The sequence below is a fragment of the Pseudomonas sp. HP_08 genome, assembly GCF_055284095.1.
On sequence record NZ_JBTOQC010000008.1, the window covers coordinates 1 to 115343 of the forward strand.

The following is a 115343-nucleotide window of genomic DNA, read 5'->3' on the forward strand; positions in this document are numbered from 1 at the left end:
TTTCAGTGCACCCACTTGTGCGGTGGTCAGCGCGACCACTTGAGCGGTGGTCAGTGCAGCGACGTCAGCCGTTTCCAGCGCAGCGATTTGCGTCGGCTTGAGAGCAGCGACCTGAGCGGTGGTCAGGTTGGCCACTTGAGCGGTGGTCAGCGCGACGATGCCGGCGGTGGTCAGTGCACCGATATCGGCGGTTTCAAGGGCAGCGGTCTGCGCCGTGGTCAGGTTGGCCACTTGAGCGGTGGTCAACGCTGCTGCCTGGGCAGTGGTCAGCGCAACGATCTGAGCGGTGGTCAGGGCCGCGGCATCCACGGTTTGCAGAGCGGCGATTTGAGCAGGCTTGAGTGCCGCGATTTGAGCGGTAGTCAGCGCAGCCACTTGGGCGGTGGTCAGGGCGACGATGCCGGCAGTGGTCAGCGAAGCGATATCGGCCGTTTGCAGCGCAGCGACCTGCCCAGTGGTCAGGTTGGCCACTTGAGCGGTGGTCAGGCCAGCCACTTGTGCAGTAGTCAGGGCGACGATCTGGTCGGTGGTCAGTGCAGCCGCTTGCGCAGTGGTCAGCGCAGCAACGCTGGAAACTGGAAGGGCGGCAATATCGGCGGTCTCAAGCGCTACCAGTTGAGCGGTGGTCAGCGCTGCGACTTGTGCAGTGGTGAGTGCGGCGACTTGGCTGGTGGTCAGGGCGACGATCTGCGCGGTGGTCAGCGCAGCAAGGTCCACGGTCTGCAAGGCCGCGATCTGGGCCGGCTTGAGTGCAGCGACTTGTGTGGTGGTCAGAGCAGCGACCTGGCCGGTGGTCAGTGCGACGATGCCGGCGGTGGTCAGGGCACCGACGTCAGCGGTTTCCAGCGCAGCGACTTGGCCAGTGGTCAGGTTGGCCACTTGTGCAGTGGTCAGGCCTGCAACCTGGGCGGTGGTCAGCGCGACCACTTGACCGGTGGTCAATGCAGCGACATCGGCAGTCGGCAGTGCCGCAATCTGGGCAACGGTCAGTGCCGCAACTTGTGCGGTGGTCAGCGCTGCCACTTGTGCGGTGGTCAACGCGGCAACTGCAGCGGTAGTGAGCGCTGCCAGGTCAACGGTTTGCAACGCAGCCACCTGAGCGGTGGTCAGCGCAGCCACTTGGGTGGCTTTCAAGGCAGCGGCCTGAGCGGTGGTCAGCGCGACAACCTGGGCGGTGGTCAACGCAGCGGCTTGGGCGGTGGTCAGTGCAGCAATGCTGGCAGCCGGCAAGGCGGCAATATCAACGGTTTCCAGAGCCGCAACCTGAGCGGTAGTCAGGGCCGCGATCTGGTTGGTTTTCAATGCACCTACTTGTGCGGTGGTCAGGGCGACCACTTGAGCGGTGGTCAGTGCAGCGACGTCAGCGGTTTCCAGTGCAGCAACTTGCGTTGGCTTGAGGGCCGCGACCTGAGTGGTGGTCAAGGCGGCGACCTGGCCGGTGGTCAGCGCGACGATGCCGGCGGTGGTCAGGGCACCGACGTCAGCGGTTTCCAGCGCAGCGACCTGGCCGGTGGTCAGGTTGGCTACTTGTGCAGTGGTCAAACCTGCGACCTGAGCAGTGGTCAGGGCGACGACCTGTGCGGTGGTCAATGCAGCGACATCGGCAGTCGGCAGTGCAGCGACTTGGGCGACGGTCAGGGCCGCGACCTGAGCGGTGGTCAATGCAGCGGTCTGAGCGGTCGTCAATGCAGCGACGGCCGTGGTGGTCAGGGCTGCCAGATCAGCCGTTTGCAATGCAGCGACCTGAGCGGTGGTCAGTGCAGCGACCTGTGTTGCTTTCAAGGCGGCGGCCTGAGCAGTGGTCAGTGCCACGACTTGGGCGGTGGTCAACGCAGCGGCTTGGGCGGTGGTCAGCGCAGCAATGCTGGCAGCCGGCAAGGCGGCGATATCGACTGTTTCCAGAGCGGCGACCTGAGCGGTAGTCAAGGCGGCGATCTGGTTGGTTTTCAGCGCCGCGACTTGTGCGGTGGTCAGAGCGACCACTTGAGCGGTGGTCAGCGCCGCGACGTCAGCGGTTTCCAGTGCAGCGATCTGCACCGGTTTAAGTGCCGCGACCTGTGTGGTGGTCAGTGCCGCGACCTGGCCGGTGGTCAGCGCGACGATGCCGGCGGTGGTCAGGGCACCGACGTCAGCGGTTTCCAGCGCAGCGACCTGGCCAGTGGTCAGGTTGGCTACTTGTGCAGTGGTCAAACCTGCAACCTGGGCGGTGGTCAGCGCGACCACTTGACCGGTGGTCAATGCAGCGACATCGGCAGTCGGCAGTGCAGCAATCTGGGCAACGGTCAGGGCCGCAACTTGTGCGGTAGTCAGGTTGGCCACTTGAGCGGTGGTCAACGCAGCAATTGCCGCGGTGGTCAGTGCTGCCAAGTCAACGGTCTGCAAAGCCGCGACCTGAGCGGTGGTCAGTGCAGCCACTTGAGTGGCTTTCAGCGCGGCGGCCTGAGCGGTGGTCAGCGCCACGACTTGGGCGGTGGTCAATGCAGCGGCCTGGGCGGTGGTCAGCGCGGCAATGCTGGTGACGGGCAATGCTGCGATATCGACTGTTTCCAGAGCCGCAACCTGAGCGGTGGTCAGGGCAGCGATCTGGTTGGTTTTCAGTGCAGCGACTTGAGCGGTGGTCAGTGCCACAACTTGAGCGGTGGTCAGCGCTGCAACATCAGCGGTTTCCAGGGCTGCGACTTGCAGCGGCTTGAGGGCGGCGATCTGAGTCGTGGTCAGGTTAGCCACTTGTGCGGTCGTCAGCGCAGCGATGCCGGCGGTGGTCAGTGCACCGATATCGGCGGTTTCAAGGGCAGCGGTCTGCGCCGTGGTCAGGTTGGCCACTTGTGCGGTGGTCAGGGCAGCCACCTGAGCCGTGGTCAGCGCGACGATCTGAGCGGTGGTCAGAGCCGCGGCATCCACGGTTTGCAGTGCGGCGATCTGAGCAGGCTTGAGTGCCGCGACCTGAGCGGTAGTCAGCGCAGCGACCTGGGCGGTGGTCAGCGCGACAATGCCAGCGGTGGTCAACGCACCGATATCAGCGGTTTCCAGCGCAGCGACCTGCCCGGTGGTCAGATTGGCCACTTGAGCAGTGGTCAGGCCTGCGACCTGAGCGCTGGTCAATGCGACGATTTGAGCCGTGGTCAGTGCAGCGGTCTGTGCGGTGGTCAGTGCCGCGACGCTGGCAACAGGCAGGGCGGCGATATCAGCAGTTTCAATGGCCGCCAACTGAGCAGTGGTCAGCGCACTGATCTGGTTGGTTTTCAGCGCAGCGACCTGGCCTGTGGTCAAAGCAACGATCTGCGCGGTAGTCAGGGCTGCCAGGTCTACGGTCTGCAGGGCGGCGATCTGAGCTGGCTTGAGGGCGGCGACCTGGGCGGTGGTCAGCGCAGCCACCTGGGCGGTGGTCAGTGCAACGATGCTGCCGGTAGTCAGAGCGGCCACATCCACAGTTTGCAGCGCAGCAACCTGAGCGGTGGTCAGGTTGGCCACTTGTGCAGTGGTCAGGCCAGCCACTTGAGCGGTGGTCAGGGCCACCACCTGTGCGGTGGTCAGCGCGGCGGCCTGTGCGGTGGTCAGCGCAGCGACGCTGGCAACTGTCAGCGCGGCGACATCGGCGGTTTCAAAGGCTGCAACCTGAGCAGTACTCAGCGCCGCAACCTGTGAAGTTTTCAGTGCACCGACCTGAGCGGTGGTCAGTGCTACGACTTGTGCGGTGGTCAGGCCAGGCAGTTGCGCGGTGGTGAATACCCCCACGTTAGCGGTGGTAATGACCGCCACCTGAGCGGTGGTCAGGGCTGCAATTTGCGCTGTGCTGAAGGCGGCAATGTCGGCAGTAGCCAAACCCGCAATGGTTGTGGTGCTCAAGGCAGCAACTTGCGCGGTCGTCAACGAAGAAATAAAGCTCATATACGCGTCCTGTTTAAGGTCATAACCGCGCTGTCAGCGTTGCCGCCTTAGCTTGATGGAGAGAATGGGTTGCCCATGTGTCACCGTTAGCGACCGAGGCTTGAGAAACATTAAGAACTTTTTATATGGCTTTTTGCCTTTTTTTATTTTTTGGTTATTAAAAACTATAGCCTTAGAGGCTAAGGCCAGAATACAGCTAATATCACATGGCTATTACTGTTTTTTGAATGCCGTTTCCAGTGTCAGACGATCAGCGGTGCAGAGCAGCGCAAGTCTTGTCACTACCTTGACCCTCTGTGGCTCTTCCCCTAGTGTGCGCTGGAACCTCCGTCTGTCGGCGCACGGCGCGCAGTACGTCATCCCCAGCCTCGCGCTATCCAGCAAGGGTCTTGATCGGATTCGGGTCAAACAGCATTTTTCCGGCTGGCAGGCACATGCTGCCAATCGAGGCGCCCTGCGATGTGGGCAATAAACCTGAGGTAACAGCAATGATCGTGAACGGCGACAACTTCAACATCACCAACCTGCCACTGTTCAAGCACAGCCTCGAAGGCCTGCGCCAAAGCGTCGCCACTCCGGACAGTTTTTACAGCTCCGACAACGTCATCTGCTGGAACCGCAACTTCAGTTTCATGACCGATGAAGGCTTCATGGAGATCATGCGTCGCAACGCCACCTCCAACATCGAAATGACGATCATCTGGCGCACCTACATCCTCTGCCACTTCGCCACGCTGGCCCGCAGCCTGCCGGGCGATTTTGTCGAGGTGGGCGCCTACAAGGGCAATACTGCCAATGTCATTGCCGATCGCATCGACATGGCCTCCAGTGGCAAGCAGTACTATTTGTACGATGCGTTCGAGCATCAAGAGACTGACGAACACCACGCCATGCCCGAACACGGCCCGCAGCTGTACAACCAGGTCAAGGAGCGCTTTGCGAACTATCCGTTCGTGCAGGTGATTCAGGGCTATGTGCCGGAATCATTCGAAAAGGGCTTTCCCGAGAAAATCGCCTTTGCCCATGTCGACCTCAACCAGGCCCCGGCTGAAGTCGAGGCGCTCAAGCGCATCGTCCCGAACATGGTGCCGGGTGCCGTGCTGGTGCTCGACGATTACGGCTGGTGGAGTTATGGCTCGCAGAAAGCCGCCGAAGACCCGTTGCTGGCCTCGTTTGGCCTGACCGTTCTGGAATTGCCAACTGGTCAGGGCCTGGTGATCAAGCCCTACGCTTAAACCTCGGCCTGCCGGTTACACAACCGGCAGGCCGCCAGTTTTAGACCAGCTGTCTATAAACCTCGACCGTGCGCTCGCACATCCGCTGCGCCGTGAACATCGCCTCAAAGCGCGCCCGGGCCCGGGCGCCGAAGCGGGTGGCTTCTTCGGGGTTGTCCCACAGGCGGCGCAAGGCCTCGCGCAGTGCCTGCGGGTTCTCCGGTGGCACGGCCAGCCCGGTTTCGCCGTCGATATTGACGAACGTCGTGCCGGTGCCGATCTCGCACGAGATCATCGGCTTGCTGTACATCGACGCTTCCAGCAGCGAAATCCCGAACGCCTCGGAGCGCAAGTGCGAGGGGAACACCAGCGCATGGCTCAGTTGCAGCAGGCAGGCTTTGTCTTCGTCGTCCAGGCGGCCGAGAAAACGCACATTGCGCAGTTGCAGGCGTTCGGCCTGGGCCTTGAGCTCTTGCTCCTGCGGCCCACCGCCCAGAATCAACACCGGGTAATCCACGCCTTCCAGGGCATCGAGCAGGGTGCTCAGGCCCTTGTAATAGCGCAGCACGCCGACGAACAGAAAGAACTTGCCCGGCACCTGAGCCTGCCAGTGCGCCTGGCGCTCGGCGGATACTTGCGGATAGGCCGTTTCGTCCAGCCCGTACGGCACCACCACGGTCTTGTCGGCGAAGGGCTTGAGGGTTTCGCTGGTGCGCTGATAGTTGGGCGAGGCGACCAGGATGCGGTCCATGCTGCCCAGCATGCGGTTCATCAGCGGCGCATACAGCTTGAGCAGGGTGCGCTGCTTGATGATGTCGGAGTGATAACTCAACACCGTTGGACGACCATGACGGGTAGCAAAATGCACCAGGTCCATCATCGGCCACGGAAAATGAAAGTGCACCAGGTCCGCTTCGGCGGCCATGGCTTTGAAGGTAGAGAACGCCGACAACGAAAAGCCTGTAGAGGCCAGGTTGAAGTTCTCTTTGACCCGCACGACCTGATGGTCGGCGACCTGAATACGCTCAGGAACCGGATTGGGGCTCAAGGTCAACACCTGACCCTCTACGCCAAACTCGCGGCTGCCCTGGCAAAGCTGGAACATGACCTGTTCGATACCGCCGGTGGTGTCGGGGTAATAGGTCTTGAAGAAGTGCAATACCTTCATGGGGGAACTCGAATGGGGACCGATCTCTCAAGACCGGCACAAGACCCGTAGGCGCGAGCGTAGCGCTCGCGAAAAGGCCTGCGCATCAGCATTCGCGAGCTTTCGCTCGCGCCTACAGAATCGGTGTTGTGCCACTCAACGGGCGGACAACATCCAGCTCAGGGTTTCCCGAAGTGGCGGGGTCTGCCAGTCGGCAACCAGTGTGCGCAGACGGGTATTGTCGCCGCACAGGGTCTTGACCTCGTTGGCCCGTACAAACGCCGGATTGACCTGCACATCGATGGCCTGGCCGGTGATGTCCCGGCACATGTCCAGCACTTCACGCAGCGAGTGGGTCACGCCCGAGCAGACGTTGATGGTCTGCCCGATCGGCTGGCTTTCCAGCAAGCCGCGATAAGCGCTGACCACCGCACGTACATCGCTGAAATCGCGCCAGACGTCCAGGTTGCCCAGTTCGATGGTCTCGGCCTTGCGGACAAAGTGCGAAACGATCTTGGGCAACAGGAAGTTATCGGCCTGGCCGACGCCGGTGTAGTTGAACGGGCGGGCAATGACCAGCGGCAGGCGGGCGTGCCAGAGGCTCGCCATGTACTCCATCGCCAGTTTGCTCACCGCGTAATCGTTGGCCGGCGCCGGCAGGGTCGACTCGTCGAGCATGCCGCTGGACGCATTGCCATACACGTTGGCACTGCTGGCCAGCAGCACGCACTCCGGCGTCTTGCCGCAGGCCGCGATGGCCTCCAGCAAGTTACGGGTACCAATCAGGTTGACCTGATAAAACGCATCCGCCGCGCCATGCCCGACAAAGGCCAGCGCCGCCAGATGCACAACGATGTCCGGCTGAATATCGGCCAGCAGCGTGCGCAAGCCCACGGCGTCCGTGAGGTCCGCCTGATAGTAACCGGCGCTGTTCGAAGGCTGGCTTCCGGTACCGATCACTTCACAGCCGCGAGCGGCAAGCTCGGCGGCCATGAACTGTCCGGTGAAGCCATTGATACCTGTAATCAGGGCACGCTTACCGGCGATATTCATCAGAAGGAGAAGCCTTTTTCGTTACGACGCAGGTCCGCCTCGACCATCATGCGGCACAGTTCTTCAAGGTTGGTCTTGGGCTCCCAGCCCAAAACTTCCTTGGCCTTGGCCGGGTTGCCGATCAACAGCTCGACTTCGGCAGGGCGGTAGAACTTCGGATTGACGGCGACCAGCACTTTACCGGTCGCGGTGTCGATGCCTTGCTCGGCTTCGTCCTTGCCTTCCCACTTCAGGGTAATGCCGACCGCCTTGAACGCCATGCTGACGAAGTCACGCACGGTTTCGGTACGGTTGGTGGCCAGCACGAAGGTGTCCGGCTCATCGGCTTGCAGCATGCGCCACATGCCTTCGACGTATTCCTTGGCAAAACCCCAGTCGCGCTTGGCGTCCATGTTGCCCAGTTCGAGCTTGTCGAGCAGGCCCAGTTTGATCTTTGCTACCGAGTCGGTGATCTTGCGGGTCACGAACTCACGGCCGCGCAGTGGCGACTCGTGGTTGAACAGGATGCCGCTGGTGGCGAAGATGCCGTACGACTCGCGGTAGTTGATGGTCATCCAGTGCGCGTACAGCTTGGCAACACCATACGGGCTACGTGGGTAGAACGGCGTGCTCTCGATCTGCGGGATGGCCTGGACCTTGCCGAACATCTCGGACGTCGACGCCTGGTAGAAGCGGATCTTCGGATTGACGATACGGATCGCTTCGAGCAGGTTCACAGCGCCCAGGCCGGTGATTTCGGCGGTGGTGACCGGCTGGTCGAACGACACACCCACGAAGCTTTGTGCAGCGAGGTTATAAACCTCGGTGGCTTCAGTGGTTTGCAGCAAACGAATACTGGCAGAGAGGTCGGTCAGGTCGTATTCGACCAGGTGCAGATTAGGGTTGTTCTGGATGCCCAGCTCTTCGATACGCCAGAAGTTGACAGAGCTGGTACGGCGATAGGTGCCGTAGACGGTATAGCCCTTCTCGAGGAGCAGTTCGGCCAGGTAGGCGCCGTCTTGACCTGTGATGCCGGTAACGATTGCTTTCATGCTGGGGGTTTTACTCCATTAAAAAGAATGGGTAGCCAAAGACGACTGGCACAAGCAGCGGCCAGTAAACGAAAGGACGCGATGATACAGGTTAGGCCGCTTATATACGACCCGCCAAGCCGTGTGTCTGCGGCGGTGGGGGCTGTATCTAAACAGTACAAACGCTGTAATCGAACAATGCCCCGAGTGCGTTAGTGGCTAACTGACACTCAATCGGATAGTTAATTCCCGACGCCTGTTGGTTTAATTCCACACTCGGAGCTGGGTGAACCAATGCCCTGGCCAATCATCCAACGCCGCTCTTCAGGCGTTCGCTTGAAAGACTAAACGATGACTATTGCAGTGAAGGCGATATAGTGCGCCTCCAGAAATTCCTTTTTGGCTTTTCTGCGTTTCGCGGCCTGCAGCTCAAAGGACTTTGCCATCGGCGGGCAGGCCCCCGACAGGGATCTTCCGAAACACAATTTCAAGCGTGAGGCCGTCTGGCCTTACCCTTATCAGGAGTCATGAATGTTGGAGTTGTTTAGAAGCCTCTGGGCCTACCGGGGCTTCGTGTTTTCGTCTATACGCAATGAGTTTTCCGCCCGCTTTTCCCGTAGTCGCCTGGGCGGTCTATGGATGATCATCAACCCGTTGGCGCAAGTTGCGATTTATGCACTGGTGCTCTCCAACGTACTGGCCGCCAAGCTGCCCGGCATTGAAAACAAATATGCCTACGCCCTGTACCTGATGGCCGGGATACTTGCCTGGAGCCTGTTCTCCGAGATCATCGGTCGCTGCCTGACCCTGTTCATCGACCAGGGCAACCTGATGAAGAAGATGCGCTTTCCGCGCATTACCCTGCCGGTGATCGTCGTCGGTTCGTGCCTGCTCAACTACCTGCTGCTGTTCGTCGCACTGCTGGTGGTGTTCGCCTTGTTGGGGCAGTGGCCACAATGGCAAATGCTCTGGCTTATTCCGCTGACCGTGGTGGTAACCGCACTGGCTGTGGGCCTGGGCCTGATCATCGGCGTGCTCAACGTCTTCGTGCGTGATGTGGGCCAGGTGATTCCGATTTTGCTGCAGATCTGGTTCTGGTTCACCCCGGTGGTCTATCCGCTCAACATCATTCCTGACGAATACAAAGGCTATATGGCCATGAACCCCATGTTCCCGATCGTCAGCGCCTACCACGACGTGTTGGTCTACGCACGCGCCCCGGACATGCAAAGCATTGCACTGACCGCCGCCATTGCCGTCGTGCTGCTGGGGTTGGGCCTGTTCATGTTCCGCCGCGCCGCCCCTGAAATGGTGGACGTCCTATGAGCCTGCTAACCGTCAATAACCTGGGCAAGGCCTACCGCACCTACGCCAGCGAACTGCAGCGCATCGCCAGTTGGTTCGGCGTGCCGGTCAAGGCCCGCGAAGAGCACTGGGTGCTCAAGCACATCAGCTTCAACATCGAGCCTGGCGAAGCCATCGGCATCGTCGGCCAGAATGGCGCCGGCAAATCGACCCTGCTGAAAATGATCACCGGCACCTTGCAGCCCACGGAGGGCAACGTGCAGGTCAACGGCCGTATTGCGGCGATTCTCGAACTGGGCATGGGCTTTTCGGCCGACCAGACCGGGCGCCAGAACGTCTACCATGCCGCCGGCCTGATGGGCTTCAATGCCGAGCAGATCGACACCGTTATCGATGATATCGCCGCATTTGCTGAAATTGGCACCTACTTCGATGACGCCGTGCGCACCTACTCCAGCGGCATGCAGATGCGCGTGGCGTTCGCTGTGGCCACAGCCTTTCGCCCTGACATCCTGATCGTCGACGAAGCACTGTCGGTCGGCGACAGCTATTTCCAGCATAAAAGCTTCGAACGCATTCGTGAATTCCAGCGCCAGGGCACCACGCTGCTGATCGTTTCCCACGACCGTGGCTCGATCCAGGCCCTGTGCGACCGGGCGATCCTGTTGGAAAAAGGCACCGTCATCAAAGACGGCAACCCCGAAGAAGTCATGGACTTCTACAACGCCCTGATCGCCGAAAAAGAAAACTCCAAGGTCGAGGTGCGTGAGCTTGAAGATGGCTCTGTACAAACCCGCTCCGGCAGCGGTGAGGCCAGCATCGGCGCGGTGACCCTGCATAACGCTGCCGGTGAACGCATCGAATATGTCAGCGTCGGCGAAACGGTGTCGCTGCGCGTCCAGACCAAAATCAACAGCGCCATTCCTGAGCTGGTGGTGGGCTACCTGATCAAGGATCGCCTGGGCCAGCCGGTATTCGGCACCAATACCCATCATTTGGCCTGCTCGCTGCACGATCTGCAGGCCGGCGAAACACCGGGGTATTCGTTCAACTTTATCGCCAACCTTGGCGTCGGGTCGTATTCGGTAGCCGTCGCGCTGCACACCACCGACAGCCACCTGGCCCGCAATTACGAATGGGTGGATATGAGCCTGGTGTTCAACGTAGTCAATATTTCGCAAAGCGAGTTTGTCGGCCTGGCCTGGATTCCGCCGAGCGTGGAGTGCCAACGATGAGCGCACCTTTCTCTTTTTATCGTGCGTTCGAAGACCGCCATCGCGGCTCGCGGGAACTGATCCACGAGCGTCAGCAAGTCTATGTGCCGTTTCTCGAACCGCTCAAACAGCTGTACCCCGAGCGCAAGGCGCTGGACGTCGGTTGTGGCCGTGGCGAGTGGCTGGAAATCCTGCAACGCAACGGTTTTGACCCGTTGGGCGTCGACCTTGATGCCGGCATGCTCGAGGCCTGCCATGAGCTGGGCTTGCCGGTCGAGCAGGGCGATGCGCTGGAAATGCTCAAGCGCATGCCCGACGAGAGCCTGACCGTCGTTTCGGGTTTTCATGTCGCGGAGCACATCCCGTTTGAAGTCCTCAAAGACCTCATCAGCGAAACCATGCGGGTGCTCAAGCCCGGCGGGCTGCTGATTCTGGAAACGCCCAACGCGGAAAACCTGGTGGTCGGTGCCCAGTACTTCTACCTCGACCCCAGCCACGAGCGGCCGATTCCGCACCTGCTATTGAGCTTTTTGACCGAATATTGCGGTTTTGAGCGCTCCAAAGTGCTGCGCTTGCAAGAGCCGGCACCGTTGGCCGAAGGCGAGCATGTCAACCTGGTCAGCGTTCTGTTTGGCGTCAGCCCCGACTACGCGGTCGTTGCCCAGAAGCAGGCGCCTGCCGAGCAGATGCAGGCCTTCGACGCCGCCTTTGAGCGCGATTACGGGCTGTCGCTGGACCTGTTGGCGACACGTTATGACCATCAAGTCACGCATGGTATCGCCCGGTTCGATCACCTTGAAGGCACCGTGCGCGAGCTTGCTGAACGTAGCGACGCTAATCATGCCCAGACCCAGACCCGGCTATACGAACTGAACCTGCGTGCCGAACAGGCTCACCTGCGCTGCCAGCAGATCGAAGAGTTCGCCGTCGGGCAAGTCGAGCAACGCCATCAGGAGTCCTTGCGCGTCAACGCCGAGTTCGAGCGCATTTATTCTGAAATCGGCGACCTGCGGGCGCAGAACGTGGCTTACCAGGGGCAGATCAGCGGGTTGCTGAACAGCGGCTCGTGGCGCATCACCAAGCCATTTCGTTTCGCTATGCGCGTAGCGCGCTGGTCACTGCGGCTGCCCAAACGTGGCGCCCGCTCGATCATGTACCGCTCGATGCGCTTTGTGCTCGACCGTCCCGCGCTGAGCTTGCGTGTCAACACCTTCATCAAGGCCCATCCAGGCCTGTTTCAGCGCATCAGGCAGTTCGCCTTGAGTCACGGCATCATCGAGCCGGCCTTGAGCGACCTGAACCCCATCATCGCGGCAACGCAAGCGTCTGACGGCGACTTCGCGCACCCGAGCCCACGCGTGGCTCACGTTTATGCCGAACTCAAGCAAGCCTTCGAGCGCAAGGAAAACCGTTGATGCGTATTGTCATCGATCTGCAAGGCGCCCAGTCCGACAGCCGCTTTCGTGGCATCGGCCGTTATTCGCTGTCCCTGGCGCAAGCCATGGCCCGCAACGCAGGCGAACATGAAATATGGCTGGTGCTCAACGGCCAGTTGGCCGACAGCCTCAGTGATATCCGCGCAGCCTTTGCCGGCCTGATCGCGCCGCAGCGTATCCGTGTGTTCGCGGCGCCCGAGGTGGCCAGTGCCAGTCCTTGGAGCGTGCGTGCTGCCGAAGTGCTGCGCGAAAGCTTTCTCGCCACCTTGAACCCCGACGTGGTGCTGGTCAGCAGCCTGTTCGAAGGCTACCTGTCCAACGCCGTCACCTCGATTGGCGCGGTCCCGGCTCCTTATCAGACCGCCACCGTTCTGTACGATCTGATTCCGCTGCTCAACCAGGATGTGTACCTCGGCACGCCCGATTTGCAGGCGTACTACCAGCGCAAAATCGGCTGGTTGAAGAACGCCAACACATTGCTGGCCATCTCCGACTCGTCGCGCCAGGAGGCCATCGACAACCTGAGCATCGACCCGCAGCGCATTGCCAATATCTCGGCAGCCATTGGCGAGCAGTTCAAGCCCGATGACGATCCGGCCCGTGCTGCCGAGCGCCTGGAGCGCCTGGGCATCCAGGCACCGTTCATTCTCTATGCGCCGGGGGGGTTCGATCCGCGCAAGAACTTTGCGCGCCTGCTTGAAGCCTACAGCCGCCTGAGCGATGAGCTGAAAAGCCGTTACCCGCTGGTCATCGCCAGCAAACTGCACGCGCCGCAGCGAGCCGAGTTGCAGGCGCTGGCAGAAAAGTTTGCCATCCGACCCAGCGAACTGGTGCTGACCGGTTACGTCAACGACCAGGACCTGATCGGCCTGTACTCGCAGGCCACCTTGTTCGTTTTCCCGTCCGTGCACGAAGGCTTTGGCCTGCCGGTGCTCGAAGCCATGGCCTGCGGTGCGGCAGTGATCGGCTCCAACAGCAGCAGCGTGCCGGAAGTCATCGGCTGCGCCGAGGCACTGTTTGATCCCCTGTCGGTCGAGTCCATTGCCGCCAAGCTGACCCAGGGCCTTGAAGATGAAGCCTTCCGTCTGCGCCTGATCGACAGCGCTCGCCAGCAATGCACGAAGTTTTCCTGGGATGCGTCCGCCAGAAAAGCCATCGCCGCCCTGGAGCAGCGTCATCAGTTGCACCCGGCCGAGGCACAGGACACGCCGCAGGACGAACTTCTGCAACGCCTGGTAGCCCTGACAGACACCACGCCCAGCGATGCCGAACTGTTTCATGTTGCGAAAAGCATCGCGTTCAACTTTGCCGGCAAAGGGCAGCGGCAACTGTTGCTCGACGTCTCCAGCATCGTTCAAAGCGACGCCAAATCCGGTATTCAGCGCGTGGTGCGCAGCCTGCTGCACGAGTTTCTAAGTGCCCCGCCTGATGGGCTGAACGTTCGCCCGGTGTATTACGCCGAAGGCCGTTATTACTACGCCAATGCCTACACGGCGCGGATACACCCGCCGTTCCCCGAGACCGAGGATTCGCTGGTCGACTTCGCCCAGGACGATATCTACCTGTCCCTGGACTTGAACATGCACCTGGCCAATCAGCTTTACCCGCTGCATCACCAGATGCGCCTGATGGGGGTGCAGATCAGCTACATCGTCTACGACCTGCTGCTTCATCATCGCCCGGACTGGTGGCCACACCCGACCGGCGACATGTTCAACGACTGGCTGCACAAGATCGCCCTGGCCGGCAGCAACCTGATCTGCATTTCGGCCGCGGTGGCCAACGAACTGCAGACCTGGTTGGACCAGCACCCTGAACTGTATGTCGGCAACCAGCCACAGGTGAGCAGCTTCCACCTGGGCGCCGACATCGACAACAGCCTGCCATCCACCGGCATGCCGGACGATGCGCCGCAACTGCTCGACCTGTTGCGTCACCAGCCCAGCTTCCTGATGGTCAGCACCATCGAGCCGCGCAAGGGCCATGCCCAGGCGTTGTCGGCCTTCGAAACCCTGTGGGCGCAGGGCCACGAAATTACCCTGGTCATCATCGGCAAGCGTGGCTGGCTGGTCGATACGCTGGTGGCACGCCTGGAATCACACCCGGAAAGTGGCAAACGGCTGTTCTGGCTCGAAGGCATCAGCGACCAGTACCTGGAAAAGGTCTATTCGGCTGCCACCTGCCTGATCGCCGCCTCCGAAGGCGAAGGCTTCGGCCTGCCGCTGATCGAGGCTGCCCAGCACCACATGCCGATGATCATCCGCGACCTGCCGGTGTTCCGTGAAATCGCCGCCGAGCATGCGTTCTACTTCAGCGGCCTGAACCCCGCTGACCTGAGCACGGCGGTCGTCGCCTGGCTGGCCCTTTACCAGGCAGGCGAACACCCGGCATCGTCAGCCATGCCCTGGCTGACCTGGGAGCAGAGTGCCGAACAGCTCAAGGCTGTGCTGACAGCAAGCCAATGACTCACCCTTTAAAGATTGAGAGCAACAGATGAATGCAAGTATGCCCGCCATTACGGACGATACAGAAGAGCGAAGCACCATTGCGGTCCTGATTCCCTCTTACAAGGTCATTGCCCACATCCTGGGTGTGATTGCCGATATAGGTCCTGAAGTCGACCGGATTTACGTCGTCGATGACTGCTGCCCGGAAAACTCCGGCGCCTATGTCGAACAGCATTGCACCGACCCGCGCGTGGTCGTCCTGCGTAACCCGGAAAACCAGGGTGTAGGCGGCGCAGTCATGACCGGCTACAAGGCCGCCATTGCCGACAACATGGACGTCATCGTCAAGATCGACGGCGACGGCCAGATGGATCCCGGCCTGATCATGAACTTTGTCAGCCCGATCCTTGCCGGCGAAGCCGACTACACCAAGGGCAACCGCTTCTACGACTTGGAAGAAATCGGCGCAATGCCCAAGGTTCGCCTGTTCGGCAACGCCGCGCTGTCTTTCATGACCAAGTTCTCCTCCGGCTACTGGGACCTGTTCGACCCCACCAACGGCTATACCGCCATTCATCGTGATGTGGCCAAGCACTTGCCGTTGAACAAGATCAGCCGTCGCTACTTCTTCGAAACCGACATGCTGTTCCGCCTGAACACCCTGCGGGCGGTGGCGGTGGATGTACCGATGGACGCCAAATATGGCGATGAAGTCAGCAACCTGAAAATCTCGCAGGTCGTGGGCGAGTTCTTCGTCAAGCACGTGCGCAATTTCGGTAAGCGGATCTTCTACAACTACTACCTGCGCGACATGTCGCTGGCGTCCATCGAGCTGCCGGTCGGTCTGATCCTGCTGCTGTCGGGTCTGCTCTTCGGTGCCTCGCACTGGATCGGTTCGCTGGGCTCGGATGTGCCGACGCCGGCCGGTACCGTGATGCTTTCAGCACTGCCGATCATCCTGGGTATCCAGTTCATTCTGGCCTTTCTGGGGCAGGATATTGCGTCGGTGCCCAGAAGACCCTTCCACCTGAACAAAACCAAGACCAAGCGCAAGGCGGGTGCCCGGTAATGGTCTATCTCATTGCAGTGCTGTGTGTGGTGGGCATTGCCGCCGGGCAGATCATGTTCAAGCTCAGTGCCGGTGCCTTGCAGCGCGCCGGCACCTTTTTCGAGATCAAGACCCTGATCATGCTGGGCTCGGCATTTGCCCTGTATGGCCTGACCACGATTGCCTGGGTCTGGGTCTTGCAGAAAATCGATCTGGGCAAGGCCTACCCACTGATGGCCATGGCCTTCGTGCTGGTACCGATCGGCAGCCATTTCATTCTGGGTGAACGCTTCCAGACGCAGTACTTTGTCGGCGTGCTGTTCATCATGTTTGGCATCGTTCTGGCCGTTAAGTCCTAATACATTTCACGGCATGCCCTGACCGGGCATGCCGTTATCCAACAGGAAGCAGTCATGCAATTCTCGAATGGGGCCCGACTCAGTGCACCTGTCGTGCTCATGGGCATCATGGTGCTCGCCCTGGTTTTATTGATGGTGCGCTCCGCAGGCCTGTACCCTGCGGTCATGGGCGATGAATACACCTACAACGTGATGTCGCGGTTGATGACGTTCCCGGAAGCGCCTATTCCGGGCTATCTGTACATCGCCATCTATAAGGCGACCAGCGTGTGTGGCAACGCCACCCTGATCTGCTCGCAGTTCTTCAACGTCCTGTTTTTTGTCGCAGCGGCGCCGTTCATCCACGCCACGGCGCGGCGCTTCTGCAGCCCTGCCGTTGCTCTGCTGATCGTGGCCATCAGCTTGCTGGGGCCGGTCAACAGCTACACCGCGTACTACATGCCCGAGCCGCTGTTCTTTCTGACGTTCTGGGTCAGCGTCTGGTATTTCCTGCGCCTCAAAGCCAACGCACCGGCCAGCCAGTGGCTGATATTTGGCGCACTGATGGGCTGCTCGGCGCTGGTCAAGCCGCACGCGCTGCTGGTGATTCCGGGTTTCTGCCTGTGCATCCTGTTCTTCTCGTACAAGGACACCCAGCAGTGGCTGGTCAACGGCCTGAAAAATGCCGCCCTGTTCGTCGTCTCGATGCTGGCGACCAAATTCATCGTCAGCGTCCTGCTCGCGGGCAAGGCCGGCCTGACCTTCTTCGGCAGCTTCTACAGCTCGACCCTGCAATCGAGCACCGGCACGCTGCAACGACTGATTGAAATCTTCAAGGTCTTGCCGGTCATCATCGAAGGCCATGTACTGGCCAATACCCTGATGTTCGGCGCGGCACTGGCCATTATCGTGTTCGGCTCGCTCAAGGCCATCGCCGGCAGGTCCTGGCAAGGCGATGAGCGCATCGCATTCTTTACCTTGGTGGTGCTGCTGAACCTGCTGGCGGCCGTTGCCTTGTTCTCTGCCTCGGTCAGCGGCGCCAACGCCGTCGAAAGCGCCCTGCGCATCCACATGCGCTACTACGACTTCATGCTGCCGCTGCTGTTCATCGCCGCCGGTGCGCAACTCAATCGCGAGCACGGCGCGCACCTCAAATACTGGCGCCTGGCAGTCGCGGCACTGGTACTGGGCATTCTGGGCTACGCGGCGCTTACCCATATGCAGCCGTTCATCACCAGCCCGGTCGACAACCCTGAACTGCGCGGTTACACGTTGAACCCGCGCGCATTCATGGTATTGGCCAGCCTCTCGGCATTGGCGGTCCTGCTCTGGTACAAGTCGGCGCGCCTGGGCGGCCTGTTTTTTGTCTGTGTGTACCTGCCGCTGTCCGTGGGCATCAGTACGGTCTACAGCAACGCCGAAGTGCGCCAGCGCCTCGTGGCAGACGGGTATGACAAAGCCGGTCTGTTCGCCAGAAGTTACCTGCCCTACGACGAACTGTCGAAGCTGGCCGTGATCGGTGGCGGCGAAGCGCTGACCTTGCGCACGCTGGTCTACCTGGATAACCGCCAGGCGACCCGCGACCTGTCCTATGTGCCAGGCCAGCGCTACCGTGCCTCGCAGACGCCTGAGAGCATCACGTGGATTCTGGGCGTCGGCGATATCGACTTTGCCGAAAATGAGTTCGATGTGATGTATTTCAATGGCTATTCGCTCGCGCGGAAGATTTCCGGCCTGTACCCGTTGCGGGTGGATTTCACCAAAGACTTGAGGCCCGAACCGATTGCGCGGATCAATGGCCTGTCGCATGCCGAAGAGTGGGGCACCTGGTCGCTGGGGGATCACGTGAACATCCGGCTTTCCGCACCTCTGCCAGTCACCTTCCAGTTGAGCCTGGCGGCCACAGGCTTTGGCCCCAACAGCAACCAGACCTTCAATCTTGAAGTCGAGGGCAAGCGTTACCCGCTGATTGCCAACGGCACGGTGCAGACGGTGCGCATCACCTCCTCAGGCAATGCGCGTAACCTGTCGATCCAGGTTCCGGCGCCAACCTCACCCAAGTCGCTCGGCCTGAGTGAGGACAATAGAGCGCTGGGCATCGGCCTCAAACAACTGGAAATCACCCCGGTCAACTAAAGCCCTGTTACGTCTGGCACCAAACCCTGCGCGGGCGGTGCCAGACGCCCTCATTTAGCGAACGCCCAGGCCTTGAGCACGAAGAAGTTGAGCACCGGCACGATGAAGATCGCGGCCAGCAGGCTGAACAGATAGTGCACCTGCAACAACGTGCCGATGTAGGCAATGAGCAGGGTCAGCCCCAACGACAGCAACGAGGCCACAAAGAACCGGTAATACTTGTACAGGCTTACCGGGGTCTTGAAGGTAAAGGCGCTATTGAGGAAATAGGACACCAGGTTGGCGATCATAAAGGCGACGCCGTTGGCCAGTGTTGGGCTGAAATGCAGGTATTCAACCCCGACGATAACGGCGCCTGCATGGATCAGGGTGTTGCACACCCCGATCACCGCAAAAGTCATGAACTGCAGGTTCATGAGTGACTTGATAGCGTTCACTTAACTGATGATCTCGCGAATTATGTACACGGGCCGCCGTTTGCTTTCGGTAAAAATACGGCCCATGTATTCCCCCAATACCCCGATGCCGATCAGTTGCACACCGCTGGTAAACAGAATCGCGATCATGATCGACGCATAGCCAGGTGTATCGATACCAAAAATCAGGGTTTTGAAGATCAGGTAAATACCGTACAGAAACGCCAGCGAAGAAATGGCAAAACCCAGATACGTCCAGACCCGCAACGGCACGGAACTGAAACTGGTAATGCCCTCAATGGCGAAGTTCCACAGCTTCCAGGTGTTGAAACTGGTGTGGCCGTGCTCCCGAGCGGCGACCTTGTACTCGACGGTCGTGGTCTTGAAACCGACCCAGGCAAACAACCCTTTCATGAAGCGACGGCTCTCGGGCAACGCCCTGATCGCCTCCACCACCTTGACATCCATCAACCGGAAATCGCCCACGTCGGCGGGAATATCGATGTCCGAAATACTGTTGTGCAACCGGTAGAAATAGTTGGCCGTGACCCGTTGCACCGCGCGATCCGTGTCGCGGTCCTTGCGCTTGGCCAGTACCACCTCAAAGCCTTCTTCCCACTTTTCGACCATCTCGATGATCAACTCGGGCGGGTGCTGCAAGTCCGAGTCGATCGGCACAATGGCATCGCCGCTGGCATGATCCAGGCCTGCAGAAATCGCCGCCTCCTTGCCGAAGTTGCGCGAAAAATCGATCACCTTGATAAACGGCCAAATGGCTTTGGCCTGGACCAGTCTGGCCAGGGTGTTGTCGCGGCTGCCGTCATTGATGGCAATCACTTCAAGGTCATAGCGGTCCTGAAAGTGCAGCCTGAGCGCCTCGATCCTTTCAAAGAACGCAAACACCCCTTTTTCTTCGTTATAGAACGGAGCGACCAGCGATATTTTCTTGCGAGCGGCAGAGTTCATTACGGCTTACTCCTTGGACGCCTGGGCTTTACAGACATAAGCGAAGTCAACGCGATTGCAGTGCAACGTCACGTTCGCCGGGAACAACGGCTGTATCGACTCCACCGCTTCATACACCGCCTGGTTGAAGATAAAGGCTGAACGCGACAAGTCCGCCTTACCTATCTCAGCCTGCAGGCTGCCCATGTCGCAGGCCGGTTGGTGCCGGGCGATGTAACCGGTATTGAGCGTCAGATTGCGTTCTGCGGAATAACGCATGAGCGGCATCAGGGTTTGCAGCACACCCGGATTAGGGCAGCGGAATTTCGGGTAGAAATACAGATGGCCGATGTCTTTGCCGATTTCGGCGTCCCACAGACTCTGGGTCAGGATCCGGCTTTCCGGCCGCGTGGTCATTTCAACAAAGTTATGCCGTATCTTGCGCAAGTCCTGGATTTGCACAAACAGCAACGCCAGCATTAACGCCGCAAACGTCAGCCGACGTGTATTGCGGTAAATAACAACCACCGTGAATACGATGACGCAGTAGCCAACCGGCCAGAAAAACCGTCCCGAAGCCCGGAATTGCGACGTCAGCACATCCATGAAGTCCGGGTAGTCCAGGGTCAACACCTCGACGGTGCCGAAATAGACATGGTCCGACAGGGCGTACAGGGTGAAGAGCAGCATCAGGACAAACAGCGCCCGATGCCGGCTGAACACAAAGGCCTGGTGCGTCTGGTTCAAGCGCAGCGCCACGAGGAACGCCAGGATGACGCCCAGCCCCAAATAGTTATAACCCTCGCCCTGGCCGGGCATGGAGGGGTTCGGGATCTTGAACAGACTGGCACCGGAAATGGGTGACAACAGGTTCATCGAGTAAACCCCGAAGCCGCCCTCTGGCGCGATGGCCTCCCTCGGCAGCGGCAATAGGGTAATAAACAGGCTGACACCGATCACCACCACAGGCAGCGCCGCCCAGGCCAGCTGACGCAGGTGCTGGTAACCGCGCACCGTGAAAAAAGTCGCGATGTAGATCGCCGTCGCCATCGTGAACAGATAGATATTCAAGTAGAACGACATGGCCAGCCACAGCGTCCACACCACCGGGCGCAGCTGCGAGAGGCGCACAGAACGGATATAAAGCGCCAGCGCACCGAGCACGATCCATTGCGAGAACAGCGAGGTATGCGGTACCCGGGCCAGAAACGCCGGCGACAATACGAACAACACCACCAGTGTGATCAGGGCCATCCATGAAGCAAGGCGCAGCTCTTTGAGGATCCACCAGGCACACACCGCCTGCAGGACAATCGCCAGGGCGATCCATACACCAAAAGGATTGAACGGCGCGAAATGCGCCGGCACGAACACTTTCAACAGCAGGGCATACAGCGGCAGCGCATCAAGAAACGTGACTCGCGTGCCCACCGGGTAATTAAAACTGTCGAACGCCAGCAATGGCCAGCTGAACGGTGCCTGGAAGTAAGCATTGAACCCGGAAATGTACTGCGTGACATCTTCGGTTTCGGTATTCCAGTACGACGAGGTGCCGAGCAGAAAACCATCCGGGAAATAGCGGAGTATGAAAAACACCGCAATGCCTACCGCGATAAACAGCCCGGCCAGCCCGGTCGACTTCAATTGGTTGTCACGCATTGCAAATCCTGTGAGGCAATGGAGGCGACAGCCAGACCGGTGCGTTAGGCAATAATTGCCTAACGGTCTTCGCCATCGCGCGTACAAGCACAGCCATAAGTGCGCTGGCGATAGAGTCGAATATGTAACTTGAGAGGCGCCGGAGAATACCAGAGAACGGTAAGTGTCGACACACGGGCAGGGCAGTGCGCGGGTTCATCAAACACAACACAGAACGCTTTGATTCATAGAGAGCTGTGGAAAGCAGCTCTGCTGGCGAAAGGGTCATTTACTGCACTTTTACCCCGTCATCGCCAGCAGAGGCGGATCGCCGCCCGCAGCCCACCCGTTATTCAGGGCCTAAACAACCCCGGCAGCATCAGCTGTTTTCAGCATCCACTACCTCAGGATCCACCACATACAGCCCCGCAAACCCTCCACCCGGCAATCGGTACTTCTTGGTATACCGCTTGCGGTCGTTGTCGCGCCGGGCAAGGCCGCCAACCCCGTCCAGCGCTTTGACGATCCGCGCCAGACCGTACCCGTTGGCCGCCTCGATCAGCGCCGGTTTGTTGAACAGATACAGCCGCCTGTCGCCCACCAGCTCCCAATACCCGGCGCGGTTATTCACCCTGGCATCGATCATCGCTTCGTTGATGTCGGAAAATCGGCTGCTGCCGTGCTTGTCGATAAAGTCTGAAATGCCCGCCAGAATCTGCCGGTCTTCGGCATTACCGCTGCCCACCCGCGCCAGCCATTCCCCATAGAGCAACAGGCAGTCCGCCAGGGCGCTGCCCGGTGACCAGGGCAATAGCTGGTAGGTGATGGCCATTTCCCCGGCCAGCGCGATCACCGCGAAGCGATCCGCCACCCGACCCGCCTGCGCGTTGTCTTCAACGAACTGCGCCCGCACGTCGGCGAACGCCTGCAGCAAACCGGGCCGGTCATCACTGGCCAGCAAACACTCCACGAAGGCCGGCCCGAGATGGCCGTGGTGATTGCCGACCGCCACCGTCAGCGCCCGATGAAAGTCTGCGCCGGCCAGCCCATGCAGCTCATCAAACGCGCGATGCGTGCGCGTGCCGGCATTCACGTCGACCATCCGCAACTCAGCGCCCGCATGAGCGCTGTTGCCGCTGATGGCCGCATGCACAGACAACGAGCGCTCGCCGCTGGACAGCGCCAACAGCCGCCAGCTCAGTTTGCCGCGCGCCTCGCGGTCGCGGGTCATCGTGCCTTTGCCTTGCCCGTTGGCCAGCGAGTAGGCCATTTCCTGCACCGACTTGGGATTGGCGCGCTTGATCTCGTCCAGCGGCAACATGGTGTCGTTGCGACTCGACGCTTCAATTTCCAGGCCGCCCTTGGTCATGTCCCAACTGGCGGCGAACACACCCGGATCGCCCCACACCGACGAGCCGACCAGCTGCGCCAGCGATTTACCGCTGGAACTGTCGCCGACCAGATGCACGCCACCGCCCAATACGCCCACCAGACTCAGCAGCGGGCCGGCGAGTGCGCAACCGATGGCCAGGGTCAGCACCGGGTTGCCTGCGCATCTGGCCGCTACCTCGGCTTGCCAGCCGTCCATAGTGCTTCGACGGCTGAACAGTAACTGAGTCTTGCCGCTGCTCTGATAGCGCACTTTGTCGCTACCGATGGTACGGCCGGGCAACACAAACGCGCCCGACTCATGCCAGCCCGGCCGGCTGGTGGTGATAAGGACTTGGGCAGGTTTCTGGTCCAGCAGGTACTCCATAAAGGAGCCGCGCTTTTTGAGACCAATGATCGCGCCCATGCCGAACAACTGGCGGCGAGCGTCTTCGCCACTGCCGCCGAATACCTCCATCGCGATAATCCATTCCTTGTGCCCATTGTCGGTTAGCAAACGCAGCAGACGGCCTTCGCTGCCGTCGTCCGTGTTGGTAGTGCGCGCGATGACGGTAACAGGAGTAGAAATCCATTCATCGGTGGCGGTGCGGTTCTGTTCTTCGTCAGATTCATCGTCGCCGATCAACCGTTTGTAGCCATGCCAGTAAACACCGGGTTTGAGGCGACGGCCTTTCTCGTTGCTGACCCAATGCTCGTACACCGCCCAGCAAGGGCGATCGGGCACTATTTGGGGGGCATTGGGGCTCAGGTTTACTGAGAACTCAGACGAGGCCATGGGCATGCCTCCAGACAACAAGGTCGTTGTAGTCGGTGAGATCCAGCGGCGCCTCGGCAGGCCAGCCAGGAAAGGTCACCAGCGCGCCCGCTGCAACGGCGGCGGCATTGGCGAAGGTGCGGCCAGGGTTGCCTTTGGTTTGTCGATCATCGTCGCCGGCAATGATGAGCGGCAGGTCGGGATATCGGGCGCGCAGTGCCAGTGCGACAGGCTTGAGATTGCCGGCATTCATCGCGGCAGCAACGCTGTAGCCGCTCTGGTGCAACGTGGCAGCGGTGGCCCAGCCTTCACAGATGCATAACGCTTGATCCGGCATGACGGTGCCCAGTGATGAATAGCTACCCTGCACCTTGGCGCCACTTAAAAAGCGTTTGGAACCGTCCGGTCCAATACGTTGCAGGTTGACCAGTTGGCCATTGGCATACAGCGGAACCAGCAGCTCGTCACCGCGCTGACGAAGGTTGTATGGATCGGTCTGCTTGGCCACCAGATAAGCATGCGCGGGATCGGCGCCGGGTGCCTTGCGCCACCAGCACAGCGCCAGATCAGCGGCCTGAAGCTGACAGCGTAAGCGCTCGGCCTCTCGTCGACGGCGTGCCTGTTCGGTGTGCTCACGCACCTGTTCAGCTTCTTGGTGGTTCTGTGGCTGCCGGCTGCACCAGGTGTGCGAACTTCCTGATTTCCAACTGCCAAATGCACCGGCGGCAATCGCATCAATGAACAACACATACCAGCCATTAAGCCGGCCTCGTTTATCGCCTGGCACATGAAAGCGATGAATCTCGCCGTCGCCCAGTGGAAGCCAATCGAGCGGCCCATGGACCGATTGCATTACCTCACGAAATAACACCGTGGCGATTTTCATGGCCGTTCCTTGGCGAGCTGCTCGCGGATTTCAGCGGCCGTCTTGCCTCGGGTTTCTACCGCTTTGCCTGAGGCGGTTATCTGGGTTATTTCGTCCTGCGTCAGGCCAAGGCTGCGCAATCCGTCCGTCCACTGCCGGAGTCGGGCTTGAGCGGTGACTTTGGAATTTGGCCCCTTGGCACGCAGGCATGTGTCGCACATGTCGTCCGGATGCGGTCGGCTTTGCCAATTGCCTGGCCGCCGATACTCGAACAGTCCGCACTCGCAGCGGCACAACCACAGTGCGCCTTTGCCCATATTGCTTGAGCGATACCAGGCAATGGCGGTCATTTTCCCGCGCCGCTTGCCGGTGTGGTCGATGGCGTAATCAGGACGTGGAGAGAGCTCTTGCAAGGAGTCGATGGCTTTTTTCAGGCAAGCCGAACCCGTTGGCGCCGGTGCGCCGTTTTGATTTTTCATTACTTTTCCGCCGGCCCTATGGCCCTGGAATACAGATCACCCTCGCGGCCACCATCGCAGTGGCCGCGACCCCGTTTTGGCATGGATTACGTCGAGGCGTTGGCAGCCCCTGCCTGTTCAAAGGCACGAGCGCGATCCATGTGGTGGTTGTAGCGGGCAAGACGACTAGCGAGTGATGAGTCAGCGTGCAGGGCACTAAGGGCCATACGGCGATGAGCAAGAGCGCGACTTTGGGACGTGTTGACGGTATGCATGAGTGACTCCAAGTTCGATATGGAGCTGTCACGATCCTTTCCACGGGATTGGGTGACAGCTGTGTGCAGGGTGGAAATACCGGGAAACTTGGAACCCGGCCAGGCCGAAGCCTGCCCACACACAGCCGCCATAACACAGAAAAGCGGGCACAAAAAAAGCGCCTGCAATCGTGATGGGGCGCTACGTGCGCCAAGTTTTTCAACGGGTTTCCACGCCCGACCATGGGATTGACCACGGATCGGCGAACCATACCGGGCATCGTCATTGCGTGCAACCGTGTGTGCGTAACCTGCCGGCCAGGCGCTATGAATCTGTTCCCACCAAAACCGAGGTGGGAACAGAGTGGGAACGCTAAACCCCCCGTAAATACTGGCTGTTCCCATCGTTCCCACTGTTCCCACCGTTTTTGAATTCACAGGAACATGTGTATGGAAGGGGGTCATAAGCTCAAAAAGCGAAGCACGATTGCACAGGAACCTGAAATCGGTGGGAACAGTGGGAACGGTGGGAACACCCAGCAACCACGCGGCTTGCAGCGTTCCCACCTGATAAAAAGAAGTGGGAACAGGTGGGAACACACACTCGTTTTTGAAGATAAGCACGCTTACGTCTATAAGCCCTGGTCAATAGGACATAACCTGTGGCTATGGGCGGCACTACGACCACTACTTTCCAAACGCTGAAAATGTGCCGGATTTGCCGTAATTCACACACGACACTCCGTAATTAGCGCACTCACCCACAACCTTATGCACAGGCTGCATGCCGTAGGACATATGTGGTGGTCCGCTTGGCCCGGCGTCCGTCCTGTTGGCTGATGGTGGAGGATCTGACGCGGCGAGTGAGCCCGGTATGCTCTTCGACGGTCAGTTCAATAGCCGGAGTGTTCATGGTACTGGCCTCCAACGTTATGCAGACCGGGTAAGCAAAGACGAAGAGAGAAGGTTGTTTCTAAGACGCCACACTAAGTGATCCCAATGGGCGTCCTTGGGCTGTAGGTATACAGGGTGGCCTGGCATCACAACTCCTTGAGTGATGGCAGCGGCTCCCTGCGGTTACCCGGGGTATTCCTTACGGATGATGAGCTGGGTCGCTGACGACTTTGACCAAGGGAACACTCGTTCCTGAGATGATCTCCTGCTCGATAAGCGTGGAAATTCTAATCTGTTTCTTGGAAATGCGCCCGTTGTCGTAAATAACGAATATTTCGCCGTTATCTCCAAAAGTAACAACAGGGTACGAAGCCTGATCCGAAGAATCCGGCTCAATAACGCGTTTGTACTGGAATGTAGCTCCGTCATCATCGGAAATCCCAACTGTCAGCGTCCGCCGCACAAGATCATTGTTCCAGCACAGTAGCAGGCGCCCCGAAGGCGTCCGGCCCAGCCATGCGCGAGACGACGAGATCGGTGCAACAACCGTGTAATCCTGCCATGGAGTCCACGTCCGCATTAGATCGCTACTGACCGAATACTGCATCTGTGACGAATTATCCTTCGACCTGAGCAGGGCCAGGACGCTCCCATCTGATTTTTGTACGAACTCCGTTTCGAAAAATCCGGTGTACTGGCCTTTATTGTTCGGTGGAAGTCGGGAGACATACTTGATCTTCTGATCGTGCCAATCCAACTCGTACATGTGCGGCCCTACATGATTCATGTAGAGAGGAGGATATTCAGCAGAGAACCGCCAGATATCCACCGCTATATACCACTTGTCATTAACTTTGACGGGGTGACGTGGAACCCCGTGGTAGGACAAGCGAAATGGCTCACCCCATACAGGAGACTTTGCATTCGGATTGTCGGAGATCACCGCCCATGAGCCGCCCACACCATCGTAACGTTTGTTGTTTCCTACGACGCCATAGAAGAGCCAAAGGCGTCCATCCGGATCGGTCCAGAGCATCGGATCGATGACTTGGTTACCTGGATAGCTGGGTGAATACGTCAAGTAGCCGTACTCTTTGACGCCCTCGCCACCGTTCTTTGAATAGGCCAGGACAACGAAGTTTCCAGGCCCCTCGTCGGCAGTGGCATTGTCTGCCCGCCATGCGGTCCAGTATCGGTCAGGCCCCGTCCTGGCAATGGTTGGCGTGGCTTGGTATTTGCGATTGGCCAAGAGGTAAGCAGGATCATCTGTGTTTCGCTCGATACGCGCTGGAGCGTCCACAAAGACCACTGGCGGCCGCTGTTCAGCGATGGAGGCGGTAGCAGAGTTTTGGCGTTTTGCCGTATCGCCCTCCGAGGCAAGCGAGTCATCTTTAGCTAAATACATCAAGGCGCTTTCGGAGGCCGGCAAGGAGCGGATCTCGGGGGATCCCTGACGATCTGTATGACCTGTGACGCCTTGGAGCACATTCGCGGTTTTGCGAGGCTCCGCATTCAGAACCCAGTGGTTGAGCTTCGTATCGAAGCGCGCATGCTCTTTGCCATCCATGATAATAGCTGAAGCATCCGATACCCCACTTGGCAAGGGGGCGATAAGCGGGGCATCCATCAATGCTTTTCCTTTTCTGTGATCAGATTGGCTTTTCGATACAACTTACCATCAACCGTCGACTTGATCCGTACGCGCAACAGGCGCTACGTGACGCAGAACACGTAGCGATATGGCTATGGCATCAATGCGTCGGACTGGTTCCGCAACTGACTACTGGGTAGGCAGCGTTGGAGGGGCGGAATGAAGGTGTTAGTCCGTGGTTGCCTTCATCTACGCCTTGTAGATCCGCCGCAGGCGGTCGACCTCCCCACCGCTGCGCCGCGCTCCTTCGCCGCCAGATACTTGTAGATAGCACCGAAGCCCCTGGAATCATGTCTATCACCAGAAACAGCATCAAGGCATACGCAAGCGTAGGCTGATTCAGTTGACGTGCTAAATGCTAAAGAGCACAGCGGCGGTCACAATGGGCAATGCCCTGCCATATCGACAGCCGAGCGCTTCGAAACAGCCTCGAAAAACAGGGCGCAGGGAATCCACAGAAATATACCCTACGGCCAAAGACGTGAGATAGCCAAGCACCCCGAACTGGCCTTGCAGGCAGGTTTGGCCCATGGATCAGGTATTGTACGAACCACCATCCTGCCGCAGAATGCGGGATTGCTTTTTAAGCTCCATCTACATGAGCCCCCTGTTTTCATCACTTATTCCGGCTGCTGATTTCGGATCTTCACAAGAGCGCTATACATGACCGCCACGCAAACATCACCCAGTCTATCGACGCAGTTAGAACCCACGTATCAGGCATCTAGTACAGCCTCTGTCACTCCGAAAAAAACCAGCTCTGAAGTTGAGTTGGACTTGGCCTACTATCGAGAAAGCTATCCTGATCTGGCGCACCTGGATGACGAAGCGCTGGAATATCACTGGCATCAGTTTGGCTCCCAGGAGCAGCGTTATGCATCCGCTGCCCATGCACAGAGAGAAACTGAACTGACGAATGCGTTGCTGGATACTCATGAGAGTACAGCCTCTTTGACGCCGAAAAAAACCATCGCTCAGGAAATTGAATTAGATCTGGCCTACTACCGGGCAAGCTATCATGATTTGGCGCATCTGGATGACGATGCGCTGGAGCATCATTGGCATCATTTCGGCTTCCACGAAAAACGTTATGCATCCGCCGCCCATGCAGAGAGAGAGGCGGAACTGGCGAATGCGTTGCTTGACAGTCATGACACAACATCAGTGGCTTCCAAATTTTCAAAATCGAACAGCGTCGAGCTGAAATTTTACCTGACGCTTTATCCTGACCTCGTACTTGCCAATATCACAACGCAAGCAATGGCGGATGCTCACTTCAAAAATTATGGTGAGGAGGAAGGCAGAGTTCCTTCGCTCTCAGAATGGGCGAAAAAACATAATCTTCCATCGAACCTAATTCCTGCTGGATTCTCACTCTCCGAGGTTATAACGCGTAATGCCGAGCGCGGGATGGAGGTGGAACCACAGGGCATTCTGGAGACCTTTCTCGGCTGGAATGTGGCGCCTATTGCTTTGGCAGAGACACCCGAAAAGACTCAAGCGGCCTTCTTTAAATTGGGCAAGTACTACCTTGCCCACGGGCAGCGAGTGCAAGGGCGTCATTTACTGGAGGCCGCCTTGAGCTTCGGGCCGCTGGCACAGGCTTTGGAACTACTGGGCAATACCTACCTGGACGAAGGGCACGTCAGCATTGCCTTGCATTATTACAATGCGACAGCCGCATTATCCAATGCGCTGAAGTGGACGGCCATCAACCGAGCCCGCTGCCTGACCAAACTCTACCGTCTTGATGAAGCCTTTGACGTTTTGGTCAGCGGTATTGCCAGTAACCCGAACTTCCGCCAGCAATACGATGAGCTGGAGCGGCTAGCTGAGCAGATGTGGAGCAGCCTTCATGCAGAACTGCTGGCGTGGGTAGATACTGGAAGTCGTGAGCACATGATCGAAAAGGCTCGTCTTTTCGCAACGCGACTTCACCAAGCGTACTTGCCCATGTTCGGTAGGGTCGCGCCAGAAGGAACGCGTCCGTCAAGCCCGAACGACGAGGTACTGCAGACTTTAACACTGCCTCCATTGGGCCATATCAATACCGATCGCATCTTGATTGTGGGTGACTTTCATATTCCTCAGTGTGAACGCTACCGCATCAACCAAAAGATTGAGCAACTGGAAGCTTTTGACAAAGAAGTCACCGCCATCAACTGGACGGAGCTTGAAAAGCACCAGAATGATTTGGCCGTTCACGACGTTGTGATCTTCTATCGCGTGCCGGCGGTGCCCAAGGTCATCAAGGCGATTGCCCAAGTCAATGCCACTGGCAAACTGAGCCTGTATGAAATCGACGATCTGTTGTTCGTTCCCGAATACCCACCGGCCATTGAGACCTATGGTGGCTATGTTTCTCTGGACACTTACCGAAACCTGACTCGCGGCATGGCGCTGTTCAATGCCGCTGCCCAGCTTTGCCGCCAAGGTATTGCCTCCACCGAGCCGTTGCGCGAGCAGTTGGCCGTGCTGGTGCAAGAGCAGCGCTGCTGGTTACACCGGAACGGTCTGGACCATCTCAATCAATTCCGTGTACAGAACAAATCTCAAAAACAGACCATCGATATTTTCTATGGCAGTGGGACCCAGGCCCATAACAGCGACTTTATCGAGCAGGCCCTGCCGGCCATCGAAAGAGTACTTGAGGAGGTCCCGCGGGCTCGCCTGGTGGTGGTGGGCTACTTGCGTCTGCCTCAAGCGTTCCTCACCCGATTTGCCAAACAGTACAGCCAGTTGCCTGCAGTAAAAAGCGTGCAAGGCTACTGGTCGTTGCTGGAGCAGGCGGACATCAATATTGCCGTTTTGCACGACGACCTGATCAATGCCTGTAAAAGTGAACTCAAGTGGTTCGAGGCTGCCTGCTTCGGTATCCCTTCGGTGCTTAGCAGTACTGCCAACTACCGTGATGTGGTGCGCGACGGCGAAGATGCATTCCTGGCAACCACTTCAGAGGAGTGGTACTCGTCTCTCAGACAGCTCGCGGGCAGCCAGGAACTTCGTCAGCGCATGGGCCAGGCGGCAATGCAGCGTGCCAAAGATGATTACAGTCTGCAGACGCTTGGCGGCAAGCTGATTGAGCAGCTTGAAAGTGCTACTGCCAGCGCGCAGCCACGCAAGCCAAAGCTGGCATTGGTCAACGTATTCTTCCCGCCGCAATCGATTGGTGGGGCGACGCGTGTCATCGCGGATAACTTTGCGGCGCTGCGTAAACACCACGCTGAAGAGCTTGATGTGTGTGTCTTCACGGCCGATGCCGAGCACCGCGCAGCCCACCAGATGACCGTCTATAACCATCAGGATTGCCGTGTTTATCAAGTGACAACCCTGTGGCGCGAGCACATGGACTGGCATCCAAGGGATCCGGAAATGTATCGCCTGTTCACAGAGTTTCTGGAGGTGGAACGGCCCGATGTTATCCACTTCCACTGTATCCAGCGCTTGACTGCCTCGATCGTGGAGGCAGCTAAAGATTTTGGCATTCCCTATATTGTCACCGCTCACGATGCCTGGTGGATCTCCGACTTCCAGTTCCTCGTTGACCATAACGATAAAGTCTACTCTCAAGGTCACCCGGACCCTTATCAGCTCATCGAACTGGCACCCAACATGACACTGGCGGACTCGATTGAGCGCCGTCGGGATTTGAAAGAGCTTTTGAACAGTGCTGAAAAACGTTTAACCGTATCCAATGCATTTGCTGATATCTACCGCGCCAACGGCATCAGTGATATTGACGTCACCCCCAATGGTATCTCTGAATACTTACCGTGGAGCCCCAAAGATACCAGCCATACCGAGAACGTCGTGTGTGGCCATATTGGCAGCATGTCTGAACACAAAGGGTATTATCTGCTTAAGGAAGCCGTGCTGGAGTCTCAACCGAAAAACCTGGAATTCCTCATCGTGGACCACTCCAAGGATGAAGGGTACGAGCATCGCTCATTCTGGGGCAAAGTGCCGGTCAAGTTTATCGGGCGCGTCGATCAGGACAAAATTGTGGACTTGTACCGTCAAATTGATGTGCTGTTTGCACCTTCTATCTGGCCCGAAAGCTTCGGTCTCGTTACGAGAGAGGCTGTCGCGTGTGGCTGCTGGGTAGTGGCCAGCAATCTGGGGGGCATAGGCGAGGATATCGTCAACCATGAAAATGGGTATGTGATCGAGCCGACTGAAGACATGCTGATAAAAGCATTGAACTTCATCAATCTGTCACCCGAAAAGCACAAGGGCTCTTCCACCACCGCCGTTAAAAGAACAGCCACAGAGCAGACTGAAACGCTGAAAGGCTTATACCTGGAAATGACAGACAAGATTCTTGAACCAAGAACCTAAATATGACCCTATTAAATCAGTCATCCATGACTATTCAACGGTAACCCTGCCAGCAACGCTCCATATACAGCCTTGAGCTGATCCCTGAGGCTGGCGCCTGAAATTTTCAGGCGCCAGCCTCTCATGATACGTCCTGACGTTAACGTCGAAATTTTCTATCTCTCCCTCAACCCCGTCGACTTCCGTAAATCTATTAGTGGCCTTGCCGCTCTGGCTGAATTGTACTGCTTGGTTAAAACCGTCAAGACCGATGGCCGGGACCCTTATGTCTGACTTTGCCATGTTCGGGAGCGCTTGCCTCAAGCTAAATCCGTGGAAGGTTTGAAGCCTTGCTGCCCAGGAATTGCTTGCCGCAGATGCCACGGTGACGATATGCCCATCTTGTGAAGAGTCGGGTTTATATCGCCGTCCCCCTTACCTATGGGAAAGGTGTTTCACTCAGTTTTCGCCGCCGCACGCAAAAAACTGCCAAACCTGCTTGATAATTAGATGATTGGTGGTATTTTTGTAGCGATCTAACAGGATTTTATCAGTTCAGGCGACTAAGTGAATTCATGTCAATACAACCACCGGCCATGTCCGCTTAGTTTTTACATCGGGCCACCGTGTAAAGTAAGGGATTACCGAAGGACTTTAGATGATTTAATTCAGAAGCGATGCCGACCGATTTCTACAGTTTTTTCATCGCTGAAAAACTCGACGTATTTACACTGCTTGCTTACAATAATTCGTTATAGAATCATCTACAAGACCTTTAAACTCAAGCATAAATAGGTGAATTAGTTGCCATCCACAACGTTTGAATATTCTGCTTTCGATGTAAAATTTCATGTCATGGCTGAGAACTCCCCTACCGTAAGTTTCGATGGAGGAGCGACTTGGCTGGAACCGATCACAGTCACTTCCGAGAGCCATATTTTCTCTGTTCCTGAGACGTACTCTCTCGTGGCGGACAGCATACTGGTTACTGAAACTAACGGGCAGACGACGTGTATTGATCCGCCGATGGATTTTGACATCGACCGTTCGCATAACATCCACTACCTTAACGAAAAAGTCTTCAATTTCCGTACTCGGGTTTCTGACAAGACGGTGTTCTACCATTATCTACGTTCCCTCTTGCTCTCGATGGATAGAAGTAGCAAGTTTTTTTGTGGCGTTATTTCCGTGCTCGCTTTTCGTGTGGGTGAACACCCGGAAGGCCGGGCTGAAGTAGGGCGTGAACTCATTCGCATTCGGAGCGAATTAATTGCCTCCAAACCCGCAGCCCCCTTGGACCCCGTTACGCTGCGTTGGTGGGTGTCTTCGGGTACAAATATAATCCCGTTGGCAGAATTCTACGGGCTTCGCGACAGTGCGTTCGATATTGCGAAGGATCTTTATGACATGCGCGACGAAAGTGCCAAAGCTCATATTGTCTATTGGAATATAGCTTCGGCCATGCTGCTTTATGCCTTTTATCTCTATGGAAAAGGCTGCAATGGAGAAGCTTCTGATGCTTTCCTGAATACGTTCATACTCTGCCGTCGCGGTCTTTCTGATATTTTCAGCTTTCAAAACAAAAGCATTTTAAGCCAATACCCGGACTGCACTGCATTGGTAGAAATCGGGCGCAATGCCTTCGCCGCTCATGCTGCTCTGAACGAACGAAAATTTTCACCTGGCACGACGGCGGAGTACCCGGTCGATCTAGCAGGGTATTACATCGATTTCATCGGTGCTGTACGTCGGCATGACAAGGGCCTTCCTCCTAGACTGGGGTATTTCATTCAGCTTAAGGATCGCTTAAACAAAACGAAGAATGATTATTTTCAATAATTGATTCTGACGCTACGTTCTGTGCCTACTCTCCGAACTGAATTGACGTCCTGTCCATCACCGCACCAGGGTTTTGTTGCGGTGGCAGGACGTCATGCATAAGCCTTATGTCCATTCGTTTAGCTGTTTCAACCAGGCTATATAAGCGAGCGCTGGCCCCTTGGACGTGAAGAAAAATACCCGGTTGTTTTTACTCATAACAAACGGCCTTATCGCATTTTCGGCGGTATTGATGAGGCCGGGGATGGCAAAGGTCAAAACCATCAAGCAGACGGTTCAGTTCCTGCACGGCCACCTTTGTCTTCAGCTCGATCAGGGGACAAGCCATTGATGGGTTTTCGGAAGTCCACCGGTTGGGGGGCAGATAGACTTTTTCGACTTTGGCGTCGGAATGCATCATGGGCTGCTGGCTCCTGAAAGGTGTCGGGAGTTCAGCCTTGGGGATCAGGTCCGGACTTGGAGTGTGGGTTCGTGAGGCGATTACGATCAAGAGCAGGAAACCGCAAACGGATACTCCAACAAGCCGAAACGCTTTGTAAGGCGTTGGGAGCTGTGTACTCAGAACAGGCTCTGTTATCTGGTAATTAAATAGGGCATTGAGTACAATTCCCCACTATGAAAATTGATGCCCGAAACCACAGTCCTTTAGAGCAGCACGAAAAATGTGCTACGGTCCTGTGCATACTTGAGGCGGATAAATACATTATAAAATACCACCTTTTAAAAGATGAAACAGGCGTACGGGTTGTTAAAGCGTTAGTTACTTAAAATTATTCAGGTCCCTATATATGATTATTGGTCCATCTCATGTAGTTCGCTGGCAAAGGCTCAAGTCATTTTTCAATATAAATGATCAATTATATGGGCATGGCACCTTGCCGATCTGGCATGAGAAAGTTGAGCAACTGTCACAGGCGGCACACCCGTTCATTATGGTGGGTGACTTCAGGTTTGGAAATGCTTATCACGTCACAAATAACGTTAAAGATATTTTTTCGATAAAAAAAGAATTTTTTAATCTGGAAATAGACAAGGTCTCATTTGAAAAGTCAATCCAAGGCTTGGAAAAGCTTAATCGGCATGACATAAGGTTGGTTTTTTGGTGTTTGTTTATAAGGGAATATAAAAATATAAATAATAATAAGTACATGGTTGATGGCTCTTATAAACACCCTGTCTGGAACCTTCGCTATCTCGAAGATAGATTCAAAAACGCTATAAAGCTGTCTGTTTTGCTTGATCAAGATTTAGATTTTCTATTTATGGATGCAAGCAATCACCCCTCTACTTTCGGATTTTTTTTCTTGAAGAAGCTATACCAGGGAAAATCTCCGGTGGAAGCTTTTCATGATACATTAACTTTAAAAAAATCATTCTTTAAAATATTCAAATATTTTAGAGGTGAAAAGCTTGTAGTTTCCGGGACGAATAATTCATTTAAGCTTATAAATAAATATGTCAGCTTGGGGATTTTTGAACCGCGCGTGATTGAGGGGGTTGAATTACGCCACGCTGAGGAGGCTATATTTGCATCACACAGATATTGCGATAATCTACTGTACTTTGCAGGTGAAGAGAACGCAAAGATTAACAGTGATCAATTATCTCATTTTGATAATTCTCCATACAAAAGAAAGGTTCTTGTAGTAAAAAAATCAGATAAGACATATTTTTATGAGTCTTTTTCTAAGGAAAAGCCAATATTAAAGTTTGTAATGACGCATGATGTTGAAGATGAAGAAGTGGCTGGCGATATTTATAATTTGATTGGGTTGTCTCAAGTTATGTATGTGGCACTTTCTATCATGTTCAAGGATGGTAATATGATGGATAATCCATATTGTGTATTAAAAAATCTTGTTTCAAAAATTTGATAAAAATATTTTTGTGGGGACAAGCTGACACACGTTTCTTTTGATTTTTTGCACAATCCTCTGCTGGCTGGGTAAGCTTACGGAAGAGAGAAAGCAAGCGCCCTCAGGACACGTACAAGACGGACTGGATGGGGTACACCATCAGGGTTCAAGGGTAAGCGCGCGATAACCCCCATCTTTGCAGGGAGGGATTTATCGCGCGCTTACGGTCAAACAGGCCACCTTAATATCCAGCTCGACCAAGGCAGTCAGACCAACGATGGATTTTCAGACGTTCACCGGTTTGGGGAAGAGATAGCCTTTTTCGGCTTTGGCCTCGAAACGCACCATGAGCGGCTGACTACAGATGTCGGCCTCGCGCTGGCGTTTGCAATGCGTGGGCTTTTCGCTCACCTTGCCCGTGCTGGCAGCGCCGGCGATACATTAAATCGAGAGCGCAGCCTTTCGATGGCGGATCACGTCATCCGCTTTTGCTCCATGAATCCTCTGGAGCTCGGCTGCTGCCAGTTTTGCGCTGCTGAAGTTGGACTCATGGATCAGGATGTCCAGGTATTCCCTCATCAGCCCGAAATCGTTTGGAAACTTTTGAAGTGCCGAAAGACAGGTGATCCGCGCCAAGTCGGTATCCCCGCCCAGCCGGGAATACTTAACTGCACGCACATAGGCAAGCGATGGCAGTTTCTCGCCGAAGATTGACATGGCAAAAAACCACCGAGCCGCGGCCTGCTGTGGCGTACCTAGCTTTTCGGCGATCTCGCAAAAATTTTGCAGCGATGAGAAACGCTTGTTCGATTCGTAGACTTTGAAGGCTTGAGAGCTGGCCTTATCGATGCTCTTGTTTTTGATCTGCCACGTGCCCAAGGCCAGCTTAAGTGCGTCCCAGTAGGCAAAGATTTTATGCCGATGACGCCGGAATTCTTGCCGTGTCGCATTGACCTCATCCTTGCCCCCAATAATCAATCGAATAAGGTAGCTCGGGATCATTTCGGCTTTTCTTAGCGCTTCGCTCACATTATGCCCACAGAACGGCATGCGCAATCTGTACACCTTCTTCAGATACCGCTCATACTCGAGGTAGTGGTTGTAGTCGTTTGGAAAAAACGGGTCATACGCGATAACGAACTCAGTATCCTGACTTGCATTCTTTTCGATGTCGTCGCGGATAAACGTGATGTCGTCTGCAAAGATCTTATAGCCGGAATCGAAGCTTATTCTCGCAGGATCGATTGAAGATTGTGGACAGATTGCCAAGACCTTCGAAGGGCGAAGCAGCGCCGATGTGTGAATCGCACCATATGCCCCCATGGACTGGCCGTAGGCTACGACCTCCGAATATTGATCCGCGATCAGGCGTACCTCAGCCATCATTACCTCGATGTCGTCATACTGGTACCAATGGTTCCCCTGAGGAACCACATGGATGGCATCCAGTCCAGCCGCCCGGAGCGTTTCACGGCTCTGCCCCTTGCGCGGCACGTCCATAGCATTCGTAAGTTGCAAAGGGTAAAACGCAACAACCAACTGTTCTGACCGAGCATCCGACGCGCAGCAGTAGAGCGCGACGAGATTGTCCGACTCATAAATGATCTCGTCAGACTCGGGGAAATCTAGGGGTATCGAGGTGCTTCGCACGTTAGTTTTTCTCCTTTGGTATCCGGCAGTATATAAGCGCCCAAGGCCGGCTCCCGAACGCGTTCGAGAGCTCAGCATCGTCGATCAGCTCAGGGGGAATGTGTAGTGACTGCGGAGTTTGCGAAGCAAAGACATCAATAAAGTTGACAGCCGATTCGATGTGATCTTGATCGGCTGTCGGTTTTGCAAGAGGTAGGCAGTTCGAATATCAGGCTATTTCAGCCTATCCCCTAACGACGAAACGTTTGATGAAAATTCAATTTCATTCTGTTGGCACCAGTGTTCCCATTCTTTTACTTCTGACCAGTCACTCAGAAACACAAAGTCCAGACCTGCAGCGGTCGAGGCCTGATGATCGTATTTGCTGTCGCCAATAAACAGAGCAGGCGATACGATGTTTCCATTGCTCTTCTCGCGAGCCAGTATCTCGTCCTTGGTGTCCGGGCTGCCAAAAATACCACCGTCGAACAGCGATGCCAGTTGACGTTCTGCAAACAGGCTACGCAGCTCGGCCTGGTCGCCGCCGGAAATGATCAGCCAGCGAACACCCGGTGTTTTTTCACGCAGCTGCTGTAAACCCGAGGCCACTTCACAATTGAGCAGCCCCTCCTGCACACAGGCTGCGTAGCGGCTGAGCAGATGATCAAGTGTCACATCCTCCAAGGGCGCCGGTACCATGTGCTCAAGGAAGTAACTGAATTTCTTGTACCGGGACACCCCGCCATTGGCGACGTGATAGTCGGCCAAGGCCTGGGCCGCCTGCTCACCATAAGGCAGTGCCGCCTGAAAGAAAGCCTGGGTTTTGACCTCGTTGGAGTTCAACAACACACCATCACAATCGAAGACCATCGTTGAATAATGATCAATGCTTAACAAGGGTTGAGTCATAGTTTAACCAACCCTTTTTCCAGCAGGCACTCAGCGATAACAAAGTCATCAGGCCAGTCAACATCATGGCTTATCAAATTATCCAGAGAAAAAAGATAAGGCTGATTACCGATTCGATCATCAAGCTCTTTATAGACCGTCGAAGGGGCGATAAACACACCACTGTTCACTTCGTGCACAGGCTTCAATGTCTGCGTGCGCGGCCATTTTTCCACATTTCGGTCATAATTCATCGCCTTTCCGTCCTGCCAAAGAAAACTATGAATTATGGTGGTGGTCATCAGGGAATCATGGCCCTCTTCAAGCTTTTCCTTGTAGGCTTTTACGATATCGTTGTAGTGCGTTGCCGTGATAAATGGCGAGGTGACGTGTGTCCAGAGAATATGCCCCTCCGGGATCAGGTCAAACGCGTGCGCGACCAGTTTATCCGTACTGGTTTCACTACTGGACAACTCGGCACTTCGCTTATGCAGCTGAATTTTTTCACTGCCAAGAGAATGAGCGTATTCCAGAATCACATCATCGTCGGTACTTAATACAATCTTGTCAATTTGCTCAGCATCAAGCAACTGCTTCAGCTTTATCTCAACCAGCCCGAATTCAATACCTGCAAAGGGCTTGATATTCTTGTTGGGAATGCGCTGACTGCCTTTTCGGCAAGGCAGAAAGCAGGTGATTTTATCTATACTCATTCTAAAGGCCCATAAACACTTTGGGAGTTGATGTCGTACCGGGTAGAGGTGATGCAAAGCAGCGGCGTCGCATTCGGCGTCTCTTGATAAAGCTTGAGAAGCTTATTGGTTTCGTAGTTTCGTGGGTCCTCCCCTGGGTACCCATCAAAACCCGCCATCAATATGCGTTTTGCCTTGCCGCTGGTGGCCACCGCCAGCGCATACGCGACAACCAGGGATGTCGGGATCGTGCAATGTGTGCGCTCGAATGCGAACTCATCGAGCTGAACGTTCAGGCCAAAATCCAGCACTGATTTGTTGGCCAGCGCATTTTGTACATCCAGAGGCAGCATGGAATAGGGCGTGATCAATGGCTGAGGCAAGTTGATGTGCGCCTCACAGTCAGCCAGCAGGCGCACGGGGTGACATGCCACACGCACATCAATCATTTCAGCAGCAATTGCGCTTTGAGTATTCAACGCCATCACCAAGGGTTTGTGTTGGCGAATATATTCTTCAAGCGCTTCCCGGTGTTTGGCAACGCCAGGGCCTGTGCCCAGCAGCAGTACATCACGCTCGGCAAACAGAGTGTCGGGCGCCCACAACCCATTAGGGTTGCCACTGAAAAAGAGGCGTGCGGCTTCCAGGGTATTGGGGCTGTAGCTTTTTCCGCCTTCATTGCGAAGATATTCGATTACCGCGAATATATCTTCCTCTCCATAACGGGAGTCACTGAGCATTTCCTGAATATAGGTGGGGTGGATGCCATATTTACCCGCTTGGTAGTAGTATGGGTTAGTGCCCCAGCCATACTTGGTTTGCATGGGCTTGAAATGCTCACGCAGCAAGGTCATCAGAGGAATCAGGTTGTTGGGCTTGCCACGACGCGAGGCTATTTCTATTGCCAGCTCTTCGGTGCGGGCGTTACCAGGGCCTCGTCCCATGCCCGTGACAGTGGAGTCGACCCAGGTCACGCCTTCATCCAATGCACGTAATGTATTGGATAGCGCCAGGCCGAGGTTATCGTGGGTGTGAATGCCCAGTGCGCCTTTCCATTCGCTGCGTAACCATCCAATGATCTGCGCCGCCTGGGCCGGCGGCATGCTGCCCAGGCTATCGGCAAAGTACAGCGCATCCAGTGGGTACTCGGTCGCGATTTTAGCCAGGGCCTTGATTTCATCTTCCGTGCGGTTCGCTACTTGCATCAGGTTGAAACCGACCTGATAGCCACGCTTTTTCAACCAGGTGGCTGCTGGCAATGCTTTGGCAAACTCATGAACATGGCAGGCGACTCGCACCAGATCAACCGGTGATTCACTTGCTGGGGCCGGGAACAAACGCTCCAGCGCTTGTTCACACGGAATGCTCCCTACCAATTCACTGCCATTGACCATGACCGCGATGGTCAACGATGACGGCAATTCCAATGTCCTGAGAAACGCATCGGTGGTGTAGGCGCAGGCCCCATTGAAGGTACTGTTTTTCAGCGAGCGAAGCCCTAACTCTACAATATCAATGCCGGCAGCCTGCATCGCCACCAAGTATTGTTTTATTAGAGATTCAGAGAAATCCCATGCATTGTAGTAGCCGCCATCTCTGAGAGTGCAGTCAAGATGCTTCATATCGACCTATCTTTTGGGGGGGAGGGGAAGCGAGGTTTCGCTTCATCAAGGCGCAAATAGTTGAGGGGTGTGATACGGCAGGATTCACCAGTCATATGCGGCGATCCGACAAGAAAATGCACATAAGGTGGTCGTAGATAGAGCGTACCAGGCCCTGTTCTACATTCACTGGCTGCACGGTGACTTAACCAGCCCATGACCAGTTCGCGAGTACTTTCCACGGTTGAGAATATAGACCCGCGTAGGGTGAGGCCGAATACCGTGCTTCATGTGAAGACAAGGTGATCGATGCCGAAGCGAGATACGCAATTTCACTGCGGTTTCGGCAGATGTTGGTGGCGGCGCGACGTTGAATTGCCAGTGACTGCCAACAGACACGGGCTTGTCTTGGTGCAGACAGAAAGGACGGAATGTCAGTGCGTATCGAATGAACATTCGGCCTCGTGGACACCTCGGTTCCAAATGCCCGATTGAAGTCATCACAGAGGTGATGGGCATGCATCATGCTGCTCCTACTTCAATTCAGTAACACGTTGCATTCAGCCCTTGCAACCGCCACCAGTAATCTTCTTGATCTCACAGGAATATAGCCCTTGATCTGCACTCGCGTCTAGGAAAAATCCTGACATGGGCAGACATGGAACGATTCGGCACAACTATCGGGATAAAGCTAAATCCTGCTATTTCAAGGCGGTGGGTAGGGTGGTTAATGTCTAACTAAGCTGAGGCGCTGATCGAGTTAAAACGGAGCGCCGCCTTAAACAGCACGCTCCGCTTTTCCAGACCGATCAGTCAAAAAGATCGGCATCCTTCAATGCCACGCCCAACTGGTCCTTGCCGGACAACTGCGGCGTGCAATCGAGCGGCCATTCGATCCCGATGTCGGGATCATTCCAGGCAATGCAGCGCTCGCTTTGTGTCGAATAGAAATCGGTGGTCTTGTACAGGAACTCAGCCGTGTCGCTCAGGGTAATGAACCCATGCGCAAAGCCTGGCGGAATCCACAACTGATTGTTGTTCTGCGCCGACAACACGGCACCGACCCATTGGCCAAAGGTCGGCGAAGAACGGCGGATATCCACGGCCACATCGAACACTTCACCCTGCACCACACGCACCAGCTTGCCTTGCGCGTTTGGGTCCAGTTGATAGTGCAGACCACGCAGCACGCCCTTCACCGAACGCGAGTGATTATCCTGGACAAACTCAGGCTCAAGGCCGGTGGCCTCTTTAAAAGCACGTGCATTGAAGCTTTCGTAGAAAAAGCCACGCTCGTCACCGAATACCTTGGGGGTAAACAGCACGACTTCAGGTATGGCTAATGGAGTTGCTTGCATCAAAACACCTTTTCTTTGAGCAGGTTCTTCAGGTACTGGCCATAGCCGTTCTTGAGCAGCGGCTGAGCAAGGCGCTCCACTTGCTCGGCATCGATCCAGCCGGCACGGAAGCAGATCTCTTCAGGGCAGGCGATCTTCAGGCCCTGACGGCGCTCCATCGTGGCGATGTACTGACCGGCATCGAGCAGGCTGTCGTGGGTGCCGGTGTCGAGCCAGGCATAACCGCGGCCCATGATCTCGACGTTCAGCTGTTTTTGCTCGAGGTACAGGATATTCAGGTCGGTAATTTCCAGCTCGCCGCGTGGCGATGGCTTCAAATCACGGGCCAGATCAACCACCTGATTGTCATAGAAATACAGGCCGGTCACGGCATAACTGGATTTCGGGACCTTGGGTTTCTCTTCCAGCGACAGTACGCGGCCGCTGTCATCGAACTCGGCGACGCCATAACGCTCAGGGTCATTGACGTGGTAAGCAAATACCGAGGCACCAGACTCACGCTTGTCGGCATTGAGCAGCAGCGACTGGAAGTCATGGCCGTAAAAAATGTTGTCGCCCAGTACCAGTGCCGACGGATCGTTGCCGATGAAGTCGGCACCGATGGTGAAAGCCTGTGCCAGACCATCCGGAGTCGGTTGCACGGCGTAGGACAGATTCAGGCCCCACTGGTTGCCATCGCCCAGCAGTTGCTCGAAGCGCGGCGTGTCTTGCGGCGTAGAGATGATCAGGATGTCGCGAATACCGGCCAGCAGCAGGGTGCTGAGCGGGTAGTAGATCATCGGCTTGTCGTACACCGGCAGCAGTTGCTTGGAGACGGCCAGGGTGGCTGGGTGCAGGCGAGTACCGGAGCCGCCAGCCAGAATGATTCCTTTACGAGCCATTGAGAGAGTCCTTATTGCTGGGTTTCGTCCAGCATGCGTTGCACGCCCTGTTGCCAGAGCGGCATCTTCAGTTGAAAAGCGGTTTCGAGTTTACCTAATGCCAGGCGCGAATTGCGCGGGCGCGGGGCTGGCACCGGGTATTGTTCCGTTGTAATTGCACCGACTTGATCGGGAGCCACTTTCAACACCACACCATTGCGCTCGGCGTGCTCCAGCACAAAACGGGCAAAGCCGTGCCAGGACGTCTCGCCAGCCGCAGCGAGATGATAGACACCGGCCAGTGCTTGCGCGTTCTGGGTTGCGAAAATCTGCCGCAGGATGTGGGTTGTTACATCGGCAATCAACTCGGCGCCGGTCGGCGCGCCGAACTGGTCGGCGACCACATTGAGCGTGTCGCGCTCCTTGGCCAGACGCAGCATGGTCTTGGCAAAGTTATGACCGCGTGCGGCATAGACCCAGCTTGTACGCAGCACGACAGCTTTAGCACCGCTTGCTTCGATCGCCTGCTCGCCGGCCAGTTTGCTGCGGCCATAAGAGGACAAAGGACCCGTCGGCGCATCGGCTTCCCAACGCTGTTCGCCACTGCCATCAAATACGTAATCGGTGGAGTAATGCACCAGCCAGGCGCCCAAGGCGGCAGCTTCGCGGGCCAGCACACCGGGTGCCTGGCCATTGATCAAGTCTGCGAGGTCAGTTTCGGTCTCGGCCTTGTCGACAGCAGTGTAGGCCGCCGCGTTGATGATTACGTCTGGAACCACTTGGCGAACGGTCGCCGCCAGGCCTTCCAGGTCGGCCAGATCGCCACACAGGCCATCGGCACCCTGACGGTCCAGAGCAATCACTTCGCCCAGCGGGGCGAGGGCGCGCTGCAGTTCCCAGCCCACCTGGCCGTTTTTGCCGAGCAAGAGGATTTTCACGCCGGCGTTACCTCGTATTGCTTCTGAACCCAGTCGCGGTAGCTGCCGTCCATGACGCCAGTGACCCATTCCTGGTTAGCCAGATACCACTCGACTGTCTTGCGAATACCGGTGTCGAAGGTTTCAGCCGGCTTCCAGCCCAGCTCGCGCTCGATCTTGCGTGCATCGATGGCATAGCGACGGTCGTGTCCCGGGCGATCGGTAACGTAAGTGATCAACTCTGCATAACCTTGCACCGGCTCGCCGGTCTTCTGGTTGATCACCTTACGGTCGGCGGCCGGGGCCAGCTCATCGAGCAGGGCGCACAGCGTCTGCACAATCTCGATATTGGCCTTCTCGTTCCAGCCACCGATGTTGTAGGTCTCGCCCAACGTGCCAGCTTCCAGCACGCGACGGATACCCGAGCAGTGGTCTTCAACATACAGCCAGTCGCGGATCTGCTGGCCATCGCCATACACCGGCAGTGCTTTACCGGCCAGTGCGTTGACGATCATCAGCGGGATCAACTTCTCCGGGAAGTGGAACGGACCGTAGTTGTTCGAGCAGTTGGTTGTCAGTACCGGCATGCCGTAGGTGTGGTGGTAAGAACGCACCAAGTGATCGCTGGCCGCCTTGCTTGCCGAGTAAGGGCTGTTTGGCGCGTACGGCGTGGTTTCGGTGAACGCCGGATCGGTCGCGCTGAGCGTGCCGTAAACCTCGTCAGTGGACACGTGCAGGAAGCGAAATGCCGCTTTATCTTCGCCTTGCAGACCATTCCAGTGCGCACGAGCGGCTTCCAGCAAGCGGAAGGTGCCCATCACGTTGGTTTCAACGAACGCTTCTGGACCTGTAATGGAGCGGTCGACGTGCGATTCGGCAGCGAAATGCACGACAGCACGTGGCTTGTGCTCGGCGAACAGCTTGGTCAACAGCTCGGCATCGCCAATATTGCCTTGCACGAAGTGGTGCTGCGCGTTGCCTTCCAGCGATTGCAGGTTGGCCAGGTTGCCTGCGTAGGTCAGGGCATCGAGGTTGATGACCGGCTCACCGTTGCGAGCGCACCACTGGAGAACGAAGTTTGAGCCGATGAAGCCGGCTCCGCCTGTGACTAGGATCATTGGAGGTCTCTGGATTGCGATACAGGAAGTTTTTTCATACGGCGCTTCAAGGCGCATAGGCGGTGGGTAGTGTTCACTGTCATAAAAACGGTACCCTTCCGATACAGCTAATAAGCTTGCCCCATTTCTTGATTGTGTACTCGTCCAGAGACGATCCCGTTTCTTTGACGGCGGGAAACCCTAATGCCTTCCATTTATCGGCAGGGTGCAAGATATGCAAGGTGGTCAGACCTAAATCGCCGGGGAGTTGACAGTCAGCGACAACGTTATCGCCAACATGAATATAGCGGGTGACTTGATCGCGCTGAAGCTCGGACTTTATCATGTGCCACATTGTGCCGTTGTCTTTGCGCTTCTGCTCCTCGCTGGAAACGAGCAGACGATAAGGCGCTGAAACACCCGCTTTTTTCAAGATAAGGCCAATCTGGTCTCGTGTGTAATACGTGTCGGAAATCACCAAAAGGGTATGCTCCAGGCTACCCAGGTTGTTGAACATATCGACCATTTCATCTTTGGCGCACAACCCGTCAAGGTCCAGCTCAAACTCACGCTGCATCAAGCGTTGAGCGTCATCTTCCGGGAGCTTTAACTGCACGCCAATCTCGGTATAGATAGCACGGATGCCGACATCACCTTGAAAGCCTGAGCGCTTACGGAGTTGAAACTCGACATCGTTACGAAGCGCCACAAAATCGTGAGGCGACTCGAACAGCTTTCGTTCTACAAGCTCTTTGCCAAGAAGAAGCTTGGCATAGTCCGCAAAGGTGTGTTCCCGGCGTACCAAGGTATCGAACACATCGAAACTGATGGTTTCAAAGTTTCTGAGTTGCGTTTGTATGTTCTCCATGCTGTTGACATAGCTGGAAACGGTGTAGCTTTGGTCTGTGGTGAATTGTCCAGACGGCGGATAGTAAAAAAACTGTTTGTAGCCATTATGCTCGGCCAGTAACCCGATCATTCTCTCCAGGGCATGCAGCATGGACCCGTCATTCGGAAGGGGCTCTGCAGGAAAGAAATCATAGTCGTACTGACGGTCGATAATACCTTTCAGGGCTTCAGGTCTGGCCCAAAACATGCCACCGGCAGGGTAGCTTAAAAAGCCATCGTGTTCGTCCATGCCAAGATCCTGTTGCCAGGTCTTCATGAACCCTTTGTTCATGGTGATGTGGTTAACCCATGAAGGCATCATCCAGAACGTGGTCGGGTAATACACACCCAGGTCGGGGTTCTTCTGAAAAGCGTTTACGACCCGGGTCACGACGGATTCATCGCGTATCAGGTATTCCGTCAGGTAGTCCGACCATTGCGTTTGTTCTCGGCCAGAATACAGGGACTTTTTAGAATGCAGGTGGCAAAACAGATCGTAGCGTTGTAACTGCTCTGCGAACTCAACCAGCAAAGGTCCAAAATTTCTTCCGCGGTTAGGGACACAGCGGATTTCAACACGCTTCACACGCGGGTGCTTACTGAATACCTCATTGGCGCGTGTTTCATGCTCCGTATTGGCCAGCGTGATGAACACATCGATGTCAACAGGAAAGGTGCTCAATGCCTGTGAAAAGCGATCAATGTAGTCTTCATAGAAAATATGCAGGCAAACAGCAATGTTCAGGTTGTTCGCATCTGGCAACAGTTCGTCAGTGATCGTGAGCGTTGTCTTGGGATGCCATCGTCTGATAGCAGGTGGGCATGGCCGGCCTTCCTCCTTGCCTGTCATGAGGTAGTGATAAAGCGGACTCATCTGCAAGTGGTAAACGTCAAAGTTCAGACGGTGATAGGTTTCACTGTCAAATAACAATGAGGGGTTAACAGGCGAAAATCTTGATTTGAAAAGATAGTCGCTGAACGCAGGCTTGGCGTCCACGAACGACTTTCCATACGTCTCGTTGTACCAGTCCTTGTCAAATAACCCGAGGTCCAGCGCTGTAGACAGAACTTCATTGATATTTGCAGGGTCTTTGGGTGCTGAATAAAGCCCCGACGTGCCAGGAAGCTGTTTTGACTGACCGTATGTTTGAGTGTAGTGCTTAAATGGATTAAGGCCTTGCACGTCAATGTCAGGATGACGCCTGCGATAATCAGAAAGCGAAAAATCTTTCCGTGTGTAGCGGTCCTCACGATGCCCGTGCATGACGAAATGGATGAACGGGTGCATTTTTGTTTCGCGAACATCGGCATGGTGTTGCCAGTAAAACACGGTATGGAAGCATGGGTGCGGTTCAAAACCGGTTTTCCATCCTTCCATCAGATAGTGTTCGATCAGGTTCTTAAATTTTATCGACTTGCCACTGAGCTGGGCACGATAAAATTTTTTGTCAAATACCCCTATTTTTTCGATATAGGTAATTATTTCTTGCAGGTCTTTATTTATAATAGGTTCTTTGACTTTCATATAAGGTGCCGACCAGGTTAATAAGTGAGGACGAGGCGTTATAGGCCAAATAATGTGGTCGGGTTAAGTACGCCGTTTCCTGAAAAGTCATCGTCAATGTCAAATATATGAAAAACCTCTCGTGGGATCGCGCTAGGGATCAGCGCAAAACCCGCATAAAGCGCTTCAATATCCTCGACACTGTACTCAATGTTCAAGCGAAACCCCTCTTCAACACCATCGATAGCCCCTTGCATGATGGCATCCAGATCTTGACGGTAACGCTGAGGAGCCGCCATACGACCATAAAAGAAATCAAGCACACCGCTTGTTGTGAGCCGGATATCAATCACTTGTCCGTGAGGGGCGGTCATCAACGTTTCTAACAACAAAGAGCGCTCAAGCATCAAGTAGCCTTCAGACCACTTTATATTTTCCTTGAACACACCGCGCAGGTGGGCGACCTGATTTCCCACCTGAGCATCGCCGGCTTCGTTGGCAATAAAGTAAAGGCCGGATGTATCCCTCTCGATCATGCGTGTAATCAGTTTTTGTATGGTGCCAGCATACCCAAGGTCCAGCATCAGTGGATGAGGTCCTTGCAGCAGCCCCTCACGTTCAAAGTAAGTGGAAACCGCCGTACGTGTGGGGGTTACGTAGGTTTTAAGGCGCTCATTATGTGGCGACATCCACTGAATAAATGTGTCTTTGTCATCCGGGAGAGACACGTCAAGGTTCAGCAGTTCTGCAGGCAACCACTCGAAGGCTTCGTGCTGCTGAATGCCAAAGCGCTTCATCAGAAGGTTTAAAATCGAACCCTCAAAAATGCTGTTCAGCGCTGCGTCCCAGACGTAGGGGTTCCCTAACTGGCTTCTGAACAATAAGGTTCTCGAAACCTTCAAGTACAGAGGCGCGTGCTGCAACTGGATAAGATGGCGATCCTGCAGGTGGGTTAATAGTTTAAAGAAAACCCAGCCTTCACGGGCAAGACAGACCGTACGGTATTCATTGGGGGACTCGATGATTCGGCGTACGTAATGGTTGAAGATGGGCGAAAAGAAGCTATATCCAAATTCGTATAGCGCCCTATGAGAGTTCTTCATGCCACATTTCGCCCGTGATAAAAGGTTGATTGCTGGGGTGTCCGCAGGGGGACGTGCTTTTTAAAGCCCACTCAAAAGAACTGCAAGACACAGGTTTCAAATCCAGTCTCCTCCAGACCCGTCGCGTGGGTAAATGTACCCACGGCATCGGCGAGGTTTCTGGTCATGGCGCTGTATCCTTATGGGCCGGTCGGCCTTGGAGGGTCGATGCCTTGCTTCTGGCCGCCGTACTTCTGACCGGAATGGCCAGCCCCCCATAGGGCCCGCTCACATAATCCAGATTCAAGGCCGGGTGATAATAAGGGTCGTTCACCAAGTGCGAAGACCAGCGCGCCAGAAAGCCCTGCTGTTCACGTGAGGCGCGTGCACGTTTCTCTCGTGTTTCATCCTTGCCTCGACTGGAGGACTCGGCATGAATCAACTGTGCAAACGGTGTCCAGATAAGGTGCAGGCCTGCTTGCTGGAGGCGCAGGCATAGATCGACATCGTTAAAGGTGACCGGGAAAGCCTGTTCATCGAACCCACCCACCGCTTTAAACACGGATTTACGTAACAACAGACACGCGGCCGTCACGGCGCTCTGTCGGCGAGAAATTTGATTCAGGCCCAAATAGCCTGGGTCACGTTGCTCTACCCCATGCCCGGTGTGTGCCGCCAGACCACTCATGCCCAGGACCACACCCCCGTGCTGAACCATCCGGTTGGGCCACAGCAGTTTGGCGCCGACCGCTCCTACATGGGGGCGTAGCAATTGGCTGACCATCTCTTTGAGCCAGCCCGCCTCGATGATTTCGATGTCGTTATTGATCAGTCCGATCAACTCACCGGTGGCATGAGCCACAGCACGGTTGTTGATAGCTGAGTAATTGAATGGCTGTGGGTAGGGCAGTACTTTTACCCCCTGGGCCGGCAGTTCTTCAAAGTAGGCCAGTGTGGCCGGGTCGCTGGACTGGTTGTCGACAACGATGATTTCCAGGTCTGGATAATCGGTATTGTTCAGCAGCCCTTCGATGCAGGTGCGTAACAGGCCGACCTGGTCACGAGTGGGAACGATCAAGCTGACGCGTGGCAACTCTGCCGGCAATGGCCATTGAGCGCGCAGTAACGCTGGGTAGGCAGGCAAGGCCCTGACCAGCGCGCCCGGTGTCAGGCATTGGCACAGCCAGGCGATAGCCTGATGGCGGTCCATCGATGCAGCGGCCTGTTCGGGACTGGCCGGCGCCAGATGATGACGGTGGTAAAGCACCTGCGGTAGATGCGTGACACTGGCGTGGCTCATTTCGGTTGCCAGAGCAATCCCGGCAAGCAGGAACTGCCAGTTCAGCGACTTCAATCCATCGAACGGTGTCAGCAAGGCCAGTGCCTGGTTCAGAACGGTAGAGCTGAAAATCGCGCCGTGCGTGAAAATATCGGCACCGATGAACAAGTCGATATCCCAGACCGGTTTTAACCACGGCAGGCTGCGCTCACCGTGTGGACCGTCACGGTCGCAGTCGGCAAACCCCCAGGCGCTGCCATCGTTGAGCAGGCCGCTCAGATGCTCAAGCGCATGGGCCCCCAGCCGGTCGCCATCAAACAAGGGCACGATGCGGTCGCACCCGTCTTTAAGCAGATGGGCCAGCGCCGGTAGCACGTCATGTACCGAGCCTTTGGCTATCTGGTACTGGATGACTCGTTGACTGCGCAGGCTGCCCAGGCTGATGCTTTCCAGAGCCGCATCACCTTCGCTGAGCAACAGCACACCCAGCTTGCCTTGAGGTGGCCGACTTTTCGCCGGCACATTGTGCTGGAACAATTCAAACCAGTGAGGGTAGTGCTGAAAGCCTGCGCTTTTCGGTGCATGCAACGTGAGTTCTTTTATACCTTGGCTCAACAGCGCGAAGGTTTCTTCGTCTGGCGAATTGTCATAGCGTTGCAGCAAGCCTTCTAGCCCTTCAGGCCAGCAGCACACGTTGATCGGACTACCTGTCAGCGGCTGTCCCTGGTCATTTTCCAGATGCAAGATGTGTAGCTTGCCATCGGCCAGCTCCCACGGCAGGTCAAAGTCAAAACCATGATCGCTGCCCGCCTTGCTGACAATGCCCTGACGATACTTGTCAGAGATGACACGGCCTAATACATGGCTGCCTTCGCGAATGGTGACTTGTACATGCCGATGGGGGGCTTGCGGATCCCAGGCCCATCCACTGAGTTTGAGGCCTTCGTCGCTGTACCAGACTTGCGAAGCTGCGGGTGCAGGCTCTTTATTGATGGGCGCGGGTAGTTTGAGAGTGTCTTCAAGCCAGAAATCCTGGTTGGCAATCCGGGCACTGATATAGCGCGCATCCGATAACCAGGCTGGCCACAACTGCACGGCAAACCCATGAAATTGATCGCCTACCGTTGCATCCGGGTGGAAATGATCGGCGCGCACCAGTGCAACACTGGCGCCGTTGACGAAAATCTCAATGACCAAACGTTGATTGAGTTGCTCGGTATCCAGTGCCCAGCCCTGCAACACGTCGCCATAAAGACCGCTGATCGCGCCGCTGAAGCGGCTGTTGAGCGTGCGCTGTTCGTGATTCAAGACTTCTAGTGACATCAGACCCGATCCGCTAAAAAAGATAACTGGTTGATGGGACGTGCTCCGGCTTCACTCGCAGCAGAACCGGGGGGGGCATACAGCGGCAGGTCCAGCTCATACGCCAGGCTCGGCGCAGTCCAGCCGGCCCCGGGGTTATGATCCAGGCTCAAGGCGACTTTACAGCCTGCGAGCAACGCGCATTCGGCCAGATTCAAGCCGTCTAATTCGAGTAACGGCTGAACGGCACCGGTCGCCAGCAGGGTTTTAAACCATGGTCCATCGGTGTGCGTCAGCAACAGGACAGGGCGTTTTTCGCGGGTGATCCGTCTGGCCAGTGCAATCCACTGTTCGGCCAGAGGCTGGTTGCGCAGCGTGTCGGCAATCAGAATCACGCGCAATATGTTCTTGGTGGCGGCAACCGGTTTGCGGACTTTACCGATAACAAAGCGACTGTCAGGCAGTGCTGCGCTGTAGCGCTTTTGCAGGGCTTTAAAAGGGAGTTGCACACTGGCGGCCAAGCGTGCAAAGGCAGGCCAGTCCTGCAAGCCGTCTTGCTCCAGTAAGCGGTTGTCATGGCAAACAATGCGGTAAGGCTTGTCCAGTTGGCTTGGCAAGTCGAACAGCGCAGCCGGGCAGTCATCCAGTTGCTGATAGATCAACTCATCCAGCGGCAGGTCCTGTAGATCCTTCAGCAAACGCTGCTGATCAGCAGGCCAGGCGTAGTCGAGGTTCAAAGTCAGCGGTTGCAGGTCGGCCTGCAGCGTGATCCAGGTCTGTTGATTCGTATGACGCCAAGTCAGGCTCAGGGGCAAGTCGGGCAGGCTACCGTTGTGCAGGTGCAACTGTTTCAGACCGGTTTTTGGCCACTGGCTTTTAGAGGCATTTGCGATCTGTTCGCTCAGTTCTGCAAGGCGAGCCCGTTGCAAAGCTTGCCGCGCCGGCTTGATCGGGTCCCGCAGGCAAAACGCTGAATAACGAGCGGAGGCATCCGGATAACGGCGCATGAGAATGGCGTTGTTGTACGCCACGCGTATAACCTTTTCGTCACCGAACGATGCACCGCCCTGGTGCGCAACAAACACATTAGGCGCACCCATATGCCGCCAGCCGTGCGATCGGGCCCGCAGGCACCAGTCGGTTTCTTCACCATAGCCGCGCATCAGGTGTACCTCATCGAGGTAACCAACCTCGACAATGGCGCGGCGCTTGATGTACAGGCAAAAACCACAGCCGGTTTCAATTTCCATGGCCGGGCTGTCGGTCTGGCGGGCCAGATCATCCAGGTGTGCTTGTTCCTGCGCGCTGGGCATGCTGTGGCTGATGCGGCTTTCCGGAAAACTCATCAACTCGCCGTTATTGGTAAACGGCGTAACCGAGGCAATGCTTTTATCGCTGTAGGCGACAGCACGCAGTCGGTCCAGCCAGTCGCCATGCACGCGGGTATCGGCATTGAGCCACACCACGTCGCGCTCCGGGCTGTAGGCCATGCCGCGGTTGACGTTGCGAATAAAACCCAGGTTAACCGGGTTGATCACATGCTCGATATCGCCGGCGGCGGCCATGGCCAGCAGTGCTTCGCGTAAAGGCGCATTGGGCGTAGCGTCATCGAGCACCACCAGGCGGTGCGCAGTACGGTTCAGGCTGCGGCTGCGGATGGCGCTGTTCAGGCACTCGAGGGTTTCTTCATAGCCGTCGTAAACCGGAATCAGGACATCGACCGGTTCCTGGCGGCTGCGGGTTTTGCCGACTTGTACCGGCGGCATAAAGGGTGGCTGGTTCAGCAACGGGCTGCCCAGCAAGGACGTGCCGTCATCAAACCTCACGCTCAGGGTCAGCGCCGGATCGGTGATGTGCTCATGAATACCACCGTGGGTGGCAGGAAAACCCGCCTGGGTCAAAAGCGGATGAGGCTTGTCGGCCGCACATGATGTGCTTTGCCCGGCATTGAGGATGCTCAGGCCAACGACCGATTGCGGGTTTCTGAGGCTTACCGCCCAACCCTGAATTTCACTCGTTTCCGCTTGGTAACTGACCACGCCGACATAGGCTGGCGGGTTCGGCTGGGTAGCCAGCAGGCTCAACACCAGGTGCAGTTCTTTGGGATCGGTGATTTCAGGCAGGCGGGCCAGAATCTGCTTGCGCAGTTTTTCGGGTTTTTCAGTCTTGCTACGGACTTGCCAGAGCATGATGCGCAGCGCCGGGTCGGCGGGCATCTGTTGCCAGGCAGCGGTCAGTTGCCGTGCAGCGAGCTCAGGCTGCTGCTGGGCGAGAATGCTACGACCTACAAGTGCACGAATGTCGGCCCGGTCGGGCAGGGCATTGGCGGCACTGGTCAGGTAGATGAATGCGTGGGTGGGGCGTTGTTCCTGCAGCGCTTGTATGCCTTTCCAGATCAAGGCTTCAGGACGGTATTCGGGGGTTTGCAGCGCACGTTCCAGACAAACCGCGGCATCGCCATGCTGGCCGCTTTGGCGCTGGCGATGGAAATGATCCATGAGCGTACCTCGCTCATGCAGGGCGTCTTTGGACATGGGCATGGGTATTTCGCTGATAAATGAAAGAGGGGCGCCCGAAGGTGCCCCTTTTTTGAAAACCCCCAGCCTTGCGGCTGGAGGTGTTCAGCTTTGTTGCAGCGGAGCGGGGGATTAGACCGCGCCTGGTACCACGATCACGTTGGTGACGTTGTCCAGAGCATCGTCTTGACCGATGAGCGAAACAACAACCTCGTTGTGAGTTGCACCGCTGTCCAGCGCCAGCAGGTAGCCTGCTTTAGCCGAATCGTTGGTGTTACCCAGGTTGTCGAACAGCGAATCGACGAACTCGGAGTTGGCGTTGTGGTTGGACTCGGCCGAGGCAAAGATGCTGTCAGCAACTTCAGTACGCGAAGTACCCGATTCCAGCAGCGACAGCCAGCCATCAGCTTCGGTACCAGCCGATGCACGACCCAGAGCAGCTTCGTACAGAGCGGAGACGAACGCGTCGTCGGACAGAGCCGAAGCTTCAGCCGAACCAGCGATACCGGCGATCACGTCGCTACGGCTTGCACCTTGCTCGAACACCGACAGCCAGCCTTGCAGGCCAGTGTCATCAGTTGCACGACCGAACAGACCTTGGTACAGGTCAGCCAGGAAGTCAGTGCGCTCGGCAGTCAGGTACTCGTTGGAGTTCAGGAACTGATCAACAACGTTAGTCAGCGAAGTACCGCTGTTGACTGCGCCCAGGAAGTTCTCAGCACCACCTGCGTCTGCATCACGACCCAGCAGGGCGGAGTACAGGCTCAGAGCTTGAGCTTCAGCTTGAGTCTCGACGATTGCTACGGACTGGCCGTCAGCGAAGGTCAGGAACTCGGCACCGGTAACAGTCGAAACTGCACCAACAGAAGCGCCAGAGCCAGTCAGAACCAGAGAACCGTTCGCTACGGTAGCAGCGAAGTCTGCACGGTTGCCAACCACGTCGATGGTGTCGAAACCAGCACCAGCGTCGATGGTGTCAACGCCCAGACCGGTAACGATGGTGTCGTTGCCAGCGCCTGCGTCGATGGTGTTGGTGCCGGTGCCAGCGATGATCACGTCATTGCCGGAGCCAGTGGTCAGGGTGTCGTCGCCAGCGCCGCCGTCCAGCAGCACGTTGGTGCTACCGTTGACAGTGATGGTTTCGTTGCCGTCGCCGCCAACTACAACGCGAGCGATGCCTTCAACAACAGCGTCAGTGGCCAGCAGGCGAGCGGCAGCGGCTTCTGCACCAATGGTCAGAGTGACGTCGTCGCCAGCTTGAGTGTCGAGGATAACGACTTTGGTGTCTTCAGTGCCGAAAGGCAGAGACAGTGCGGCTTCATCAGCAGCGCTGATAGCCAGAACGTCAGGAATCTGACCGACTGGAGCGATAACTGGACCAGTGCCGTTCCAGCTGGCAACAGCCAGGGAATCTACGGAATCCAGGCCCAATACCGAGCTGATGGCAGCAGTAGTGGTGCTCGAGATGTTGGTGTTGGCTGCCAGAGCTGCTGCGAAGTCGGTGCTGGTTACTGGTTTGTCGTATTGCAATGCCATGAGTCAATTCCTGCCATATCAGGCCAGTTGGCCTATGTTGCTATCCGTCTGCGTAATCGCAGGTTGTTCCCTTTGACTTTGAGATGTATGGCGGAGGGCGTTGATCTCGTTCCTGGGAGTAATCGTTAAACTCATTGCAACCAGCGGTTCGTTACCGCTGGGTCCAAAAATCATTTGATCGGTGACAATCGCTTGCCGGTCACCACCGGCAAATACCACATGGCCTGCCAGTTCATAATCGGCACGTTCAGGGCCTGTGAGGCTGAAGCCTACTGCGATGATTGCTGCAGCTTTATTACGAGCACCGGTAAAACTGCCGGTCATGACTTTCTGGCCGGGGCCTGCACCTGCAAGCGTTGTGGTGTAGGCCAGATCGACGCCTTGAGGCTTGTTGGCCCAATTGACGGCGAAACCTTCAAGGCGGCTTTGTCCGGCTTCATCGCCCAGGCACTGGTTAATGACACTGACGTCGCCAATTTGTTCGATATGGCCAGTCAATGTCAGTACGGCAGCGCCAGGTGTCATATTTGACAGGGCTGCAGTATCCGGGGTGGAAATAGTAGGCTTGAGGTTGCGCATGATGGCGGCAGAGGTGTCGATGCGGTCGATACGCAGGTCCACCGGCTCAACTTCATGGTTGGCCAGGTAGTACTCAGTGATCAGAACCGTTGTAACGCCACCTTTGACGCGGCCGATGATGCAGTCGCCGAGTTTGGTGAGAATGTTCTTGCTCACGCCTTCAGCGGGGAAAAAGTCGATTGCACCTTTGCCCAGCGGCGCTTGCTGCAAGGCGATGCAGACGCTTTTTTCAGCGGTTGGCTGGGAGGCGTAGCGGAAAATGTACATCCCGGGTTCCAGCAGGGTGATCCGGGAATTGATTTTCAGGCCATCGTGTTTTTGCGACTGCACTCAATAAGCTTCCTTCTCATCTTGAGCGGCTACATCTATTAGCAACCCGTTGGTCGTTAACCAACTTCTCTAGATGTAATTGTTCATGCGACCCACTTTGAGCCACGATTCGAGAGGGTAATCCATTTGTGGGAAAAGTCAATTGAGTAAATAGGAAAATTCCATAATCTGTGTGGGAAATTTTCCCTGCGATGACATGCATCAGCAAACGATTGCTGACCTGTCATAGTGCGATGAGTCTCTCTTCTGACCCGAAACAGGGCTACCGTTTTCAGAGACTCTGATGAGCGCTCAAGATCGACGTAACATCCTGTTACTCGGCTCGGAGGTCAAGGATTCCGGCCTTCTTCTCTTCTTTAGCCGTTCTTGTAGAGGGCAGGCCTTTTGATATTATTTGCTGTAGAGGGAACAAATGGGCAGCGGTGCTGTCATCAGCAGCGCACGAGTCGATTGCTGTTGCAAAGAGCAGTTGGTTATTGCTGTAGTGCGGTTTTGCAAGTTATGCCTTCTTGTTATGTGTTTATGCAAACCGGCTATTCAACTCGTAGAAAGGGCGTGGCAGAGCGTCAATGCCGCACCGGCAGCAGATGCTTTTCGCTCGTCAGGGAGAAAAAAATAAAAAAATGGAACTTTTTCCGGGATTGAAAATTGACCCTGGAGTTTTTGCAGGTGCTCACAAGTACCGCTGGAAAAATCTTCACTTGTGTTTAACCGCGCTTTGGTTAACTTGATGGCCCTCTAATGCTGCATCGGCATCACCGCCGGTGCTACACTGCCGCGCCTTCGCCGCCCCTCATCAGTACGGATTCTATGAGTCGTCCACACGAAAACAATTTGCAGGCTGCTCTCAAGGTCTGTAAAGGCAGCTTCCTCTCACTGGGATTTTTCAGCTTCTTCATCAATGCTTTGATGCTGGTCCCCACCTTCTACATGATCCAGGTTTCCAGCCGGGTTATTTCCACTGGAAGCAGCTCGACGCTGATCATGCTGACGCTGATCATGACCGTCCTGATGATAACCATGGGCTCCCTGGAGTGGGTACGCTCCAGGATCATGGTGCGCATAAGCAACCGCCTGGATATGCTGCTTAGCCGTGATGTTTATCGTGCCAGCTTCAAGAAGGCGCTTAACAGCGGTGGTATGGACCCTACGGCTCAATCGCTGAATGACCTGACGGCTCTCCGGCAATTTTTGACTGGAAGGGGCTTGTTTGCCTTTTTCGACGCGCCTTGGCTACCGATCTACACGGCGGTGATGTTCCTGTTCCATCCATGGTTTGGCTGGATGACTATTGGCTCGGCCGTCGTTCTGGTGTTTTTGGCGTACTTGAATCATCGCTATACCGGCAAGACCCTTACCGATGCCAACAAAGAAAGCGTCGCAGCTAACTTGCTGACCACCAAGACCTTGCGTAATGCCGAGGTCATCGAGTCCATGGGGATGCTCGATACGCTAATGGCGCGTTGGGCAAGACGGCAGCGTCGGGTGCTTGTATTGCAGTCTGATGCCAGTGACAAGGGCGGTGTTGTCAGCAATATTTCCCGTACTTTTCGAGTGTGGTCACAATCCATCATGCTGGCAATCGGGGCGTATCTGGTCATTACTCACGAGATCAATCCCGGCCTGATGATGGCTGGCTCGCTATTGCTTGGGCGCGCACTGTCGCCAATTGACCAGATGATCGGTAGCTGGAAAGGTTTCATTGCTGCACGCGTGCAGTACACGCGATTGAATGAAACCATGGAACAACTCAACAGCGAGCCAGAACGCATGGTGTTGCCCGATCCTGAAGGTCACATTCAGGTCGAAAATCTGGTGGTTTCTCCGCCTGGAGCCAAATCCGCTGTCATTCGTAATATCAGCTTTGTAACTCCAACAGGCAGCATTGTTGGCATTGTTGGCCCAAGCGGTGCCGGCAAGTCAACCCTGGCTCGGGCGTTGCTAGGTATCTGGGCGCCTAAAAACGGTACGGTACGCCTGGACGGCGCCGATATCAGCAGTTGGGACAAAGAGCGTCTGGGCCCGCACCTAGGTTATCTGCCACAGGATATCGAATTGTTCGAAGGCACTATCAGCGACAATATTGCCCGCTTTGGCAAGGTCGACCCCGAGAAGGTCGTGCATGCCGCGCGTATGGCTGGCGTGCATGAGCTGATCCTGCAACAACCCGATGGTTACGACACGCTGATTGGCAGTGAAGGAATCAACCTGTCGGGCGGCCAGCGTCAGCGTATTGGCTTGGCTCGTGCGCTGTACGGTAGCCCGCGGCTGATCGTGCTTGATGAGCCCAACTCCAACCTTGACGATGTCGGTGAGCGCGCGTTGAGCGTGGCCTTGCAGAAGGTCAAGGAAACAGGTGCCACAGTGTTCATCATTTCGCACCGACCGAGTATTTTGTCTCGCCTTGACCGTGTCATGGTGCTGAGCAACGGCACCATCAGCATGTACGGCGCGCGTGAGCAAGTTATTGCCGAACTGGCCCAGCAGCAGGCCAAAGCGGCGCAGCTTCAAGCCCAACAGAAAGCAGCTTCAACCAGTACTGACGTTGCTCCTGCGCAACCTGGCGCGTGAAAGGAATTCGTAGATGAGCAGTAAAGCAGTGAATGTGCTCGATGAGCAGTCCGACGAGCACTCTAATGACTTGCCGACCTCCGATCGCGGTATTCGTCGAATCGGGATGACTATCGTACTGGTAACCTTTGGCATTTTCGGTACTTGGGCGGCCGTAGCGCCGCTGAATAACGCTGTCTATGGTAGTGGCGTGGTGATGGTGCAGAGCTACCGCAAGACGGTTCAGCACCTGGAAGGGGGCATCGTCAAAGAGCTGCTGGCCCGTGATGGCGACACTGTACATAAAGGTGATCCGCTGATAGTGCTGGATGAGTCGCAATTGAGTGCCGAATATGAGTCGACGCGTAACCAGCTTGTGTCAGCCAAGGCCAAAGAAGCCCGTTTGCGTGCCGAGCGCGACGATCTGGACGAAATTCCGGCGCTGGTGATCAAGGATACTGACAGTCAGCGTGCTCAAGAAGCTATCGCGGGTGAGCAGCAGGTGTTCAAAGCCCGCAAGCTTTCAATGATGGGTGAGATTTCCGTACAGCGTGAGCGTATCGGTCAGTTGAAGCAGCAGATCATCGGCCTTAAGGACATGATCCGTACCAAGGGCAGTCTGCAGCGCTCTTACAGCAGCGAAATCGCTGAGCTCAAGCCATTGCTGGCTCAGGGCTTCGTCGAGAAACAGCGCTTGCTTGAGCAGGAGCGCCGCCTGGACATGCTTAAGTCCGAAGTGGCCGATCATGAGTCCACGATCACCAAGACCCAGTTGCAGATCAGCGAAACCGAACTGCAGATCGTCCAGCTGAACAAGAAATTCAACTCGGATGTGGTCAATGAGCTTAGTGAAGTGCAGGCCACGGTGTTTGACCTGCAAGAGAAAGCCGCAGCCTTGGAAGATCGTCTTTCACGGATCGTGATTCGTGCGCCTGAAGACGGCATGGTGCTGGACATGAAAATCCACACTGTCGGCGGTGTGGTCAGCGCAGCAACCCCGCTACTGGACATCGTACCGGAGTCTTCTGAACTTATCATCGAGGCGCATATTGCGCCCAATGACATTGACCGTGTCGAGATGGGCAAGCTGACGGATATCCGTTTCACCGCCTTTAACAGCTATACCACGCCAATTATTGAAGGCACGGTGGTAGGTATTTCTGCTGACCGCCTGGAAGATCCGAAAGACGGTAACCCTTATTATCTGGTGCGAGTCCAGCTCACCGAGGACGGCATCAAGAAACTCGCTGATCGCCGCCTGCAACCCGGCATGCCCGCTGAAGTGCTGATCAACGCTGGTAGCCGCACCATGCTTGAATACCTGCTCAAGCCTGCGCGTAACATGTTCGCCAAGTCGATGATCGAGGAGTGACCGTGCTGCGTTTATTACCTCTCGTTCTGGCGTTGGGCCTGGTCTCGTACCAGGCTCAGGCCGCACAACCCGATGCCCCGCAGGTCACCCGCGAATCGTTGCAGACCATCGACCTGATGGAGCTGTTTCGCCAGTCTCGTCTTGAGGATCCACGCATCCTGGCCGCCTACCTGCGTGCCCGGTCGGCGGAGGAGAAAGAGCGTGAGGCGTTCGGTACGTTGCTGCCGCAGGTGTCGGCCAACGGCAGTTTCAACCGGGTATTGCGCAAGAATGACGCCGAGCGCGACATCTATAACAACTCCAGCTACGGCTTGAGTCTGACCCAGCACTTGTACAACAAGGCGGTCTGGGAAGGCTATCAAAAGTCCAAGAGCGTCACCTTGCAGAAGGGCCAACAGGCCGATGATGCGCAGGCTGAAGCGACGGTCGATCTGGCGCAGCGCTATTTTGTGGCCTTGTCAGCGGACGACGAGCTTGAGCTGTTGATGGCCGAGCGGCGTGCCACGCAGAAGAACCTTGATCTGGTCTCGGCACTGTACGAGCGTCAGTTTGCCAAGAAGACCGATGTGCTGGATCTCAAGGCGCGGGTCGACTTGTTGGCTGCGCAGGAGATCGAGGCGCGTAATCAGGTTCGTGTTAGCCGAGCCGCGTTGTCGGAGCTTGTGGGGCGACCGATCGTGGAGCCACTGAGCCGCATTCGTAACGACATTGCCTTTGAGGTGCCGGGTAATTCACTGGAAAGCTGGGTGACCCAGGCGATGGACAGCAACCCGATGCTCAAGTCGCGTGAAAGTAACGTCGAGGTGGCCAATGCGGCGGTGCGTGAAGGCAAGGGCGGGCATTATCCGACTCTGGGTTTCAGCATCAGCGGCCAGCAGAGTGACGTGGGCTATGACAACACACTGACCAGTCGCAGCGACAGTTATGTGGCGAGCATCAATCTGAAAGTACCGCTCTACAGCGGTGGCTCGACGTCGGCGCGGGTGCGCGGGCTGTACGACGAACAACTGGCCGTCGAGCAGGAACTTGAAGCGGCGCGCCGGCAGGTGGTCAAGGAGACCACCAACTCGTACCTGACCGCGTTTTCCAGTGTCGAGAAGGTGCGTGCCAGCAAGAACGCCCTGGACTCGGCCAAAGAGTCGAGCAATGCGGCAGAGCAGGCGTTCAAGTATGGGGTCGTAAATGCGGTGGACGTGCTCAACAGCGTGCAGACCGAGTTCAAGGCCCGTCGTGATTTGCTCAAGGCGCAATACGATTTCATCACCAACCTGTTCATCCTGAACCGCTGGGCCGGACGCCCGCCGCAAGACAGCATCGACAGCGTCAACGTCTGGCTGGGCGGCACTGCCGTGGCACAAGAACCCGCCAAACCGGCCCCGACCGGGATTCGCTAGCCCGCTGCCGTACCTCAATCTATGGGAGGCAGCTTGAACTGGTCAGCTCTGCTGGCGAAGTCTTGTGGCTGACACTGATCCTGTGGGAGGCAGCTCTGCTGGCGAAGAGGCCGGTGCATCCGTATACATATCCAGCGTATATGGCACAGCTATTCGCGAGCAGAAACGGATCGCCGCCCGCTCCCTCCCACAGTATGTCCGGCACTGAATTTGTGGCTGACTCTGATGCTGTAAAAGCAAAGAGCTAGATCCAGACGGCATCCCAAAGCGGATAATCTCGCACGCTTTTTACCAGGCCTGCCCGGACAGGATTGGCGACGATGTAGCGCGCAACGTGCACAAGATCTTGTTCCTGGCGCACAGCCTTGTCGTGATAGCTATCCTGCCAGACCTTGCCTTGTCGATGACTGGCCTTGTTCACGGCTTTCGCTGTTTTCGATTTCACCCTTTGCATGACACTGGCCAGTGAGCCGGTACGCAATTCAAATAGCCAGTGCAGGTGATCGGGCATAACGACCCAGGCCAGCGAGCAGACCAGCCCCGATTCATGCGCCTGTTTCAGCTCTCTGACCAGCAAGCGACCTGTTGGCCACTGACCAAATACAGGTTCTCTGGCGATTGTCGTAGCGGTCACCAGATAGATTCGGCCTGGTTGCGAAAAGCGACCGGCGCGCAGGCCGGATGAATGTGGTTTTTTGAGCATTCCTTTGCCCTTTGGCGCATTAATGTGATGCGGCCGAATATAAGGCCCTGCCACAGCTTCCGGGCGATCAGGTTTGCACAGGGTGTTTCATCGATTAACCACGTGAAGCCATCGCGAGCAGAACTCCCTCCCACAGGTATTCGACCCTTCATCAGTCGCTTTGAACGAACCCTTCTGACCGTTACTCACCTTTAATAGCAGGCGCTATTAACTTGAGGAGATAGCGGTTTATGGACGGCCCCGATAGATGCAGCGGTAATGCTCCGATTCCTGTTCTGGAGGAGGTGGCAACGCTGTCAAAACGGACGGTCGTCACCGGCGTGGCCACGGTTGAAAAGCAGATTGAGTCTCGACATCACGTGATATCCGAAGTGCTGCAAACAGGCGGTGCTTCGGTGGACAGAGTGCCTGTCGGCACCGTCGTGGATGCTGCCAATCCCCCGCAGGTCAGGACCGAAAACGGTGTGACCATCATTCCGGTACTTGAAGAAGTGCTGGTCGTTGAAAAGCGCCTGATGCTCAAGGAGGAGCTGCACATTCGACAGTATGTCGACGAAACACTTTCTAGCCAGGAAGTGACTTTGCAGATCGAACGTGTGGTGCTCAAGCACCGCGAAGCCACTCCGGCTGACCAGGATCAAACGGTCAAGCCTTTGCTCCATGGCCCAATTCCTCCTATCAGTAGAGAGAATCAAATCATGACGCATACTCTAGTAGCAGCCTTCGATACGCTGGCAGAAGCTAATGCCGCCAAGGCTCAGTTGCTGAGCCATAACATTCTGGAGAGCAATATCAAGCTGTCCTCGTCCGAGCTCACAGGGTCTGAACACGGTGCCGGCGACAATGACGATCACGAGCCATTCGGGCAAAAGGTCGGCAATTTCTTCGGCTCGCTGTTCAGCGGTGACGATGGCGATAAACCCCACCGTTACGCGACGGCATACCCGGAAGCCTACCGCCGTGGTGCCACGCTGCTGACGGCCACGCTCGACACTGATGAGCAGTTAGAACAGGCCGAAGATATTCTGGAGCACAACGGCGCGTTCGATATCGATGAGCGCTCGTCCACCTGGAATGCCGATACCGTCGATGTCTCCGGTGCGGCCGCCCCTCTGATGGACACCCGTCTGAGTGAAGACCTGTCGATTCCGGTTATTGAAGAAAGCCTGCGGGTCGGTAAACGGGTGATCAATACCGGGCGCGTCCGGGTTGTTTCACGCGTGACCGAGCGGCCGATCGAGGAGACCGTGAGCCTGCACGAGGAACACGCTTACATCGAGCGTCACGCGGTTGATCGTGCTGCCACGGCCGATGAGCTGGACAGCTTCAAGGAGGGCTCTATAGAAATTCAGGAGACCGCCGAGGAGCTTGTGGTGGAAAAAACCGCCCGTGTGGTCGAGGAGGTAAGCTTTGGCAAACGTTCATCTGACCATATGGAGACCGTGCGTGACACGGTGCGCCGTACCGATGTCGATGTGCAGACCGAGCCTGGCTCGACCGTGCATCGTGACAGCCTGATCAACCCGGACGGCCTCCTGAAAGCCCGTCCGTAACAACCTCGCCTCAGCGCTTGTTCGCCAACACCTTCTGGTAAACCTCCAGTGTCTGTTGCGCGCAAGCGCTCCAGGTGAACTGGCGGGCACGTTCCAGGCCCAGGCGGACCTTGCGTTCGCGTTCTTCGGGTTGCTGCAGCACCGCTTGCATGGCCGCAGCGATGCTCTGGACATCGTGCGGGTCGACCGGCCAGGCGGCGTCACCAGTGACTTCCGGCAGCGAGGTGCTGTTGGAGGCAATCAGCGGGCACTGCGCGGCAAAGGCTTCAATTGCCGGCAGGCCAAATCCTTCATACAACGAAGCAAACACCAGGGCTCCGGCGCTTTGCAGCAGGGCCATGACTTCGTTTTGCGGCAAATAACTCAGCCAGCGACCTTCGCCACGTTGTTGCAACGCCTCAAGGCGCGGCAGCAGGGTTTCGTTGTGCCAGCCATTGCGGCCCACCACGACCAGCGGGTGTGCCTTGCGCACTTCGGCTGGCAGTTGCTCGAAGGCGTCGAGCACCCGCAGCAGGTTCTTGCGCGGTTGCAGGGTGCCTACCGACAGGAAGAAGCCCGGTTGCAGGCCGTGCCTGGTCAGCACCGCTTCACGCTCTACTGTTTCGACACGCTGGAAATACACCGGGTCCACGCCCAGCGGGGTAACGCTGATGCGCGCAGGCTCTATGCCCAGGTGCGTGACCATGTCCTGCTTGCTGTATTCGGAGATGGTGATGATGTGGTCGGCGCGGTGGATGCTGTTGATGAACAGCCAGCTTTTCAGGCGCTTGAGGTCTTGCTTGATCCACTCCGGGTGCAGCAGCGGGATCACGTCCATGATCGTGGCGATGGTCGGCACACCGCGGATCAGCGGAATGTGGTGATCGGTGGCATGGAACAGCTGCACGTCGCGGGCGATGTCCGTCGAATTGCTCAAGGGCAGCTTGAGCACGCCGCCGAGGATGGCATGAATCCGAAAATCCCTGGCCAGCACCTGCGGGGTACCAAACGGCATGGCCGGCAGGTTTTTACCAAAGGCATAGGGCTTGATGCGCAGGTCGTTGTCCTGGCTCAGGGCACTCAAGCCCTGCCAGAGCGCGCGGGAGTAAATACCGATACCGTCCAGATGTCCGGTCCGTGCCCCGCCAGCCCAGACGGTACAGCTCAAGCCTATGTCCATGTCTTGTTTTTCTCGAATTCGATCAGTTGCATCAGGTTTTTTCGGGTGAATATCGGCGGCAGAGGGCGCAAATCCGGACGGATCGCCGCATCTGCCGCCTAACAGGGCGCGCAGACTACCATGCGCTGGCCATATGGATATGTTCTGACATCAACACAGCAGGGAAATATCCGCCACTTTACGGGTCGTATCCGCTCAATGGCTTGTATTGCATCCCTATTACAGCCCCCGGATAATGCTGCCCTCATGACGCCCTTGTGGCTAAGGAATGGAGTTTCTATGTTCACCCCCGTAATTCTGGCTGGCGGTAATGGTTCTCGTCTGTGGCCGTTGTCGCGGCAGAGTTTCCCCAAACAGTTTCTGGCTTTGGATGGCCAGGATCAGGGGACGATGTTTCAGCGCACGCTGGCGCGTCTGCAAGGTCTGGAGCATTCGCCGGCGCTGGTGGTGAGCAATGAGAACCATCGCTTTATCGTTGCCGAGCAGTTGCGGGTGGCGAAGGTGGGTAGCCGCCGCATCATTCTTGAGCCGCTGGCGCGCAACACCGCCCCGGCCATTGCCCTGGCCGCGCTGGAAGCGACCGCCGATGGCACCGATCCTGTGTTGCTGGTTCTGGCCGCCGATCACCATATCCCCAATGAAGACGCTTTCCGCGAGGCCGTAAAGGTCGCACAGGCGCACGCCGAGGCGGGCCGTCTGGTGACTTTCGGTATTACGCCGACGCATCCTGAGACCGGTTTTGGCTACATTCAGTGCGGCCAGGCGGTTGATCAGGGCGGTTTTGCTATCGCTGCGTTCAAGGAAAAGCCGTCGCCTGAACTGGCCGCCGAGTACCTGTCCAGTGGCGCGTACCTGTGGAACAGCGGCATGTTCATGTTCCGCGCCTCGGTGTTTCTGGCAGAGCTTGAGCGTCACCGCCCGGACATTCTCAGTGCCTGCCGTGTGGCGCTGCAACACGCGCAGATCGACAGCTACTTCTCGCATATCCCGGCCGAGCAGTTCGCGCTGTGCGCCGACGAGTCGGTGGACTATGCGGTCATGGAGCACACCGAAGCCGGTCTGGTCGTACCGCTGAATGCCGGCTGGAACGATCTGGGCAGCTGGTCGGCGATCTGGGACGTGGGCCCGCACGATGCCAATGCCAACCGTCTGGAAGGCGATGTGCTGGCGATCGACACCAACAATTGCCTGGTGCAGTCGCATCACCGTCTGGTGGCCACCGTTGGCGTCGAGGACCTGATCGTCATCGAGACCAAGGATGCCGTGCTGGTCGCCAACAAGCATGACAGCCAGCAGGTCAAGGACGTGGTCAAGCGCTTGCAGGCCGAAGAGCGTCCGGAGTTCGTTACCCATCCGCTGGTCAACCGTCCATGGGGTCACTACGACACCATCGACATGGGCGACCGCTATCAGGTCAAGCGCATCAGCGTCCTGCCGGGCGAGTGCTTGTCGTTGCAGATGCACTACCACCGCGCCGAGCACTGGATCGTGGTGTCCGGTACCGCCAAGGTCATCTGTGGCGAGCAGGAGCTGATTCTGTCCGAGAACCAGTCGACCTATATTCCGCTGGGCGTCAAACACTCGCTGGCCAACCCCGGCAAAGTGCCGCTGGAACTGATCGAAGTGCAGTCCGGTGCTTATCTGGGTGAAGACGACATCGTGCGCTTTGAAGATCGCTACGGGCGTTTGCCGAAGTAACGAGAGTACGGGCCGGATGATTTTTTTCATTCGGCCTTTAACACGTCAATATTCCGCTATCATTGTGGCGATTCAATATCATCCCACTCGATATCGAGAAAGCCATGAAGAAAGCCCTTGTTGCTGTTGGCGTGTCGTTTCTGTTGATGCAAGCCGTGCCTGCTGTCGCTGCAACGATCAAGATCGAGAACAAGTCGTCCTGGGAAATCCACGAAATCTATTTCGCACCGACGAGCCAGGAAGACTGGGGCGATGACCACTTGGGCAAGCAAGTGCTCAAGCCGGGCATGACCCTGAGCCTGACCGGTGTGAACCCGGGCAAGTGGGATGTGCGTCTGGTGGATGAAGATGCCGACGAGTGCATTGTCGAAGGCCAGAAGATCAGCGCGTCGGAAAAGTTTGTGATTGAAGACGAAGACCTGCTCAGTTGCCAGGCCGATACCGATCAGTAAGTCTCAAGACTGCCCAAAAGCCTCGACTCGTCGAGGCTTTTTTCATTGCGTTACGTGAACATTTAAAACCCCGTCTACGCTTTCCGATAGCAGGGAGCCCTCTCATTACTATCGGTGTCGCTATGTTCAACACTCGCTTGAAAACGGAGTTACAGGCGCTGCAGTCCGAGCTGTCCATGTACCGACAGATGCAAAAAGGCATTGATGCCTGTCTGGTCACGATTACCCTGGATGCCCAGTACCGGATCATTGAGGTCAACGAACGGTTTTTACGCATGCTCGGCTATCGCGCCGATGAGGTGCTGGGCAAGCCCATGGACCAATTGGTCCCCACGTACGTCAAGCAGCTGGAGTGCTATCGCAATTTGCGCGCGGGTGTGCAAAAGGGCGAAGCGGTCAATGACACGTATCGCTTCCTGCGTGCCGATGGCAGCCTGGCGTGGATCAGCGCGCTGTGGCAACCGATCATCAATGAGCGCGGTGAATTGCAGAGTATTCACTGCCATGGCTCGGACATTACCCGCACCATCGACACGGCGGCTGAAAACGCCGCCTTCATTCAGGCGCTGCTGCGCTCCACAGCGGTGATCGAGTTTGATTTGAACGGGCATGTGCTGACCGCCAATGACCAGTTTCTGCGTGGCATGGGTTACACGCTGGCGCAGATCAAGGGCAAGCACCACAGCCTGTTCTGTGAGCCCGGCGAGGTGTCGTCTACGGGCTACAAGGATTTCTGGGCGACCCTCAACCGTGGCGAGTTCGTCGCCAATCGCTTCAAACGGGTCGACAGCCATGGCCGGCCGGTCTGGCTGGAGGCCACTTACAACCCGGTGCACGACGCCCAGGGCAAGCTCTACAAGGTGGTCAAGTTCGCCACGGTGATCACCGATCAGGTAGCCCGCGAAGAAGACGTCAGCCAGGCGGCGAGCATCGCGTTCGAGATTTCCCAGCAGACCGACGTCAGCGCCCGGCGTGGCGCGGAGGTGGTGCAGAACACCGTGCAGACCATGCGGCGGATCTCCGAAGAAATGCAGTCAGCGTCCACCGGCATCGAAGCGCTGGGCAAGCAGTCTTTGTTGATCAGCTCGATCGTGCAGACCATCGGCGGCATTGCCCAGCAAACCAACCTGTTGGCCCTCAACGCCGCCATCGAAGCCGCCCGCGCCGGTGAGCAAGGGCGCGGCTTTGCGGTGGTGGCCGATGAAGTGCGGCAACTGGCCGGCCGCACCAGTGCCGCGACCGAAGAAATCGTGACCGTGGTGCAGCAGAACCAGACCCTGACCGACGAAGCCGTACGCGGCATGGCCAACAGCCGCGGCCAGGCGGAACAGGGACTGGTGCTGGCCAATGAAGCCGGCTCGGTGATCGTCGAAATCCAGGAAGGCGCCAAACAAGTGGTCAGCGCCGTAGGCCGCTTCGCCAACCAACTGTAGGAGCGCGCTTGCCGGAGTGCCGGACCACCGCGACCGAGTGCAAAGCGCTCGTAAAATTGTGGAAACGCCACAAATTTACGACTGCTAACGCAGCCGGTCGTCAATATGCCGCCCAGTACCAAGCGCGCTCCTAGTTAACCCGGTTGATAGGCTGCTGCCCCTCCAGCACCCGGATAAGGTTATCGACTGCACATGCGGCCATGGCTTCGCGGGTTTCGTGGGTCGCCGAGCCCATGTGCGGCGTCGCCACGACGTTATCCATCTGCAACAGCGGCGAGTCCGGGCTGACCGGCTCGCGCTCGAACACGTCCAGCCCGGCGCCGCGTATCTGCCCGTTTTGCAGGGCCTCGATCAGCGCCTGCTCGACCACGACCTTGCCGCGCGCGATGTTGATCAGAATGCTTTCGGGGCGCATCAGGGCCAGTTGCGACTGACCGATCAGGCCTTCGGTTTCAGCCGTCAGCGGTACGGTCAGGCAGACAAAGTCCGATTCCCTCAATAACGCCTCAAGGCTGCGATAACCGGCATTGAAGCGGGCCTCGACGGCAGGCTTGGGCGAACGGCAGTGGTACAGCACCGGCATGTTGAAGCCGAAATGTCCGCGCTGGGCCAGCGCCTCGCCGATCCGGCCCATGCCGATAATGCCCAGCGTCTTGCCATGCACGTCACTGCCAAAGTGGGCTGGACCAATGTTCTGCGTCCATTCACCGCTGCGCACCCGATTGGCCAGCTCCACCACGCGCCGGGCGGTGGCCATGATCAGGGCAAAGCCGGTGTCGGCGGTGGTTTCGGTCAGCACATCTGGGGTGTTGCACAGCGCAATGCCACGCCGGTTCAGGTAGTCGATGTCGTAATTGTCGACGCCCACCGACACCGTCGAGATGGCTTGCAGGTGTGGCGCCAGGTCGAGCAGCGCAGCGTCCAGCGTAAGGCTGGCGCCCAGCAGCCCATGCGCCTGGGGCAGGGCGGCGCGCAGCCGGGCGAGATTGTCGCGCTTGGGGTCTTCGATCAGCGTGACTTCGGCGTGGACCTGCAAGCGCGCCATCAACGGTGCAGACAAGGTCTTGTACAACACAACGTGCTTTTTCATCGAGAAGGTTCCCTATCAGGAATGCGCTGAAGCGCGTTGGCTGGCGTGCTGATCAACGACGGGCTGCGGCTTGTTGTCTGGCCGCAGCATCAGTGTTAGCAACACGGCCACCAGTAATGAGCCGCTCATGAACAGGTAAGACGCGCTCAGCGTGCCGGTCACGCCGTTGAGGTAGCCGACCAGGTACGAGCCTGCGAACGAGCCCAATGCACCGAGGCTGTTGATCAGGGCCATGGCGCCACCGGCCACGTTGGACGGCAGAATTTCCGGAACAATGGCGAAGAACGGACCGTAGGGCGCGTACATGCAGGCGCCGGCAATCACCAGCAGGCCGTAGGACCACCAGAAATGCTCGGTGCCCAAGGCATACGAGCCGTAAAAGGCGATGGCGGCCAGCAGCAGCGGTGGCCAGACAAACAGTTTGCGCTTTTGCAGTTTGTCCGAGGCCCACGACACCACGACCATGCCGATCACCGCCGCCAGATACGGCAGCGACGACAGCCAGCCGGCCTCGACCATGTCCATCTGCATGCCTTTTTTCAGAATGGTCGGCAGCCACAGCACAAAGCCATAGACGCCGATGCTCCAGCAGAAATACTGCGCGGCCAGCAGCAAGACCTTGGGCGAACGAAAGGCTTCGGCGTAATTTTTCACCGGCTTGATGCCGACTTGCTCGGCATCAAGCCTGGCTTGCAGCTCGGTTTTCTCCGTCTCGCTCAGCCACTTGGCCTGCGCCGGGCGTTCGTCGACCAGACGCCACCAGATAAACGCCCAGATCACCGCCGGCAGGCCTTCGATGATGAACATCCAGCGCCAGCTGAAATGCGCGACCAGGTAGCCCGAGACCACGGACATCCAGAGCATGGTCACCGGGTTGCCGAGAATCAGCACGGTGTTGGCCCGTGAACGCTCGGCGCGGGTGAACCAGTAGCACAGGTACACCAGCATGGCCGGCATCACGGCGGCTTCGACCACGCCGAGCAAAAAGCGGATGCCGATCAGCATGTAAGCATTGGAAACCACGCCGGTCAGCGTCGCCAGGCTGCCCCAGAGGATCAGGCTGACGAAAATCAGCTTTTTCACGCTGCGTTTCTGCGCGTAGATCGCGCCGGGCACCTGAAAGAAGAAGTAGCCGAGAAAGAACAGCGCGCCCAGCAACGACGACATGCCGGGCGTGATGTTGAGGTCCTCGGCCATGCCGGCCGCTGCCGCGAAGCCATAATTGGCGCGGTCCAGATAGGCCAGGCTGTAGGTGATGAAAACGATGGGCATGATCAATAACCAGCGGCGTTTCAGACCGTTGGTTTTAATACTGTCGAGTAACTTTTCCATGGCGATTTCCTGAGCTTATTGTTGTTGTCGCAGCAGGTACGGATTGCCGGTCAGGCCGGTTCCGCGGTTTTTTGCGTGGGCGATGCAGCCTCGAGGGCGGCCCGTCGTGGCAAACCCTCCATGTCGCCACGGCTCTGCACCGCCTGGCTGCCGATCCAGTTGCCCCGGGCCAGCGCCTGGGCAAAGCCGTGGTGTTCGAGCAGGGCGCTGATCACGCCGACGGCAAAGCCATCGCCGGCGCCAACGGTGTCGACCACGTGGGCAACCGGCACACCGGCGACAAAGCCCTGATCGGTCTGGGTGCGGTAATACGCGCCGTCGGCGCCGAGCTTGATCACCACGGCCTCCACGCCCAGGTCCAGATAGAACGCGGCAATGTCGGCCGGGGTTTCACGACCGGTCAGTAGCCGACCTTCGGCCAGCCCCGGCAACACCCAGTGCGCCAGGCGGGCGAGGGCGTTGATCTCGTTGATCATGCGCGTCTGGCTCGGCCAGAGTGACGGGCGCAGGTTGGGATCGAACGACACGCTGCGCCCGGCGCTGCGCATGCGCGTCATCAATTGCTGCGACAGCTCGCGGCAGCTGTCCGACAGCGCCGCCGGAATACCGGTGGCGTGCAGGTGCCGGGCCGTGAGCAGGTGCGGAGCAATGTCGTCGATGCTCAGATGACTGGCCGCCGAGCCCTTGCGGAAGTATTCCACGACCGGATCGGCGCCTTCGAGCTCGCGCGACTTGAGCTGAAAACCGGTGGCAAAGCGTGGGTCGACGGTGACGTGTTCACAGCTCACGCCTTCGCGCTGCAGGCTGTCGACCACAAAGCGGCCCAGCGAATCGTTACCGACCCGGCTCAGCCAGGCCACGTTGAAACCCAGCCGTGCCAGACCAATGGCGACATTGCTGTCGGCGCCGGCAATGCGCTTTTCGAAATGGCCGACGTTGGCCAGGTCGCCCGGTTGCTCGGCGACGAACATGGCCATGGTTTCGCCGAAGGAAAGAATGTCGATGTCAGGCATGCTGGGCGACCTCTGGCTGTTGGACCGATGTGTCCGCGCAGAGGCGCGCGAGCAGGTTGACCTGGTGCGCGGTGACGTCCTGCAGGTCGTCGCCCTGCAACGGGTATTCGATGGCGCGCGGCACGGCGGCGGGCATGTGCGCGAGCACGGCGCGCCATTCGGGCAGGTCCGCCTCGGCGGGCGGGAGGGCGATCAACTTGCCTTTGCTGTCACGGGTGACCGCCTTGAAGTGCACGTACTGCACATAGCGGCCCAATTGCTGCGCGGCGCTGAGCACGTTTTGCGCCTGCCACTGCCAATTGCCGACATCGAAGGTCATGGCGATATCGAGCTTGAGAGCCCGCGCCTGAGGCAGAAAATCGCAGAACGGCGCGATGATGCCGCCGTGGGCCGTCTGATCATTTTCCACCAGCAACTGCACCTCGTAACCTGCCAGGCATTGCGTAAGCGCCTGCACATCACAGTGCTGGCCGAAATGCCCCAGTGACACTTTCAGCCAGCGTGCGCCGCAGGTTCTTGCTCGTTCGAGCGTGGCGACCAGCGCCGGGTTGGGCTGCGGCTGATCGGCCAGCCACAGCTCCAGCGGCGACGAATACAGGCACTCCAGCCCATGGGCGTTTATGGCCATGGCCAGCGCCGGAAAGTCTTCGTGGGTGAACAGCTCTTCACGCAGCTCGATGCGCGACACGCCGCACTGCGCGAGCAAGGGGATGAACGCTGCCTGTCCGCGTTGGCGCACCAGGTCGGCGCCGAAGCTGGAAAGACTGATGGATACGGGGTTCAAGCTCATTATTATTGTCCTCTGAAACCGGTTTCATTTTTAACTGAAAAAACGCTGGGCGTACTGAATCAACCTTTATCAAGCAGGTCAGGGTCGCGGTCGCGTTGAGCCGCGTACGATCAATCGGGCCGGAAAATCGAGCCGTCGGGCCGGCGCCGGATCACCGCGCAGCCGGTCCAGCAGGCAGCCGAAGGCGGTGACGCCAATCTCGTGGGTCGGTTGCGCCAGGGAGGTAATGCCGCTGCCGACCAAGGGATACCAGTCCAGTTCATCCAGCGCGATCAGGCCGATGTCCTCGAACAGCGCGCAACCCAGCTCGCGCAGCAGGCGCGTGCCGGTCAGCGTGGCAACGCCGTTGGCGGTGAACAGGGCTTTGGGGCCGGGCCCCGGCGAGGCCAGAAAGGCTTGCAGGTTGGCGGACAGATGCTCGTCGGTCTGCAACACCTGGCCGCGCAGTGCAGGCCGTTGGCCGATCAAGGCGTTGAAGGCGTCTACGCGCTGGGCGCGGGAACTGGTGCCGTCCTGTTGTTCGCTGAGCAACAGGATGTCGCGGTAGCCGCTGCTTTGCAGGTGGTCGATGGCTTGCTGCACGGCAGCGAAGTTATCCAGCCCGACCAGATCACTGTTTAGTTGATCGACGTTGCGATCCACCAGCACCATGGGCAATTCCTGATGCAAGTCGCGCAGCTCATCCAGGTGATGGCCGAGGGTATTCACGATCAGGCCTTCGACGTTGTAAGAGCGCAGCGCCGCCAAGTGCAGGCGTTCCTGCTCGTCATCGCGATCGGTGTTGCACACCACCAGGCTGTAGCCGTGACGCCGGCAGGCGGTTTCGACACCGTGCATGACGGCAATGGAATAGGGGTTGCGAATGTCCGCCACCAACATGCCGATCAGGCGTGTGCGGCCGCGCTTCAAGCCGCGCGCCATCTGGTTGGGGCGATAACCGAGGGTTTCGATGGCGTGTTCGATGCGCGAGGCAATGGCCTCGGAGAGCAACTGGCGGTCCTCGCCAATAAAGCGCGAGACACTGGCCTTGGAGACGCCGGCCAGCTCGGCCACGTCGTTCATCGTCACGCGCGCACGCTGTGACGCAGGGAAACTACTCAAATCGAACACCCATTTATCTTTATTGGCGGGTCTGAAAACGGTTTCAGAAAACACCAATGTGACGCGCTCGTCAATACGGGGCTGGATAAACGGCATTGTGTTCAAGGTTTGAACGGCGCCTGCGAACAACCTCAAGCCTGCACTGTCTGCATACCGATCTCTCATCAATAAACAGGAAGTTATCTGTGAGCCAGAGCCTGAAACCCGGCGAAAACACCACCCTCGATCAGTCCCAGGGCCAAGTCATCGTGACCCACGGCGCCGATGCGCGGCTGGACGTCAACCTGACGGCCTTTCTGCTCACCGACAGCGGCAAGGTGATCGACGACAGCGGCATGGTGTTCTTCAATGCGCCGGCGCATGCCTCGGGCGCGGCCACGTTCTCGCCGCCGGTGACGCAGGGCGCCACCGTCAGCCACAGCATTCAGTTTGATCTGGCACGGTTGCCGGCGGGCATTTCCAAGATCGCCATCACCCTGACCCAGGACGGCAGCGGCGCAGGTTTTGCCGAGGTGCAGGCGTTGCAGGCGCAGGTGGTCGCGGGCAGCCAGGTGCTGGAACTGGCCCCGGGTGCGTTCAGCGCAGAAACCGGGATCATCGTGCTGGAGCTGTATGTGCGTAATGCCCAGGTCAAGGCGCGCTCGGTGTGGCAGGGCTTTGCCAGCGGGCTGGCGGGGTTGTGCGGATTGTATGGCATCGACGTCGATGAACCGGCGGCAGACGCGCCGGTGGTAGCAGCCCCCACCGTTCAGGCACCGCCGCCACCGGCTGCAGTGAACCTCACCAAATCGGTGATCACCCTCGATAAACCCGGTGCCAGACACAAAGTCACCCTGGACAAGAGTCCGAGCGCGCCCAAGGTCATCCGCGTCAGCGCGACCTGGGTCGATAACGGCGATGGCCGCGACAACGACGACCTGGACCTGCGCATCGGCATCCTGCGGCCCAATGGCCAGATGTCGATCATCCAGGCCCCGGAAAAACGCGGCGCCTTCGATGTCGATCCATTCGTGTTTCATACCGGCGACGTGGTCAGCGCCAGTGCGCTGGAACCCGCGCGGGAAACGGTCGAGATTAACCCGCACATCTCCCGGCAAATGGGCGGCAAGGTCGCGCTAGTGTGCAGCGTTTATTCCGCACTGGAAAACGGCGATGTGTCGGTCGCCTCGCTCAAGCCAAAAATGCGCATGGAATACGGCGACCAGGTGGTCGAGTGCGCCTTTGATTTTCCCGAGGCCAAGAAGGGCTGGTTCGGCCGCACCGTCAGCAGCTCGATCTACACCTACGTGATCGGCCTGATCGAGATCGATCAGGAACACATCGTCCTCAGCCCGTCGGGGGTGACCTCCGAAAAAGGCAGCGAAGCCACGCCATGGCTGACCTGGAGCAACGATTCGGTGCTGCTGACCATGGACGGCCCGGAAGTGTTCAAGGGCGATGATTATGACGATGACGACGAGTATGACTACGACGACCACGGCCGGCGGTATGTTTGATCTCGCGTTTTCGCGCAGTCAACACGGACGTGTGCAAGGGGCCGGTCGGCGCCCCGATCGGCGGCGTCAGCCGTCGTAGATTTTCAGCGTTTGCAGCGCCTTGGTCACTAAGTGTCGAGTAGCAGAACACCGATCAAGGCCGCCAGCATCACCACCTCATCAAGGGTTGCCGGGTCGTGAAGCACGTCCCGGCCCGGGGAATGCAAGGCAATGTCACTGGGGCTTATGCGGTCACCGAAAAGCACGATGGCCATTGCCGTATCGTCTTGGCGTGACACCCATCTGAGGCCTTGGACATGCGGTGCGAACGCATGAATGGCTTCGGCCCACTGCCGGGTATATGGGTATTCTCCCGAGACAGTATCTATCAGCGAGCTGCGCTCGATACCCAATTGCCGAAGCGCTTTCGAGGAAAGATCGACCAGGATCAGGTCGTTCCTGACCACGATCCGGGAATGAACATTGCCCGCCATCAAGCTGCGCTGGTAAGTCTTGAATCCAGGTGTATACGGAACCTCATGAAATAGCGTTTCCATGGCAGCACAATGGAACGTCGTTCCGGCATAAAGGGTAGGAACAATCTGACCCGTAGAATCTTTGATCGGGCTAAAGCGCGCATTGCCTGTTTCGACAGGATTGAACTGGGTCGGTCCAAACTGCCGCAGGTGTATTCGATGCAGAACGGTCTGTGCCGGTACAGTGATGTAAGAGAGGAACAGCTCGCCGTCAGGAATATCGGGGCGTTCAGCCTTACCCATGGGTTATTCCAGCCACCTCGATCCGTGCCGCATCAAGAACCCGTTCAGGGGCTGTGCGCAGTAGGTCCTTCGGAGCTCTGGCGTCCAGTCTTCCGTTCAAGGAAGCGAACCAGTAAGCCATGCCCCAGCCGTCTTTGCGTGTTAGCAAAACGGCGATAATTTCTTTCAGTTCGCTGACAGGGCGATACCCCGTGCGCTCATCCAGGCCGTAGACAGGAAAGTAGTCGATGCCGTCATGTCGAATAGCGAACAATCGGCCTTCACGCTTCCATTTGCTGGGTTGGGTGCTGGGATTCGTAGCACTGAAATTGGCCAGTTCAGAAATGTCGCTTGCCGTGATCCAGTCTCCGCTTTTCAATACGCCATTCTTGGCCTGGGCCATCATCTTGGCCTGCATGAGTACAGTGGAGGGCGCTGGGGTCTTGGGGACGTACATTTCAACAATCTTGGCGACGACATCAGCCGAAACAGGTGCCAGCTTCTCCGTATAAAGCTGGCTTACGAGTTCAAGCGATCTGGTAAGCCCCTCCAGCACCTCCGGCGAGGCGTTGTGAACCGGGATGAGGACACCACTCTCATCGCTTAACTTGGCGAGCGCGCGGAAATTGCCGCTGATGGCATGACCAATCTCAATGGGCTCTGCAGTGTGTGCCATGGTGACTCCTGATTAGGTAGGTAATTAAAATCACCACCTAATCAATCTAATCTTCGCTTGCTTGCGAATCAAGGTCTGTGTTGCGACAAAATCAATGCGGGCTCTGGATGGACAGCCTCTCTCAGAGCACCGCACTGGCCAGGCGACAGGTGTGCTTGATTGATCTGTAACGTTGATGATTGCGTTGAAAGAACGCATTGAGGCTCAGGGCTTGTCGCAAGCGAACGCCGCCAAGCTGTTCGGCGTCACTCAGCCACGCATTTCTGATTGGCTGCGCGGCAAGATCACGCTGTTCAGCATCGACATGCTTGCGACCGCTGGCCTGCCTGTTGAGCGGCATATCGCTCAGGCCGCATAAGCCTGGATGCCGTTAACCTGAGCCGAAAACAGGAGACAGGGCGATTTTTACGGACGGCTTCTGCCATGAATTCAGGCAAGCCCTGAACCTCTTCAGGCTTGCCCCTTGCTCAACATCAGCCACAATGGGCGCTTTTTACTCATAGGACTGCCCGCCGATGCCTGTCTTCTTCACTCCCTGGCGCAAAGCCCTGGTCATTTCTTCGCTGGTTCTGCTGGCCGCTTGCGACAACACCGACAAGCCTGCGACCACGCCACCGGCCAAGCCTGCCGAGCCGCACACCACTTATAAGCAAGGCTCTTGGGATGAACTGCCGGTCGTGGCCGATGCCGATCTGCAGGCCGGCTTCGGTGCGTGGCGCAGTGCGTGTACGCGGCTCAAGGCGGATGCGGTATGGGGCGCCTCCTGCGCTGCTGCGGCCAGCCTGACGCCGGCGCCGACGGCCGCCGAGATCCGCACCTTTCTGCACACCAACCTGCAGGTGTACAGCCTGCGCGCCGAAGGCGGCAGTGCCGACGGTTTGATCACCGGTTATTACGAGCCGGTCTACCCCGGCAGCCTGACCCGCACCGAGCAGGCCACGGTGCCGGTGTATGGCATTCCCGATGACCTGGTGGTGGTCAACCTCGACAGCCTGTACCCGGAACTCAAGGGCAAGCGCTTGCGCGGTCGCGTTGAGGGGCGGGTGCTCAAGCCGTATGACGATGCTGCGACCATCAATGCCAAAGGCCTGGATGCGCCGGTGATCGCCTGGCTCACCGACCCGATGGATTTGCAGTTCTTGCAGATTCAGGGCTCGGGCCGGGTCAGCCTGCCGGACGGCTCGCAAGCGCGCCTGGCGTATGCCGACCAGAACGGCCATCCGTACCGCGCCATTGGTCGCTGGCTGGTGGAGCAGGGCGCACTGAAGAAAGAAGAGGTGACCATGGGCAGCATCGCCGGCTGGGCCAAGGCTAACCCGCAACGGGTGCCGGAGCTGTTGGCCAGCAATCCCAGCTATGTGTTCTTCACCCGCAACCCGGACAGCAACGAAGGCCCGCGCGGGTCGCTGAATGTGCCGTTGACCGACGGTTACAGCGTGGCCATCGACCGCAAGGTGATTCCGCTGGGCAGCCTGTTGTGGCTGTCGACCACGCGCCCCGACGGTACGCCGCTGGTGCGCCCGGTGGCGGCCCAGGACACCGGCGGCGCGATTGCCGGTGAAGTGCGGGCCGACCTGTTCTGGGGCACTGGCGATGCCGCCGGGCATTTGGCCGGCGACATGAAGCAGAAAGGCAATGTGTGGCTGCTATGGCCCAAGGGCATGGCGTTGCCGGCGCAGTAAGGCAGGACCCTCTTCTGATCAAGCGCAGGAGAGGGTTCTTTCGACCGTTTCAAGGTCAATAAACTGTCGTTTTTAAACGCTAGTTCAATTAAACAACCTGTCGTCACACAATATTGACACTGGCTTTTTGATAGCACACTATGCGCCTCATGACGCACCGTTTTCCCTGCCTCCAACAGGCTTGTTTTAGCGCTGGTCAGCCGGTGGGAATCCTCCGTATCATGCCGCCCTTGAGTGATAGCCCGCGCTGCCGATATTCCCGGCGACCGCTTAATTCATCTGTCCTTATTTAGTGTTTGTTCATCGACATTCTGGTTTCTCGCCCGTGTTCAATCATTACGATTGAGCCTTGCCTGTGCATTCGGATTAATGGAGTAGAAGGTTTTGGGGCCTGTCACCTTGGCCATCCGGCAGTTGCAGGATGAGCATATTTTATTGCGCCAGGGAGGCTTGTATTGGATTGCGCTGGACCAGCCTGCGGATGCGCAGACGCTTGCCTGCCAGTTCCTCGGCGCTTTGCCGGCCGGGCAGGCCGCGACGCTGGTGTGCGTTGGCTCTGAACCTGAAGTTATTTCCGACCGTCTGGCTGCCGATCAGGGGCCAGCGGCATTACGTCTGTTTGCCATTGATTCCGATCATGCCGCATCGACTGTATTCCACTCGCTTATTGTGGACTTGCAGCGCATCAGAGTTGCCCGTGGCAGCCAACTGGTATTGATGTTGCCCGCCGATTGGCTGGAGACTTTCGAGGCGCCGCAACTGCAACGCTGGTGTGTGCGCATGCGCCAGTGGTTAATGCCGCTGGGTATCACGTTGCTGGTCATAAGCTGCGGACAATCGCCGTCATTGCACGAGTGTTTGCTGGGGTTTAACGAGCAACTCTCCGGGCTGGCGCAGTTGTACCGTCAAGACGGTGCGATTCATTACCAATTGAATTACTGGCACAGCCAGTTGGGCGTTTGCGCGGCGCAAATGTTCGACCTGCAAGAGAACGACAGCGGTTTTGCCCTGAGCAAGACGCAAGGTTCAACACCTGCGCAATCGCGCACCGACGATCAGCGTATCTACCTGACCCAGCGCCTGGTGCTCGAAGGCGCCGCGCCGTTGTCCGGGCAGTGGCGTGTGTTCGAACAGCGCGACGAGCTGTTGCAGCAAGCGCGCAGTGCGCGTGCCGCCAGTGTCATCGTGGCGATTGAAAGCAATGAGGATGTGGAGCTGCTGGCGCGTCAGTTACACGATCTGCGCGAACACTGCGGTGTGGCGTTGAAGGTGATCGTGCGCGAAATGGAGCCGTGCCTGCGCTACCGCGACGAGCGCCTGTTGCTGGCCAGCGGCGCCAACCTGATCGTGCCGTGCAACACCACGCTGGCCAACTTCCTGAGCCTGGTCGAAAGCGCCCAGAGCCAGGTCTGGCGCCAGCGTGTGCGCACCGACTTCGAGTCGCTGTTCGATCGGCTGCGCCCGCCGGCCCAGCGCGGCCTGTTGTGCCCCAAGGAATTTATCGACCTGCTCGATCAGGTCTATGAGGGCGCCACAGGCGAGCTGGACCACCAGTTGTTGCGCCTGCGCCCGCGCGGCGACCTGAACGTCGAACAGTACCTGGGCCAGATCAGCCTGCGCCGTTTTGGCGATGTGGCCTGTGTGGTCGAGGGCCAGTTCTACCTGTTTCTGTTCGCCTGCCGCGGCGACGGCCTGGAGCCTGCGCTGGGCAATGTCTGCCGCTTGCCGTGGCGCGACCTGTTCAGTGACTGCATGGTGCTGGCCGGCGTGGACGCCTTGCCACGCCTGGCGTTTGTCGAGGCGCCGGTGGTGCTGGACATCTCGCAGCAGGCGGTGCAGCAAGTCACTGCCGACCTGCACCGCTCGATCAACCAGGCCGGTTTTGTGCCGCAACGCATCACGCTCACGCTGTCGGAGCCCCGTTCATGAATTACCCCCAGCTGCTGCAGGTGATTGCCGTCAGCGTAGTGCTGACCGTGGCGCTGATCCTGCTGCTGCGCAGTGTTGGCCAACGCCTGATCCACTGGTGGCAAAACCATCTGCCGCCGCGCTATCTGAAACCGCGTGGCGTGCGTCGTCGCCTGCCTGTTGCGCCAGCCAGGAGCGATGTCAATGACCCGTCCTGAGCATGCGGTCACTGCACGTCCTGCATCGACCTGGTCCTGGCCTGGGCTTGGGCTGTGGAACCTGTATTTCATTATCAAGCTGGTGCTGTTCTGGGGCGGTTACCTGAACCTGCAATGGCTGCCCAACCTGGTGCTGGCGGCCGTGCTGCTGGTGCCGTTGCCGCATCGTTATCTGCTGTGGCTGCGTACCTTGATTGCCGTGCCGGTGGGCGTGGCGCTGTTTTACCAGGACACCTGGCTGCCGCCGTTCAGCCGCTTGCTGGACCAGCCGGGCGTGCTGAATTTCAGTGGCGAGTACCTGCTGGAACTGGCCGGGCGTTTTATTGACTGGAACCTGTGCGGCCAGTTGCTGGTGCTGGCCGTGGCGTACTTTTTCGTGCGCCAGTGGCTGCGGTTGACCACCCTGACCCTGGCAGGCTTTGCCTGGCTGGGCAGCGCCAGTCTGCTGGCCATGCAGGCGCCTGGCTTACAAAGCGGGCCGCAAACCGTGGCGCAGACGCCAGGCACGGCGGCGGTCAGTCGCGCAGAACCGGACAGCCCGACGCTGGATGCCTACCTGCAGAAGTTCTACACCACCGAAGCGGGCCGTCAGGTGAAGTTCGAGCCGTCGGCGTCGGCGGCCCAACCGTTCGACCTGCTGCTGATCAACATCTGCTCGATGGCCTGGGACGATCTGGAATCGGTGGGCCTGCGCGACAACCCGTTGTTCCAGCAGATGGACATGATCTTCGACAACTTCAACTCGGCCACCTCTTACAGCGGCCCGGCGGCGATTCGGTTGTTGCGCGCCAGTTGTGGCCAGCAACCGCACAGCAAGCTGTACGGCATGGCCGCCGAGCAATGCCTGTTGATGGACGACTTGCGCAAACTGGGCTTCAACAGCCAGGTGATGCTCAACCACACCGGCCAGTTCGAAGGCTTTATCGACGAGGTGCGCAGCCAGGGTTCGCTGCCGGCGCCGCAAGTCAGCACCGCCAACCTGCAACGTGCCCTGGTCGGCTTCGATGGCTCGCCGATCTGGCGCGACCGCGAGGTGCTCGACAAGTGGTGGCTCAACCGTGTCGGCCAGGACAATGCGCGGGTGGCGCTGTTCTACAACACCACCACGCTGCATGACGGCAACCGCGCGCTGACCAGCGATGGCGGCACCAAAAGCGCCGACTACAAGCCGCGCGCCCAGGCCTTGATCGACGATTTGAGTGCCTTCCTCAAGCAGCTGGAAAAAAGCGGCCGGCGTGTCGCGGTGGTGATCGTGCCCGAGCACGGCGCAGCCTTGCACGGTGACCGCATGCAGATCGACGGCATGCGCGAAATTCCCAGCCCTTCGATTACCCATGTGCCGGTCGGCATCAAGCTGGTGGGCATGGGCAAGCCGCCGGCCAACGGCCCGATTCATGTCAGCGAGCCGAGCAGTTACCTGGCGTTGTCGCAAATCATCGCTCGGCTGTACGCCGCAGGCCCTCTGGGCGATGGCCTGGAGCCGGACTGGCAGACGCTGCTGGCCAACCTGCCGCAGACCCCGATGGTGTCGGAAAACGCCGGCACTGTGGTGCTCGATTACGCCGGCAAGCCTTACGTTCGGATCAAGGAGAAGGGCGCATGGCTGCCTTACCCACAACGGTTCAAGTAGCAAAAACCACGCTGTCGCGTAACGAGCGGGCCGATGACATCGCACGGCTCAAGGCCGACCTGAATCTGTCGGACCTGCACTACGTAGACATTTCGGCGCAACTGGAACTGAGCCAGGCGCTCAAGCGCTGGCCGTTGCTGGTCGAGCTGACACGCGCCATGGAACCGGTCGAAGATGCACCGCCGGTCGATAAAAACGATCGGTCGATTATCCGCGAGGCGCGTCGGTGAGTGCCTTGAGCCTGTCGGGTATCCGTGGCGGAACCGGCACCACCTCGTTGCTGGCGGCGCTCGGCTTTGCCCTGCAAAGCCTGGGCGAGCGGGTGTTGATGATCGACATGTGCCCGGAAAACCAGCTGCGCCTGCACTTCAATCTGGCCATTGAGCAGCCATCGGGCTGGGCCCGGGCGCTGCTCGACGGCCAGCCCTGGTACGAGCATGCCTGGCGCCTGAACGACACTTTGCACCTGTTGCCTTATGGCCGCCTGAGTGCGGCGCAAAGCCAGTTGATCGAGCAGCGCCTGCTCAATGAGCCGCACGTGTGGGCGCAACGACAAGCGAGCCTGGCCGGCCAGTACGACTGGCTGTTGTTCGATGTGCCGCAACGTTTGCCGGGGCATGCCGGCATCGGTCCGTGCCTGTTGCCGATCTGTGTCGCCGAGGCCGACCCTGCCTGCATGGCCCTGTTGCAGCAAGCCCGGCAAGAGCCCGGCCATGCGCCAGCGCCACTGTTGATCAACCGCTTCGATGCGGGCAGCCAGCTGCAACGCGACCTGTTGCTGGTCTGGCGCAACAGCCCGGGCAGTCGCTTGCTGCCGCTGACGGTACACACCGACGAGGCGATTCGCGAAGCCATGGCCTTTCGGCAACCGGTGGGCCAGTACGCGCCCGACAGCCTCGGTGCTCAGGATGCGCTGAGCCTGGCGACCTGGTGCCTGACCCGTCGCCAGGAACTGGAGGCCGCATGATCGGGCGCGGGTTTGCTTACCGGTCGTTGCGCCGTCAGTACGACTGCCACCCGTTGACCGCGTTGTGGCTGTCCACGCTGAGCACGCTGGCCTGGGTCTTCCTGCGCCTGGAATCGCCGGTCTGGCAACGCCTGATCGAACAGCGTCAGCGCTGGTACCCGCAACTGGCCAACAAGGTGCCCAGTGCCGGCGACCCGCTGCGCATCCTGTTGCAAAGCCTCTGGCTGCTGCTGTTTCAGCCCTGGCCACATGCGCGGCGCCGGTCGGTGCCGCTGTGGTTGCAGCGTGTCGGCCGGCTCAATCAAGCGCTCTGGAGCCGTGTGGGCTATGCCCTCAATGGCTTGCCCGATCAGGTCAGCCAGAGCCGTTCGATGCAAGGCAGCACGCACTGGTGGTCGACCCTGGGACCGCGTCAACAGGTGTGGCTCAACGGCCTGTGCGGCGTGCTGGGCCTGATGCTGGTGGTGATGTGCATCACCGAGCCGTTCAGCCTGACCTCGCAAGTGCTGTTCGTGGTGCTGCTGTGGGGCGTGGCCATGCTGGTGCGGCGGGTGCCGGGACGCTTTCCGACCCTGTTGCTGATCATGCTGTCGCTGATCGTCTCGTGCCGTTACCTGTGGTGGCGCTACACCGAAACCCTGAACTGGGACAGCCCGCTGGACCTGGTGCTCGGGGTCATTCTGCTGGTGGCCGAGACCTATTCGTGGCTGGTGCTGGTACTCGGTTATATCCAGACCTGCTGGCCCTTGCAGCGCAAGCCGGCGCAGTTGCCAAGCGACACGAGCCTGTGGCCCACCGTCGACCTGTTGATCCCCACTTACAACGAAGACCTGTCGATCGTGCGCGGCACGGTGTACGCAGCCCTGGGCCTTGACTGGCCGCACGACAAGCTGCGCATCTCGATTCTGGACGACGGCAAGCGCGAAGCCTTCAAGCAGTTTGCCGCCGAGGCCGGGGTCAACTACATCACCCGTGCCGACAACAAGCACGCCAAGGCCGGTAACCTCAACCGCGCGCTGGGCCAGCTCAGCGGCGAGCTGATCGCGATTTTCGACTGCGACCACGTGCCGGTGCGCTCCTTCTTGCAACTGACCGTGGGCTGGTTTTTGCGCGACCCGAAAATGGCGCTGGTGCAGACCCCGCACCATTTCCTGTCGCCGGACCCGTTCGAGCGCAATCTTGATACCTTCCGCAAGCGGCCCAACGAAGGCGAGCTGTTCTACGGCCTGGTGCAGGACGGCAACGACATGTGGAACGCCGCGTTCTTCTGTGGCTCGTGCGCGGTGCTGCGCCGGGCGGCCATCGAAGACATCGGCGGCTTTGCCGTCGAGACCGTCACCGAAGACGCGCACACCGCGCTGCGCATGCACCGCCGTGGCTGGAACTCGGCCTATGTGCGCATTCCGCAGGCTGCCGGGCTGGCCACTGAAAGCCTGTCGGCGCACATCGGCCAGCGCATCCGCTGGGCGCGTGGCATGGCGCAGATTTTCCGCACCGACAACCCGTTGCTGGGCAAAGGCCTGACGTTCTTCCAGCGCATCTGCTACGCCAACGCCATGCTGCACTTTCTGGTCGGCTTGCCGCGCCTGGTGTTTCTCACCGCACCGCTGGCGTTCCTGCTGTTTCATGCCTACATCATTTACGCCCCGGCGGTGATGATTGTGCTGTACGTGATTCCGCACATGGTTCACGCCAGCCTGACCAACTCACGCATTCAGGGCGAGCACCGCCTGACGTTCTGGGGCGAGGTGTATGAAACGGTGCTGGCCTGGTACATCGCCCGGCCGACCACCGTTGCACTGTTCAACCCCAAGAAGGGCAAGTTCAACGTCACCGCCAAGGGCGGCCTGATGACCGAAAACCAGTTCGACTGGGGCATCGCCCGGCCGTACCTGATCCTGGCCCTGCTCAATATCGTCGGCCTGGGGTTTGCGGGCTGGCGGCTGTACTACGGCCCAAGCGATGAAATCGGCACGATTCTGGTCAGTTGCCTGTGGGTGCTTTACAACCTGCTGATCGTCGGCTCCGCCGTGGCGATTGCCGCCGAGGTGCGCCAGGTACGTGAAGCCCACCGCGTGCTGGCGCGCTTGCCGGCGGCGCTGCGCCTGCCCAACGGGCGCTTTCATACCGGCACCCTGGTCGACTATTCCGACGGCGGCGTGGGCCTGGAACTGGATGCGCAGCTTTCCATCCCGCTGGGCGAGCGTGTGTCGTTGATGATGCAGCGCGGCAACCGTGAATTCCTGTTCCCCGGCGTGGTGACCCGCAGCCATCGCAATCTGGTCGGCATCGCCTTCAATGCGTTGTCGCCGGCGCAGAAGATCGATTACGTGCAGTGCACCTTCGCCCGCGCCGACGCCTGGCTGAACTGGAACGAAAATTTCTCGCCGGACCGCCCGCTGCACAGCTTCATCGAAGTGCTGCGTCTGGGCGCGACGGGCTATTACCGCCTGTATCAGTACCTGCCGGCCTGGACCCGCACCCTGGCACGACCGTTCGTGCGTGCGTGTGCCTGGCTGATCAGCTACGTGCCGCGGTTTGCCAAGGCGTCCCCTTCTTCAACTTCTCGATCGGTATGAGCTCCATGAGTCGCTCTTTGAATTTCAGGCTCACCAGCCTGCTGCTGTTGGCAATGGGTTGCGCGCAGGCTCAGGCGCAGCCACAACAAACGTTGCCACAAGCGCTCAAGGCGCCGGTGTCGGTACCGGCACAAGCGCCTGCCGTGGCGCCGGCTGTCGCCCTGCCGCCGAGCTGGGATGTCTTGCACAGTTTCGAGAGCCTGGGCCGGGCCTCTGACACCCTGCTGCTGGGCACACGCAATACCGATCAGTTCGAATTCACCCTGCGCCGTGACCGGATTGCCAGCCAGGCCGGCCTGCAACTGGAGTACACCCCGTCGCCTGCGCTGTTGCCGACGCTGTCGCACCTGCGCATCTACCTCAATGATGTGCTGATGAGCGTGGTGCCCATCGAGAAGGAACAACTGGGCAAGAAGACCGTGCGCCAGGTGGCCCTGGACCCGCGTCTGGTCAGTGACTTCAACCGCGTACGCCTGGAGTTCGTCGGGCATTACACCGACATCTGCGAAGAGCCGTCCAACAGCGCGCTGTGGGTCAACGTCAGCCGCGTCAGCCAGGTGTCGCTCAAGGAGCAGGCGCTGATCATCAAGAATGACCTGGCGTACTTTCCGGTGCCATTTTTCGACTCACGCGGCCATGGCCTGCCCAGCCTGAACATGGTCTTCGCCGGCCAGCCGACCCTGGGCGAGCAGCGCGCCGCCGGCGTGCTGGCTTCCTACTTCGGCAGCCAGGCGGCCTGGCGCGGCACGCAATTTCCGGTGCTGTTCGACCAGTTGCCGGCCGCCACCGCCGAGCGTCCGGCCGGTGCATCGATTGTGTTCGCGACCAACAGCCATCGCCCGGCGTTCATGGCGGACCTGGCGAAATACCCGGCCGTCGAAGCGCCGGTGGTGCAGATGATCGACAGCCCGGTCGACCGTTACAGCAAGGTGCTGCTGGTGATGGGCCGCGACGAGGCCGACCTGCTCACCGCCGTGCAGGCGCTGGCGCTGGGCGGCGACTTGCTGCGCGGCGACCGGGTGGTGATCGACAAGGTGCAGCAGTTGCAGCCGCGCAAGCCGTACGATGCGCCGAACTGGATGGCCACCGACCGCCCGGTGCGGTTTGCCGAGCTGATCAAGTACCCCGAGCAACTGCGTGCCAGCGGCCTGCAACCGCAGCCGATCAGTGTCGAAATGAACCTGCCGCCGGACCTGTTCGTCTGGCGTAACCAGGGCATTCCGCTGCAAGCCCGCTACCGCTACACGCCGCCGCCGTTCAATGACGGCTCGCGCTTGAACATCAGCCTCAACAACGAGTTCATCAGCAGCCTGCCGTTGCAGGTCAATAGCCATGACCAGCTCGAAGAGCTGCGCCTGGCGGTGCTCAACAGCGAGTCGGCGAACGTTAACGAGAAGGTGTCGATGCCGGCGCTGAAAGTCGGCGACCGCAACACCTTGCAGTTCAAGTTCAGCTTCACCTCCACCGGCGGCGCCGGCGCCCAGCGCGATCGCTGCCAGACCTCGTTGCCGATCGACGCTCAGGCGGTGATCGACGATCAGTCGACCATCGACCTGTCCGGTTATCACCACTACATGGCAATGCCTGACCTGTCAGCGTTTGCCCGCAGCGGTTTCCCTTACAGCCGCATGGCGGACTTGTCCGAAACGTGGGTGATGCTGCCCAAACAGCCCAATGCGCTGCAGTTGAGCACCTACCTTGAAGCGCTGGCCGGCATCTCGGCACGCTCCGGTCTGCCGGCCATGAAGCTGCAAGTCAGCGACAACTGGGAACAGGTCGCCCAGCAGGACGCCGACTTGCTGGTGCTCGGTTCGTTTGCACCGGACATGCGCGACAACCGTGACATGAACCTGCTGCTCGACCGCTCCCGCGACTGGCTGTTGCAGTCCAGCGACAAGAATGCGCACAGCGAGTCCAACCCGGCGTCGAGCCTGGTGCAGGTGTCGGCGCAAGGACCGATTGCGGCCATCGTCGGCCTGCAGTCGCCGTTTCATGCCCAGCGCAGCATCGTCGCCTTGCTGGCCACCGAAGACGCCGACTTCGAGCTGCTGCGCGAGACGCTCAACGACAGCGGCAAGCTCAATGCCGTGGCCGGCTCCGTGGCGCTGATCCGCAACAGCGGGGTGTACAGCCAGATCGTTGGCGAGCGTTACTACGTCGGCAGCCTGCCGTGGTGGAATCTGGTGTGGTTCAAGCTGTCCGAGCATCCAGTGTTGCTGGCGTTCATGGCGGTGTTCGGTGTGCTGCTGATCTCGCTGCTGGTCATGCGCGCGTTGCAATGGGCGGCTCGCCGTCGCCTGGCGTATGGGGAATAAGCCGGTGCGCTCGCTCAGGGGCTTGACCTTGCTGCTGACCTGCCTGAGCGGCGCGGCGCTGGCCGCCGAGACGCCACAGACGGCGACGGACCAGCAGCAGTGGTTGTTGCAACAAATGCGCGTGGGCGAGGCGCTGTACCGCGATGATCTGGTCAACGACGCCCTGGCGCGTCTGGAACTGGTCACCCCGCAACACCCGCAAGTGGTGCTGGGCAAGCTGGTTCAGGCGCTGGCCAACCCGGCCGCCAACGAAGCGTGGATCAATCAGCTGCTGGGCGAGCTGGACCAGAAGTATCCCGACTCGCTGCAACGTCGCCAGGCTTACGCCCTGATCAGGTTGCGCAGCCAGGAGGGCCAGCAAGCCTTGCAACAAGCGCGGCTGCTGGCCGCCGCCGGGCGCTTCGACGAGGCCACCAAGGCCTTCGAGCAGGTGCTCGGCGCAGAACCACCCAACCTGGCCATGGCCCTGGAATACTGGGCCAGCCGCAGCCGCGTCAATGGCCAGCGTCCGGTTGCCATCAAGCAATTGCAGGCCCTGGACCGTGATTACCCCGGCAATACCGGGATTCGGCAGATGCTGGTCGGCTTGTTGATGGGCGAAAAACGCGACGCTGAAGCCTTGGCGGTGCTGCACCAGTTGGCTGCCGATCCGCTGGCCAGTACCAATGCCGCCGAAACCGAATACAACTACCTGATCAAACAACCGGTCACCCCTGAAACCCTGCGCGCCTGGCAGGCGTTTGTCAGCTACTACCCGTATTCGCCGCTGCTCAAGGACGCGCGTCAGCAACTGGCCGACCAGCAACGCTTGCAGGCCGACCCGGCCTGGCAGGCCGGCGCCCAGGCCAAGCGTTTGCTGGAGCAGGATTCGGGCAATGCCCAGGAAAGCGCGCAAGCCGAGCAACTGCTGCGCCGCGCCCTGAAAGGCTACCCGGAGGACTCGAGCCTGCACGGTGCGCTGGGCACCGCCTTGATGCGCCAGGACAAGAACGCCGCGGCCTATGCGGCGTTTACCACGGCGCTGAGCAAAGAGCAGGACACCTTTTACATCAGCAAATGGCAGGACCTGCAAAAGCTCGCCCGCAACTGGATGGTGCTGCAACAGGGCGACCAGGCGCTTGAGCGCAAGGACTATGCGGCAGCGCGCAACGCGTATCAGCAGGCACGTACGCTGGATGCACAATCGGCCGGTCCCTTGATCGGTCTGGCCGAAGTCGCCCGTGCACAACTGGACGATATTCAGGCCGAAGCCTTGTTGCTGCAAGCGCGCAAGGTCGAGCCGGACAATGGCAGCGTGATCCGCGCGCTGGTGCGGCTGTATCGGGCGCAGTCCAGCGAGCGCGCCGAAGCCTTTCTCAATACCTTGCCGGCGACTAATCAGGCCGAGTTCGCCGCGCTGCGCCAGAGCATCGAACTGGCCCGCCTGAACCTGCAGGCCGATCAGCTCAGCGAGCGTTCCGACTGGGCGCAACTGGTCCCGGTGCTGAAGAAAATCCGCGTACTGGACCCGGACAATCCGTGGCTGGCCTATCGTCTGGCGGCCGCTGAAATTGCCTTGGGCAAACCGCAGCAGGCCGATGACGCCTTCGCGCAACTGCTGGCGCGTCAGGGCAACAACCCCGAGGCGCGTTATGCCCATGGCCTGTACCTGGCCAATGCCAACCGCGACGATGAAGTACTGGCCAGCCTGGGCAAGATTCCCAAGGCGAACTGGACTGACAACCTGCGTGAGCTGGGCGCCCGTATCGAGCGTCGGCAGATGCTTGCACGCGCCGAGCTGTTGCGCAGCAACGGCCAGGAAGCGCAGGCCATCGCCCTGTTGATGCGCAACCCGACCGCCGACGACTACGCCACGCTGGCCGACTGGGCGGTGCAGCGCAGTGATTGGCCGGCGGCCGAAAGTGCGTATAAAAAAGTCCTGGCCAGCGATGCCCAGAATGCCGAAGCGCAACTGGGCATGATCGAGGTGCTGATCGCGACCCAACGCATACCCGCCGCGCGTGAGGCGCTGGCCCGCCTGACGATGCCGGCGCAGGATCAGCCTCAACCCTCGGCCAACTGGCAACGGCGACTGGCCAACGCCTGGCTGGGCGCTGGCGATAAAGAGCGCGCCAGGGCGCTGCTCGCCGACCTGCTGAAAACCCCGCAAAGCGACCCGCTGATCTACCGCGATGCCGCGCGTTTACAGGCCAAAGACAATCCGCAACAGGCGCTGGACCGCTACGCCCAGGCCATGGCCGCGGCCGGTCTGATCAAGCCTGATGAAGCCAGCCCACGAGACAACGTCGCCCTGACCCGCGCCAGCCGCGCCCAGGACAACGACGACTGGTTGCCGCGCAGCCTGCGCAGCGATGTCGATGAGCTGTATCAACAGCAAAACACCACGGTCAACGTCTACCACGACATGACCCGGCGCACTGACAGCACCTCGCCGGGCATTTCCGACCTGACCACCCAGACCACGATCGTGCGTGTCGATACGCCGGTCGCTGGCGGCCATGGCTTTGTCCAGGCCGAGCAGGTCGACCTCGATGCCAGCAAATTCGATACCGATGAAAACGGCCTGCACACCGAAGCGTTCGGCACCTGTGCGGTACGAGTGCGAAACCGGGCCACCGGCGAACTGGTGACCAACGGCTGCCGCAGCACTTCGCAAAGCACCAGCGGCCCCAGCGTGGCCGTGGGCTGGAAAAACGAGCAAGTGGCGGTCGACATCGGCCATACGCCGCAGGGCTTTGAAGTGGGCAACTGGCTGGGCGGCGTCGCCTACAGCGGTATCTGGAAGTCGGTAGGCTGGACCCTGACCGCTTCGCGCCGGCCGATGAGCAACTCGGTGGTGTCGTACGCCGGTGCCGTGGACCCGGTGACCGGCATCCGCTGGGGCGGGGTAACCAGCAATGGCTTTACCCTGAGCATGAGTTACGACCAGGGCGGCATCGATGGCCTGTGGGCCAGCCTGGGCACCCATTGGCTGCGCGGCAAGAACGTGGCCGACAACCATCGGCTTTCAGCGATGGCCGGTTATTACTATCGCCTCAAGGACAGCGCCGACGAACGCATGCGCACCGGCCTGACCCTGATGTACTGGGGCTACGACAAAGACCTGAGCGAATACACCCTGGGGCAGGGCGGCTATTACAGCCCGCAGCAGTATTACTCGATCGGCGTGCCGCTCAGCTATGCCTGGCGCAACGCCAACTGGTCGGCGCAACTGGAAGGCTCGGTCGGCTGGTCGTTCTCCAGCACCGACAGCAGCGACCTGTACCCGCTGGGCGTACCGCTCGGTGATGGCGATGACGTGGATGGCAACGACACCACCCTGACCAAGTCCGGCAGTAGCAGCACCGGCGTCAGCGCACGCCTGCAAGCCCAGGTCGAACGGCGCCTGAGCGACCACCTGATGCTCGGCACCGGCGTTTCGCTGCAACACAGCGAAGGCTACGCACCCAGCCGGGCGATGCTGTACCTGCGCTACAACTTCGACGAATGGCAAGGCAATTTGCCAATGCCGATTGAGCCGGTGACGCCGTATGGGGATATGCGCTGAGGGGGGATTTTGTGGAAATACGTGGCTCGAATGGAGCGCATGATGATGCATTGCTATTTACTATGATTCAGCTTTGAATCGAGCAACGATCAGAAGGCACCCCATCATGGCAACCACCACGAAACCCCGATCTGTCATAGCTAGCGTCTCTGAGCGTCTGACCTGTGAAGCCTTGGCCGATGTTGACGCCGGTCGCGTAATTGACCACCAGGCTGTTCAGGCCTGGGCTGATAGCCTCAGCACCAACACGCCGTTGCCGGCACCGCGCTCAATGTGGCACAACCGCGATGATCGATAGTCAAGGCGCAGCCTCCTTTCTATGCCATCGCCTTTCTCAAAAGCGGCACCAGCGCATCGGTGGCACTCAACAATTCAGCCAGCAATGCCTCATCTACGTCCATATAGCCTTCGTACTCCGCCAGATTGCGACGCTCATGACACAGCGCGAACAGTCGTACCTGAACCTTGCTCAACCCCAGCGTATGAACCAGGCATTGAAAAACCAGATAACGACGGTCCGAGCGATACCCTTGCAATCGCATCGCCGTCAGTGCCAAGGCGTGAGCGGCGTTGTACGCCAGATCGAAGCGGCTGGCGAAAGAGAGTTCTGAACTGTGCGCATCCTTGAGACGATCGACTGCCGAACCAAACAGCCCTTCACATTCCTTTTTATCCGCAGGCTCAACTTTGAGGTTGCCGCTGCGTACAAGGTTGTCGAGATTATCGTTAGAGCCCATTCGTTACCTTTTCCGGGTCTTGGCCAATCAGATCGATTTTTTCCTGCTGGTTGACGCGAGTGACGAAACTGCTGCCTGCCGCCTTTTTGCTCTGCCAGTCGGCGACGCTATAAAGCACAGGGTTGATCGTACGCCCCAGTTGTTCTTCCACCTCCAGCAAGCGCTCCATGACCTCGCCGTAACTCAGTTGTTCGCCAATCAGCATGAGGTCAATATCGCTACCATCATGCTCGTCGCCCTTGGCGATGGAGCCATAGACAAAAGCCCACGTCAGCTGCACGGCCAAAGGTGCCAATGCCGTACGCAGTACCTCCGCAATGCCAAAAGTCTTGCGCACGATGCCGGCCAATTCTCCATAGATGGGACAAGCAGGATTGGCCTGGTAGTGCGTCTGGTTACCTTGACGGCTCAAGGTGAGGATACCGGCACGGTGCAAGCGCTCCAGCTCGCGCATCAGACTACCTTTACCCACCTTGGCCCAACGGGCTATTTCATTTGCATAAAAGCTCTGGTCCGGCTTGCCGTACAACAGTCCCAGGACTTTTTGCTGGGTTGTAGAAAACAGTGCATCGCTCAATGAAATAGCTGACATGGCTAACACCATAGGTCCCAAAAAGGGAACGATAGGTCCCTTTTTGGGAATCATCAAGGCTTTAGGGGAAGTTTGCACTAAACGACTTGTAAGGCTGCTCTCTGGCCAGGCGTTTTACCGTTGCTATCTGCAATGCATGTTTGTCTATCAGGCCGCGAAATAATCAATCAAACCAACGTTCGGAACATTCGTACAAGAGATACAGAGCAGTCCTGTAGGCGTAATGCCGATCGATCAAGGGCTATTCGGTATTGCCACGCTTTGTCGCTGGCATAGCGATGTCGCGCAGCAGATATGGGACGGTAGAAGCCTGCTTGGCGTGGGCCACACTCGGACGACCGGCTGCATGCGCATAAGCAAGGTCGGGGGAAGATCGACCACTAATCAAGCCATGCCTTGCATGAGTTTTTACAGGCGCCTATCCTGCATAGGTCTGACCTATGCAGGAGTATGAATCATGCGCACAGTCTCTATCTTCAAAAACGGCAGTAATCAGGCCATTCGCCTGCCTGCCGACATGGCCTATGAGGGCATTGGCGAGCTGGAAATCACTCGTGTAGGCGATACCATCACCTTGCGCCCAGCGCGGCCTGACTGGTTATCTCTCGCTAAACAACCCAAAGCGGATGAGGATTTTCTACAGGAGCGTCCTGCCGTTGTCAGCGATGAAGGCAGGTTCAACCTTTGACCACTTACATGCTCGATACCTGCATCTGCTCCTTCATCATGCGTGAGCTTCCCGAGTCTGTTCTACAGCGCTTGGCTGAGCAGGTAGCGCGCAAGAACCGCATTGTCATATCCGCTGTTACCTACGCGGAAATGCGCTACGGGCAGATCGGTAAAAAAGCATCGCCCAGGCATAAAACGCTGGTAGATGATTTTGTAAAGCGCCTCGACGGGATCCTGGCATGGGATCAGAGCGCTGTGGATTCCACGATCATGGTAAAGCGCGCGCTCTCTGACGCGGGATTGTCGATCGGTGATAACGACACGGCGATTGCAGGGCACGCCATCGCCGCAGGTTGCAAGCTGGTGACAAATAATGTTCGTGAGTTCAGTCGAGTTCCTGGGCTCGACTATGAGGATTGGGTCTGATTTAACGTGGGGTTTGCTTCAACGGGAAAATTGAAGCCGGCAGCTCTATCTGATGAAGGAGCTGCACCCATGCATACCGATAATCCATCCAGAACCCGTACCCTCGCGCATCGTCGCCTGCATTTCTCTCGTGACCAGCAACCCTGTCCGGTTTACATCGTCTCGACGTAAGCGACGCATCGCCTGACTAAACGGGATCGGATTGCGCGGTTGCATGCCATGGTGATGCCCGGTATGGTTCGCCAGTCGCTGTAAATCCAGCGAACGGGCTTGGAAACCCGAATAGACAGAGGCGCAACAGCGCCCAGACCACGACTGCAGGCGCTTTTTTTGTGCCCGCAGCTCCGTGTTATGGCGGCTGTGTGTGGGAGGCTTCGTGCCTGCCGGTTTCCTTTGTCACCGGTTTTCCAACCTGCACACGGCTGCCACCCATTCGCTTGGAAACGAACGTGGCAGCTCTATCTGACGAAGGAGCTAACCCCATGCACACCCGCAATCCGTCCAGACCCCGCGCCCTCGCGCATCGCCGCCTGCATCACTCCCGTGCCCTGGAATCCTGTCCGGGTTACATCGCTTCGACGTAACCCACGCATCTCCTGAAAAAACGGGATCGCGGCCGCCCTTGAAGGTGGCCGCGACAGTGATCTGTATTCCAGGGCCACAGGGCCGGCGGAAAAAATAATGAACATTAAAAACGGCGCACCGGCGCCAACGGGTTCGGCTTGCCTGAAAAAAGCCATCGAGCTGTTTTTTGTCGTGCATCCCAAGGTGGCCAAGCCGCTGCTGGGGCCCTTTCTGACGGCCGCTGATGCCGAGTGCGGGCGCTTGGTGATTCGCAGTAAAGGTGCTTTTGTCGAAGCCCGAACGGTCGTCTCGATCGAACACTTCATTAATGGGCATGCGGTGAACAATGGGCAGGTTTGCCGGGTGCTGTTGGGGATTTCGGCGCCTGGGAGACCAGCATGAGTCAGTCCATCGAGTCATTGCCTGAGCTGTCTCCGCGTCCTGATTACGCCATCGATCACACCGGCAAGCAGCGCGGAAAAATGACCGCCATTGCCTGGTATCGCGCAAGCACCATGGGCAAAGGTGCGTTGTGGTTGTGTCGCTGCGAGTGTGGGTTGTTTGAGTTTCGGCGGCCTGGGACTTGGGAAACCCGACCACATCCTGACGACATGTGCGATGTGTGTTTGCGGGCAAAAGGGCCTAATTCCAAAGTCACCGCTCAAGCCCGATTCCAGCAATGGACGGATGGATTGCGCAGTCTTGGGCTTACGGAAAACGAAATAACCCAGATCACCGTGTCGGGCAAAGCGATAGAAACCCGAGGCAAGACCGCCGCTGAAATCCGCGAGCAGCTCGCCAAGGGGCGGCCATGAAAATTGCCACGGTGTTGTTTCGTGACGCGCTGCAATCGGTCTATGGCCCGCTCGACTGGCTGCCCGTAGGCGATGGCGAGATTCATCGCTTTCATGTGCCGGGCGATAAACCAGGCCGGCTCAATGGCTGGTATGTGTTGTTCATCGATGCCATCGCTGCCGGTGCGTTTGGCAGCTGGAAAACGGGCAACACTCACACCTGGTGCAGCCGGCAACCACAGAATCAGCAGGAAGCCGAACAGATACGTGAACACATAGCGCAGGCGCGGCGTCGACGTGAAACCGAGCGTCTGCGTTGCCAGCAACAGGCTGCCGAGGTGGCGCTGTGTTGGTGGCGTAAAGCGTGCGGTGCCGATCCCGAGCATGCTTATCTGGTGGCCAAGCAGATCGATCCATACACCCTTCGTCAGCGCGGCGATGAACTGCTTGTCCCGCTGTACGCCAACGGGCAACTGGTGAATCTGCAACGTATTGGACCGGACGGTTCCAAACGCTTCCTTAGCGGCGGCAAGGTACAAGGCTGCTATTCGCCAATCGGCACCGTCAGTCCCGATCAACCGCTGTGCATCTGTGAAGGCTGGGCCACCGCTGCCACGTTGCATCAAAGCGGCTACAGCGTTGCCGCCGCCATGAATGCCGGCAATCTCAAGCCGGTGGCGCTGGCACTGCGCGCCCGGTATCCCGATCTGCAACTCATCATCGCCGGCGACGATGATCGACAAACCAAAGGCAACCCTGGCCGCACCTTCGCCAATGCCGCCGCCATCGCGGCCGGTGCATTGGTGACCTTTCCCGGCTGGCCTGCCGAGGCGCCGCTGGAGCTGACCGATTACAACGATCTTGTTATGTGGAGGCGCGCCCATGGCCTCGCCTGAATTTCCCGTCCATTTGAGCCCCAATGCGCCCGAAGTAGTGCCTGATCGCCCTTGTTGGGCGGTGTACGAGCACTGGGTCAGCAACGAGAAAGGCCGACGCCTCAAACCCGGTGTGTACTGGCATGGCTATAAGCGTTTGCTCGGCGATGATGAGTCAGATGACGAAGACAGCCGCACCATCGTCGATGAATGGATTTCCACTCCTGTCACCGTCATGGCGCGCACCACCAACAGCGACGACGACAGTTATGGTCGCCTGTTACGCCTGCTGACCGACGACGGTGCAAAGGAACTGATTGTTGCCATGGAGGTGTTCGGCGGCAGCGGTGAAGACGTTCGTCGTCAGTTGTTCGGCATGGGCGCGATCATCGCCATCAAGAAGCGCGGCCCGTTCATGGAGTACCTGCTCGACCAGAAGCCGATCCAGGTGTTTGCCACCACCTGCCGACCGGGCTGGCATGAATCGGGCGCGTTTGTGTTGCCCGGCCGCACTATTGGCAGCGATAAAGTGCGCTACCAGAGCAGCGGCAAAACTCAATTACTGTTCAGTCGGCGCGGCAGTCTGGCGGGTTGGCAGGCCGAAGTCGCTGCTCGATGCGCAGGCAATCCGGTGCTGACCCTGGCCATCGGTTGCGCGCTGGCCGGGCCGCTTTTGAGTCTGGTGGGCGTGCTTGGCGGCGGTGTGCATCTGGTCGGCGACAGCTCCAGCGGCAAGTCGCTGGCGCAACTGGTGGGCTCTTCGGTGTGGGGCGATCCGGGCGTGTTCGCGGTGTCGTGGGACATGACCAAGGGCGGTCTGGAAATCGAAGCGTCGAGTCGCAACGACACGATGCTGCCACTGGATGAGATCAAACGTGCCGATCCCAAGCGGGTGCAGGAAATGGCCTATGCGCTGGCCAACGGGCAAGGCAAAGGCACGATGACCCGCGACCGTGAAGCGCGGGACAAACTGAGCTGGCGTTTGTTGTCTCTCTCCAGCGGTGAGCGCTCCTTGTCCGAACATGCCGCCATTGGCGGTAACAGCGCTCATGCCGGCGCCGAGCTGCGTATGGTCGACGTCAACGCCGGCACCCGTACACATCGCGCTTTTGATGAGTTGCATGGGCTGGCCGGTGCTGATTTTCATCGTCTGTTGACCGTCGCCGTGGCGGCCCACCATGGACATATCGGCCCGGCTTTCGTCGAGCATCTGCTGGCCAGCGACGACAGGCCTGCATTGCTGGAAAACTTCGCAGAAGTCCGTAGCCGATTCGTTGAAGACAACGCGCAAGCCGGACGCATAGCGGATCGCTTTGCCGTGATTGCCCTGGCCGGGGAAATGGCGATCACCTATGCGTTGTTGCCTTGGCCACCGGGCAGTGCACTGGAGGACTGCCTTTTACTCTTCAGGGAATGGCAGTTGCGCATGGGCAGCGGCAACGCCGAAGACCGGCAAATCCTCGCCGGCATTTCGGACTTCATCGACAAGCACGGCAGCAGCCGCTTCTCGGACATCGCCGAAGACACGACTGACAACAAGGTGCACAATCGGGCCGGCTACTGGGAACTGCTGGATGGCAAGCGCCTGTACCTGTTCAACAAGCCGGCGTTGATCGAGGCGGCGAATGGGTACGGTTTGAGTCGGGTTATCAAGGCGCTGGAAGGCGCCGATGTGTTGGCCAGACGCGACGCCGACCGTAAGCGCAGCACCAAGAATTACCGCTTGCCGGGTGGCGGTCAGGCGCGCTTGTACGTCATCGACCCCAATGGACTGGAGGTCGAGAGCGCCTGAATAGAGCGGTAAAAGAGACAACGCTACGATCGGGTTAGCAGGCGTTGCCACAAAAAACCGTGTGGCAACGAGATGGCAACATAAAAACCGGCTAGAGGCCCCGTATTCCGTGGTTGTTGCCACCGTTGCCACTGTTGCCACCGTTTTTTCGATTACAGGAACCTGTGCTGTGAGGTGTTTCGGTAACCCGGCCGTTGTGATTACGGCCCGCTAAAAAGGCAAGTGGCAGGTTCGCCATGACGGGTCAGATGCCTAAAGGTAGGCCGGATCGAAAAAGCATGATTTCACAGGAACCTGAAATCGGTGGCAACGGTGGCAACAGTGGCAACGCCCAACAACGACGGGCCTCTCAGGCGTTGCCACCCGATAAAGGAAGTGGCAACAGTGGCAACACAAACACGTTTTTGAATGAAGGTTAGGCGCCCCATGCCGTCTTTCGCTTCGACAAGAAGACGGCGCCTGTCCAGGATCCGTATTGACTGTGCAGCGCATGCCCAAGGTTTCAGTTGGATATTACGACTGCCGGGTAATCATTCCGCCGTCAATGCGAAGCGAGTTCTTGAAAGAATTGAGGGTTGGTCTGAATGGTTGCCAGGACCTTTGCAGCCAGCCCGGTCGGGTTACGTCTGCCGGTCTCCCAGCTTTTTATAGTGTCCACGCTGGTACCCAGCACTTTCGCCATTTCGTCTTGCGTGACATTGAGCTGTGCACGGATTGCCTTGACGTCGGTCAACTCAAAGCGCGTGACGCGGGCAGGCGCTGTGACGCCATTTTTAATCTCGACGGCTTCTTCAAGAGAGGCTTTCAGCTCATCAAAAAAATTCATGCGACACCTCATCTTTCAGTCGTTTTGTCAGGTCTTTCAACACTGCTTTTTCAGCCTCTGTCAGGCTGTCTTTGCTGCTTTTCGGATAGGCCATCACCAGGTAGATAACCTCGGCAGTGGCGAGAAAGTAAATAACTCGCGCGCTACCACTTTTTCCCTGAGATCCGCTCGCCATCCTGATTTTGCGCAGTCCTCCCGTATGTTTGATCAGCTCGCCTTTGTCAGGTGATTCGATCAGCGTTCCAGGCTTATGCCGCACGACAACTGCACATCACACCGCCGCGTTTGAGTGCCCTGTGACCGCGGAAAAGCACGGCCAGAGCGGTCCACACGCTTTTATAGCTAGATATCTAGCTATCTAAATAAATTGATTTTCTCTATAAACAACGGTTTTAGATCGCCAATAATATGGCGCCATATCTCCGGTGCATTTCCGTTCATCCAGAAGAAAACGGCAAGTAGTATCAAATTATTGACACTGTCATACTGATATTACACATTAGCAACTAATGCTTTCTTACAGGGTCTGCAACCCTCAGCCCCTTTTAAGAGGTCAACCGTATGCACCGTGCCGATGACATTGCCGGGTTATTCCAGAACCTTGATGCAAGTACTGACGCTTATCTGGAAATCGACACTCACTTTGACTACAAAGAGCCGCCCGTCGCGCCTTTGCGATCAGTGCCTGTGGCTGTGTCTGAGCCTGTGCAATCCGTGGCCGAGGTGTTGCCTCTGGACGTTGCGCCTGTCTCGCTGACGAAACACCCCATCGAAACGCCCGTTGCAATGCCAGAGCAGCCTCCAGCGCCTGCCGTAAAAACCGAGCACGTGCCCTCCCGCTCGATACCGGCGCCGTTGCGCTCGTTGCTGGCTGAGGTGGCCAAGGCCCGTCAGGCCGAAGCCGAAGCCCGCAACAACGAAGCCTTGCAGCAGTCGTTGTCCAAGACCGCGCCGCCGGCCATTCAGGCCCGCGTGATTGCTGTGGTGTCGGCCAAGGGCGGGGTTGGCAAGAGCACGCTGTGCGCCGCGCTGACCCGGACCGTGGCGTTGCCCGGCGGGCGCAGTATCGCCGTGGAGCTCGACCCTCAGGATTGCCTGCGTCATCACCTCGATGCCAGCCCCGATGTGGCCGGCCTGGCCCCGGGCAGTCTGCGGGGTGAAAGCTGGAATGAGCTGCTGCTGACAGGCTCCGGCAATACTCAGGTGCTGCCTTATGGCGCGTTGATCGCCGGCGAGCGCAGCACGCTGGAGCAGTACCTTGATCATGACCCGCATTGGCTGGCCCGGCAGATCGAGCGCATGCAGCTCACGGCGCGGGATGTGCTGGTGCTGGACGTTGCATCCGGCCCTTCGCGTTACCTGGACCAGGCGCTGAACGTGGCCAGCCACGTGTTGGTCGTGCTCGATACGGAAGCGGCTGGCTACCTGACGCTGGACGCGATGGAGCGCGCACTGGAACCGCTGGCCAGGCGCCGTCAGCCGCCTGCCTGTCATTACGTGGCCAACCGTTTCGATGTGTCGCGCGCGTTCAGTAGCGATATGTATGAAGTGCTGCGTCGCCGTCTGGGCGAGCGACTGGTGGGCCGGGTACGCCTCGATCAGACCATCGCCGAGGCGCTGGCCTACGGTACTGATCCGTTGCAGGCCCAAAGGCCGACCGCGGGCGTACAGGACCTGCTTGACCTGGGCAGTCGGCTCACGCTGCAGCTCATGGCAGAGCATGGACAAGAGACACGTGAGTCGTCTATTTCATGAATGCCCCTTTACCCGAAGTGCCCCCGCTGCGGGCGCCCCTGAAATCGCGCCTGCAGGGTTTGCATGATCGCGTCTATAACCGCTCCCCGGTTGCGCTCAAGAGCCTGAAGCTGGCCGCCATGCTGCTGGGCATGCTGTTGTTTTTCTTCATCGTCTCGGTGCCCTTTGACCTGCTGACCCAAAGCGCCTTCGGTGTCATGTGCTTTGCCGCCGCCGTGTGCCTGCGCCGGTCTGCCAACCGCCTGGCGATTCTGGCGATGATTGTGTTGTCGCTGATCATGTCGCTGCGCTACATGTACTGGCGCATCACCTCCACGCTGGGCTTCGAGAACGGCGTCGACATGCTGTTTGGCACCGGCCTGTTGCTGGCCGAGCTGTATGCCCTGGTGGTGCTGGTGTGCGGTTACCTGCAGACCTGTTGGCCGCTGCGCCGGGATCCGGTGCTGATGCAGGGCTCACCGGACACCTGGCCTGTGGTGGATGTGTTCATTCCGACCTACAACGAATCGCTGTCGATCGTGAAGCTGACCCTCTTTGCAGCGCAAGCCATCGACTGGCCGCGCGAAAAGCTGCGCGTGCACCTGCTCGATGATGGCAAGCGTGAAGAGTTTCGCGAGTTCTGCGAGCAGATCGGGGTGAATTATCTGACCCGCGACAACAATGATCACGCCAAGGCCGGCAACCTCAACGAAGCGCTGAAGGTCACCGACGGCGAGTACATCACGATCTTCGACGCCGACCACGTGCCGACCCGTTCCTTTCTGCAGTTGTGCATGGGCTGGTTCATCAAGGACTCCAAGCTGTCGATGTTGCAGACGCCGCACTTTTTCTTTTCGCCCGACCCGTTCGAAAAGAACCTCGACACCTTTCGCAGCGTGCCCAACGAAGGCGAGTTGTTCTATGGCGTGGTGCAGGACGGCAACGACCTGTGGAACGCGGCGTTTTTCTGTGGCTCGTGCGCGGTCATCCGGCGCACGGCACTGGAAGAAATTGGCGGTGTGGCCACCGAGACCGTCACTGAGGACGCGCACACCGCGCTCAAGCTCAGCCGGGCCGGTTACAACACTGCTTACCTGGCCATTCCTCAGGCGGCAGGTCTGGCCACCGAAAGCCTGTCACGGCACATCCGCCAGCGGGTGCGCTGGGCACGCGGCATGGCGCAGATCTTTCGTACCGACAACCCGCTGCTGGGCAAGGGCCTGACGCTGGGTCAGCGATTCTGCTACCTCAATGCCATGCTGCACTTTTTCTATGGCCTGCCGCGCCTGGTGTTTCTGACCGCGCCCCTGGCTTTTCTGTTTTTCGATGCGCGAATCTTTCAGGCCTCGGCGCTGATGATCACGGTGTATGTGCTGCCGCACATTTTGCACTCCAACATCACCAACTCGACCATGCAGGGGCGCTTTCGCCATTCGTTCTGGAACGAGGTCTACGAGACGGTCCTGGCCTGGTACATCATGGGGCCGGTGCTCATGGCGCTGATCAACCCGAAATTCGGTGGCTTCAACGTCACCGACAAGGGCGGGATCATCGATAAAAAGTTTTTCGAGTGGCGCCTGGCGCGTCCTTACATCGTGCTGCTGGGTCTGAACCTGACCGGCCTGGTGATCGGCATCGGCATGCTGATCGAAGGCAGCAACGAAGAGGGCGCGATGGTCACGGTGCTGATCAACCTGGCCTGGACGGTCTACAACATCATCATCACCGGCGCCGCCGTGGCGGTGGCCAGCGAAACCCGTCAGGTACGCCGCGAGCCGCGTGTGGCCGCCAGCCTGCCGATGCGCCTGGAACGCGCCGACGGCAGCGTGATGGACGCTGTGACCCTGGACTTCTCGCAAAAGGGCCTGGGCTTCAGGTTGCCTGAAGGACAAAGCATCGAACGCGGCGAAGCGCTGCACGTGGTGCTGTTTCGCAAAGACACGCTCAGCCGGTTTCCGGCCACCGTGGTTTTCAGCCATGGCTCGATGGCCGGTGTGCAGTTCGATCACCTGACCCTGCGTCAGCAGAGCGAGCTGGTACGCCTGACCTTTTCGCGGGCCGACACCTGGGCTGCGACCTGGGGCCGCGGAACCATCGATACACCCCTCAAAGCAATGCGTGAAGTCTGCGGCATCAGCCTGCGGGGTGTCAGCGAGCTGCTCAACGCTACCCGCCAGGCCTGGCGCGCCCGACGTACACCGGCACCGGCTCCCGACTCTGTTATGGAAAAATAATGATCTGCAAATCGATGGAAAGCCGCCAAGCGGGTAATGCCTCACGCTGCCTTGCAGCCTTTGTGTCGTCGCTGTTGCTGCTGGGCGTCAGCCCTTCAGGCATGGCCGCGCCGGTCGCGCCGCCCGTTGCCCCGCCCGTCGTCGCCCCGCCAGAGGCGAGCGTGCCGGGCAGCGGGGTAAGCGTCACCCTCAAGCAACTGGGGCGCAATTACCCGATGGTGCTGCGCGGCATCGATTCCAACGACACGGTCAACTTCAATGTGCGTGCCGACCAGGTGGTGACCGGTGCGCGCCTGACCCTGGAGTACAGCTATTCGCCGTCGCTGCTGGCGGACCTGTCGCAGATCAACGTACTGGTCAACGACGAAGTTGCCGCCAGCCTGCCGTTGCCCAAGGACGGTGCCGGAAAGCCGCAGACCCAGACGGTCGACATCCCGGCGCAAATGATCACCGAGTTCAACCGCCTGAGCCTGCAGTTCATCGGTCACTACACGATGAGTTGCGAAGACCCGCAGCATTCCAGCCTGTGGGCGCGGATCAACAACGACACGCGCCTGGACCTTCAGGTGTCGCCGTTCATTCTGCCCAACGACCTGGCGATTCTGCCGCTGCCGTTTTTTGATCGCCGCGACGACCGTGACGTAATGCTGCCGGTGGTTCTGGGCAGCGCGCCCGATAACACCACCCTTGAAGCGGCCGGTGCGCTGGCGTCCTGGATCGGCGCGGCCAAGAGCCATTCGCGAATCGCGACCTTCCCGGCGCATTTCGACGATCTGCCTGCCAAGGGCAACGCACTGGTGCTGCTCAAGGGCACCGGGCCTCTGCAACTGGGCAGCTTGTCGATGCCGGCGGCCAAGGGGCCGACCCTGACGATGATGGCCCATCCGAACGACCCCGACAGCAAGCTGCTGGTCATCACCGGGCGGGACTCGGCCGAGCTCAAGCAGGCGGTCAATGCACTGGTGGTCGGCAGCCAAAGCCTGGTCGGCAGCAGCGTGCAGGTCGAGCGGGTCGAGGTGCTCAAGCCTCGCAAACCGTACGATGCGCCGAACTGGCTGCCCAGCGACCGTCCGGTCAAGCTCGGTGAACTGATCGCGACCAGCAAGCTGGATGTGGCCGGCTACGCGCCGGGCGAAATCACGGTGCCGCTGAACCTGCCGCCGGACCTGTTCAACTGGCGTGAAGACGGCGTGCCGTTGCAGCTCAAGTACCGCTATACGCCGCAGCAGCGTTCCAATAACTCCTCGATCATCGTCAGCCTCAACGACAGCCTGATCAAGGCCGAGTCACTGCCGTCGGTTGATAAGCTCGACCGCTCGATCGTGGCCAGGCTGACCGGCGAAAACGACACGATCAGCCGTGAAATGAAGATGTACCTGCCGCTCAACGCAGCCGCCCTGCAATCGCGCCTGCAGCTGCGCTACATGTTCGACTACATCAAGCAGGGCGAATGTGGCGACATCATCATCGACAACATGCGCGGCAGCATCGACCCGGAGTCGACCCTGGACCTGAGCGGTTACAACCACTTCATGGCCATGCCGAACCTGGGCGTGTTCAAGGATTCCGGTTTCCCGTTCACCCGCATGGCCGACCTGTCGCAGACCGCTGTGGTGCTGCCGGACAACGCCAGTGCTGAAGACATCAGCGCTTACCTGAGCGTGCTGGGCCGTTTCGGCGGCTCGACCGGGTACCCTGCGACCGGCGTCGCGGTGATTCAGGCCGCGCAGATCGGCAGCGCCGCCGACAAGGACATTCTGGTCTTGTCATCGGGCACCGATCAGCCGTTGCTCAAGCAGTGGGCCGATCGCTTGCCAATGGCCGGCGATGGCCAGCAGCGCAGCTTTGAGGTTTCGGACCTGGCCTTTCGCTTGCGCGACTGGATGAGCCCGGACCCGGATGAAAACCAGCGGCGTGCGCGTATGGCCATTGCGTTCTCCAGCAACACACAAAGCACCTTTTTGACCGGTTTCGAATCGCCCTTGCACAAAGGCCGCAGTGTGGTATTAATGTCCAGTGGCCAGCCATCTGGCCTGACCGATGTGACCCGCGCGCTGGACACCAGCGACAAAGTGCAGGGCAGTCTGGTCGTGGTGCGCGGCAATTCGGTCGAGGCTCTGGTGGCCGAGCAGCAGTACTTTGTCGGTGAACTGAACCCGGTCAAGTACGCGCAATGGCTGATGTCGCGCAATGTACTGTTGATGTTGCTAATCCTGGCGGTCTGCGTCGCGCTGGTCAGTGGCCTGGCCTATCTGGCGCTGCGTTCGCTGGCCAAGCGTCGTCTGGGAAACGGATAACCCATGTTGGCTTTACTCATGAACCCGCGTCGTAGTACGCGCTGGCTGGCGGGGTTGTTGATGGCAGCGGTGCTGACACCGCTCACGGCGGCCGAGCGCTGTGACAGCCCGACCTGGCCGCTATGGCAGAACTACGCGCAACGCAATGTCCAGGACGATGGACGCATGCTCGAGTCGAGCATGGAGCCCAATCACAGCACCTCCGAAGGCCAGTCCTATGGCATGGTCTTCGCGCTGGTGGCCAATGACCGCAAGCGCTTCGACGCGTTGTGGTCGTGGACGGTCGCCAACATGATGGGCTCCGACCTCAAGACCCGCCTGCCGGGCTGGTTATGGGGCAAGGGCAAGGATGGCGTGTGGCAGATCCAGGATGACAACTCGGCCTCCGATGCCGATTTGTGGATGGCCTACGCACTGCTTGAAGCAGCGCGCCTCTGGCAGGCCCCTGCTTACCGCGACGATGCCCTGGCTTTGCTCAACACCATTGAAGCGCGACTGGTCGTCGACTTGCCCGGCCTGGGCAAAATGGTGCTGCCCGGCCCTGAAGGCTTTGCGCAGCCCGATCATTTATGGCGCCTGAACCCCAGCTATCTGCCCATTCCCTTGTTGCGCCGCCTGGCCAAAGAGGCGCCGCACGGACCCTGGAAAGAGATCGCCGACAACACCTTAAAGATGATCCAGGCGACCAGTCCGAAGGGCTTTGTGGCAGACTGGCTGGGTTATCGTGGCACCTCGCCCAAAACAGGGCTGTTCGTGGTCGACCCGTCCAAGGGCGAACTGGGCAGTTATGACGCTATTCGCGTTTACCTGTGGGCTGGCATGACCCCTGCATCCGACCCGCTGGCGGCTGCGCTGCTGACACGTCTGGACGGCATGTCGGCCAGCACCGCGTCCAGCGGCGTGCCACCGGAAAAAGTTCAGGTCATGAGCGGCGCAAGCGAGGGCCAAGGGCCTTTTGGTTATTCCGCGGCGTTGTTGCCTTACTTCCAGACCAAGGGACAAACCTGGCTGGTCGAGCAACAACGACGCACGGTTGATCGTGGTATTGCCCGGGTCCTGAAGAACGATCCGCAAGACCGCACGGAACCGGCTTATTACAACTTTATGCTCAGCCTGTTTGCCTTGGGCTGGATTGAACAACGCTATCAGTTCCGCCATGACGGAACCCTTAAATTGTCTTGGGAGACTTCATGCCCGCCAGTCGCCACACGTTAGTTATCGGGCTACTTACAGCAATCGCAGCCAATAACGTTGCCAACGCTGAAACTTCTGCAGTACAGGCCCAGTTGATCGAGCAGGGCCAATACTGGCAAGCGCGTTCGAACGCGGTGCGGGCCGCCGAAATCTGGCAGAAAGTGCTGCAGCAAGACCCCAACCAGGTCGATGCGCTGTATGGCATGGGCTTGATTGGCGTCAACAAGAACCAGCCGCAGCAGGCCCAGAGTTATCTGGCACGACTGCGCGCCCTGACGCCGCCGCCTGCGCAGGCGATCCAGCTGGAGCAGGATATTTCCCTGACCCAGTCGGACAACAAGGCGCTGCTCGAAGAGGCCCGGCGTCTGGCCGATGCCGGTGAGCGCGACAAGGCCACGGCTGCGTTTCGCAAGCTGTTCAATGGCCGTGTGCCGCAGGGCAGTATCGGGCGTGAGTACTACACCAACCTGGGCTTCAGCAACACCGACTGGCCCGAGGCCCGCCAGGGCTTCGAGCGTCTGATCAAGCAAAACCCGAACGACTCGGTGCTGGCGCTGTTTTACGCCAAGCACCTGGCCCGCCGTGAAGACAGCCGCGACGAAGGCATTCGTTCGCTGGCCCGCCTGAGCACCCATCCCGATATCGCCGGTGACGCCGACCAGAGCTGGCGTCTGGCGCTGGTCTGGAGCGGCTCGCCGACGGCGGCCCAGGTGCCGCTGTTCGAAGAGTTTCTCAAGGTCCACCCGGACGATCAGGAAATCCGCGACCAGATGAACAAGGGCCGGCAGCAGCAGGCCGGTGCCGGTGCTTCCGGCTGGCAGCAGGATCCGCAAGTGGCCCGTGGCCTCAAGGCTTTGGAAAAGGGCGATCTGGCCACTGCCGAAGCCGCGTTCAACGAGCGCCTGAAAGCCAAGCCTAACGATGTCGACGCCCTGGGTGGCCTGGGTGTGGTGCGTCAGCAACAGAACCGTCCTGCCGAAGCCGAGCAACTGCTGACCCGCGCCACCCGCCAGACCGGTGGCGAGCGCTGGAAAAGCGCGCTGGAGAATGTCCAGACCTGGACGCAGCTGCAACAGGCTCGCGACCTGCAGGCCAAGGGGCAGGGCAGCAAAGCCCTGGAGGCGGCGGCCCAGGCGGTGCGTCAGAACCCGTCCAGTGTCGATGTGCGCCTGGCCCAGGCCGATATCCAGGCCCAGGCCGGTCAGTTTGAAGCGGCGCATGCCAGCTACCGCCAGGTACTGTCCAGCGACCGGGGCAATGCCCGGGCCATTCGCGGCCTGATCAATGTTCTGGCCCAGAGTGGCCAGGTCAATGAAGCGCTGCGCCTGATCGATACGTTGTCCATCGCCGAACAGGCCAAGATGGGCGACAGCGGCAGCTTCAAGGCGCTGCGTGCCATTCAGGTCGCGCGCCTTGCCGAGCAGCGCGGCGATACGCCGGCGGCCCAGGCCGCCCTGAGAGAGGCGGTCAGCAACGACCCGGACAACGTCTGGACACGTTTCGACCTGGCGCGCCTGTACCTCAAGACCAATGAAGCACCGAAGGCCCGTGCACTGATCGACGACCTGCTCAAGAGCCAGCCGAACAACATCGATGCGCTCTACACCAGCGCCTTGCTGTCGGTGGAAATGGGTCAGTGGAAAGATGCGCAGATGACCTTTGCGCGTATTCCCGTCGACCAGCGCACCCCTGAAATGAAAGCCCTGGCAGACGAAGTCACCATGACCGTGCAGGTCAATCTGGCCGTCAGCATCGCCAAGCGTGGGCAGCGTCAGGAAGCGCTGGTGCTGCTTGATCGACTGCTGCCAGTGGCCAGTGCCACGCCGGAGCGTCAACTGACCCTGGCCAGCGCCTACATCGAAGCCGGTGAAGTCGAGCGCGGCCGCGCCATGGCCCGCACCGCCATCGCGCAGATCCGCTCGCCTTCCACCGATCGCACCCTGCAATACGCCGGCGTGCTGCTGACGGCGGGTGACGATGCACAGGTCAACCTGATCCTGCGCAACCTGCAAAGCCAGACCATGAACGCGCAGACCCGCAAGCGCTACGACGATTTGCTGTACCAGTACCGCATTCGTCAGGCCGACCTGCTGCGTGAAGGCGGCGACCTGACCGCGGCCAACGATACCCTGGCGCCGGCACTGGCCCAGCGTCCCAACGATATTCAGGGCGTGTCGGCGTTTGCCCGCCTGTACACGGCGCGCGGCGACAGTGCCAAGGCGTTCGAACTCTACAAACCCTTGTTGCAGCGTCAGCCAAACGACCCGCAAGTGCTGCTGGGCGCCGCCGATGCTGCCGTCAAGGCCAATGACCGCACCTTTGCCGACAAGGCGCTGGAGCAGTTCCTCAGGCTGGGCCGCTATGACGCGCTGACGCTGACCGAGGCGGCGCGCATCTACGAGAGCATTGGCAAGACCGGCGCCGCTGAAGAATTGCTGCGCAAGGCCGTGTCCATCGAACAGAACGAGAAGCAACGTGCACTGGCCGTTCAGGTCGGTCCGACCGTTTCTCCAGCCGCGACCCCGAACGCTTCTGCCGGCTCTGGCAGTGTGGCGGCCGCCGACGCGATTCCGCTGCCCGCCCAGGCAACGCTTGGCGGCGGCGACGCCGACAGCGCGCTTACCGGCGCACAAAGCGCCCTCAACCGTATTCTTGAGAAGCGCAGCGGCTACGTTACCCAGGGCCTGGCGGTGACCAGCAACAGCGGCAGCGAGGCCGGTCTGGGCAAGCTGACGATGGTCGAGGCGCCACTGGAGATCAATATCCCGCTGGGCGACAACCGCGTGGCGGTGCGTGTCACGCCGGTGACGCTCAATAGCGGCAGTGTGTCGGCCGATGCCGGCAGTCGCTTTGGTGGCGGTTCGACGGGTGATGCAGGTTCCAACCGTGAAACCGGCGTGGGCCTCTCGGTGGGCTTCGAGCGCCCGGCAGAAGGCTTGAAGGCAGACATCGGCACCACGCCGATGGGCTTTCAGTACACCACGGTCGCAGGCGGTGTCAGCGTTGACCGTCCATTGGGCGAAAACCCCAACCTGCGTTACGGCCTGAATGTGTCCAGGCGTCCGGTGACCGACAGCGTGACTTCGTTTGCCGGTTCCAAGGATGACCGCAGCGGCCTGTCGTGGGGCGGTGTGACCGCCAACGGCGGACGTGGCCAGGTCAGCTTCGACAACCAGACCATCGGCGGCTACGGCTACGGTTCCTGGCACAAACTGGTGGGTAATAACGTCAAGGCCAACAGCCGTGGCGAAATCGGCGGTGGCGTCTACTGGTACCTGAACAACACCGATGACAGCAAGCTGACCGCCGGTGTCAGTGTCATGGCCCTGAGCTACGACAACGACCAGAGCTACTTCACCTATGGCCATGGCGGCTATTTCAGCCCGCAAAGCTTCTTTGCCATTGGCATCCCTGTGATGTGGTCGCAGCGTTCCGAGAAATTCAGCTATCAGGTCAAAGGCTCGGTCGGTATCCAGCACTTCAAGCAGGACGGTGCGGAGTACTTCCCGGACGACAGCGAACTGCAAGCCGCTTCCGGCCAGAGTTACGACGGCCAGAGCAAGACCGGCATCGGCTACAGCCTGAGCGCGGCCGGCGAGTACCGCATCGGCGGCAACATGTTCATGGGCGGCAACGTGGCCCTGGACAACGCCCGCGATTATCGCCAGCTCAGCGGTGCCCTGTACGTGCGCTACATGCTCGAGAACCAGACAGGTCCCATGGAGTTGCCGGTCAGTCCTTACAGCTCACCTTATTCCAACTGATATCCGGAGAACTCGATGCCTTCTGTACTTGCCGGCATGACGCTCCTGGTTCTGGGGGAGAGCCACATGAGCCTGGCCGATCATTTGATGGAACCGCTGCATGACAACCTGACCAGACAAGGCGCCATCGTGCATTCGATCGGCGCCTGTGGGGCCAGTGCCGGCGACTGGTTGCTGACCAAGAAAGTCGATTGCGGTGCCGAACAGAAAGGCAACGGCAACATCGTGATCAAGGGCCGCGACGCCACCACCACGCCCATCGGTGAGCTGATCGCCGCTGACAAGCCGGACCTGGTGGTGATCGTGATTGGCGACACCATGGCCTCCTACGACAAGCCTTCGTTTCCCAAGGCGTGGGCCTGGCAGAGTGTCACCAGCCTGACCAAGGCCATTGCCGCCACAGGCACCCGGTGCGCCTGGGTGGGGCCGGCCTGGGGCAAGGTCGGTGGCATGTACCAGAAGAACGATGCGCGCACGCAACTGATGTCGCAGTTTCTGGCAAGCAACGTGGCGCCATGCACCTACATTGACTCGCTGAGCTTCTCCAAGCCGGGTCAGTGGATCACCACTGACGGCCAGCACTTCACCGTGGCCGGTTACAAGTCCTGGGGCACGGCCATTGGCAATGCGCTGGGCCAGTTACCGGCCACCAGTGTCAGCGCTGGCGGGGCCAAAAAATGACCCCTTTGCGTCTGTTGGCCAGTGTCGGTGCAGGCTGGCTGGTGAGCCTTGCCGCGCAGTCCGCCGAGATTGCGCTGTACCCCACAGGGCCCGCCGAGGACTCGGCATTCATCCGTTTTGCCAACGCCACCGCAGCACCGCTGGACGTCATCGCTCAGGAAGGCCAGGCGCCGTTGCGCCTGGCAAGCACTGAGCCGGTGTCGGCGTTTTTCCCGTTGCAGGCCAAGAGTGCCGTCAAGGGCACGCTGGTCAGTGGCGCGCAGAAACTGGCCATGGAGCAGGTCGTGGCTCCCGGCGAGTTCGTGACGGTGGTGGCTTTGCCGCAGGCTGATGGCAGCCTCAAGCAGGTCGCGGTGCGTGAAGAACCGGATGACTTCAATGGCCTGAAGGCCTCGCTGGCGTTTTTCAGCCTCGATGCCGGTTGCCTTGAAGCCAGCCTGCGTCCGGCCGGGCGCACGGCGGACCTGTTCAAGGCGGTGGCCGACGGTACGCTGCAACGCCGCTCGATCAACCCGGTCAAGCTGTCGGTGCAACTGGTCTGCGCCAACACCTCTGTAGGCGAGCCCCTGGATCTGGGCGAGCTCAAGGCGGGCGAACGTTACAGCGTGCTGCTGTTGCCTTCGGCCACTGGCCCGCGCCTGTTGTCGGTTATGGATGCGTTGTCCCACTGATCGGATCGGGCAGTTGTCGTCATGGTCTTTGCCTCCCTTGAGTTTCTCCTGCTGTTTTTGCCGGCGTTCATGCTGGTCTACTCGTTGGGTCGGCCGTCGTGGCGCAACGGCATTCTGCTGATCGGCAGCTGGCTGTTTTATGGTTGGCTGAGCCCGCTGTTCCTGGCGCTGCACATGGTGTTGACCGTGGTGGCGTGGGTCGGCGGCCTGATCGTCGACCGAACCCGCGAAGGCTCAACGGCCCGCATGCGCTGGCTGGTCGGGCTGATCGTGCTCAATGTTGTGGTGCTGTGCTGGTACAAGTACGCCAACATCGTGGCCCTGACCGCCAATGAACTGATGACCCGCTATGGCGCCATGCCGTTCGAGTGGCAGCGGGTGGCGCTGCCGGCGGGCCTGTCGTTCATCGTCTTGCAAGCCATCTCGTACCTGGTCGACGTGCATCGGCATACGGTGCCGGTGGAGCGCAGCTTCATCAATTACGCGACCTACATCTCGATGTTCGGCCACTCGATTGCCGGCCCCATCATTCGTTACGACTGGGTGCGGCGCGAGCTGAACCAGCGTTATTTCAACGGGCAGAACTTCGCCCTCGGCGCGCGGCGCTTCATGATCGGCATGAGCATGAAAGTGCTGGTGGCCGACACCTTGTCGCCCCTGGTGGACGTGGCCTTTCACTTGCCGCAACCGACGCTGGTGGATGCCTGGATCGGCTGCCTGGCGTACTCGCTGCAGCTATTTTTCGATTTCGCCGGCTACAGCGCCATGGCCATCGGTCTGGGCCTGATGCTGGGCTTTCACTTTCCGGAAAACTTCAACCGTCCGTACCTGGCGCGCAGCATTCAGGACTTCTGGCGGCGCTGGCACTTGTCGTTGTCGAGCTGGCTGCGTGATTACCTGTACATCGGCCTGGGCGGTAACCGCTTTGGTACATGGAAAACCTACCGCAACCTGTTCCTGACCATGGCCATCGCCGGGCTCTGGCACGGTGGTGACAGCTGGAACTACCTGCTGTGGGGCGCCGCCCATGGCATCGCGCTGTGCGTCGACCGCGCCTGGTCGCACTCAAGCCTGCCGGCGATTCCAAGGCCGCTGGCGCATGTGTTGACGCTGCTGTTCGTGTGCCTGGCCTGGACGCTGTTCCGCTCGCCGGACTTTCATACCGCCATGACGATGTACGCCGGCCAGTTCGGCCTGCACGGCGTGGCGCTGGGCGATGCCCTGGCCGTGACCTTGCGTCCGGCGCATGGCATGGCCGCGCTGCTGGGCGTGCTGTGCGTGCTGGCGCCGCTGTTGCAGCGCCGCGTTGAGCAGCGTTGGGCGCACAACCCGGTGTTTGTCGCGGGCGCGGCGTTGTGGCCTGTGGCGGGGTTTGTGTTGTCGTTCGCGCTGATCGCCAGCCGCGAGACGGTGCCGTTCCTGTACTTTCAATTCTAAGCTTCCAATTCTAAGGGGCCGGCCATGACCCAATCGTCGAACGTACCGCAGCCGCCCAGTGAACTGGCGCAGCGCATCAGCCCGGTGGCCGGCGTGACCCTGGCCGTCTTTATGGGCATTGGTCTGTTGGCGTGCGGGCTGCTGATGGCCAGCGGCAAGGTGCAATGGCTGCCCGCCAAGGTCGACCGCGATGCGCTGTTGCACGGCGAAGTGACACACGCACTGGCCAAGCAATTGTCAGGCACATTCTTCGCCCAACAGGCGGCCAACCTTGAACGTGGTGCCAGCTGGCTGTTGTTCCAGGACACCGGCCCGCGCGTGCGCCCCGGCTGCTCTGGCTGGCTGTTCCTGACCGATGAGCTGCGCATCAACCGCAATGCCCAGGCCAACGAGCGCAGCAAGGCCCAGGCCGTCATCGACCTCAAGCAGCGGCTGGGCAAGCAGGGCATCGACCTGTGGGTCGTGGTGGTGCCGGACAAGAGCCGCATCGCCGCCAATCAGCTGTGCGGGCTGTACCGGCCAGGGCAGTTGCAGGGGCGTGTCGCCCACTGGAGCGGCATGTTGCAGGCCGCGGCGGTCAACACCCTGGACCTGACGTCTACCCTGCAACCGCTGGGGGATGCAGCCTTCTTGCGCACCGACACGCACTGGAGCGAAACCGGCGCCAGTGCTGCCGCCAACGCGGTGGCCCGGCGCCTCAAGGAAGTGGGGTTTGCCGCCACACCGAACCGCACCTTCGAGACCCGCGTCGCACCATTGGCACCACGCCCCGGCGACCTGGTGCGTCTGGCCGGCCTCGACTGGCTGCCGGTATCGCTGCAACCGCCACCGCAAAGCGTGGCCGAAACCACGATCCGCGAACGGGTCGAAGCGGCCTCGGTGGGCGGTGACAGCCTGGATGATCTGTTCGGCGATGCAGATCTGCCCAACGTCGCACTGATCGGCACCTCGTTCTCGCGCAACTCCGCGTTCGTCGACTTTCTGCAACGGGCGCTGGGCGCGCCGATCGGCAATTTTGCCAAGGACGGGGGCGAGTTTTCAGGGGCGGCGAATGCGTATTTCGCGAGTCCTGCGTTTACTCAAACGCCGCCGAAGGTGCTGATCTGGGAGATACCAGAGCGTGACTTGCAGACGGGGTATGTGCCGGTGGTGATGGGGTTGTAGGGGCGCTTGGCGGTGCGGGGTTATGATCAGGCCGGCAATCGCTCATCATTTGTTTCAGTGCTCAGCACCGGCCAGTGGTCTGTGCTTGGGTAATCAGGTGCATGACCGCAGGGCCCGAAAACCATGTTGGTTGTCATGCATGCGTTAGGCGTCGACCTGACCGCTTGCCCGTACATGCCATGACTCCACAGGTGCCACTCAGACCAAGGCATGCGCCGCTTGTGTGAGCGAAAAACAGTCCCTTTGTGGGAGCGGCTTTGGTGGCACAGGTCCTGTATCCATTTAGTTCGAGAACGAGAGAATCATTTGCTCATGTCGCTCCAGACGCTTGCTACGCGCGTGGCCCAGACGCTGCTCGATGATGTTCTGGCGCATTGAGCCAGCCTTCATGTTCTTGATCCACTGCGGCCCTGGGTAGAGGGTGAATCGATAGTCAATCGGGACGGGCCGACCACGGCCACGCACCTGCGGAAAAATCTCTTCAACCGTAAAGCGCATCAGGTATTGATCTGCCTGCATCCGCTCCAGTTCTTTCCTGATGGCCTGCATGCTGCCCGCCAGACGTACATAATTCAGTCCGGCGGTGATCATTTTCATTTCTTTGGCAGTGAATTGGTAAGGCTGCTCTTCTGAAACATTGGTCAAGATGTAATGAATCCGACGCATCAGCGCCGCCCCTACGAGGCTGTAGTCCTTCAACTGGTTGATGGGATACTGCCGATACGTGACTTGAAGGATCGACTGGACGATCAGGGCATGAAATCTGACACGCCAGATGTCATCGCCATTGTTACCAATCGTCTTGCTCAGATTGTTCCGGTCAAATGACGAAAGGATGGTGTCACGATTATCCAGCGTTAGATCATTACCGTATGAGAGGGTCATTACCGAGCTTGAAAGGACATCCAGCGCCTGGCGAATCTGGGTATAGCTCATGGTACTGCCCATGGCCTTGAGCTGCCGACCCAAGGCATTGACAGTGAACGTGACAAAGTAGGAAGTGTTGCCATTGACCGTCTGCTCTTCAGCCTGGACGATCGCATGATGAATCAGCGCTTGCTCGACCATCTGCTCCTTTACGCCAGGATAGCGGCGCATCGGTTTACTGGTTTTCGTTGGATAGAAAGTGCCCGGGAACAACGTAAGCCTTGCCTGCTGGCTGCCGATTCGAAAATCGACGCTATGGTCGTTTGGGACTTGACCATCCTTGTTGTTCAGGTGCTCGGCGGAAAACTTGGGTATCTGGTCCCACCCAACCAGAACATTACCGTAACGCTTGGCTTGCTCTGTGTTGTTGACCAGAAAGCTACCGAACAGGTCCAAGGCAGCGACCGGCTGATTCGCTGCCGTCACCGGCTTGGTCGGTACAAGTACCACGTCACGGATGCCATACAGCCTTGCCTCTGGCGTACGTAAGGCCGTTGCAGCCGTATTCGTGTCCATCGCGCCCCCACCGGTGCACAGCTTTCAAAGCGCAAAACCGTATAGCCGAATCCTGCACAGCGCAATGGGTCCAAGAGACGGATCACGGGATATCCACGAGATAAATACCGTAATAATCCGCGCTATCAGGTATGTCGATCAGTCTGTAACCCGCAGCCTGCCTGGATTTCTCGTTGTAAACACGTGGAAATAACCCTTCTGATTCATTTCCTCAAATCGATCCTTGAGCAGGTATGGGCAATTGGGCGTCGCTCAGACCCAAGAGATAAAACAGCGAATATTCCTACAGTCCATGTGATACAAGCCCTGCAACCTTCACGCATTGATTAGGAAAGGGCTAATCCGATACCTGGGCCCATGCCGTGTGTGCTTAGTTGGGTTAGCTATAAAAATAAGAGCTTTTTAAAGGAAAGAAATAAAAAGAGAAAAGAAGGGATAGTTAACCTACTGTATTTAATAGAAAAAAACACAGATATCGACTGTT

Annotated in this window: 83 protein-coding genes and 2 pseudogenes; 45 read left to right on the forward strand and 40 right to left on the reverse strand. The window is 58.5% G+C overall.

Annotation, left to right across the window (positions count from 1 at the left end; translation table 11 throughout):
• A partial coding sequence (locus ACYAS9_RS08750; protein WP_463567910.1) for a beta strand repeat-containing protein occupies positions 1-3888 on the reverse strand: 3888 nt, incomplete at its 3' end.
• Between the two features lie 488 nt (positions 3889-4376).
• Between ACYAS9_RS08750 and ACYAS9_RS08755 the strand changes: the two genes are divergently transcribed.
• Positions 4377-5123, forward strand: a complete 747-nt coding sequence (locus ACYAS9_RS08755; RefSeq protein ID WP_212551054.1) for a class I SAM-dependent methyltransferase — start codon at positions 4377-4379, stop codon at positions 5121-5123.
• Between the two features lie 40 nt (positions 5124-5163).
• On the opposite strand, the gene ACYAS9_RS08760 is transcribed toward ACYAS9_RS08755, so the two are convergent.
• From ACYAS9_RS08760 to gmd, 3 genes are all read right to left on the reverse strand, one after another.
• Positions 5164-6270: a glycosyltransferase family 4 protein gene (locus tag ACYAS9_RS08760; RefSeq protein WP_463567911.1), complete on the reverse strand. Its 1107-nt coding sequence runs from the start codon at positions 6268-6270 to the stop codon at positions 5164-5166.
• A gap of 135 nt (positions 6271-6405) precedes the next feature.
• Positions 6406-7302: a GDP-mannose 4,6-dehydratase gene (locus ACYAS9_RS08765; protein ID WP_463567912.1), complete on the reverse strand. Its 897-nt coding sequence runs from the start codon at positions 7300-7302 to the stop codon at positions 6406-6408.
• A complete protein-coding gene (gene gmd / locus ACYAS9_RS08770; protein WP_463567913.1) occupies positions 7302-8333 on the reverse strand; it encodes a GDP-mannose 4,6-dehydratase in 1032 nt (343 codons plus the stop codon). Before gmd ends, ACYAS9_RS08765 begins: the two co-directional genes overlap by 1 nt.
• A gap of 510 nt (positions 8334-8843) precedes the next feature.
• Here gmd and ACYAS9_RS08775 point away from each other — a divergent pair.
• Genes ACYAS9_RS08775 through ACYAS9_RS08805 form a run of 7 tightly spaced genes read left to right on the forward strand, consistent with a single transcriptional unit; the run spans position 8844 to position 18236 of the window.
• Positions 8844-9638, forward strand: a complete 795-nt coding sequence (locus ACYAS9_RS08775) for an ABC transporter permease (RefSeq protein ID WP_463567914.1) — start codon at positions 8844-8846, stop codon at positions 9636-9638.
• Entirely contained in the window at positions 9635-10852 is a 1218-nt protein-coding gene (locus tag ACYAS9_RS08780; RefSeq protein ID WP_463567915.1) for an ABC transporter ATP-binding protein, read from the forward strand. Before ACYAS9_RS08775 ends, ACYAS9_RS08780 begins: the two co-directional genes overlap by 4 nt.
• Positions 10849-12246: a class I SAM-dependent methyltransferase gene (locus ACYAS9_RS08785; protein ID WP_463567916.1), complete on the forward strand. Its 1398-nt coding sequence runs from the start codon at positions 10849-10851 to the stop codon at positions 12244-12246. Before ACYAS9_RS08780 ends, ACYAS9_RS08785 begins: the two co-directional genes overlap by 4 nt.
• Positions 12246-14732, forward strand: coding sequence for a glycosyltransferase family 4 protein (locus ACYAS9_RS08790; RefSeq protein ID WP_463567917.1), 2487 nt, complete (start codon positions 12246-12248; stop codon positions 14730-14732). Before ACYAS9_RS08785 ends, ACYAS9_RS08790 begins: the two co-directional genes overlap by 1 nt.
• A gap of 40 nt (positions 14733-14772) precedes the next feature.
• Positions 14773-15783 (forward strand): glycosyltransferase family 2 protein, encoded by a 1011-nt coding sequence (locus ACYAS9_RS08795; RefSeq protein WP_463567918.1) that lies wholly within the window; start codon positions 14773-14775, stop codon positions 15781-15783.
• Complete coding sequence (locus tag ACYAS9_RS08800; RefSeq protein WP_212551062.1) at positions 15783-16121, forward strand: DMT family transporter; 339 nt, start codon at positions 15783-15785, stop codon at positions 16119-16121. The genes ACYAS9_RS08795 and ACYAS9_RS08800 overlap by 1 nt, the downstream gene beginning before the upstream one ends.
• A gap of 54 nt (positions 16122-16175) precedes the next feature.
• Positions 16176-18236: an ArnT family glycosyltransferase gene (locus tag ACYAS9_RS08805; RefSeq protein ID WP_463567919.1), complete on the forward strand. Its 2061-nt coding sequence runs from the start codon at positions 16176-16178 to the stop codon at positions 18234-18236.
• A gap of 50 nt (positions 18237-18286) precedes the next feature.
• Here the strand turns inward: ACYAS9_RS08805 and ACYAS9_RS08810 are convergent, their stop codons facing one another.
• The 7 genes from ACYAS9_RS08810 to ACYAS9_RS08840 form a co-directional block, all read right to left on the reverse strand.
• Entirely contained in the window at positions 18287-18652 is a 366-nt protein-coding gene (locus ACYAS9_RS08810; protein ID WP_463567920.1) for a GtrA family protein, read from the reverse strand.
• 21 nt (positions 18653-18673) lie between these two features.
• Positions 18674-19618, reverse strand: coding sequence for a glycosyltransferase family 2 protein (locus tag ACYAS9_RS08815; RefSeq protein WP_463567921.1), 945 nt, complete (start codon positions 19616-19618; stop codon positions 18674-18676).
• A gap of 6 nt (positions 19619-19624) precedes the next feature.
• The gene (locus ACYAS9_RS08820; protein WP_463567922.1) at positions 19625-21256 is read right to left on the reverse strand and encodes a DUF6311 domain-containing protein; all 1632 of its coding nucleotides are present in this window, start codon (positions 21254-21256) and stop codon (positions 19625-19627) included.
• Between the two features lie 358 nt (positions 21257-21614).
• On the reverse strand, positions 21615-23399 hold the full coding sequence (locus ACYAS9_RS08825) for a DUF927 domain-containing protein (RefSeq protein ID WP_463567923.1): 1785 nt from the start codon (positions 23397-23399) through the stop codon (positions 21615-21617).
• Positions 23386-24264, reverse strand: coding sequence for a toprim domain-containing protein (locus ACYAS9_RS08830; RefSeq protein ID WP_463567924.1), 879 nt, complete (start codon positions 24262-24264; stop codon positions 23386-23388). Before ACYAS9_RS08830 ends, ACYAS9_RS08825 begins: the two co-directional genes overlap by 14 nt.
• Positions 24261-24722: a hypothetical protein gene (locus ACYAS9_RS08835; RefSeq protein WP_463567925.1), complete on the reverse strand. Its 462-nt coding sequence runs from the start codon at positions 24720-24722 to the stop codon at positions 24261-24263. The genes ACYAS9_RS08830 and ACYAS9_RS08835 overlap by 4 nt, the downstream gene beginning before the upstream one ends.
• A 1326-nt stretch (positions 24723-26048) precedes the next feature.
• Entirely contained in the window at positions 26049-27476 is a 1428-nt protein-coding gene (locus tag ACYAS9_RS08840; protein WP_463567926.1) for a sialidase family protein, read from the reverse strand.
• A 687-nt stretch (positions 27477-28163) separates the two neighbouring features.
• Here ACYAS9_RS08840 and ACYAS9_RS08845 point away from each other — a divergent pair.
• The gene (locus tag ACYAS9_RS08845; RefSeq protein WP_463567927.1) at positions 28164-31838 is read left to right on the forward strand and encodes a glycosyltransferase; all 3675 of its coding nucleotides are present in this window, start codon (positions 28164-28166) and stop codon (positions 31836-31838) included.
• An 834-nt stretch (positions 31839-32672) separates the two neighbouring features.
• On the forward strand, positions 32673-33656 hold the full coding sequence (locus tag ACYAS9_RS08850) for a hypothetical protein (protein ID WP_463567928.1): 984 nt from the start codon (positions 32673-32675) through the stop codon (positions 33654-33656).
• Between the two features lie 190 nt (positions 33657-33846).
• On the opposite strand, the gene ACYAS9_RS08855 is transcribed toward ACYAS9_RS08850, so the two are convergent.
• Positions 33847-34056 (reverse strand): hypothetical protein, encoded by a 210-nt coding sequence (locus tag ACYAS9_RS08855; RefSeq protein WP_463567929.1) that lies wholly within the window; start codon positions 34054-34056, stop codon positions 33847-33849.
• 388 nt (positions 34057-34444) lie between these two features.
• On the opposite strand from ACYAS9_RS08855, the gene ACYAS9_RS08860 reads away from it, so the two are divergent.
• Positions 34445-35530, forward strand: coding sequence for a hypothetical protein (locus ACYAS9_RS08860; protein WP_463567930.1), 1086 nt, complete (start codon positions 34445-34447; stop codon positions 35528-35530).
• A gap of 423 nt (positions 35531-35953) precedes the next feature.
• On the opposite strand, the gene ACYAS9_RS08865 is transcribed toward ACYAS9_RS08860, so the two are convergent.
• From ACYAS9_RS08865 to ACYAS9_RS08930, 14 genes are all read right to left on the reverse strand, one after another.
• Positions 35954-37162 carry an alpha/beta hydrolase gene (locus ACYAS9_RS08865; RefSeq protein WP_463567931.1) on the reverse strand — a complete coding sequence of 403 codons (1209 nt, stop codon included), beginning with the start codon at positions 37160-37162 and terminating at the stop codon, positions 35954-35956.
• Positions 37163-37375: 213 nt separating this feature from the next.
• Positions 37376-38050: an HAD family hydrolase gene (locus ACYAS9_RS08870; protein WP_463567932.1), complete on the reverse strand. Its 675-nt coding sequence runs from the start codon at positions 38048-38050 to the stop codon at positions 37376-37378.
• Complete coding sequence (locus ACYAS9_RS08875) at positions 38047-38742, reverse strand: acylneuraminate cytidylyltransferase family protein (RefSeq protein ID WP_463567933.1); 696 nt, start codon at positions 38740-38742, stop codon at positions 38047-38049. Before ACYAS9_RS08875 ends, ACYAS9_RS08870 begins: the two co-directional genes overlap by 4 nt.
• The gene (locus ACYAS9_RS08880) at positions 38739-40343 is read right to left on the reverse strand and encodes an aldolase catalytic domain-containing protein (protein WP_463567934.1); all 1605 of its coding nucleotides are present in this window, start codon (positions 40341-40343) and stop codon (positions 38739-38741) included. Before ACYAS9_RS08880 ends, ACYAS9_RS08875 begins: the two co-directional genes overlap by 4 nt.
• A 788-nt stretch (positions 40344-41131) precedes the next feature.
• Positions 41132-41680, reverse strand: a complete 549-nt coding sequence (gene rfbC, locus ACYAS9_RS08885) for a dTDP-4-dehydrorhamnose 3,5-epimerase (protein ID WP_463567935.1) — start codon at positions 41678-41680, stop codon at positions 41132-41134.
• Positions 41680-42561 carry a glucose-1-phosphate thymidylyltransferase RfbA gene (gene rfbA / locus ACYAS9_RS08890; protein ID WP_463567936.1) on the reverse strand — a complete coding sequence of 294 codons (882 nt, stop codon included), beginning with the start codon at positions 42559-42561 and terminating at the stop codon, positions 41680-41682. Before rfbA ends, rfbC begins: the two co-directional genes overlap by 1 nt.
• Positions 42562-42572: 11 nt before the next feature.
• Positions 42573-43478, reverse strand: a complete 906-nt coding sequence (gene rfbD, locus ACYAS9_RS08895; RefSeq protein ID WP_463567937.1) for a dTDP-4-dehydrorhamnose reductase — start codon at positions 43476-43478, stop codon at positions 42573-42575.
• Positions 43475-44575, reverse strand: coding sequence for a dTDP-glucose 4,6-dehydratase (gene rfbB / locus ACYAS9_RS08900; RefSeq protein WP_463567938.1), 1101 nt, complete (start codon positions 44573-44575; stop codon positions 43475-43477). The genes rfbD and rfbB overlap by 4 nt, the downstream gene beginning before the upstream one ends.
• 79 nt (positions 44576-44654) lie before the next feature.
• A complete protein-coding gene (locus ACYAS9_RS08905; protein ID WP_463567939.1) occupies positions 44655-46967 on the reverse strand; it encodes a rhamnan synthesis F family protein in 2313 nt (770 codons plus the stop codon).
• A 38-nt stretch (positions 46968-47005) separates the two neighbouring features.
• A complete protein-coding gene (locus tag ACYAS9_RS08910) occupies positions 47006-48049 on the reverse strand; it encodes an HAD family hydrolase (protein WP_463567940.1) in 1044 nt (347 codons plus the stop codon).
• Positions 48050-48212: 163 nt separating this feature from the next.
• Positions 48213-50630: a glycosyltransferase family 2 protein gene (locus ACYAS9_RS08915; protein WP_463567941.1), complete on the reverse strand. Its 2418-nt coding sequence runs from the start codon at positions 50628-50630 to the stop codon at positions 48213-48215.
• Positions 50630-53107, reverse strand: coding sequence for a glycosyltransferase family 2 protein (locus ACYAS9_RS08920; RefSeq protein ID WP_463567942.1), 2478 nt, complete (start codon positions 53105-53107; stop codon positions 50630-50632). Before ACYAS9_RS08920 ends, ACYAS9_RS08915 begins: the two co-directional genes overlap by 1 nt.
• A 150-nt stretch (positions 53108-53257) precedes the next feature.
• Positions 53258-54661 carry a DUF4214 domain-containing protein gene (locus ACYAS9_RS08925; protein ID WP_463567943.1) on the reverse strand — a complete coding sequence of 468 codons (1404 nt, stop codon included), beginning with the start codon at positions 54659-54661 and terminating at the stop codon, positions 53258-53260.
• 18 nt (positions 54662-54679) lie between these two features.
• Positions 54680-55570 carry a hypothetical protein gene (locus ACYAS9_RS08930; RefSeq protein ID WP_463567944.1) on the reverse strand — a complete coding sequence of 297 codons (891 nt, stop codon included), beginning with the start codon at positions 55568-55570 and terminating at the stop codon, positions 54680-54682.
• A gap of 810 nt (positions 55571-56380) precedes the next feature.
• On the opposite strand from ACYAS9_RS08930, the gene ACYAS9_RS08935 reads away from it, so the two are divergent.
• Genes ACYAS9_RS08935 through ACYAS9_RS08945 form a run of 3 tightly spaced genes read left to right on the forward strand, consistent with a single transcriptional unit; the run spans position 56381 to position 60886 of the window.
• Complete coding sequence (locus ACYAS9_RS08935; protein WP_463567945.1) at positions 56381-58141, forward strand: type I secretion system permease/ATPase; 1761 nt, start codon at positions 56381-56383, stop codon at positions 58139-58141.
• Positions 58142-58154: 13 nt separating this feature from the next.
• Entirely contained in the window at positions 58155-59492 is a 1338-nt protein-coding gene (locus ACYAS9_RS08940; RefSeq protein ID WP_463567946.1) for an HlyD family type I secretion periplasmic adaptor subunit, read from the forward strand.
• On the forward strand, positions 59489-60886 hold the full coding sequence (locus tag ACYAS9_RS08945; protein ID WP_463567947.1) for a TolC family outer membrane protein: 1398 nt from the start codon (positions 59489-59491) through the stop codon (positions 60884-60886). The genes ACYAS9_RS08940 and ACYAS9_RS08945 overlap by 4 nt, the downstream gene beginning before the upstream one ends.
• A gap of 244 nt (positions 60887-61130) precedes the next feature.
• Here ACYAS9_RS08945 and ACYAS9_RS08950 read toward each other — a convergent pair whose 3' ends face one another.
• Positions 61131-61589, reverse strand: coding sequence for an REP-associated tyrosine transposase (locus tag ACYAS9_RS08950; RefSeq protein WP_463567948.1), 459 nt, complete (start codon positions 61587-61589; stop codon positions 61131-61133).
• 230 nt (positions 61590-61819) lie between these two features.
• Between ACYAS9_RS08950 and ACYAS9_RS08955 the strand changes: the two genes are divergently transcribed.
• Positions 61820-63142, forward strand: a complete 1323-nt coding sequence (locus ACYAS9_RS08955; protein WP_463567949.1) for a YsnF/AvaK domain-containing protein — start codon at positions 61820-61822, stop codon at positions 63140-63142.
• 10 nt (positions 63143-63152) lie between these two features.
• Here ACYAS9_RS08955 and ACYAS9_RS08960 read toward each other — a convergent pair whose 3' ends face one another.
• The gene (locus ACYAS9_RS08960; protein WP_463567950.1) at positions 63153-64301 is read right to left on the reverse strand and encodes a glycosyltransferase family 4 protein; all 1149 of its coding nucleotides are present in this window, start codon (positions 64299-64301) and stop codon (positions 63153-63155) included.
• A gap of 279 nt (positions 64302-64580) precedes the next feature.
• On the opposite strand from ACYAS9_RS08960, the gene ACYAS9_RS08965 reads away from it, so the two are divergent.
• The 4 genes and pseudogenes from ACYAS9_RS08965 to ACYAS9_RS08980 all read left to right on the forward strand — a co-directional run.
• A complete protein-coding gene (locus tag ACYAS9_RS08965; RefSeq protein ID WP_463567951.1) occupies positions 64581-65999 on the forward strand; it encodes a mannose-1-phosphate guanylyltransferase/mannose-6-phosphate isomerase in 1419 nt (472 codons plus the stop codon).
• Between the two features lie 104 nt (positions 66000-66103).
• Positions 66104-66451: a hypothetical protein gene (locus ACYAS9_RS08970; protein WP_463567952.1), complete on the forward strand. Its 348-nt coding sequence runs from the start codon at positions 66104-66106 to the stop codon at positions 66449-66451.
• A 188-nt stretch (positions 66452-66639) separates the two neighbouring features.
• Positions 66640-67347, forward strand: a pseudogene (locus tag ACYAS9_RS08975) (PAS domain-containing protein); the annotation flags it as partial.
• Between the two features lie 105 nt (positions 67348-67452).
• Positions 67453-67884, forward strand: a pseudogene (locus ACYAS9_RS08980) (methyl-accepting chemotaxis protein); the annotation flags it as partial.
• 130 nt (positions 67885-68014) lie between these two features.
• Here ACYAS9_RS08980 and ACYAS9_RS08985 read toward each other — a convergent pair.
• The 5 genes from ACYAS9_RS08985 to ACYAS9_RS09005 all read right to left on the reverse strand — a co-directional run bounded on the left by ACYAS9_RS08985 (position 68015) and on the right by ACYAS9_RS09005 (position 73171).
• On the reverse strand, positions 68015-68974 hold the full coding sequence (locus tag ACYAS9_RS08985) for an NAD(P)-dependent oxidoreductase (RefSeq protein WP_463567953.1): 960 nt from the start codon (positions 68972-68974) through the stop codon (positions 68015-68017).
• Between the two features lie 15 nt (positions 68975-68989).
• Complete coding sequence (locus ACYAS9_RS08990) at positions 68990-70306, reverse strand: MFS transporter (protein WP_463567954.1); 1317 nt, start codon at positions 70304-70306, stop codon at positions 68990-68992.
• A 50-nt stretch (positions 70307-70356) separates the two neighbouring features.
• Entirely contained in the window at positions 70357-71319 is a 963-nt protein-coding gene (locus ACYAS9_RS08995; RefSeq protein ID WP_463567955.1) for a sugar kinase, read from the reverse strand.
• Positions 71312-72109, reverse strand: a complete 798-nt coding sequence (locus ACYAS9_RS09000; protein ID WP_463567956.1) for a sugar phosphate isomerase/epimerase family protein — start codon at positions 72107-72109, stop codon at positions 71312-71314. Before ACYAS9_RS09000 ends, ACYAS9_RS08995 begins: the two co-directional genes overlap by 8 nt.
• A gap of 78 nt (positions 72110-72187) precedes the next feature.
• Positions 72188-73171, reverse strand: coding sequence for a LacI family DNA-binding transcriptional regulator (locus ACYAS9_RS09005; protein ID WP_463568027.1), 984 nt, complete (start codon positions 73169-73171; stop codon positions 72188-72190).
• A gap of 224 nt (positions 73172-73395) precedes the next feature.
• On the opposite strand from ACYAS9_RS09005, the gene ACYAS9_RS09010 reads away from it, so the two are divergent.
• A complete protein-coding gene (locus ACYAS9_RS09010) occupies positions 73396-74706 on the forward strand; it encodes a TerD family protein (RefSeq protein WP_463567957.1) in 1311 nt (436 codons plus the stop codon).
• Positions 74707-74813: 107 nt separating this feature from the next.
• On the opposite strand, the gene ACYAS9_RS09015 is transcribed toward ACYAS9_RS09010, so the two are convergent.
• Both ACYAS9_RS09015 and ACYAS9_RS09020 read right to left on the reverse strand, forming a co-directional pair.
• Entirely contained in the window at positions 74814-75464 is a 651-nt protein-coding gene (locus ACYAS9_RS09015; protein ID WP_463567958.1) for an RES family NAD+ phosphorylase, read from the reverse strand.
• Entirely contained in the window at positions 75457-76119 is a 663-nt protein-coding gene (locus ACYAS9_RS09020; RefSeq protein ID WP_463567959.1) for a hypothetical protein, read from the reverse strand. Before ACYAS9_RS09020 ends, ACYAS9_RS09015 begins: the two co-directional genes overlap by 8 nt.
• A 175-nt stretch (positions 76120-76294) precedes the next feature.
• On the opposite strand from ACYAS9_RS09020, the gene ACYAS9_RS09025 reads away from it, so the two are divergent.
• From ACYAS9_RS09025 to bcsC, 10 genes are all read left to right on the forward strand, one after another.
• A complete protein-coding gene (locus ACYAS9_RS09025) occupies positions 76295-76477 on the forward strand; it encodes a helix-turn-helix domain-containing protein (RefSeq protein WP_463567960.1) in 183 nt (60 codons plus the stop codon).
• Between the two features lie 157 nt (positions 76478-76634).
• Positions 76635-77801 carry a murein transglycosylase A gene (gene mltA / locus ACYAS9_RS09030; protein WP_463567961.1) on the forward strand — a complete coding sequence of 389 codons (1167 nt, stop codon included), beginning with the start codon at positions 76635-76637 and terminating at the stop codon, positions 77799-77801.
• Positions 77802-78185: 384 nt separating this feature from the next.
• Positions 78186-79730, forward strand: a complete 1545-nt coding sequence (gene bcsE, locus ACYAS9_RS09035; RefSeq protein WP_463567962.1) for a cellulose biosynthesis protein BcsE — start codon at positions 78186-78188, stop codon at positions 79728-79730.
• Positions 79727-79927, forward strand: coding sequence for a cellulose biosynthesis protein BcsF (bcsF, locus tag ACYAS9_RS09040; RefSeq protein ID WP_463567963.1), 201 nt, complete (start codon positions 79727-79729; stop codon positions 79925-79927). Before bcsE ends, bcsF begins: the two co-directional genes overlap by 4 nt.
• Positions 79914-81557, forward strand: coding sequence for a cellulose biosynthesis protein BcsG (gene bcsG / locus ACYAS9_RS09045; protein ID WP_463567964.1), 1644 nt, complete (start codon positions 79914-79916; stop codon positions 81555-81557). The genes bcsF and bcsG overlap by 14 nt, the downstream gene beginning before the upstream one ends.
• Positions 81527-81787, forward strand: a complete 261-nt coding sequence (gene bcsR / locus ACYAS9_RS09050) for a cellulose biosynthesis protein BcsR (protein WP_463567965.1) — start codon at positions 81527-81529, stop codon at positions 81785-81787. Before bcsG ends, bcsR begins: the two co-directional genes overlap by 31 nt.
• Positions 81784-82524 carry a cellulose biosynthesis protein BcsQ gene (bcsQ, locus tag ACYAS9_RS09055; protein WP_463567966.1) on the forward strand — a complete coding sequence of 247 codons (741 nt, stop codon included), beginning with the start codon at positions 81784-81786 and terminating at the stop codon, positions 82522-82524. Before bcsR ends, bcsQ (ACYAS9_RS09055) begins: the two co-directional genes overlap by 4 nt.
• Positions 82521-85103: a UDP-forming cellulose synthase catalytic subunit gene (gene bcsA, locus ACYAS9_RS09060; protein WP_463567967.1), complete on the forward strand. Its 2583-nt coding sequence runs from the start codon at positions 82521-82523 to the stop codon at positions 85101-85103. The genes bcsQ (ACYAS9_RS09055) and bcsA (ACYAS9_RS09060) overlap by 4 nt, the downstream gene beginning before the upstream one ends.
• 53 nt (positions 85104-85156) lie before the next feature.
• The gene (gene bcsB, locus ACYAS9_RS09065) at positions 85157-87418 is read left to right on the forward strand and encodes a cellulose biosynthesis cyclic di-GMP-binding regulatory protein BcsB (protein WP_463568028.1); all 2262 of its coding nucleotides are present in this window, start codon (positions 85157-85159) and stop codon (positions 87416-87418) included.
• A gap of 4 nt (positions 87419-87422) precedes the next feature.
• Positions 87423-90965, forward strand: a complete 3543-nt coding sequence (gene bcsC / locus ACYAS9_RS09070; RefSeq protein WP_463567968.1) for a cellulose synthase complex outer membrane protein BcsC — start codon at positions 87423-87425, stop codon at positions 90963-90965.
• A gap of 317 nt (positions 90966-91282) precedes the next feature.
• On the opposite strand, the gene ACYAS9_RS09075 is transcribed toward bcsC, so the two are convergent.
• Positions 91283-91702 carry a hypothetical protein gene (locus ACYAS9_RS09075; protein ID WP_463567969.1) on the reverse strand — a complete coding sequence of 140 codons (420 nt, stop codon included), beginning with the start codon at positions 91700-91702 and terminating at the stop codon, positions 91283-91285.
• A complete protein-coding gene (locus tag ACYAS9_RS09080) occupies positions 91692-92294 on the reverse strand; it encodes a nucleotidyltransferase domain-containing protein (protein ID WP_463567970.1) in 603 nt (200 codons plus the stop codon). Before ACYAS9_RS09080 ends, ACYAS9_RS09075 begins: the two co-directional genes overlap by 11 nt.
• Positions 92295-92751: 457 nt before the next feature.
• Between ACYAS9_RS09080 and vapB the strand changes: the two genes are divergently transcribed.
• The 6 genes from vapB to ACYAS9_RS09110 all read left to right on the forward strand — a co-directional run bounded on the left by vapB (position 92752) and on the right by ACYAS9_RS09110 (position 97414).
• Positions 92752-92982, forward strand: coding sequence for a type II toxin-antitoxin system VapB family antitoxin (vapB, locus tag ACYAS9_RS09085; protein ID WP_463567971.1), 231 nt, complete (start codon positions 92752-92754; stop codon positions 92980-92982).
• Positions 92979-93389 carry a type II toxin-antitoxin system VapC family toxin gene (locus ACYAS9_RS09090; RefSeq protein WP_463567972.1) on the forward strand — a complete coding sequence of 137 codons (411 nt, stop codon included), beginning with the start codon at positions 92979-92981 and terminating at the stop codon, positions 93387-93389. The genes vapB and ACYAS9_RS09090 overlap by 4 nt, the downstream gene beginning before the upstream one ends.
• A 681-nt stretch (positions 93390-94070) precedes the next feature.
• Complete coding sequence (locus ACYAS9_RS09095; protein ID WP_463567973.1) at positions 94071-94355, forward strand: hypothetical protein; 285 nt, start codon at positions 94071-94073, stop codon at positions 94353-94355.
• A complete protein-coding gene (locus tag ACYAS9_RS09100) occupies positions 94352-94768 on the forward strand; it encodes a hypothetical protein (protein ID WP_463567974.1) in 417 nt (138 codons plus the stop codon). Before ACYAS9_RS09095 ends, ACYAS9_RS09100 begins: the two co-directional genes overlap by 4 nt.
• Complete coding sequence (locus tag ACYAS9_RS09105; RefSeq protein WP_463567975.1) at positions 94765-95643, forward strand: toprim domain-containing protein; 879 nt, start codon at positions 94765-94767, stop codon at positions 95641-95643. Before ACYAS9_RS09100 ends, ACYAS9_RS09105 begins: the two co-directional genes overlap by 4 nt.
• Positions 95630-97414: a DUF927 domain-containing protein gene (locus ACYAS9_RS09110; protein WP_463567976.1), complete on the forward strand. Its 1785-nt coding sequence runs from the start codon at positions 95630-95632 to the stop codon at positions 97412-97414. Before ACYAS9_RS09105 ends, ACYAS9_RS09110 begins: the two co-directional genes overlap by 14 nt.
• Before the next feature lie 541 nt (positions 97415-97955).
• On the opposite strand, the gene nadS is transcribed toward ACYAS9_RS09110, so the two are convergent.
• Both nadS and ACYAS9_RS09120 read right to left on the reverse strand, forming a co-directional pair.
• On the reverse strand, positions 97956-98240 hold the full coding sequence (gene nadS / locus ACYAS9_RS09115; RefSeq protein WP_463567977.1) for a NadS family protein: 285 nt from the start codon (positions 98238-98240) through the stop codon (positions 97956-97958).
• On the reverse strand, positions 98227-98499 hold the full coding sequence (locus ACYAS9_RS09120) for a type II toxin-antitoxin system RelE/ParE family toxin (protein ID WP_463567978.1): 273 nt from the start codon (positions 98497-98499) through the stop codon (positions 98227-98229). The genes nadS and ACYAS9_RS09120 overlap by 14 nt, the downstream gene beginning before the upstream one ends.
• Positions 98500-98801: 302 nt before the next feature.
• Here ACYAS9_RS09120 and bcsQ (ACYAS9_RS09125) point away from each other — a divergent pair, with 302 nt between their 5' ends.
• Genes bcsQ (ACYAS9_RS09125) through ACYAS9_RS09165 form a run of 9 tightly spaced genes read left to right on the forward strand, consistent with a single transcriptional unit; the run spans position 98802 to position 113416 of the window.
• On the forward strand, positions 98802-99995 hold the full coding sequence (gene bcsQ, locus ACYAS9_RS09125) for a cellulose biosynthesis protein BcsQ (RefSeq protein WP_463567979.1): 1194 nt from the start codon (positions 98802-98804) through the stop codon (positions 99993-99995).
• Complete coding sequence (gene bcsA, locus ACYAS9_RS09130; protein WP_463567980.1) at positions 99992-102208, forward strand: UDP-forming cellulose synthase catalytic subunit; 2217 nt, start codon at positions 99992-99994, stop codon at positions 102206-102208. The genes bcsQ (ACYAS9_RS09125) and bcsA (ACYAS9_RS09130) overlap by 4 nt, the downstream gene beginning before the upstream one ends.
• Positions 102208-104505 carry a cellulose biosynthesis cyclic di-GMP-binding regulatory protein BcsB gene (gene bcsB / locus ACYAS9_RS09135; protein WP_463567981.1) on the forward strand — a complete coding sequence of 766 codons (2298 nt, stop codon included), beginning with the start codon at positions 102208-102210 and terminating at the stop codon, positions 104503-104505. Before bcsA (ACYAS9_RS09130) ends, bcsB (ACYAS9_RS09135) begins: the two co-directional genes overlap by 1 nt.
• Positions 104506-104508: 3 nt before the next feature.
• The gene (gene bcsZ, locus ACYAS9_RS09140; RefSeq protein ID WP_463567982.1) at positions 104509-105720 is read left to right on the forward strand and encodes a cellulose synthase complex periplasmic endoglucanase BcsZ; all 1212 of its coding nucleotides are present in this window, start codon (positions 104509-104511) and stop codon (positions 105718-105720) included.
• Positions 105696-109463: a cellulose biosynthesis protein BcsC gene (locus ACYAS9_RS09145; protein WP_463567983.1), complete on the forward strand. Its 3768-nt coding sequence runs from the start codon at positions 105696-105698 to the stop codon at positions 109461-109463. Before bcsZ ends, ACYAS9_RS09145 begins: the two co-directional genes overlap by 25 nt.
• Before the next feature lie 15 nt (positions 109464-109478).
• Complete coding sequence (locus ACYAS9_RS09150) at positions 109479-110144, forward strand: SGNH/GDSL hydrolase family protein (RefSeq protein WP_463567984.1); 666 nt, start codon at positions 109479-109481, stop codon at positions 110142-110144.
• Positions 110141-110815 carry an alginate O-acetyltransferase AlgF gene (locus ACYAS9_RS09155; RefSeq protein ID WP_463567985.1) on the forward strand — a complete coding sequence of 225 codons (675 nt, stop codon included), beginning with the start codon at positions 110141-110143 and terminating at the stop codon, positions 110813-110815. The genes ACYAS9_RS09150 and ACYAS9_RS09155 overlap by 4 nt, the downstream gene beginning before the upstream one ends.
• Positions 110816-110836: 21 nt before the next feature.
• Positions 110837-112252 (forward strand): MBOAT family O-acyltransferase, encoded by a 1416-nt coding sequence (locus ACYAS9_RS09160; RefSeq protein ID WP_463567986.1) that lies wholly within the window; start codon positions 110837-110839, stop codon positions 112250-112252.
• Between the two features lie 24 nt (positions 112253-112276).
• Entirely contained in the window at positions 112277-113416 is a 1140-nt protein-coding gene (locus ACYAS9_RS09165) for an alginate O-acetyltransferase AlgX-related protein (RefSeq protein WP_463567987.1), read from the forward strand.
• 282 nt (positions 113417-113698) lie between these two features.
• On the opposite strand, the gene ACYAS9_RS09170 is transcribed toward ACYAS9_RS09165, so the two are convergent.
• On the reverse strand, positions 113699-114859 hold the full coding sequence (locus tag ACYAS9_RS09170) for a hypothetical protein (RefSeq protein ID WP_463567988.1): 1161 nt from the start codon (positions 114857-114859) through the stop codon (positions 113699-113701).
• Between the last annotated feature and the right edge of the window lie 484 nt (positions 114860-115343).

Bases quoted from the DNA above. Each gene is read 5' to 3' on its own strand.
- ACYAS9_RS08755 (WP_212551054.1), top strand. From the start codon at position 4,377: ATGATCGTGAACGGCGACAACTTCAACATCACCAACCTGCCACTGTTC.
- ACYAS9_RS08760 (WP_463567911.1), bottom strand. From the start codon at position 6,270: ATGAAGGTATTGCACTTCTTCAAGACCTATTACCCCGACACCACCGGC.
- ACYAS9_RS08765 (WP_463567912.1), bottom strand. From the start codon at position 7,302: ATGAATATCGCCGGTAAGCGTGCCCTGATTACAGGTATCAATGGCTTC.
- gmd (WP_463567913.1), bottom strand. From the start codon at position 8,333: ATGAAAGCAATCGTTACCGGCATCACAGGTCAAGACGGCGCCTACCTG.
- ACYAS9_RS08775 (WP_463567914.1), top strand. From the start codon at position 8,844: ATGTTGGAGTTGTTTAGAAGCCTCTGGGCCTACCGGGGCTTCGTGTTT.
- ACYAS9_RS08780 (WP_463567915.1), top strand. From the start codon at position 9,635: ATGAGCCTGCTAACCGTCAATAACCTGGGCAAGGCCTACCGCACCTAC.
- ACYAS9_RS08785 (WP_463567916.1), top strand. From the start codon at position 10,849: ATGAGCGCACCTTTCTCTTTTTATCGTGCGTTCGAAGACCGCCATCGC.
- ACYAS9_RS08790 (WP_463567917.1), top strand. From the start codon at position 12,246: ATGCGTATTGTCATCGATCTGCAAGGCGCCCAGTCCGACAGCCGCTTT.
- ACYAS9_RS08795 (WP_463567918.1), top strand. From the start codon at position 14,773: ATGCCCGCCATTACGGACGATACAGAAGAGCGAAGCACCATTGCGGTC.
- ACYAS9_RS08800 (WP_212551062.1), top strand. From the start codon at position 15,783: ATGGTCTATCTCATTGCAGTGCTGTGTGTGGTGGGCATTGCCGCCGGG.
- ACYAS9_RS08805 (WP_463567919.1), top strand. From the start codon at position 16,176: ATGCAATTCTCGAATGGGGCCCGACTCAGTGCACCTGTCGTGCTCATG.
- ACYAS9_RS08810 (WP_463567920.1), bottom strand. From the start codon at position 18,652: ATGAACCTGCAGTTCATGACTTTTGCGGTGATCGGGGTGTGCAACACC.
- ACYAS9_RS08815 (WP_463567921.1), bottom strand. From the start codon at position 19,618: ATGAACTCTGCCGCTCGCAAGAAAATATCGCTGGTCGCTCCGTTCTAT.
- ACYAS9_RS08820 (WP_463567922.1), bottom strand. From the start codon at position 21,256: ATGCGTGACAACCAATTGAAGTCGACCGGGCTGGCCGGGCTGTTTATC.
- ACYAS9_RS08825 (WP_463567923.1), bottom strand. From the start codon at position 23,399: ATGGCCTCGTCTGAGTTCTCAGTAAACCTGAGCCCCAATGCCCCCCAA.
- ACYAS9_RS08830 (WP_463567924.1), bottom strand. From the start codon at position 24,264: ATGAAAATCGCCACGGTGTTATTTCGTGAGGTAATGCAATCGGTCCAT.
- ACYAS9_RS08835 (WP_463567925.1), bottom strand. From the start codon at position 24,722: ATGAAAAATCAAAACGGCGCACCGGCGCCAACGGGTTCGGCTTGCCTG.
- ACYAS9_RS08840 (WP_463567926.1), bottom strand. From the start codon at position 27,476: ATGGATGCCCCGCTTATCGCCCCCTTGCCAAGTGGGGTATCGGATGCT.
- ACYAS9_RS08845 (WP_463567927.1), top strand. From the start codon at position 28,164: ATGACCGCCACGCAAACATCACCCAGTCTATCGACGCAGTTAGAACCC.
- ACYAS9_RS08850 (WP_463567928.1), top strand. From the start codon at position 32,673: ATGGCTGAGAACTCCCCTACCGTAAGTTTCGATGGAGGAGCGACTTGG.
- ACYAS9_RS08855 (WP_463567929.1), bottom strand. From the start codon at position 34,056: ATGATGCATTCCGACGCCAAAGTCGAAAAAGTCTATCTGCCCCCCAAC.
- ACYAS9_RS08860 (WP_463567930.1), top strand. From the start codon at position 34,445: ATGATTATTGGTCCATCTCATGTAGTTCGCTGGCAAAGGCTCAAGTCA.
- ACYAS9_RS08870 (WP_463567932.1), bottom strand. From the start codon at position 38,050: ATGACTCAACCCTTGTTAAGCATTGATCATTATTCAACGATGGTCTTC.
- ACYAS9_RS08875 (WP_463567933.1), bottom strand. From the start codon at position 38,742: ATGAGTATAGATAAAATCACCTGCTTTCTGCCTTGCCGAAAAGGCAGT.
- ACYAS9_RS08880 (WP_463567934.1), bottom strand. From the start codon at position 40,343: ATGAAGCATCTTGACTGCACTCTCAGAGATGGCGGCTACTACAATGCA.
- rfbC (WP_463567935.1), bottom strand. From the start codon at position 41,680: ATGCAAGCAACTCCATTAGCCATACCTGAAGTCGTGCTGTTTACCCCC.
- rfbA (WP_463567936.1), bottom strand. From the start codon at position 42,561: ATGGCTCGTAAAGGAATCATTCTGGCTGGCGGCTCCGGTACTCGCCTG.
- rfbB (WP_463567938.1), bottom strand. From the start codon at position 44,575: ATGATCCTAGTCACAGGCGGAGCCGGCTTCATCGGCTCAAACTTCGTT.
- ACYAS9_RS08905 (WP_463567939.1), bottom strand. From the start codon at position 46,967: ATGAAAGTCAAAGAACCTATTATAAATAAAGACCTGCAAGAAATAATT.
- ACYAS9_RS08910 (WP_463567940.1), bottom strand. From the start codon at position 48,049: ATGAAGAACTCTCATAGGGCGCTATACGAATTTGGATATAGCTTCTTT.
- ACYAS9_RS08915 (WP_463567941.1), bottom strand. From the start codon at position 50,630: ATGTCACTAGAAGTCTTGAATCACGAACAGCGCACGCTCAACAGCCGC.
- ACYAS9_RS08920 (WP_463567942.1), bottom strand. From the start codon at position 53,107: ATGGATCATTTCCATCGCCAGCGCCAAAGCGGCCAGCATGGCGATGCC.
- ACYAS9_RS08925 (WP_463567943.1), bottom strand. From the start codon at position 54,661: ATGGCATTGCAATACGACAAACCAGTAACCAGCACCGACTTCGCAGCA.
- ACYAS9_RS08935 (WP_463567945.1), top strand. From the start codon at position 56,381: ATGAGTCGTCCACACGAAAACAATTTGCAGGCTGCTCTCAAGGTCTGT.
- ACYAS9_RS08940 (WP_463567946.1), top strand. From the start codon at position 58,155: ATGAGCAGTAAAGCAGTGAATGTGCTCGATGAGCAGTCCGACGAGCAC.
- ACYAS9_RS08950 (WP_463567948.1), bottom strand. From the start codon at position 61,589: ATGCTCAAAAAACCACATTCATCCGGCCTGCGCGCCGGTCGCTTTTCG.
- ACYAS9_RS08955 (WP_463567949.1), top strand. From the start codon at position 61,820: ATGGACGGCCCCGATAGATGCAGCGGTAATGCTCCGATTCCTGTTCTG.
- ACYAS9_RS08960 (WP_463567950.1), bottom strand. From the start codon at position 64,301: ATGGACATAGGCTTGAGCTGTACCGTCTGGGCTGGCGGGGCACGGACC.
- ACYAS9_RS08965 (WP_463567951.1), top strand. From the start codon at position 64,581: ATGTTCACCCCCGTAATTCTGGCTGGCGGTAATGGTTCTCGTCTGTGG.
- ACYAS9_RS08970 (WP_463567952.1), top strand. From the start codon at position 66,104: ATGAAGAAAGCCCTTGTTGCTGTTGGCGTGTCGTTTCTGTTGATGCAA.
- ACYAS9_RS08985 (WP_463567953.1), bottom strand. From the start codon at position 68,974: ATGAAAAAGCACGTTGTGTTGTACAAGACCTTGTCTGCACCGTTGATG.
- ACYAS9_RS08990 (WP_463567954.1), bottom strand. From the start codon at position 70,306: ATGGAAAAGTTACTCGACAGTATTAAAACCAACGGTCTGAAACGCCGC.
- ACYAS9_RS08995 (WP_463567955.1), bottom strand. From the start codon at position 71,319: ATGCCTGACATCGACATTCTTTCCTTCGGCGAAACCATGGCCATGTTC.
- ACYAS9_RS09000 (WP_463567956.1), bottom strand. From the start codon at position 72,109: ATGAGCTTGAACCCCGTATCCATCAGTCTTTCCAGCTTCGGCGCCGAC.
- ACYAS9_RS09005 (WP_463568027.1), bottom strand. From the start codon at position 73,171: ATGAACGACGTGGCCGAGCTGGCCGGCGTCTCCAAGGCCAGTGTCTCG.
- ACYAS9_RS09015 (WP_463567958.1), bottom strand. From the start codon at position 75,464: ATGGGTAAGGCTGAACGCCCCGATATTCCTGACGGCGAGCTGTTCCTC.
- ACYAS9_RS09020 (WP_463567959.1), bottom strand. From the start codon at position 76,119: ATGGCACACACTGCAGAGCCCATTGAGATTGGTCATGCCATCAGCGGC.
- ACYAS9_RS09025 (WP_463567960.1), top strand. From the start codon at position 76,295: ATGATTGCGTTGAAAGAACGCATTGAGGCTCAGGGCTTGTCGCAAGCG.
- mltA (WP_463567961.1), top strand. From the start codon at position 76,635: ATGCCTGTCTTCTTCACTCCCTGGCGCAAAGCCCTGGTCATTTCTTCG.
- bcsF (WP_463567963.1), top strand. From the start codon at position 79,727: ATGAATTACCCCCAGCTGCTGCAGGTGATTGCCGTCAGCGTAGTGCTG.
- bcsG (WP_463567964.1), top strand. From the start codon at position 79,914: ATGACCCGTCCTGAGCATGCGGTCACTGCACGTCCTGCATCGACCTGG.
- bcsR (WP_463567965.1), top strand. From the start codon at position 81,527: ATGGCTGCCTTACCCACAACGGTTCAAGTAGCAAAAACCACGCTGTCG.
- bcsA (WP_463567967.1), top strand. From the start codon at position 82,521: ATGATCGGGCGCGGGTTTGCTTACCGGTCGTTGCGCCGTCAGTACGAC.
- bcsB (WP_463568028.1), top strand. From the start codon at position 85,157: ATGGGTTGCGCGCAGGCTCAGGCGCAGCCACAACAAACGTTGCCACAA.
- ACYAS9_RS09075 (WP_463567969.1), bottom strand. From the start codon at position 91,702: ATGGGCTCTAACGATAATCTCGACAACCTTGTACGCAGCGGCAACCTC.
- ACYAS9_RS09080 (WP_463567970.1), bottom strand. From the start codon at position 92,294: ATGTCAGCTATTTCATTGAGCGATGCACTGTTTTCTACAACCCAGCAA.
- vapB (WP_463567971.1), top strand. From the start codon at position 92,752: ATGCGCACAGTCTCTATCTTCAAAAACGGCAGTAATCAGGCCATTCGC.
- ACYAS9_RS09095 (WP_463567973.1), top strand. From the start codon at position 94,071: ATGAACATTAAAAACGGCGCACCGGCGCCAACGGGTTCGGCTTGCCTG.
- ACYAS9_RS09100 (WP_463567974.1), top strand. From the start codon at position 94,352: ATGAGTCAGTCCATCGAGTCATTGCCTGAGCTGTCTCCGCGTCCTGAT.
- ACYAS9_RS09105 (WP_463567975.1), top strand. From the start codon at position 94,765: ATGAAAATTGCCACGGTGTTGTTTCGTGACGCGCTGCAATCGGTCTAT.
- ACYAS9_RS09110 (WP_463567976.1), top strand. From the start codon at position 95,630: ATGGCCTCGCCTGAATTTCCCGTCCATTTGAGCCCCAATGCGCCCGAA.
- nadS (WP_463567977.1), bottom strand. From the start codon at position 98,240: ATGAATTTTTTTGATGAGCTGAAAGCCTCTCTTGAAGAAGCCGTCGAG.
- bcsQ (WP_463567979.1), top strand. From the start codon at position 98,802: ATGCACCGTGCCGATGACATTGCCGGGTTATTCCAGAACCTTGATGCA.
- bcsA (WP_463567980.1), top strand. From the start codon at position 99,992: ATGAATGCCCCTTTACCCGAAGTGCCCCCGCTGCGGGCGCCCCTGAAA.
- bcsB (WP_463567981.1), top strand. From the start codon at position 102,208: ATGATCTGCAAATCGATGGAAAGCCGCCAAGCGGGTAATGCCTCACGC.
- bcsZ (WP_463567982.1), top strand. From the start codon at position 104,509: ATGTTGGCTTTACTCATGAACCCGCGTCGTAGTACGCGCTGGCTGGCG.
- ACYAS9_RS09145 (WP_463567983.1), top strand. From the start codon at position 105,696: ATGCCCGCCAGTCGCCACACGTTAGTTATCGGGCTACTTACAGCAATC.
- ACYAS9_RS09150 (WP_463567984.1), top strand. From the start codon at position 109,479: ATGCCTTCTGTACTTGCCGGCATGACGCTCCTGGTTCTGGGGGAGAGC.
- ACYAS9_RS09155 (WP_463567985.1), top strand. From the start codon at position 110,141: ATGACCCCTTTGCGTCTGTTGGCCAGTGTCGGTGCAGGCTGGCTGGTG.
- ACYAS9_RS09160 (WP_463567986.1), top strand. From the start codon at position 110,837: ATGGTCTTTGCCTCCCTTGAGTTTCTCCTGCTGTTTTTGCCGGCGTTC.
- ACYAS9_RS09165 (WP_463567987.1), top strand. From the start codon at position 112,277: ATGACCCAATCGTCGAACGTACCGCAGCCGCCCAGTGAACTGGCGCAG.
- ACYAS9_RS09170 (WP_463567988.1), bottom strand. From the start codon at position 114,859: ATGGACACGAATACGGCTGCAACGGCCTTACGTACGCCAGAGGCAAGG.